Origin of the sequence: Phreatobacter sp. (assembly GCF_016793595.1) — a bacterium.
Lineage (GTDB): Bacteria > Pseudomonadota > Alphaproteobacteria > Rhizobiales > Phreatobacteraceae > Phreatobacter.
Genome location: NZ_JAEULY010000003.1, coordinates 1 through 112,938 on the forward strand (window position 1 = coordinate 1; position 112,938 = coordinate 112,938).

General features: G+C 68.1%; 101 protein-coding genes and 2 pseudogenes (1 of these 103 only partly in view). 46 read left to right on the forward strand and 57 right to left on the reverse strand.

Annotated features, from left to right (window positions below):
• Positions 1-167 precede the first annotated feature (167 nt).
• Both uvrB and JNK84_RS02865 read right to left on the reverse strand, forming a co-directional pair.
• Positions 168-2,687 carry an excinuclease ABC subunit UvrB gene (gene uvrB / locus JNK84_RS02860; RefSeq protein ID WP_293420367.1) on the reverse strand — a complete coding sequence of 840 codons (2,520 nt, stop codon included), beginning with the start codon at positions 2,685-2,687 and terminating at the stop codon, positions 168-170.
• A gap of 76 nt (positions 2,688-2,763) precedes the next feature.
• On the reverse strand, positions 2,764-3,795 hold the full coding sequence (locus JNK84_RS02865) for an LLM class flavin-dependent oxidoreductase (protein WP_293420369.1): 1,032 nt from the start codon (positions 3,793-3,795) through the stop codon (positions 2,764-2,766).
• A gap of 194 nt (positions 3,796-3,989) precedes the next feature.
• Here JNK84_RS02865 and JNK84_RS02870 point away from each other — a divergent pair, with 194 nt between their 5' ends.
• A complete protein-coding gene (locus JNK84_RS02870) occupies positions 3,990-4,964 on the forward strand; it encodes a Bug family tripartite tricarboxylate transporter substrate binding protein (protein ID WP_293420371.1) in 975 nt (324 codons plus the stop codon).
• Positions 4,965-4,980: 16 nt separating this feature from the next.
• On the opposite strand, the gene JNK84_RS02875 is transcribed toward JNK84_RS02870, so the two are convergent.
• Positions 4,981-5,433, reverse strand: a complete 453-nt coding sequence (locus JNK84_RS02875; protein ID WP_293420373.1) for a DUF3237 domain-containing protein — start codon at positions 5,431-5,433, stop codon at positions 4,981-4,983.
• A gap of 212 nt (positions 5,434-5,645) precedes the next feature.
• On the opposite strand from JNK84_RS02875, the gene JNK84_RS02880 reads away from it, so the two are divergent.
• Together JNK84_RS02880 and JNK84_RS02885 are read left to right on the forward strand one after the other, a co-directional pair.
• The gene (locus JNK84_RS02880; RefSeq protein ID WP_293420375.1) at positions 5,646-7,340 is read left to right on the forward strand and encodes an efflux RND transporter periplasmic adaptor subunit; all 1,695 of its coding nucleotides are present in this window, start codon (positions 5,646-5,648) and stop codon (positions 7,338-7,340) included.
• A gap of 5 nt (positions 7,341-7,345) precedes the next feature.
• Positions 7,346-8,098, forward strand: coding sequence for an ABC transporter ATP-binding protein (locus JNK84_RS02885; RefSeq protein WP_293420377.1), 753 nt, complete (start codon positions 7,346-7,348; stop codon positions 8,096-8,098).
• 22 nt (positions 8,099-8,120) lie between these two features.
• On the opposite strand, the gene JNK84_RS02890 is transcribed toward JNK84_RS02885, so the two are convergent.
• From JNK84_RS02890 to JNK84_RS02920, 7 genes are all read right to left on the reverse strand, one after another.
• Positions 8,121-9,983 (reverse strand): AMP-dependent synthetase/ligase, encoded by a 1,863-nt coding sequence (locus JNK84_RS02890; protein ID WP_293420379.1) that lies wholly within the window; start codon positions 9,981-9,983, stop codon positions 8,121-8,123.
• Complete coding sequence (locus tag JNK84_RS02895; protein WP_293420381.1) at positions 9,980-10,783, reverse strand: ABC transporter ATP-binding protein; 804 nt, start codon at positions 10,781-10,783, stop codon at positions 9,980-9,982. The genes JNK84_RS02890 and JNK84_RS02895 overlap by 4 nt, the downstream gene beginning before the upstream one ends.
• A gap of 119 nt (positions 10,784-10,902) precedes the next feature.
• Complete coding sequence (locus tag JNK84_RS02900) at positions 10,903-12,084, reverse strand: ABC transporter substrate-binding protein (protein WP_293420383.1); 1,182 nt, start codon at positions 12,082-12,084, stop codon at positions 10,903-10,905.
• Positions 12,085-12,131: 47 nt separating this feature from the next.
• Positions 12,132-13,175 carry a branched-chain amino acid ABC transporter permease gene (locus tag JNK84_RS02905; protein ID WP_293420385.1) on the reverse strand — a complete coding sequence of 348 codons (1,044 nt, stop codon included), beginning with the start codon at positions 13,173-13,175 and terminating at the stop codon, positions 12,132-12,134.
• 58 nt (positions 13,176-13,233) lie between these two features.
• Entirely contained in the window at positions 13,234-14,118 is an 885-nt protein-coding gene (locus tag JNK84_RS02910) for a branched-chain amino acid ABC transporter permease (RefSeq protein WP_293420387.1), read from the reverse strand.
• Entirely contained in the window at positions 14,118-14,963 is an 846-nt protein-coding gene (locus JNK84_RS02915) for an ABC transporter ATP-binding protein (protein ID WP_293420389.1), read from the reverse strand. The genes JNK84_RS02910 and JNK84_RS02915 overlap by 1 nt, the downstream gene beginning before the upstream one ends.
• A gap of 196 nt (positions 14,964-15,159) precedes the next feature.
• A complete protein-coding gene (locus JNK84_RS02920; RefSeq protein WP_293420391.1) occupies positions 15,160-15,363 on the reverse strand; it encodes a hypothetical protein in 204 nt (67 codons plus the stop codon).
• Between the two features lie 237 nt (positions 15,364-15,600).
• Between JNK84_RS02920 and JNK84_RS02925 the strand changes: the two genes are divergently transcribed.
• The 7 genes from JNK84_RS02925 (at position 15,601) to JNK84_RS02955 (ending at position 24,757) form a co-directional block, all read left to right on the forward strand.
• Positions 15,601-16,656: a DctP family TRAP transporter solute-binding subunit gene (locus JNK84_RS02925; RefSeq protein WP_293420393.1), complete on the forward strand. Its 1,056-nt coding sequence runs from the start codon at positions 15,601-15,603 to the stop codon at positions 16,654-16,656.
• Positions 16,657-16,726: 70 nt separating this feature from the next.
• Positions 16,727-17,236, forward strand: coding sequence for a TRAP transporter small permease (locus JNK84_RS02930; protein ID WP_293420395.1), 510 nt, complete (start codon positions 16,727-16,729; stop codon positions 17,234-17,236).
• The gene (locus JNK84_RS02935) at positions 17,233-18,519 is read left to right on the forward strand and encodes a TRAP transporter large permease (protein ID WP_293420397.1); all 1,287 of its coding nucleotides are present in this window, start codon (positions 17,233-17,235) and stop codon (positions 18,517-18,519) included. The genes JNK84_RS02930 and JNK84_RS02935 overlap by 4 nt, the downstream gene beginning before the upstream one ends.
• A 158-nt stretch (positions 18,520-18,677) precedes the next feature.
• Positions 18,678-19,385 (forward strand): CoA transferase subunit A, encoded by a 708-nt coding sequence (locus JNK84_RS02940; RefSeq protein WP_293420399.1) that lies wholly within the window; start codon positions 18,678-18,680, stop codon positions 19,383-19,385.
• A 14-nt stretch (positions 19,386-19,399) separates the two neighbouring features.
• Entirely contained in the window at positions 19,400-20,065 is a 666-nt protein-coding gene (locus JNK84_RS02945; RefSeq protein WP_293420401.1) for a 3-oxoacid CoA-transferase subunit B, read from the forward strand.
• A 188-nt stretch (positions 20,066-20,253) separates the two neighbouring features.
• Positions 20,254-22,212, forward strand: coding sequence for an AsmA family protein (locus JNK84_RS02950; RefSeq protein WP_293420403.1), 1,959 nt, complete (start codon positions 20,254-20,256; stop codon positions 22,210-22,212).
• Positions 22,213-22,291: 79 nt separating this feature from the next.
• Positions 22,292-24,757 (forward strand): DUF3772 domain-containing protein, encoded by a 2,466-nt coding sequence (locus JNK84_RS02955; protein ID WP_293420405.1) that lies wholly within the window; start codon positions 22,292-22,294, stop codon positions 24,755-24,757.
• Positions 24,758-24,773: 16 nt separating this feature from the next.
• On the opposite strand, the gene JNK84_RS02960 is transcribed toward JNK84_RS02955, so the two are convergent.
• Together JNK84_RS02960 and JNK84_RS02965 are read right to left on the reverse strand one after the other, a co-directional pair.
• Positions 24,774-25,319, reverse strand: coding sequence for a hypothetical protein (locus JNK84_RS02960; protein WP_293420407.1), 546 nt, complete (start codon positions 25,317-25,319; stop codon positions 24,774-24,776).
• Between the two features lie 108 nt (positions 25,320-25,427).
• A complete protein-coding gene (locus JNK84_RS02965; RefSeq protein ID WP_293420409.1) occupies positions 25,428-26,132 on the reverse strand; it encodes an ArsR/SmtB family transcription factor in 705 nt (234 codons plus the stop codon).
• Positions 26,133-26,271: 139 nt separating this feature from the next.
• Between JNK84_RS02965 and JNK84_RS02970 the strand changes: the two genes are divergently transcribed.
• Complete coding sequence (locus tag JNK84_RS02970; RefSeq protein WP_293420411.1) at positions 26,272-27,006, forward strand: sulfite exporter TauE/SafE family protein; 735 nt, start codon at positions 26,272-26,274, stop codon at positions 27,004-27,006.
• A gap of 150 nt (positions 27,007-27,156) precedes the next feature.
• On the opposite strand, the gene recD2 is transcribed toward JNK84_RS02970, so the two are convergent.
• The gene (gene recD2, locus JNK84_RS02975; protein ID WP_293420413.1) at positions 27,157-29,343 is read right to left on the reverse strand and encodes an SF1B family DNA helicase RecD2; all 2,187 of its coding nucleotides are present in this window, start codon (positions 29,341-29,343) and stop codon (positions 27,157-27,159) included.
• Between the two features lie 105 nt (positions 29,344-29,448).
• Between recD2 and JNK84_RS02980 the strand changes: the two genes are divergently transcribed.
• From JNK84_RS02980 to yddG, 4 genes are all read left to right on the forward strand, one after another.
• Entirely contained in the window at positions 29,449-30,210 is a 762-nt protein-coding gene (locus JNK84_RS02980) for a sulfite exporter TauE/SafE family protein (protein ID WP_293420415.1), read from the forward strand.
• A 70-nt stretch (positions 30,211-30,280) separates the two neighbouring features.
• A complete protein-coding gene (locus tag JNK84_RS02985) occupies positions 30,281-31,924 on the forward strand; it encodes a Na/Pi cotransporter family protein (RefSeq protein ID WP_293420417.1) in 1,644 nt (547 codons plus the stop codon).
• 368 nt (positions 31,925-32,292) lie between these two features.
• On the forward strand, positions 32,293-32,577 hold the full coding sequence (infA, locus tag JNK84_RS02990; protein ID WP_293420419.1) for a translation initiation factor IF-1: 285 nt from the start codon (positions 32,293-32,295) through the stop codon (positions 32,575-32,577).
• A gap of 106 nt (positions 32,578-32,683) precedes the next feature.
• Positions 32,684-33,556 carry an aromatic amino acid exporter YddG gene (yddG, locus tag JNK84_RS02995; RefSeq protein WP_293420787.1) on the forward strand — a complete coding sequence of 291 codons (873 nt, stop codon included), beginning with the start codon at positions 32,684-32,686 and terminating at the stop codon, positions 33,554-33,556.
• Between the two features lie 233 nt (positions 33,557-33,789).
• On the opposite strand, the gene JNK84_RS03000 is transcribed toward yddG, so the two are convergent.
• The 7 genes from JNK84_RS03000 to leuD are packed head-to-tail and all read right to left on the reverse strand — an operon-like array spanning position 33,790 to position 38,946.
• Positions 33,790-34,563 (reverse strand): GNAT family N-acetyltransferase, encoded by a 774-nt coding sequence (locus JNK84_RS03000; RefSeq protein ID WP_293420421.1) that lies wholly within the window; start codon positions 34,561-34,563, stop codon positions 33,790-33,792.
• Positions 34,564-34,580: 17 nt separating this feature from the next.
• Positions 34,581-35,036 carry a cupin domain-containing protein gene (locus JNK84_RS03005; RefSeq protein ID WP_293420423.1) on the reverse strand — a complete coding sequence of 152 codons (456 nt, stop codon included), beginning with the start codon at positions 35,034-35,036 and terminating at the stop codon, positions 34,581-34,583.
• Between the two features lie 7 nt (positions 35,037-35,043).
• Positions 35,044-35,964 (reverse strand): prephenate/arogenate dehydrogenase family protein, encoded by a 921-nt coding sequence (locus JNK84_RS03010; protein WP_293420425.1) that lies wholly within the window; start codon positions 35,962-35,964, stop codon positions 35,044-35,046.
• Complete coding sequence (gene hisC / locus JNK84_RS03015) at positions 35,961-37,064, reverse strand: histidinol-phosphate transaminase (RefSeq protein WP_293420427.1); 1,104 nt, start codon at positions 37,062-37,064, stop codon at positions 35,961-35,963. Before hisC ends, JNK84_RS03010 begins: the two co-directional genes overlap by 4 nt.
• Before the next feature lie 40 nt (positions 37,065-37,104).
• On the reverse strand, positions 37,105-37,902 hold the full coding sequence (locus JNK84_RS03020; RefSeq protein ID WP_293420429.1) for a chorismate mutase: 798 nt from the start codon (positions 37,900-37,902) through the stop codon (positions 37,105-37,107).
• Positions 37,903-37,906: 4 nt separating this feature from the next.
• Positions 37,907-38,320: a RidA family protein gene (locus JNK84_RS03025; RefSeq protein WP_293420431.1), complete on the reverse strand. Its 414-nt coding sequence runs from the start codon at positions 38,318-38,320 to the stop codon at positions 37,907-37,909.
• Between the two features lie 20 nt (positions 38,321-38,340).
• Positions 38,341-38,946, reverse strand: a complete 606-nt coding sequence (leuD, locus tag JNK84_RS03030; RefSeq protein ID WP_293420433.1) for a 3-isopropylmalate dehydratase small subunit — start codon at positions 38,944-38,946, stop codon at positions 38,341-38,343.
• 130 nt (positions 38,947-39,076) lie between these two features.
• Between leuD and JNK84_RS03035 the strand changes: the two genes are divergently transcribed.
• The gene (locus JNK84_RS03035) at positions 39,077-39,343 is read left to right on the forward strand and encodes a BolA family protein (protein ID WP_293420435.1); all 267 of its coding nucleotides are present in this window, start codon (positions 39,077-39,079) and stop codon (positions 39,341-39,343) included.
• Positions 39,344-39,345: 2 nt separating this feature from the next.
• Here the strand turns inward: JNK84_RS03035 and JNK84_RS03040 are convergent, their stop codons facing one another.
• The 4 genes from JNK84_RS03040 to JNK84_RS03055 are packed head-to-tail and all read right to left on the reverse strand — an operon-like array spanning position 39,346 to position 42,832.
• On the reverse strand, positions 39,346-39,726 hold the full coding sequence (locus JNK84_RS03040; protein ID WP_293420437.1) for a methylglyoxal synthase: 381 nt from the start codon (positions 39,724-39,726) through the stop codon (positions 39,346-39,348).
• Positions 39,727-39,762: 36 nt separating this feature from the next.
• Positions 39,763-41,049 carry an HlyC/CorC family transporter gene (locus JNK84_RS03045; protein ID WP_293420439.1) on the reverse strand — a complete coding sequence of 429 codons (1,287 nt, stop codon included), beginning with the start codon at positions 41,047-41,049 and terminating at the stop codon, positions 39,763-39,765.
• A gap of 53 nt (positions 41,050-41,102) precedes the next feature.
• Positions 41,103-42,248, reverse strand: a complete 1,146-nt coding sequence (gene aroB / locus JNK84_RS03050; RefSeq protein ID WP_293420441.1) for a 3-dehydroquinate synthase — start codon at positions 42,246-42,248, stop codon at positions 41,103-41,105.
• Positions 42,245-42,832, reverse strand: coding sequence for a shikimate kinase (locus JNK84_RS03055; RefSeq protein ID WP_293420443.1), 588 nt, complete (start codon positions 42,830-42,832; stop codon positions 42,245-42,247). The genes aroB and JNK84_RS03055 overlap by 4 nt, the downstream gene beginning before the upstream one ends.
• A gap of 235 nt (positions 42,833-43,067) precedes the next feature.
• Here JNK84_RS03055 and JNK84_RS03060 point away from each other — a divergent pair, with 235 nt between their 5' ends.
• On the forward strand, positions 43,068-43,586 hold the full coding sequence (locus JNK84_RS03060; protein ID WP_293420445.1) for a hypothetical protein: 519 nt from the start codon (positions 43,068-43,070) through the stop codon (positions 43,584-43,586).
• Between the two features lie 63 nt (positions 43,587-43,649).
• Here the strand turns inward: JNK84_RS03060 and JNK84_RS03065 are convergent, their stop codons facing one another.
• The gene (locus JNK84_RS03065; protein WP_293420447.1) at positions 43,650-44,543 is read right to left on the reverse strand and encodes an HpcH/HpaI aldolase/citrate lyase family protein; all 894 of its coding nucleotides are present in this window, start codon (positions 44,541-44,543) and stop codon (positions 43,650-43,652) included.
• 56 nt (positions 44,544-44,599) lie between these two features.
• On the opposite strand from JNK84_RS03065, the gene JNK84_RS03070 reads away from it, so the two are divergent.
• Positions 44,600-45,817, forward strand: a complete 1,218-nt coding sequence (locus tag JNK84_RS03070) for an NAD(P)/FAD-dependent oxidoreductase (protein WP_293420449.1) — start codon at positions 44,600-44,602, stop codon at positions 45,815-45,817.
• 14 nt (positions 45,818-45,831) lie between these two features.
• A complete protein-coding gene (locus JNK84_RS03075; RefSeq protein WP_293420451.1) occupies positions 45,832-46,815 on the forward strand; it encodes a ketopantoate reductase family protein in 984 nt (327 codons plus the stop codon).
• Positions 46,816-46,960: 145 nt separating this feature from the next.
• On the opposite strand, the gene JNK84_RS03080 is transcribed toward JNK84_RS03075, so the two are convergent.
• Entirely contained in the window at positions 46,961-48,448 is a 1,488-nt protein-coding gene (locus tag JNK84_RS03080) for a M81 family metallopeptidase (protein WP_293420453.1), read from the reverse strand.
• A 199-nt stretch (positions 48,449-48,647) separates the two neighbouring features.
• On the opposite strand from JNK84_RS03080, the gene JNK84_RS03085 reads away from it, so the two are divergent.
• A complete protein-coding gene (locus JNK84_RS03085; protein ID WP_293420455.1) occupies positions 48,648-49,610 on the forward strand; it encodes a Bug family tripartite tricarboxylate transporter substrate binding protein in 963 nt (320 codons plus the stop codon).
• A gap of 49 nt (positions 49,611-49,659) precedes the next feature.
• On the opposite strand, the gene JNK84_RS03090 is transcribed toward JNK84_RS03085, so the two are convergent.
• Positions 49,660-51,156: a CoA-acylating methylmalonate-semialdehyde dehydrogenase gene (locus tag JNK84_RS03090; RefSeq protein ID WP_293420457.1), complete on the reverse strand. Its 1,497-nt coding sequence runs from the start codon at positions 51,154-51,156 to the stop codon at positions 49,660-49,662.
• A 159-nt stretch (positions 51,157-51,315) separates the two neighbouring features.
• Between JNK84_RS03090 and JNK84_RS03095 the strand changes: the two genes are divergently transcribed.
• Positions 51,316-52,203 carry a LysR family transcriptional regulator gene (locus JNK84_RS03095; protein WP_293420459.1) on the forward strand — a complete coding sequence of 296 codons (888 nt, stop codon included), beginning with the start codon at positions 51,316-51,318 and terminating at the stop codon, positions 52,201-52,203.
• 99 nt (positions 52,204-52,302) lie between these two features.
• Here the strand turns inward: JNK84_RS03095 and JNK84_RS03100 are convergent, their stop codons facing one another.
• The 3 genes from JNK84_RS03100 to JNK84_RS03110 are packed head-to-tail and all read right to left on the reverse strand — an operon-like array spanning position 52,303 to position 57,282.
• Entirely contained in the window at positions 52,303-55,479 is a 3,177-nt protein-coding gene (locus tag JNK84_RS03100) for an efflux RND transporter permease subunit (RefSeq protein ID WP_293420461.1), read from the reverse strand.
• Between the two features lie 15 nt (positions 55,480-55,494).
• Complete coding sequence (locus tag JNK84_RS03105; protein WP_293420463.1) at positions 55,495-56,655, reverse strand: efflux RND transporter periplasmic adaptor subunit; 1,161 nt, start codon at positions 56,653-56,655, stop codon at positions 55,495-55,497.
• Positions 56,656-56,661: 6 nt separating this feature from the next.
• Entirely contained in the window at positions 56,662-57,282 is a 621-nt protein-coding gene (locus tag JNK84_RS03110; protein ID WP_293420465.1) for a TetR/AcrR family transcriptional regulator, read from the reverse strand.
• A 229-nt stretch (positions 57,283-57,511) separates the two neighbouring features.
• On the opposite strand from JNK84_RS03110, the gene JNK84_RS03115 reads away from it, so the two are divergent.
• Positions 57,512-57,847 carry a ComEA family DNA-binding protein gene (locus JNK84_RS03115; RefSeq protein WP_293420467.1) on the forward strand — a complete coding sequence of 112 codons (336 nt, stop codon included), beginning with the start codon at positions 57,512-57,514 and terminating at the stop codon, positions 57,845-57,847.
• A 39-nt stretch (positions 57,848-57,886) separates the two neighbouring features.
• On the opposite strand, the gene argE is transcribed toward JNK84_RS03115, so the two are convergent.
• Positions 57,887-59,050, reverse strand: a complete 1,164-nt coding sequence (argE, locus tag JNK84_RS03120; RefSeq protein ID WP_293420469.1) for an acetylornithine deacetylase — start codon at positions 59,048-59,050, stop codon at positions 57,887-57,889.
• A gap of 132 nt (positions 59,051-59,182) precedes the next feature.
• On the opposite strand from argE, the gene JNK84_RS03125 reads away from it, so the two are divergent.
• The 6 genes from JNK84_RS03125 (at position 59,183) to JNK84_RS03150 (ending at position 66,184) form a co-directional block, all read left to right on the forward strand.
• Positions 59,183-60,349, forward strand: coding sequence for a M20 aminoacylase family protein (locus JNK84_RS03125; protein WP_293420471.1), 1,167 nt, complete (start codon positions 59,183-59,185; stop codon positions 60,347-60,349).
• A gap of 66 nt (positions 60,350-60,415) precedes the next feature.
• Positions 60,416-61,579 carry a M20 aminoacylase family protein gene (locus tag JNK84_RS03130; protein WP_293420473.1) on the forward strand — a complete coding sequence of 388 codons (1,164 nt, stop codon included), beginning with the start codon at positions 60,416-60,418 and terminating at the stop codon, positions 61,577-61,579.
• A gap of 18 nt (positions 61,580-61,597) precedes the next feature.
• The gene (locus JNK84_RS03135) at positions 61,598-62,764 is read left to right on the forward strand and encodes a M20 aminoacylase family protein (RefSeq protein ID WP_293420475.1); all 1,167 of its coding nucleotides are present in this window, start codon (positions 61,598-61,600) and stop codon (positions 62,762-62,764) included.
• A 292-nt stretch (positions 62,765-63,056) separates the two neighbouring features.
• Positions 63,057-63,914, forward strand: a complete 858-nt coding sequence (locus tag JNK84_RS03140; RefSeq protein ID WP_293420477.1) for a crotonase/enoyl-CoA hydratase family protein — start codon at positions 63,057-63,059, stop codon at positions 63,912-63,914.
• 109 nt (positions 63,915-64,023) lie between these two features.
• A complete protein-coding gene (locus JNK84_RS03145) occupies positions 64,024-65,190 on the forward strand; it encodes a M20 aminoacylase family protein (protein WP_293420479.1) in 1,167 nt (388 codons plus the stop codon).
• A gap of 10 nt (positions 65,191-65,200) precedes the next feature.
• Complete coding sequence (locus JNK84_RS03150; RefSeq protein ID WP_293420481.1) at positions 65,201-66,184, forward strand: Gfo/Idh/MocA family protein; 984 nt, start codon at positions 65,201-65,203, stop codon at positions 66,182-66,184.
• A gap of 10 nt (positions 66,185-66,194) precedes the next feature.
• On the opposite strand, the gene JNK84_RS03155 is transcribed toward JNK84_RS03150, so the two are convergent.
• Entirely contained in the window at positions 66,195-67,820 is a 1,626-nt protein-coding gene (locus tag JNK84_RS03155) for a GMC family oxidoreductase (RefSeq protein WP_293420483.1), read from the reverse strand.
• 210 nt (positions 67,821-68,030) lie between these two features.
• Between JNK84_RS03155 and denD the strand changes: the two genes are divergently transcribed.
• From denD to JNK84_RS03170, 3 genes are all read left to right on the forward strand, one after another.
• Complete coding sequence (denD, locus tag JNK84_RS03160) at positions 68,031-69,017, forward strand: D-erythronate dehydrogenase (RefSeq protein ID WP_293420485.1); 987 nt, start codon at positions 68,031-68,033, stop codon at positions 69,015-69,017.
• A 136-nt stretch (positions 69,018-69,153) separates the two neighbouring features.
• A complete protein-coding gene (gene sfsA, locus JNK84_RS03165) occupies positions 69,154-69,873 on the forward strand; it encodes a DNA/RNA nuclease SfsA (RefSeq protein WP_293420789.1) in 720 nt (239 codons plus the stop codon).
• A 4-nt stretch (positions 69,874-69,877) separates the two neighbouring features.
• Entirely contained in the window at positions 69,878-70,381 is a 504-nt protein-coding gene (locus JNK84_RS03170) for a MaoC family dehydratase (RefSeq protein WP_293420487.1), read from the forward strand.
• Positions 70,382-70,383: 2 nt separating this feature from the next.
• Here JNK84_RS03170 and JNK84_RS03175 read toward each other — a convergent pair whose 3' ends face one another.
• Positions 70,384-70,596: an alkylphosphonate utilization protein gene (locus JNK84_RS03175; protein ID WP_293420489.1), complete on the reverse strand. Its 213-nt coding sequence runs from the start codon at positions 70,594-70,596 to the stop codon at positions 70,384-70,386.
• 3 nt (positions 70,597-70,599) lie between these two features.
• Positions 70,600-71,658: a lysine-2,3-aminomutase-like protein gene (locus JNK84_RS03180; RefSeq protein WP_293420491.1), complete on the reverse strand. Its 1,059-nt coding sequence runs from the start codon at positions 71,656-71,658 to the stop codon at positions 70,600-70,602.
• Between the two features lie 237 nt (positions 71,659-71,895).
• Between JNK84_RS03180 and JNK84_RS03185 the strand changes: the two genes are divergently transcribed.
• Positions 71,896-73,509, forward strand: coding sequence for a phosphoenolpyruvate carboxykinase (locus tag JNK84_RS03185; RefSeq protein ID WP_293420493.1), 1,614 nt, complete (start codon positions 71,896-71,898; stop codon positions 73,507-73,509).
• A 134-nt stretch (positions 73,510-73,643) separates the two neighbouring features.
• Here JNK84_RS03185 and JNK84_RS03190 read toward each other — a convergent pair whose 3' ends face one another.
• Both JNK84_RS03190 and JNK84_RS03195 read right to left on the reverse strand, forming a co-directional pair.
• Positions 73,644-74,489 carry a tetratricopeptide repeat protein gene (locus JNK84_RS03190; RefSeq protein ID WP_293420495.1) on the reverse strand — a complete coding sequence of 282 codons (846 nt, stop codon included), beginning with the start codon at positions 74,487-74,489 and terminating at the stop codon, positions 73,644-73,646.
• 92 nt (positions 74,490-74,581) lie between these two features.
• Positions 74,582-75,928 (reverse strand): flavin monoamine oxidase family protein, encoded by a 1,347-nt coding sequence (locus tag JNK84_RS03195; RefSeq protein ID WP_293420497.1) that lies wholly within the window; start codon positions 75,926-75,928, stop codon positions 74,582-74,584.
• A gap of 165 nt (positions 75,929-76,093) precedes the next feature.
• Between JNK84_RS03195 and JNK84_RS03200 the strand changes: the two are divergent.
• Positions 76,094-76,858: pseudogene (locus JNK84_RS03200) on the forward strand (lipo-like protein); the annotation flags it as partial.
• Between the two features lie 70 nt (positions 76,859-76,928).
• On the opposite strand, the gene JNK84_RS03205 reads toward JNK84_RS03200, so the two are convergent.
• The 3 genes from JNK84_RS03205 to JNK84_RS03215 all read right to left on the reverse strand — a co-directional run bounded on the left by JNK84_RS03205 (position 76,929) and on the right by JNK84_RS03215 (position 79,636).
• On the reverse strand, positions 76,929-77,591 hold the full coding sequence (locus JNK84_RS03205; protein WP_293420499.1) for an RraA family protein: 663 nt from the start codon (positions 77,589-77,591) through the stop codon (positions 76,929-76,931).
• Between the two features lie 134 nt (positions 77,592-77,725).
• On the reverse strand, positions 77,726-78,487 hold the full coding sequence (locus JNK84_RS03210; RefSeq protein WP_293420501.1) for an enoyl-CoA hydratase-related protein: 762 nt from the start codon (positions 78,485-78,487) through the stop codon (positions 77,726-77,728).
• A 3-nt stretch (positions 78,488-78,490) separates the two neighbouring features.
• On the reverse strand, positions 78,491-79,636 hold the full coding sequence (locus tag JNK84_RS03215; protein WP_293420503.1) for a CaiB/BaiF CoA transferase family protein: 1,146 nt from the start codon (positions 79,634-79,636) through the stop codon (positions 78,491-78,493).
• Positions 79,637-79,865: 229 nt separating this feature from the next.
• Between JNK84_RS03215 and trxA the strand changes: the two genes are divergently transcribed.
• Entirely contained in the window at positions 79,866-80,861 is a 996-nt protein-coding gene (gene trxA / locus JNK84_RS03220; protein WP_293420505.1) for a thioredoxin, read from the forward strand.
• A 132-nt stretch (positions 80,862-80,993) separates the two neighbouring features.
• On the opposite strand, the gene JNK84_RS03225 is transcribed toward trxA, so the two are convergent.
• Together JNK84_RS03225 and ispG are read right to left on the reverse strand one after the other, a co-directional pair.
• Positions 80,994-81,851, reverse strand: coding sequence for an SDR family NAD(P)-dependent oxidoreductase (locus tag JNK84_RS03225; RefSeq protein WP_293420507.1), 858 nt, complete (start codon positions 81,849-81,851; stop codon positions 80,994-80,996).
• A 3-nt stretch (positions 81,852-81,854) separates the two neighbouring features.
• Complete coding sequence (gene ispG / locus JNK84_RS03230) at positions 81,855-83,132, reverse strand: flavodoxin-dependent (E)-4-hydroxy-3-methylbut-2-enyl-diphosphate synthase (protein ID WP_293420509.1); 1,278 nt, start codon at positions 83,130-83,132, stop codon at positions 81,855-81,857.
• A 177-nt stretch (positions 83,133-83,309) separates the two neighbouring features.
• Between ispG and JNK84_RS03235 the strand changes: the two genes are divergently transcribed.
• Positions 83,310-85,400: a methyl-accepting chemotaxis protein gene (locus JNK84_RS03235; protein WP_293420511.1), complete on the forward strand. Its 2,091-nt coding sequence runs from the start codon at positions 83,310-83,312 to the stop codon at positions 85,398-85,400.
• 7 nt (positions 85,401-85,407) lie between these two features.
• Here the strand turns inward: JNK84_RS03235 and JNK84_RS03240 are convergent, their stop codons facing one another.
• Positions 85,408-85,905: a transcriptional repressor gene (locus tag JNK84_RS03240; protein WP_293420791.1), complete on the reverse strand. Its 498-nt coding sequence runs from the start codon at positions 85,903-85,905 to the stop codon at positions 85,408-85,410.
• A gap of 157 nt (positions 85,906-86,062) precedes the next feature.
• Between JNK84_RS03240 and JNK84_RS03245 the strand changes: the two genes are divergently transcribed.
• Both JNK84_RS03245 and JNK84_RS03250 read left to right on the forward strand, forming a co-directional pair.
• Positions 86,063-86,848: a 3-hydroxybutyrate dehydrogenase gene (locus tag JNK84_RS03245; RefSeq protein WP_441343196.1), complete on the forward strand. Its 786-nt coding sequence runs from the start codon at positions 86,063-86,065 to the stop codon at positions 86,846-86,848.
• 1 nt (position 86,849) lies between these two features.
• Positions 86,850-87,908, forward strand: coding sequence for a patatin-like phospholipase family protein (locus JNK84_RS03250; protein WP_293420515.1), 1,059 nt, complete (start codon positions 86,850-86,852; stop codon positions 87,906-87,908).
• Positions 87,909-88,043: 135 nt separating this feature from the next.
• Here JNK84_RS03250 and JNK84_RS03255 read toward each other — a convergent pair whose 3' ends face one another.
• Positions 88,044-88,460, reverse strand: coding sequence for a TerB family tellurite resistance protein (locus tag JNK84_RS03255; protein ID WP_293420517.1), 417 nt, complete (start codon positions 88,458-88,460; stop codon positions 88,044-88,046).
• A gap of 163 nt (positions 88,461-88,623) precedes the next feature.
• Between JNK84_RS03255 and JNK84_RS03260 the strand changes: the two genes are divergently transcribed.
• Complete coding sequence (locus JNK84_RS03260) at positions 88,624-88,974, forward strand: RidA family protein (protein ID WP_293420519.1); 351 nt, start codon at positions 88,624-88,626, stop codon at positions 88,972-88,974.
• A gap of 75 nt (positions 88,975-89,049) precedes the next feature.
• Here JNK84_RS03260 and JNK84_RS23550 read toward each other — a convergent pair.
• Positions 89,050-90,096, reverse strand: a pseudogene (locus JNK84_RS23550) (methyl-accepting chemotaxis protein); the annotation flags it as partial.
• Between the two features lie 1,149 nt (positions 90,097-91,245).
• Between JNK84_RS23550 and JNK84_RS03270 the strand changes: the two are divergent.
• Together JNK84_RS03270 and JNK84_RS03275 are read left to right on the forward strand one after the other, a co-directional pair.
• A complete protein-coding gene (locus JNK84_RS03270; RefSeq protein WP_293420523.1) occupies positions 91,246-92,124 on the forward strand; it encodes a DMT family transporter in 879 nt (292 codons plus the stop codon).
• A 109-nt stretch (positions 92,125-92,233) separates the two neighbouring features.
• Positions 92,234-93,913, forward strand: a complete 1,680-nt coding sequence (locus JNK84_RS03275; RefSeq protein WP_293420525.1) for an acyl-CoA dehydrogenase family protein — start codon at positions 92,234-92,236, stop codon at positions 93,911-93,913.
• 70 nt (positions 93,914-93,983) lie between these two features.
• Here JNK84_RS03275 and JNK84_RS03280 read toward each other — a convergent pair whose 3' ends face one another.
• On the reverse strand, positions 93,984-94,973 hold the full coding sequence (locus JNK84_RS03280; protein ID WP_293420527.1) for a TRAP transporter substrate-binding protein: 990 nt from the start codon (positions 94,971-94,973) through the stop codon (positions 93,984-93,986).
• A gap of 160 nt (positions 94,974-95,133) precedes the next feature.
• On the opposite strand from JNK84_RS03280, the gene JNK84_RS03285 reads away from it, so the two are divergent.
• A complete protein-coding gene (locus JNK84_RS03285; RefSeq protein WP_293420529.1) occupies positions 95,134-95,628 on the forward strand; it encodes a hypothetical protein in 495 nt (164 codons plus the stop codon).
• Between the two features lie 6 nt (positions 95,629-95,634).
• Here JNK84_RS03285 and JNK84_RS03290 read toward each other — a convergent pair whose 3' ends face one another.
• On the reverse strand, positions 95,635-96,795 hold the full coding sequence (locus JNK84_RS03290) for a trans-sulfuration enzyme family protein (RefSeq protein ID WP_293420531.1): 1,161 nt from the start codon (positions 96,793-96,795) through the stop codon (positions 95,635-95,637).
• Between the two features lie 174 nt (positions 96,796-96,969).
• On the opposite strand from JNK84_RS03290, the gene JNK84_RS03295 reads away from it, so the two are divergent.
• On the forward strand, positions 96,970-97,707 hold the full coding sequence (locus JNK84_RS03295) for a rhomboid family intramembrane serine protease (RefSeq protein WP_293420533.1): 738 nt from the start codon (positions 96,970-96,972) through the stop codon (positions 97,705-97,707).
• Positions 97,708-97,970: 263 nt separating this feature from the next.
• A complete protein-coding gene (locus tag JNK84_RS03300) occupies positions 97,971-98,936 on the forward strand; it encodes a hypothetical protein (protein ID WP_293420535.1) in 966 nt (321 codons plus the stop codon).
• A gap of 24 nt (positions 98,937-98,960) precedes the next feature.
• Here the strand turns inward: JNK84_RS03300 and JNK84_RS03305 are convergent, their stop codons facing one another.
• The 3 genes from JNK84_RS03305 to tlpA form a co-directional block, all read right to left on the reverse strand.
• Positions 98,961-99,254 (reverse strand): 4a-hydroxytetrahydrobiopterin dehydratase, encoded by a 294-nt coding sequence (locus JNK84_RS03305; RefSeq protein WP_293420537.1) that lies wholly within the window; start codon positions 99,252-99,254, stop codon positions 98,961-98,963.
• A 280-nt stretch (positions 99,255-99,534) separates the two neighbouring features.
• Positions 99,535-100,068 carry a prolyl-tRNA synthetase associated domain-containing protein gene (locus tag JNK84_RS03310; protein ID WP_441343200.1) on the reverse strand — a complete coding sequence of 178 codons (534 nt, stop codon included), beginning with the start codon at positions 100,066-100,068 and terminating at the stop codon, positions 99,535-99,537.
• A gap of 28 nt (positions 100,069-100,096) precedes the next feature.
• Entirely contained in the window at positions 100,097-100,726 is a 630-nt protein-coding gene (gene tlpA / locus JNK84_RS03315; RefSeq protein ID WP_441343197.1) for a thiol:disulfide interchange protein TlpA, read from the reverse strand.
• Positions 100,727-100,758: 32 nt separating this feature from the next.
• On the opposite strand from tlpA, the gene argH reads away from it, so the two are divergent.
• Together argH and JNK84_RS03325 are read left to right on the forward strand one after the other, a co-directional pair.
• Positions 100,759-102,156 (forward strand): argininosuccinate lyase, encoded by a 1,398-nt coding sequence (gene argH, locus JNK84_RS03320; RefSeq protein ID WP_293420543.1) that lies wholly within the window; start codon positions 100,759-100,761, stop codon positions 102,154-102,156.
• A gap of 117 nt (positions 102,157-102,273) precedes the next feature.
• Positions 102,274-102,543, forward strand: coding sequence for a hypothetical protein (locus JNK84_RS03325; RefSeq protein WP_293420545.1), 270 nt, complete (start codon positions 102,274-102,276; stop codon positions 102,541-102,543).
• A 164-nt stretch (positions 102,544-102,707) separates the two neighbouring features.
• On the opposite strand, the gene JNK84_RS03330 is transcribed toward JNK84_RS03325, so the two are convergent.
• From JNK84_RS03330 to JNK84_RS03340, 3 genes are all read right to left on the reverse strand, one after another.
• Positions 102,708-103,943 (reverse strand): argininosuccinate synthase, encoded by a 1,236-nt coding sequence (locus JNK84_RS03330; RefSeq protein WP_293420547.1) that lies wholly within the window; start codon positions 103,941-103,943, stop codon positions 102,708-102,710.
• Positions 103,944-104,037: 94 nt separating this feature from the next.
• Entirely contained in the window at positions 104,038-104,784 is a 747-nt protein-coding gene (locus JNK84_RS03335) for a phosphatase PAP2 family protein (protein ID WP_293420549.1), read from the reverse strand.
• Positions 104,785-104,797: 13 nt separating this feature from the next.
• A complete protein-coding gene (locus JNK84_RS03340) occupies positions 104,798-105,424 on the reverse strand; it encodes a septation protein A (protein ID WP_293420551.1) in 627 nt (208 codons plus the stop codon).
• Between the two features lie 98 nt (positions 105,425-105,522).
• On the opposite strand from JNK84_RS03340, the gene JNK84_RS03345 reads away from it, so the two are divergent.
• Positions 105,523-106,221 (forward strand): fumarylacetoacetate hydrolase family protein, encoded by a 699-nt coding sequence (locus JNK84_RS03345; RefSeq protein WP_293420553.1) that lies wholly within the window; start codon positions 105,523-105,525, stop codon positions 106,219-106,221.
• Positions 106,222-106,319: 98 nt separating this feature from the next.
• Here the strand turns inward: JNK84_RS03345 and infB are convergent, their stop codons facing one another.
• The 5 genes from infB to JNK84_RS03370 form a co-directional block, all read right to left on the reverse strand.
• Positions 106,320-109,442, reverse strand: coding sequence for a translation initiation factor IF-2 (infB, locus tag JNK84_RS03350; protein ID WP_293420555.1), 3,123 nt, complete (start codon positions 109,440-109,442; stop codon positions 106,320-106,322).
• Between the two features lie 39 nt (positions 109,443-109,481).
• Positions 109,482-110,180, reverse strand: coding sequence for an RNA-binding protein (locus tag JNK84_RS03355; RefSeq protein WP_293420557.1), 699 nt, complete (start codon positions 110,178-110,180; stop codon positions 109,482-109,484).
• Positions 110,181-110,199: 19 nt separating this feature from the next.
• Positions 110,200-111,789 carry a transcription termination factor NusA gene (gene nusA / locus JNK84_RS03360; protein WP_293420559.1) on the reverse strand — a complete coding sequence of 530 codons (1,590 nt, stop codon included), beginning with the start codon at positions 111,787-111,789 and terminating at the stop codon, positions 110,200-110,202.
• A 13-nt stretch (positions 111,790-111,802) separates the two neighbouring features.
• Entirely contained in the window at positions 111,803-112,549 is a 747-nt protein-coding gene (rimP, locus tag JNK84_RS03365; protein WP_293420793.1) for a ribosome maturation factor RimP, read from the reverse strand.
• Between the two features lie 252 nt (positions 112,550-112,801).
• Positions 112,802-112,938, reverse strand: the final stretch of a protein-coding gene (locus JNK84_RS03370; protein WP_293420561.1) for a TIGR02300 family protein. Its footprint extends 286 nt past the window's final position; only the last 137 of its 423 coding nucleotides appear in the window; its start codon lies beyond the right edge, outside the window; the stop codon is at positions 112,802-112,804.

Below are 112,938 nucleotides of genomic sequence, written 5' to 3' on the forward strand. Positions count from 1 at the left end.
GGACCGCGTCTGCGGCCGACGGTGAAGCGGGAGCACAAGGGCGACACTCCCACCTGCCCGCTGCGCGGCTTACACTCTCCCGGAGGGCACCCGTAGGGCGGGAGAGGGCCCGGCGGATCTGAAACCCCAGCCCCTCGCCACCACCGGCCAACCCGACCGCGGGTCCTTTACCGGACCCGGCGGCGGGCAGAGGCGGCCTTCTTGATCTTCGCCTTGTCCTTGGCGCCCCAGCCGCCGCGGCTGGCGGCCTGCAGCGCCACCCCAGGCTTCTCCAGGCCGAGCTCGGAGGCCTCCAGCCTGCGGACCTCGTCGCGGAGCCTCGCCGCCTCCTCGAACTCCAGCTCGGCGGCGGCGGCGCGCATCCGCTTCTCCAGATCGGCGATGTGGCTCTTCAGGTTCTTGCCGACCAGGTGCACGTCCCCGGACGCGCCCGTGTCGACGGTGACGTAGTCCTTCTCGTAGACGCTCTGCAGCACGTCGGCGATGCCCTTGCGCACGCTCTCCGGGGTGATGCCGTGCTCGGTGTTGTAGGCCATCTGCCGTTCACGCCGGCGGTTGGTCTCGTCCAGCGCGTACTCGAGCGAGTCGGTCATGCCGTCGGCGTAGAGCACCACCCGGCCGTCGATGTTGCGCGCCGCCCGGCCGATGGTCTGGATCAGGCTGGTCTTGGAGCGGAGGAAGCCCTCCTTGTCGGCGTCGAGGATGGCGACCAGGGCGCACTCCGGGATGTCGAGGCCCTCGCGCAGCAGGTTGATGCCGACCAGCACGTCGAAGGCGCCGAGGCGGAGATCGCGCAGGATCTCGATACGCTCGATCGTGTCGATGTCGGAGTGCATGTAGCGCACGCGCACGCCCTGCTCGTGCAGGTATTCGGTGAGGTCCTCGGCCATGCGCTTGGTCAGCACGGTGACCAGCGAGCGATAGCCCTGCGCGGCGGTGGCCTTCACCTCGCCGATGAGGTCGTCGACCTGCGTGCGCGCGGGGCGGATGATGCAGGGCGGGTCGATCAGGCCGGTCGGCCGGATGACCTGTTCGGAGAAGGTGCCGCCGGTCTGCTCCATCTCCCAGCCGCCGGGGGTGGCCGAGACGTGGACGGTCTGCGGGCGCATCGCCTCCCATTCCTCGAAGCGCAGCGGGCGGTTGTCCATGCAGGAGGGCAGGCGGAAGCCGTATTCGGCCAGCGTCGCCTTGCGCCGGAAGTCGCCGCGATACATGGCGCCGATCTGCGGGATGGTGACGTGGCTCTCGTCGACGAAGACCAGCGCGTTGTCGGGAACGTATTCGAACAGGGTCGGCGGCGGCTCGCCGGGGCGGCGTCCCGTCAGCCAGCGCGAATAGTTCTCGATGCCGGCGCAGGAGCCGGTGGCCTCCATCATTTCGAGGTCGAAGCGGGTGCGCTGCTCGAGCCGCTGCGCCTCCAGCAGGCGGCCGGCCTTGTTCAGCTCGTCGAGGCGCCAGTTCAGCTCCTCCTTGATGCCGGAAATGGCCTGAACCAGCGTCGGGCGCGGCGTGACGTAGTGCGAATTGGCATAGACCTTCACGAAGGACAGGTCGGCGGTCTTGGCGCCGGTCAGCGGGTCGAATTCGGCGATGCTCTCGACCTCGTCGCCGAACAGGCCGATGCGCCAGGCGCGGTCCTCGAAGTGGGCGGGGAACAGTTCGATCGTGTCGCCGCGCACGCGGAAGGTGCCGCGCGAAAAGTCCAGCTGCGTGCGCTTGTACTGGAGCGCGATGAGATCGGCGATCAGCTGGCGCTGGTCGAGCCGCTCGCCCACCTTCACGCCGAAGGTCATGGCCGTGTAGGTCTCGACCGAGCCGATGCCGTAGATGCAGGAGACCGAGGCGACGATGATGACGTCGTCGCGTTCGAGCAAAGCGCGCGTCGCCGAGTGGCGCATCCGGTCGATCTGCTCGTTGATCGAGGATTCCTTCTCGATATAGGTGTCCGACCGGGGCACGTAGGCCTCCGGCTGGTAATAGTCGTAGTAGGAGACGAAATACTCGACGGCGTTGTTCGGGAAGAAGCTCTTGAACTCGCCGTAGAGCTGGGCCGCCAGCGTCTTGTTCGGCGCCAGCACGATGGCCGGCCGCTGCGTCTCCTGAATGATCTGCGCGGCGGTGAAGGTCTTGCCGGAGCCGGTGACGCCGAGCAGCACCTGATCGCGCTCGCCCTGGCCGATGCCGGCGACGAGTTCGGAGATCGCCTGCGGCTGGTCGCCGGCCGGCTTGAAGTCCGAGACGATCTGGAAGGCCTTGCCGCCCTCCCATTTCTCCGGCCGCGCCGGCTTGTGCGGCACCCAGACCTGGCCGTTGACCTCGGGGCGGCCCTCCTGGATCAGCCGTTCCAGCGCCTTGACCGTGGCGGTGACGCCGGACTTGCCGATCTCGTCCTCGATGTCGAGCGCCTGCGCGTCCTCCACCGCGATGCCGAGCCGGTGGGCCAGCGCCTTGTCGGTGACGCTGGCCTCGGGCTTGAAAGCCGCCTGCGGCGATTCTGCAAAGCCGGGTTGAGCCAGACCGGTGCTTGACCCGAGCCCAGCCGTGCCGCGATTGATGGCGGGATTGAGCAGGTCGGCGAGCGCCGGGCCGAGCGGCTTCAGCTCTGGCTTGGAGGCTTTCGATTTCGGCGCCCGGGTCGCCTTCGACGCGGCGGGCTTGTCGGCGGACGGTTTGGGCGATTTTGGCATGGTCGCAATATGGGCCTGCCGCCATGCGAACGGAAGGCGTCTGTTGCCGCCCTGCTGACAGGGGCTGGCGGCAATCTCACCCCACCATCTCCCTGACCATCGGCGCGACCTTCTCGCCGTAGAGGCGAATGCCGTTCATCAGCCTGTCGTGCGGCAGCGGGCCCGCGCTGTATTTCAGCTGAAACCGGCTGGCGCCCAGCGTCTTCACCGTCGCGGCGATCTTGCGCGCCACCGTTTCCGGGCCGCCGACATAGAGCGAGCCCTGATCGATCTCGCGGTCGAACTCGGCGCGCTGCATCGGCGGCCAGCCGCGCTCGGAGCCGATCTGGTCGCGCATCCGCTTGTAATCGGCATAGAACTCCTCGCGGGCGGCCGCGTCGGTCTCGCCGACATAGCCCGGCGAATGCACGCCGATGGGCTGTTCCGCCAGCTCGAACTGGCCGAGCGCGCGGTGATAGAGATCGACATAGGGGCGGAAGCGCGCGGGTTCGCCGCCGATGATCGCCAGCATCAGGGGCAGGTGATAGCGCGCCGCACGCACCACCGATTCCGGGCTGCCGCCGACCCCGATCCAGGTCTTGAGGCGCCCCGTCTCGATCGTCGGAAAGACCTGCTGGTTCTTGAGCGGCGGCCGGGTCGTACCTTCCCAGGTCACGGGATCGCCGGTCAGCAGATGCGCGAACAGGTCGAGCTTCTCGGAGAACAGCGTCTCGTATTGCGACAGGTCGAAGCCGAACAGCGGGAAGGACTCGGTGAAGGAGCCACGGCCGAGAATCACCTCGGCCCGGCCGTTGGACACGGCATCGAGGGTCGAGAAGCGCTGGAACACCCGGATGGGATCGTCCGAGGACAGCACGGTCACCGCCGATCCCAGGCGAATGCGCTTGGTTTGCGCGGCGATGGCGGCCAGCGCCACTTCCGGGGCGGAAATGGCGAAGTCGCCGCGATGATGCTCGCCGAGGCCGATGAAATCGATGCCCAATTCGTCGGCGAGCACGCCCTGCGCCACCACCTGCCGGATCACCTCGGCATGAGCCACGGGCTTGCCGTCCGCGCCGGCGGTGACGTCGCCGAACGTGTCGAGGCCGAGTTCAAGGGTGCGGGTCATGCGGGCTCCGTTGACGGGATCATGCGGCCAAAGGCCGCGCGAGACGGCGAATTCCGCAAAGAAAGCCATGTGGGGCGGCGATCGCCATTCTGGAAGCTGCATCCATGCAAGCGCGGCTTGCGCGGGCCGGCTTCCGCGCAATGAGACGCCGTGGCATGTCACTCTCCAAGCAATCGGCCGACAGGAAACGCCCCATGACCATCACCCGCCGCGCGGCCCTGCCGCTGATCGGTTCCGCCCTTGCCGCCCCCGGCCTCGCCCGCGCGCAGGCCGATTACCCGTCCCGCCCCGTGACCGTCGTCGTGCCGCAGGCCGCTGGCGGCGCCAACGACATTATCGGCCGCCTCGTCGCCGAGAAGCTCTCCGAGGTGCTCGGCCAGCGCTTCGTCATCGAGAACAAGGCCGGCGCCGGCGGCAATCTCGGCTCGCAGGCGGCCGCGCGCGCGACGCCGGACGGCTACACCCTGCTGGTGACGATCTCCGCCAGTCAGGCGATCAACCCCGCGCTCTATGCGCGCACCGGCTTCGATCCTGTGAAGGATTTCGCCCCGATCTCGATGCTCGGCACCGTGCCGAACGTGCTGGTCGTCAATCCGAATTTCGAGGCGAAGACCATCGCCGACCTGATCCGCATGGCGAAGGAGAAGCCGGGCTTCTACCAGTATGCCTCGGCCGGCAACGGCACGCTGAACCATCTCGTCGGCGAGATGCTGAAGTCGCGGGCCGGCATTGACCTCAAGCATATCCCCTATCGCGGCATCGCCCCGGCGCTCGCCGATGTCATTGCCGGCCACGTGCCGATGACCTTCGCCAACCTGCCGGCCGCGATCAGCCAGATCCAGGGCCGCACGGTGCGCGCCCTCGGCGTATCGACGCTGAAGCGCAACGGTTTCGTTCCCGACGTGCCGACCATCGCCGAGACCGTGCCCGGCTTCGACGCCGAACTGTGGATCGCGATCTACGGCGTCGCGGGCACGCCCCAGCCGATCATCGACAAGCTGGTCGCGGCAACCCACCGGGCCATGGCCGCGCCGGAGATGAAGGACAAGTTCGCGCAGCAGGGCGCGGAGATCGTCACCTCGACGCCGGCGGAACTGGCCGCCAAGCTGGACGCGGACCTGAAGGTCTGGGCCGAGATCGTCAAGGCGTCGGGCGCGCGGATCGAGTGAGGCAGGCCGCCCCCGCCTACCCGACTTCGTAGATGTCCAGCAGGACCTGGTCGGGCAGGCGCGCGCCCGCGCACACGAAGATCGACCGCATCAGCCACGCGAGGTCGGGGTCGCCGGTCTCGAAGCGCGGAACCGTGCGGAAGTAGATCAGCGCGGGGTCCACGGGCTCGCCGCGCTTCAGCCGGGCGATCAGCTCCGACGGGCCGCGGCGTATGCCGCTGTTCTCGACATAGACGCGGCTGCCGGTCTCGGTCTCGATGACATAGCGGGCGTGGATGTCGGCAAGCCCCTCGTCGCGGATCGACTGATAGTCCGTGCCACCGGGAAGGATCTTGCCTGTCAGCCGTGGGCCGCTGACCCGGCCGCCCAGGATCGGGATCAGGCGACGCTCGCCGAGCGGTGTCGCGCCGACCTCGATGGCAGGCGCGACGTCGGCAGCGATCGAGAAGACCGGGCGTAGCGTCAGCATGGTCCTGGGGCTCGCGGCTCGTCGGTTTCACCTGAAGGCGATCAGTAGCGTGATCGGGCGGCCAGACCCAGCGCCGCCCGGAATTTCCGCCATGCACGGCCTGAAGCGCGGCTTCGCACCTTCAAGGCCGGGCTCCGATCCTTTCCAAACTGTCACGTGATCCCTTGGCCGCGGCGTGGTAATTTCGACGGCAACCGAGGGACAATTCGCGCATGCGTCGCTGGCCGCTCTATCTCCTGATCCTCGCCGCGCTCGGCGGCGGCGCCTGGTGGTTCGCCGGGCCGGGTACCTTCGCGGTTGCCGACCAGCCGGCCTGGCGTACGGTCAAGGTCGATCGCGGCGACGTGGTGGCCTCCGTCAACGCCACCGGCACGATCAACCCGATCTCGACCGTCGTGGTCGGCTCGCAGGTCTCGGGTCAGGTGCTGGAGATCCTCGCCGACTTCAACACGCAGGTTGAAGCCGGGCAGATTCTCGCCCGCCTCGACCCGACGCAGGTGAAGGCACGCCTCGACGGCGCCCGCGCCGACCTCGCCAATGCGCGTGCCGGCCGGCAGGTGCAGGAGGCGCAGATCGAGCAGAGCCGCGCCGACATCGCCCGCGCCGAGGCCGCACGGCTCGATGCCGTGGCCAAGCTCGCGCAGGTTCAGGCCCAGCTCGCCGATGCCGAACGCATCCTCGCGCGCCAGAACGATCTCGGCACGCGCGGCTTCGCGGCGCAGGCCGCCATCGACACGGCCCGCGCCACGGCCGAGGCCCAGCGCGCGGCGCGCGATTCCGCGCGGGCGCAGATCGCCTCGGCGGAAGCGTCCAAGCAGTCCATCGAGGCGGGGTTGAGGGTGGCGCAGGCGACGCTCGGCACATCGGACGCCCAGATCATGCAGCGCGAGGCCGTCGTTCGTCAGATCGAGGTCGACCTCGCCAATACCGAGATCAAGTCGCCCGTGGTCGGCACCGTCGTCCAGCGCCAGGTCGAACTCGGCCAGACAGTGGCGGCCTCGCTGCAGGCCCCGACCCTGTTCCTCGTGGCGCAGGATCTCTCGTCCATGGAGATCTACGCCAATGTCGACGAGGCCGATGTCGGCCGCGTGCGCACCGGGCAGCCGGTGACCTTCTCGGTCAACGCCTATCCGAACCGCGAATTCCGCGGCGAGGTGAAGCTCGTGCGCCTCGGCTCGCAGACCATCCAGAACGTCGTCATCTACACGGCGGTCATCTCGTTTCAGAACCAGCGCCGGGAACTGCTGCCGGGCATGACCGCGACGCTCCGGATCATCTCCGATCGGCGCGACAATGTCGTGCGGGTGCCGAATTCGGCCCTCCGCTGGCGGCCGGCGGGGACGGCGGCCGAGACGCCGCAGCCGCAGCAATCCGCCAATCCCTTCGGCCCGCCGCAGATCGGCCGCGGCTGGGGCGGCGGCGGTCAGCAGCAGGGCGGCGGCCGGCAGATGAACGAGTTCGTCGAGAGCCTGAAGACCGAGCTCGGTCTCGACGCCAACCAGCGCGAGCAGATCGACGCCATCGTGACCGCGGCGCGCCCGCAATTCGCCGGCCTGATGGACCCCTCGCTCGACCGCAACCAGCGGCTGGAGCGTGTGCGCCAGATCCGCGCCGACATGGCGCGGCGCATCGAGACGGTCCTGACCGAGACGCAGCGCCCGACCTTCGCCGATATCCGCGCCCGCTATGAGGGCGGCAGGGGCGGCGCCGGCGGCCAGCCGGGCCGCGTCTTCGTGGTCGGCGAGGACGGCAAGCCGCAGGCCGTGGCTATCAGGCTCGGTGCGACCGACGGATCGACGACCGAAGTCGTCTCCGGCGCCATCGAGCCCGGCCGCGAGGTGATCATCGGCGGCGGCCCGCCCGCGACGGCCCAGTCGGCCCCGCAGCGCGGCTTCCGGATGTTCTGATCGCCATGGCCGATCCGGTGACCGAACGCCCGCTGATCGAGACCGTTGATCTCGCCCGCCACTACACGCTCGGCGACCAGGTGGTGACCGCGCTGGCCGGCGTCTCCGTGAACGTGGCGCGCGGCGAGTTCGTCGCCGTCATGGGCCCCTCCGGCTCGGGCAAGTCGACCTTCATGAACCTCGTCGGCTGCCTCGACAAGCCGACCGCCGGCCGCTACGTGCTCGACGGCGAGGAGGTCTCGGCCATGTCGGCGGACGGCCTCGCCGAGGTGCGTAACCGCAAGATCGGCTTCGTGTTCCAGCAGTTCAACCTGCTCGACCGGCAGGACGCGCTGGCCAATGTCGAGCTGCCGATGGTCTATGCCGGGCTCGGCCGCAGGGAGCGCCGCGCGCGGGCGGAGGCCTCTCTCGCCAAGGTCGGCCTCGCCGAACGCGTTCACCATCTGCCGACCCAGCTTTCGGGCGGTCAGCAGCAGCGCGTCGCCATCGCGCGCGCGCTCGTCAACGACCCCAAGGTGCTGCTGGCGGACGAGCCGACCGGCGCGCTCGACAGCCGCACCTCTCTGGAGATCATGGCGCTGTTCCAGGATTTGAACCGGCAGGGCATGACCGTGCTCGTCGTCACCCACGAGCCGGACGTCGCGACCTTCGCCAGCCGCGTGGTGCGCTTCAGGGACGGGCGCGTGCTGTCCGACACGAAGCAGGCGCCAATGGACGCGGCGCGGGCGCTGGAAGAGGCTGTCGAGGAAGCGGCGTGATCAGCGTCACGACGCCCGGGCCTCACGCATAGAGCCGCTTGATCGCGTCCGCGTATTTCGCCTCGATCGCCTTGCGCCGCACCTTCATCGTCGCGGTCACTTCGCCGTCATCGTGGTCGAGTTCCTTGTCGAGGATCTCGAAGCGGCGGATGTTGGCGACCTGCGCCAGCGTCTCGTTGGCCTTGTCGACCTCGGCCCGAACCAGTTCCACCACCTGCGGCGCCTGCGACAGGTTCTTGTAGTTGGTGAAGGCGATGCCCTTCATCTCGGCCCACTTGCCGACCGTCTCCATGTCGATCTGGATCAGGGCCGCGACATATTTCTGGCGGTCGCCGAAGACGATGACTTCCTTGACGAACGGGCTGGACTTCACCGCGTGCTCGATCTCGGTCGGCGACAGGTTCTTGCCGCCGGCGGTGATCATGATGTCCTTCTTGCGATCGACCACCTTGAGATGGCCACCCTGCATCTCGGCGACGTCGCCGGTGCGCAGCCAGCCGTCGACGATGGTCGCCTTCGTGGCCTCCTCGTTCTTGTAATAGCCCTCGAAGATGGTCGCGCCGCGGGCCATGATCTCGCCGTCCTCGGCGAGCTGGACCTGCGTTCCCTTCATCGCAATGCCGACGGTGCCGACCACCACATCCTCCGGCGTCTGGCCCAGAATGCCGCCGGACGTCTCGGTCATGCCGTAGATCTCGACCAGCGGCACGCCGATGGTGCGGAAGAAGCGGATCACCTCGGGCGCGATCGGAGCTGCGCCCGTGAAGGCGACGCGGCAGCGGGTCAGGCCGATGGCATTGTTCAAGGCGCGGAACACAGCGACATAGGCGAGCCCATGCTTGGCCTTCTCGACCAGCGACCACTGGCTGCGCGGCTTGTCCGCGAAAGGCGCGCACAGTGCGAACGCCCTGGCGTAGAGCCACTTCTGCAGCGGCTTGGCCTCGTACATCTTCACGCGGATGCCGGAATGCATCTTCTCCCAGATGCGCGGCACGCCGAGGAAGCTGAGCGGCGCGACCTCGCGAAGGTCCTCCTGCACGGTCCTGAGGCTCTCGCCGAAATTGACCTGGCTGCCGGAATAGAGCGGTCCGAACACCGTCGTCGCCTGCTCGGCCACATGGCAGAGCGGCAGGTAGGACAGCGTCGTCCAGCCCTCGCCGATGCCGTAGCGGTCCAGAAGCCCGTTCGCCCCCGCGCGGATGTTGCGGTAGGACAGCATCGCGCCCTTGGGCTTGCCGGTGGAGCCGGACGTGTAGATCAGGAGCGCGATGTCGGACAGCGAATGGTCCTTCATCAGCTCGTCGATCAGGCCGGGGTTCTTTTCGTACTCGGCGCGGCCGAGCGCCTCCACCTCGTCGAAGGTCATGACGAGCCCCGGCTCGTAGCCGGCAAGGCCGCGGTTCTCCAGCGCGATGATCCTGGTCACCTTCGGCAGGTCGGCGCGCGCCTCCACCACCTTGTCGATCTGCTCCTGGTCCTCGCAGACAACGATGGAGCAGTCGGAATGGTCGAGGACATAGGCGACCTCGTTCGACGGGCTGGTCGGGTAGACGCCGACCGTCACCGCGCCGACCGCGCCGGCGCCCAGCTGCGACAGCACCCATTCGATGCGGTTTTCGGAGATGACGCCGATATGGCCTTTCGGCCCGAGGCCGAGCGCGCGGAAGCCGAGACCGACATGGCAGGCGCGCAGCCAGTATTCCGCGAAGGTCGTCGGCCGCCAGATGCCGAAGCGCTTCTGGCGCAGCGCGATGCGGTCGCCCCGCTCGGCGGCGTGCTTCTTCAGCATCTCGACGATGGTCAGCGTCGGCAGGGCGGCGGCCGGATCGGCGGCGGAGGATGCCACCTCGCGCGGCATGTCCAGGGTCATTGCGCTCGCGGTCATGACAGCCACCTCTTGCGCCGCTTGTAGTGCTTGATGTCGCGATAGCTCTTGTGGGAGAGCCCGAGATAGAATTCCTGCACGTCGCGGTCGGCGATCAGCTTTTCGGTCGGGCCGTCGATGACGATGCGGCCGGTTTCCATGATGTAGCCGTAATGGGCGATGGAGAGCGCCACGGAAGCATTCTGCTCGACCAGCAGCATGGAGACACCCTCCTCGGCATTGATCCGTGCGATGATCGCAAAGATCTCCTCGACCAGCAGCGGCGCAAGGCCAAGCGAGGGCTCGTCCAGCAGGATGACGCGGGGCTTCGCCACCAGAGCGCGCCCGATAGCCAGCATCTGCTGCTCGCCGCCGGACAGATAGCCGGCAATGGATTTGCGCCGTTCGGCGAGGCGAGGGAAGTAGCGGTAGACCAGATCGAAGTCGGGTTTGGCGTCGTCGCGGCCGGTCAGCGCATAGGTCGCGGAGGTCAGGTTCTCCTCGACCGTCAGGTCGCCGAAGATGCGCCGCCCTTCCATGACGTGGAACAGGCCCGAACGCACGAGCTTGTGCGGCGTCACCTGCTCCACCGGCTTGCCGTCGAAGATGATGCGCCCCTCGGTGACCTGGCCGTTCTCCATCGGCAGCAGCGCCGACACCGCCTTGAGCACGGTCGACTTGCCCGCGCCGTTGGAGCCGAGCAGCGCCACGATGCGGCCCTTCGGCACGGCGAGCGACAGGCCACGCAGCGCCTGAATTGCCTTGTTGTAGACCACCTCGATATTGTTGACCTCGAGGATCGCGTCGGCCGTCTCTGCCATGGTCTCACCGCCAGAGCATGCTGCGGAAAACTGGAATCCGGCTTTCCGGCGCCAGCATGCGGAAACTGGGAACCCCTGAGGGAAAGCGGCGGCCCCGCCAAAGCGAGGCCGCCGGTCAGTCAGCTTGCCGCCGAGATGGTGATCCAGTCAGAGGCAGGCTTCAGCGCCTTGTCGGCAGCGCTGTATTGATAGACCCGGCCGTGCGGGAACGAGTTGCCGGTCATGGTGATCGGCACGCCGAACACGCCGCCGGAATCGAAGTTCCTGATGGCGCGGGCATGCTTCATCATGTTGACCGCGTTCAGCTCCTGGTTGGCCCCGAGCGTGCGCTTCAGCACCTCGATCGCCAGCATCGCGTTGGTCCAGCCCTGGTAATAGGCGTGGGTGCGCACCTTGCCGACATTCGCCGCCTTGATCGCCTCGATCTGCGCGCCGGTCGCCGCCGGATCGAAATTGTAGGCCGAGACGCCCATGTAACCGTCGGCGGCAGCGCCGGCGCGGTTCATCAGCACGGTGTCGGTCGAGTAGAACGTGCCCATGAACTTGGAGGTCATGCCGGCCTGACGGGCCTGCGCCATGAACTCCGGGATCGGCTGCAGCACGTAGCCGTGGAAGATCACGAAGTCCGGATTGCGCCGGCGGATCTTGAGCACGTCACCCGACACGTCGACCGAACCCGGCTGCGTGACGATCTTCTCCACCAGGTTCAGTTCGAGGCGCTTGGCCTCGGCCTCGCCGGCGGCGATCGGGTCACGGCCGAACTCGGTGTCCGAATGGACGAACACGACCGAAGCGCCCTTCTTCTGGCTGGCGATGTAGCGCAGCAGAACGCGCATCTGGTCGGAATAGTTCGGGCCGGGAATCCACTGGTTGGTGAAGGCCTGCGGATTGTCGATCTCGGAGGCGAAGGACGCGCCGGCCATGACGGTCGTGCCGCGACGGTTCAGCTCGGGATTGATCGCCTTCTGGAAGCCGGTGGAGTCGCCGAAGAACACCGGCACCTGATGCTGCGAGGTGATGCGCGTGAAGATCGCCACCGCATTGTCGACCCGGTAACCGGAATCCTCGTTCACGTAGCGGATGCGGCGGCCGGCGACGCCGCCGCTCTTGTTGACGTGCTCGAAATAGTCGCGGCCGCCCTCGAAGCCTTCGACGCCCGCGAAGGCGAAAACGCCGGACATCGGATTGGCGGCGCCGATGACAAGTTCGGGGGCCTGGGCGAAGGCGCGGCCTCCTCCCGTCGAGACGAGGGCTGCGCCGAGGCCGAGTGCGTTGAATGCACGACGGGAAAGTTGGGTCATGATGGTCTCCTCGAGTGTGTGTCCCGCCTTGCCGGCGGTGTCGTGTGTCAGGTGCGGAACGGCCAGAGCGCGAAGAACCGGCGCATGCGGCGCCAGACCTCGGCGAGGCCCATGGGTTCGAAGATCAGGAAGCCGACGATCAAGAGGCCGAAGACGATGTTGCGGACCGGCGCGAGATAGATCGACGCATCCGGGAACCACGGCACCAGCGCCGTCGCCGACAGTTTCAGCACTTCCGGCACGAGGGTCATGAAGATCGCGCCGAAAATGCCGCCGATGATCGTGCCGGCCCCGCCGACGATGACGGCGGCGAGGAAGAAGATCGAAGCCAGCGCGGGGAAGCTCTCCGGCGTCACCACGCGGAACAGATAGGCCCAGAGCCCGCCCGCCACGCCCGCATAGAAGGACGAGATGGCGAAGCTCATCAGCTTGTAGCGCAGAAGCGAGATGCCGATGATCTCGGCGGAGATGTCGCGGTCGCGGATGGCGATGAAGGCGCGTCCGACCCGCGTGCGGAACAGGTTCTTGGCCGCCAGCACCATGACCACGCAGATCGGCATGACCAGCCAGTAGAGCCGGTCCGGCGTCGCCATCTCGATGCCGAGGATGCGCGCGGTCGGCACGTTGAGGCCGCGCAGGCCCCCGGTCACCGGCGTCCAGTTCAGGAAGATGAAGCCGAGGATCACCGCGGCCGCCAGCGTCGCAATGGCGAGATAGAGGCCCTTGATGCGCAGAGACGGCAGGCCGACGAGATAGCCGATGGCGGCGGCGACCGTGCCGGCGAGCGCGAGATTCAGGAGAACCGGCGTGCCGAAACGCCCGTCGAAGAAGGCGACCGTGTAGGCGCCGACCGCCATGAAGGCGGCGTGGCCGAGGCTGACCTGGCCGGTATAGCCGGTCAGCACGTTGAGGCCGGTGGTCGAGATGATGTTGATCATCACCAGCACGGCAAGGAACATCCAGTAGTTCGACGCGCCGAGCGGATAGACGAGCAGGCCGGCGACAAGCAGGCCGAACCAGACGCGCTGCGTGTCGGTCTTGAACAGGCCCTCGTCGGCCGCGTAACTCTCTTTCGCGGTGGCGATACGCATCAGAATGCCCTCCGCATGCCTTTGCCGGAAAACCGGTTCCCACTTTTCCGCGGCATGCTCAGAGCCTCTCGATCTCGTGCGTGCCGAACAGGCCGTAGGGCCTGACCACCAGCACCACCAGCAGGATCGAGAAGGTGGCGAGCAGCTTGAACTCGCCGCCGAGGAAGCGCCCGACCATCGCCTCCAGCCAGCCGATGAACAGGCCGGCGATCAGCGCGCCGGCGATGGAGTCGAGGCCGCCGACGATCACCACGACGAAAACCGACAGGCCGAACAGGCCCATGGCCGACGAGATGCCGCCGACCGAGCCGACGAGGATGCCGGCGAGCGCCGCGACCACGGCCGCCAGCATCCACGAGAAGGAGAAGACACCGGGCACGTCGATGCCCACCGAGGATGCCGCCGCGCGATCCGTCGCGGTCGCGCGCAGCGCGATGCCGCCGCGCCAGAAGGCGAAGACCGTGATCAGCACCGCCATCACGACGGCGGCGATCAGGAAGGAATAGGCGGTCTTCGAGGGAATGAAGGCGTCCGCGATGATGATCGGTTGCGAGGGCAGGAATTCCGGCAGGCGACGCGGCTCCGCCGACCAGATCAGTTCGACCACACCGATCAGGATCGAGGTCAGGCCGATCGTTACCATGAAGACCGAAACGGGATTGTCCTTCATCAGCGGCCGGATCATCGTCCGTTCGATGACGCCGCCGATGACCGCCGCGACAACCAGCGTCAGCGGCACGGAGGCCCAGATCGGCAGGGACAGGCCCGCCGAGAAGCCGTAGAACACGAAGGCGCCGATCATCAGCATCTCGCCGATGGCGAGATTGATGACCTTGGTGGCCTTGTAGATGATCACGAAGGCGACGCCGGTCAGCGCCATCAGCGCGCCGGTCCCGAGCCCGGCAAGGCTCGTTTCCACCACATCGATGAATTCGACGGCCATCAGGCGACCTCCTCGACAGCCGCCTTGTGCGGATCGCCCGACGATCCGAGATAGGCCTTGATGACATCCGGATTGGCGCGCACCTCGGCCGGCGTTCCGGCGGCGATGCGGCGGCCGAAATTCAGCACGCAGACGTGGTCGGAAATGTCCATGACCATGCCCATGTCGTGCTCGACCAGCAGCACGCTGATGCCCCATTCCTCGCGCACGTCGAGGATGGCGCGGGCCATGTCCTCGGTCTCCTCGCGGTTCATGCCGGCGACGGGCTCGTCGAGCATCAGGATGCGCGGACGCATGGCGAGCGCGCGGGCGAGCTCGACCTTCTTCTGCAGGCCGTAGGGCAGGATCGCCACCGGCACGTTGCGGATGTGGTCGAGTTCGAGAAAATCGATGACGTCACGCTCGATCTCGGCGCGCAGCTCCATCTCCTCGCGCTTGGCGCGGCCCCAGTAGAGGAAGGCGTCGAAGACGTTGGTGTTCAGGTGTGCGTGGCGGCCGAGCTTGATGTTGTCGAGCACGGTCATGCCGCGGAATAGCGCGATGTTCTGGAAGGTGCGGGCGAGGCCGAGCTTGGCGCGCTCGCGCGCCGGGACATGGGTGATGTCCTCGCCGTCGAGTTTCACCGTGCCGGTCTTCGGCTTGTAGAAGCCGGAAATGGCATTGAAGGCCGAGGTCTTGCCGGCGCCGTTGGGTCCGATCAGCGCGGTGATCGAGCCGGCGGCGACATTCAGCGACACACCGTCGAGCGCCTTCACGCCGCCGAACTGCAGCGAGAGGCCATCCACGTCGAGAGCGGCGGCTGGCGGCCGCACGGGCGCGGCCGAATGCAATGGCGACACCGCCATATCCTCCCTGGAAGGCGCCGCGCGGCTTGCCGCCGTCTTCGTCGCCGATGCGTTCCATGCCGGCCCCAAGCAGGTCCGACCCTCGGCCGCAACCTACTCACGGGTATGGTCAGGTCAATGCGATTTCGCGCCTCGGGAGCCCGATTCAGCCATTTGGACGATGGCGGATGGTCGCATGGGCGTCCCGGCTCGCGATTCAGCCGTCGAGCTTCGTCAGGCCGGCTTCCGCGAAACCGCCATCTGCGGCGATGGCGAGGCCGGTGATGCAGGCGGACTGGCCTCCGTCGAGCAGGAAGGCGGCGAGCGCCGCAGCATCCGTCACGTCGACTGCCGCATAGCTGCCCTTCGCGCCGAACGCGATCTCCGCGGAGGCGGTCCCCGTCGGCGCGGACCGTGGCAAGGCCGATGCCCGAGGCGCCGCCGGCAATGGCGACGATCCCGCGCTGCATCCGCCCCTCTCGCAGCGTTCCGCAGTCATCGAACCACCACGCGACCGCTACGTCACTTCCGGGGCTTTCCGGTCAGAGAACCCTTGCCAGCGCCGCCGTCATCGTCCCATCATCCCGCAACCAACCGGGCCGCCAGATGCCCGGGCTTCACAAGGGTCCGGAAACGTAATCGAGAAGGGAGGCGCCCGATGTCGGAGCGCAGCAACGGGTTTCGCGTGACGCGCCGCACGGCGGTCGCAGGCGTAGGCGCGATGGTCTTCGCGCCGTGGGTGTCCAGGGCGCAGACGCTCAAGACCGAGTACAAGCTGTCGGTGGTCGGCAACCGGCCGATCGCGCTGTCGGAAGGCGCCTTCCAGTGGGCCGAGATGGTGACCCAGCGCACCAATGGCCGCATCAACGTCAAGGTCTATCCGGGGTCTCAGCTCGTCGGCGGCGACCAGACGCGCGAACTGGTCGCCATGCGCCAGGGCGTGATCGACTTCACCGTGTCCTCGACCATCAACATCTCGCCGCAGGTGCGCGAGATGAACCTCTTCTCGCTGCCCTTCCTGATGCCCGATCACAAGGCCTTCGACGCCATCGTCAACGGCGAGGTCGGCCAGGCGCTGTTCAAGGTCATGGAGAGCCGCGACGTGGTGCCGCTCGCCTGGGGCGAGAACGGCTTCCGCGAACTGTCCAACTCCAAGCGACCGATCCGCGCGCCGGCGGACCTGCGCGGCCTGAAGATCCGCTTCGCGGCCGGCGCCATCTTCTCCGACATCTATAACGGCCTCGGCGCCAATCCCGTGCAGATGTCCTTCGCCGATTTGCAGCCGGCGCTTTCGACCGGCGCGGTGGACGGGCAGGAGAACCCGGTCAACCTGTTCCTCGGCCTGAAGATGGACGCGCTCGCCCAGAAGCACATGACGATCTGGAACTATTGCGTCGACGCCGGCCTGTTCCACGTCGCCAAGCCCGTCTGGGAGACCTTCTCCGCCGCCGACAAGGAGATCGTCCGCCAGAGCGCGCTGGACGCGGCGAAGGTCCAGATCGGGGCGACCCGCAAGGGCCTCGGCGTCCTCGACCCCAACGACAAGTCGTCGCTGGAGGAACTGGCCAAGCGCGGCGTCGCGACGGTGTCGCTGACGGCGGAGGAGAAGCGCGCCTTCGCCCGCGCCACGCGGCCGGTCTTCGACAAATGGGCGGCGCAGGTCGGTGCTGACCTCGTCAAGAAGGCCGAGGCCGTGGTCGCCGCCAATAGCTGAGGCCTTGAAGCCAAAGCCCACAGCCGGGCCCGGCCCGGCTGTGCTCTCTCCCGCCTGAAAGCACATCGCCTTGTCAGCCGAACCCGATCCGACGGCCCAGCAGCCGAATCCGCCGACGCGCGTGCCCCTGAAGATCGAGGAGGTGCTGATCGCAGCCGCCATGGCCGGCATGGCGCTGATCACCTTCGGCAACGTGGTCGTGCGCTACCTGACCAGCGTCTCCTTCGCCTTCACCGAGGAATATTCCGTGGTGCTGATGGTGGTGGTGACCATGCTCGGCACGTCGCTGGCGGTTGCCGCCGGGCGCCACATCCGCATCGGCTATTTCGTCGATCTGCAAAGGCCGGCGGTGCGCGCCCGCTTCGAGATCGGCGCGATGGCGCTGGTGATCGTCTGTTTCGGCATCCTGTTCGTCTATGGCGCGCGCCTGACCTGGGACGAATACCGCTTCGAGGTACTGTCACCGGGTCTTGGCCACCCGCAATGGCTGTATACCGGCATGCTGCCGCTGCTCGCTCTTGCCGTCATCGGCCGGGCTGTCGGCCGGATCATCCGCTTCGCCAGGGGTGAACAGGCATGACCGGCTTCATCCTCTTCGGTGCCTTCGTCGTCATGCTGCTCGGCGCCGTGCCGATCGGCGTCGCCCTCGGCCTCGCCGGCACGCTTGCCATCTGGCTCGCCGGGCAGAGCATCATGGCCGTGCCGACCAACGTCTATGCCGGCATCGCCAAATATCCGCTGATCGCCATCCCGATGTTCGTTCTTGTCGGCTCGGTCTTCGACCGCACCGGCGTGGCGCTGCGGCTGGTGCGTTTCGCCACCGCTCTCGTCGGCGCGGGGCGCGGCGCGCTCGCGACGGTGTCGGTGCTGGTCGCCATGGTCATCGGCGGCATTTCGGGCTCGGGTCCCGCGACGTCGGCGGCGGTCGGACAGGTCGTCACGCGCTCGATGATCCGCGACGGCTATCCGCGCGCCTTCATCGCCTCGACGGTCGGCGCGGCGGCGGCCACCGACATTCTCATCCCGCCCTCCATCGCCTTCATCATCTACGCCGTGATGGTACCGGGCGTCTCGGTGCCCGCGATCTTCGCGGCCGGCATGTTCCCGGGCATCCTCGCCGGCATCGCCATCATCGTGCCGATCCTGATCATCTCCTGGATCAAGAATTTCGGCGGCCAGATGCGCGAGACGGAGGACCGCCTCACCGTCTGGGGCACGTTCAAGGAGGCGATCTGGGGCCTGATGGCGCCCATCGTCATCCTCGGCGGCATGCGCATCGGCGCCTTCACGCCGACGGAGGCTGCCGTCATGGCCGTCTTCTACGGCCTGTTCATCGGCTTCTTCGTCTATCGGACGCTGACGTTCCGCGACGTCTACGAGATGCTGGTCGAGGCGGGCGAGCTCTCCGCCGTCATCCTCATCGTCGTGGCGCTCGCCTCGGTCTTCGCCTGGTCGACCTCGACGCTCGGCGTCATCGAGCCCGTGGCGAAATGGATCGTCGGTCTCGGCCTCGGCGAATACGGCACCATCGCGCTGCTGATGATCGCGCTGATCATCATCGGCATGTTCCTCGACGGCGTCTCGACCTTCCTGATCCTGCTGCCCGTCCTCATCCCCATCGCCAATTCCTTCGGCTGGGATCTCGTCTGGTTCGGCGTGATCCTGACCATGAAGATCGCCATCGGCCAGTTCACCCCGCCGCTGGCGGTCAATCTCATGGTGTCCTGCCGGATCGCGCAGGTGCCGATGGAGGCGACCATACCGTGGGTGGTGTGGATGATCCTCGCCATGTTCGTGGCGCTGGCCATGGTTGTCGCCGTTCCGGACATCGCGCTCTGGCTGCCGCGCGTGCTGGGCTACTGACCGGCTCTGCATTTCGGCCGAGGCGGTCCTGCCGAACCTGACGGCCGGTTCATCTTGATGCACCGCGCAAAATCCACCATTGTCCGCCGGTCAGTTCACCGGATGCACGAGGCATTCCAACCGAGGCCGCCGATGTGGCCCGTGGGAGGCGATTTCAGATGAGTTCAAAGGTTTATTCCTCCGCAAGGGAGGCCCTGGCCGGCCAGATCAAGGACGGCATGACGCTGATGGCCGGCGGGTTCGGCCTCTGTGGCATTCCCGACGTGCTGATCGAGGCGGTGCGCGATTCCGGCGCGAAGAACCTCACCTTCATTTCCAACAATGCAGGCGTCGACGGCGCCGGCCTCGGCATCCTGCTGGAGACCAAGCAGATCAGGAAGATGATCTCGTCCTATGTCGGCGAGAACAAGCTGTTCGCCCAGCAGTTCCTGTCCGGTGAGCTGGAGCTCGAATTCAACCCGCAGGGCACGCTGGCCGAGCGCATCCGCGCTGGCGGCGCCGGCATTCCCGCCTTCTTCACCAAGACCGGCGTCGGCACGATCATCGCCGACGGCAAGGAGGTCCGCGAGTTCGACGGCGAGAAATACGTGATGGAGCGCGGCCTGTTCGCCGACATCTCGCTCGTCCACGCCTGGAAGGCCGACAAGGAAGGCAATCTCGTCTTCCGCAAGACCGCCCGCAACTTCAACCCGATGATGGCCACCGCCTCGCGCATGACCATCGTGCAGGTCGAGCACCTCGTCGACGTCGGCGAGATCGATGGCGACGCCATCCACACGCCCGGCGTCTACGTGAAGCGCATCGTCCACGTGCCGAATGCGGTCAAGCGCATCGAGCAGCGCACCACCCGCCCGAAAGCGGCCTGAGAGGAGACGAGACCATGGCATGGACCCGTGACCAGATGGCCGCCCGCGCCGCCAAGGAATTGCGCGACGGCTTTTACGTGAACCTTGGCATCGGCATCCCGACGCTGGTTTCCAACCACATCCCCGCCGGCATGAGCGTCCAGCTCCAGTCGGAGAACGGCATGCTCGGCATGGGCCCCTTCCCCTTCGAGGGCGAGGAGGACCCGGACCTGATCAATGCCGGCAAGCAGACCATCACCGAGCTGCCGACGACGAGCTATTTCTCCTCGTCGGATTCGTTCGCGATGATCCGCGGCGGCCATATCGACCTGTCGATCCTCGGCGCCATGCAGGTGGCCGAGAACGGCGACCTCGCCAACTGGATGATCCCCGGCAAGATGGTGAAGGGCATGGGCGGCGCCATGGACCTCGTCGCCGGCGTCAAGAAGGTCGTCGTGGTGATGGAGCACGTCGCCAAGGACGGCCCGAAGCTGCTCAAGGCCTGCAACCTGCCGCTGACCGGCGCCAATGTCGTCGATCTCGTGATCACCGACCTCGGCGTCTTCTCGATCGACAAGAAGGGCGGCTCCGGCATGACCCTGGTCGAGACCGCCGACGGCGTCACCGTCGACGAGATCCGCGCCAATACGGAGGCGAACTTCACCGTCGCCCGCAACCTGCTAGCCGCCGCCGGGGCCTGATCCCGGCGCGCCGTTCCAGCGGCCCGATCAGGGGAGGCTGTCACAGCCTCCCCTTTTTCGTGCCGTGGGCGCCCCCTCCCGCGGCCATGGATTTGCCACGTCGGGCAGACATCTTCCGCTCAACGTCAGCATCGCTATAGTCGCCGCCCGTTACCTATCCCGGTACGGACCCTGCAGGATCGCGCCGCGTGAGCCTTGCCTCTTCCCTCAAGCGGGTTCTGATCGCCGCGGGCGTCACGATCGTCGCGCTCGGCGCGGCCACCGCGCTCGTTCCGGCCCTGCTGCCGGGCGAGTCCGTGCGCCACGACGTCGCCGCCGAGCTCACCCGCCGCATGGGCCTGCCGGTGACCATCTCGGGGCCCGTCTCGGTGAGTGTCGTGCCGCAGCTCTCGATCCGGCTCGACGGCGTGCGGATGGCCGAGGCCGACGCGGCCGAGCCGCAGGCCACCGCCGAGGCCGTCGTCGCCTCGTTCCGCCTTCTGCCGCTGATCACCGGCAAGGTCTCGATCTCCGAATATGTGCTGGTCCGGCCGCGCATCGCGGTCAGGGTGGCGCGCGATGGCGCGTCGAACTGGGACGGCGCATTCCGCCGGCTGCGCGAGGCTGCGCGCGAGACCGGCCGCACGGTCGCCGATCTCAGGATCGTCGAGGGCGAGGCGCTCGTGACCGACGAGAAGACCGAGAGCCGCGCCGCGCTCAGCGCCATCGAATTCGCCATCTCGTGGCCGGGTCCGAACCGGCAGGCCAACATTTCCGGCACCCTCACCGCGAATGGCGAGCCGGTCGAGATCAATGCCGTGGTCGCCCGGCCGCTGGCGCTGTTCACCGCCGAACCGACGGGCGTGAAGATGCGCGTCACCTCGGCGCCGATGAAGAGCGCCTTCGAGGGCACCGTGACCAACGGCGACACGCTGACCGCTGCCGGCGCGATGACACTGGAGACCGGATCGCTGCGCCAGCTCCTGCGCTGGCTCGGCCAGAATCCCGGCGTCGGGCCGTCTTTCGGCACCTTCGCGCTCAAGGGCGACGTCCAGCTGCAGCCGAATTCGCTGGCCTTCACCAAGGTCAACACCGAGCTGGACGGCAATGTCGCCGACGGCGCCCTGTCGATCAGCTTCGAGGGCGCCCGCCCGCAGGTGCAAGGCACGCTGGATGCCGGGCGCGTCGTCGCGACCACCTATTTCCGCGACCTCCGGTTCACCGCCGATGGCAATCAGGGCTGGAACCGCCGACCCATCGATCTCTCCGCCATTGCCGCCATCGACCTCGACCTCCGGCTCTCGGCGAGCGAGGTCGTTGTCGGCCACGCGAGCCTCGGCCGCTCCGCCGCCTCCGTCGTCGCCCGTGGCGGGCGGCTGACTGTCACGCTCGGCGAGGCCCAGGCCTATGGCGGCACGCTGTCCGGCGCGCTCGTCGTCGCCCCGCGCGGCGAGGAGATGGATGTACGCGCCTCGCTCAATGTCCAGCGCGCGCAACTCGGCCTCGGCCTCGGCGAGTGGTTCGGCTTCCGCCGGCTCGACGGGACGGCCAACACCCAGCTGTCGATCGAGGCGCGCGGCGCCAGCATGGCCGACCTTGCCCGAACGGCCAGCGGCCAGATGATGCTGACCGCCGTCGAGGGCGCCGTCCACGGCTTCAATGCCGAAGCGATCCTGCGCCGGCTCGAGCGCCGGCCGCTCGCCACGACCGGCGCCGACACGCGCTCCGGCCGCACCGCCTATGACCGGATCGCGGCGACGATACGCGTGGCCGGCGGCGTGGCCACGACCACCGACCTCGTGCTCGACGGGCCGATGGTGCGCGTCAATGTCGAGGGCGTCGCAAGCCTGCCCGCCCGTGAATTCGACATGCGCGGCATCGCGACACTGAAGCGCCGCACCACGTCGGGCAGCACGGCGGAGCAGAATTTCGAGCTGCCCTTCGTCGTTCAGGGCCCGTGGGACGATCCCTTCATCCTGCCCGATCCGCAGGCGCTGATCCGCCGCTCGGGTGCGGCGGCCCCGCTGCGCGACGTGACGCGCGACCGCGACGCGCTGCGCGCCGTGCTGGACGCGATCAATCGCCACGCCTCGCAGGAAGCCGACCTCTCCTCGCCGCCCCCTGCCAGTTCCTTCAATCCCTTCGCGCCGATCCTGCCCCGCGACTGATGCGCGCGGCGCGGCCCTCGGATGGCCGGATTTCCCGTGCCATGGTGCGGCCAGCGAATCGCCCCCAACCGGAAACGCCATGCGACACCGCCTTCGACAGGTCACGCTCAACGTCCTCCTCGCCGCCTTCCTCGCACTGGTCCATGTCGCGCCGGCTGTCGCGCAGACGCCGGCCGCGCCGCCCCCAGCTGCGGCTCCCGCGCGCGATGCGGCCGACACCGCCAAGGCCAGCCTCGATCAGGCCGAACTGACGCTGGAGCGCCGTCTGTCCGATCCGGAACTGACCGAGCTGCGCACCCGCCTCGACCCGATTCGCGAAGCCCTGACGGCGGCGCAGGCGCAGGTCGAGCCCCGCCTCGCGGAAGCGCGCGACCGGCTGACCCAGCTCGGCCCGAAGCCGGCCGACAACGCCCCTCCCGAGGCGCCGGAGGCGCGCCAGCAGCGTGACGAACAGACCAAGGCGGTCGCCGACCTCGACGCCCGGGTCCGCGCCATCCGCGTGCAGCAGTTGCGCGTCGACCAGCTGGCCGAGCGCATTATCGACCGCCGCCGGCAGCTCTTCACGGCACAGCTCTTCGAACGTTCCGTTCCGGTGGTCGACCCGACCTTCTGGACCCTGCTTGCCGAAGGCCTGCCGCGCTTCATGCGCTCGACCCGCTTCCTTGCACTGGACTGGTGGGGCTATCTGACCAATGTCGTCGGCTACAGCCGTTTGGCGGCAGCCGCCCTTGCCGGCCTCCTGACTGCTCTCGCGCTGACCGCGCTCTATCGCTGGCTGCGTCGCCGTGGCCTCTATGCAAACCCGGCCGACGAACCCGCCTCGAGACTCGCCGGAGTGCTCGCCACCTTCCGCGTCGCCGCCGAGCGTACCCTAGTCCTGCCGGTGCTCGTCGGCGCGGTGCTGCTGATCGCCGAGAATTTCGATCTCGTCCTGCCGCGGGCGCAGCCACTGGTGCCAGCCGCTGTCATCACGGCCGTCTTCATCATCTCGCTGACGCGCGGCATCATGCAGGGCGTGCTCGCGCCCGGCGCGCCGGCCTATCGGCTGATCAAGCTGACCGATGCCTATGCCGAGGCGGTGTTTGCAGCCATGCGCGTGGCCGCGTGGATCCTCGCCGCCGGCCTTGTCCTTCTCGCCTTCGCGCGCGTTATCGTGGCGCCCGTCTCGGTGACCGCCTTCATCACCACCCTGACCGCCGTCGGCATTGCCGGCGTCATCTTCTGGTTTCTCCGGCGGACGACCGACCCGGACGATGCCGGCGACGAGGATGCCACCGAGCCACAGGCATGGGGCTGGACGCGCCCTGCCCTGTGGCTCGGGTTCGCGGTCATATCCGTGGCGCTGATGGCCGGGTACATCCCGCTCGCCGGTTTCGTCGCCAGCCGCATCGCGGCGGCGGTGCTGATCGCGGCCGCCACCGTCATGCTGCTTGCGTTGATCGACGCGGTAATCGCCGAGTGGTTCGGGCCGACCACGGTTCGCGGGCGCTCGGTCTCTGTCGCCATCGGCATCCGGCCGGAGCGGCTCGACCTGATCGGCACGCTGATCGACGGCCTGCTGCGCGTCATCGTGCTGATCGCCTCGGCCATGGCGGTGTTCGGCCCATGGGGCTTCGGCGGCGCCGGCGCCTCGCTGGAGGACGCCTTCTTCGGCCTGCGCTTCGGCGACCTGCGCAACCTCATCCTGTCCATCGCGGGGGCCGGCGCCGTGGCGGCGGCTGGCTTCCTGGTGGCGCGTTCCGTGCTGAAATGGATCCGCGAGCAGGTCCTGCCGCGCAGCGGCATCGATGCCGGACTGCAGAACTCCATCGCGACCATTCTCGGCTATGCCAGCTTCGCCATGGTCGCGGGTCTCGCGCTGCGACAGCTCGGCCTCGACCTCTCCAACATCACGATCATCGCCGGCGCGCTGTCGGTGGGCGTCGGCTTCGGCCTGCAATCGATCGTGTCGAACTTCGTGTCCGGCCTGATCCTGCTGGCGGAGCGGCCGATCCGCGTCGGCGATTCCATCGTGGTGAAGGGCGAGGAAGGCTATGTCCGCAAGATCTCGGTCCGCTCGACCGAGATCGAGACCTTCGATCGCGCCACCGTGATCCTGCCAAATGCCGAGCTGATCTCCGGCGTCGTCAAGAACTGGACGCACTCCAACACGCTCGGGCGCGTGGCGATCCCGGTGCGCGTCGGCTTCGAATCCGATGCCGATATCGTCCGCGACGAACTGATCGCGGCGGCCTGCGACAACCGCTACATCGTGCAGCAGCCGCCGCCGCGCGTGTTCCTGATGCGCTTCGCCGATCTTGGCATCGAGTTCGAGCTGCGTGGCGTCGTCAGCAATGTCGAATATGCCTCGACCGTGAAGAGCGACCTTCAGCTGGCGATCCTGAAGCGATTCCGTGACCGCGGTATCGTCATGATGCCGACCGCATCGTTCCGCGATTCCGAGATCAAGCGCGAGACGACGCCGGCCGCATCGAGCGAGACCGGCACCGAGGTCGGCACGGCCGAACCCGTGGACAAGACGTCGCCGGAAGCCCGCAAAAGCTGATCGGCCGGCGGTCCGCTCAGTTGAACAGCCGCGCCACCGATCCGCGCGCCGAGGCGATCGCGCCGGTGATCCTGTCCTCCATCGGCAGACGGGGCAGCGACAGGCCGAACAGCTTTGGTCGCTCGGCCGCCGTCGGCGACGGACCGACCGAAACCGGTACGGTCATGGCGGCAAGCTCCAGCGGGGCCTGAGGCCGGGGCTCCGGCACCGGCGCCGCTGCCCGCCGGCGCTCGGCCGCGCGCGCCGCAGCCGGTCGCGGCATCGCCGCCACCGCCGCCGCCACGGGAGCGACAGCCACTGCCTTTTCCACCAGAGCGCTTTCGAGGCGGTCCGGCGGGCGTGCCGGCTGCCGCATGAAAACCTCGTCGAGATCGATGGCGGGTGCCGCGAGACGCGGCCCCGATGCCAGCTGGACCGGCGGATTCTGCGCGACGGTTCCGAACATCGACGCGACACGCGGCACGATCACCGCGGCACAGCTGGCCGCGACGACCGACACCGTGACCTGCACGGCAAGGCGCCGGCCGCCTGCCGCGATCTTGATGAACAATGCCTGCGCCATGATCTCTGGCCCCCGGATGCCGATACGCGGAAAAAAGCCCGGCATTGAGGCTGGATTCCGGATCGGACTGTGGCGGAGACCGCACTCTTCGGTGTCTGAATGTAACGATCAGGCCCGGCGGTGGAGCGCCTCCTCGGCCGAGAGCCATGCCTGAAAGGCCAGATGCCCCGGCGGCGTCACCGTCAGCGTCCGGCTGGTCGCCGATCGCCGCGCCCAGCCTTTCGCCATGGCCCGATCCAGGACTGCCTTGCCGAGCGCGCCGCCGAGATGCGGCCGCCGCTCGCTCCAGTCGAGGCAGGTGCGGCAGAGCGGCCGGCGGCTCCGCTCCAGCGCGGCGACGTCGATGCCCTCCGCGATGAAGAAGGCCCTGCCCGCCGGTGTCAGCGACACCGCTCCGTCGGCCAGCGCCAGCTGGCCCGTCGCGACGAAACCCTCGAACAGGCGCACGGCCCATTCGCCGGCCATGTGGTCGTAGCAGACGCGGGAGCGGCGCATGTCGGGGTCGCGCGGGCCCGTGCGCGTGCGCAGGTTGCCCGTCCGCGCGGCAATGCCCATCAGCCCCTCGATAACTTGCGCGATGTCGCTGCCCGACAGGCGGAAATAGCGGTGGCGGCCCTGCGCCTCGACCATCAGAAGGCCGGCGTCGCGCAGCTTCGCCAGATGTCCGCTCGCGGTCTGCGCGGTGATCCCGGCCTCGTTCGCGAGTTCACCAGCCGTCAGCGCGCGACCCGACATCAGCGCGCCCAGCATGTTGGCGCGCGCGGGATCGCCGATCAGCGAGGCGACCTCGGCGATGGATGGACCTTCCTTCATGGCGCGCCTCCATTGTCATGGGAGCACTCTAGGCCCGTCGCCGCAACAACGGTTCGGCCGCGGCCGAAGCGTCGGCGCGCCCGCACCGGGAGATTGACGGCCGGCGGGATCGCCCGCCAAGAGAAGTCCGGGAGCCGCCATGTTCATCCTTGCCGTTGCATCCGCCGTCTTCGTCCTTGCCGGTCTCGTCAAGGGCGTGATCGGCCTCGGCCTGCCGACCATCGCGGTCGGCATGCTCAGCCTGTTCGTGACGCCGGCTCAAGCCGCCTCGTGGATGCTGGTGCCCTCGCTGCTGACCAATATCTGGCAGGTCGCGGCCGGCCCGAACCTCTGGCCGCTGACCAAGCGCCTCGGCACCATGCTCGCCGGCATCGTCATCGGCACATTCGCCGGCTCCGGCATCATCACCGGCTCGTTTGCCGGCCACGCGGCAGTGGCGCTGGGCGTGGTGCTGATCGTCTATGCGGGACTGGCTCTCTCGTCATTCCGTCCGAAGGTGCCGGCTGCCGCCGAGCCCTGGCTATCGCCCGTTATCGGACTTGCGACCGGCATCGTTTCCGCCGGCACCGGCATCTTCGTCATGCCCTCGGTGCCCTACCTTCAGGCGCTCGGCTTCGAGAAGGACGACCTCGTCCAGGCGCTGGGCATCACCTTCCTGGTCGCGACGGTGGCGCTCGGTCTCGGCCTTGCCCGCGAGGGCACGCTGCAGATGGACACCGCGATCTTCTCGACCTGGATGCTGCTGCCGGCGCTGGCCGGCATGTGGATCGGGCAGGTGGTGCGCTCGCGCATCAGCGCCGCGACGTTCCGGACGTGCTTCCTCGTCGGGCTGATCATCCTCGGCGCGCATCTGGCGCTGAAGCCGCTGTTCTGAGGAGTGCCGATCGCGACCTTTCCGTCATGGCCGGGCTTGTCCCGGCCATCCACGCCTTGAACACGGCGATCGGAAGAAATTCGTGGATGCCCGGGACAAGCCCGGGCATGACGTCGCGGGTCCGGGAGCAGCAATGCGGCTCCACCAGCATTACCCCTCCAGCCATTCCCTGAGCTTCGTCGTGCGCGGCCGCGACCGTCCGCCATCCACGGCTATCCTCAGCGCGCGGCTCTCGCCGACCAGCACGACGAAGGCGCGGCCGCGCGTGACAGCCGTATAGATCAGGTTGCGCGCCAGCATGGGGTAGTGCTGCGTCGTCACCGGGATGACCACCGCCGGATATTCCGAGCCCTGGCTCTTGTGGATGGTGGTGGCATAGGCCGGCACGAGGTTTTCAAGCTCGGCAAAGGGATAGACCACCTGCCGGCCGTCGAAGAGAGCGATCAGTTCGCTCTCCTCCTGGTCGATCCTGAGCACCGAGCCGAGATCGCCGTTGAACACGTCGCGGTCGTAGTCGTTGGCGGTCTGCATGACGCGGTCGCCAGCCGCATAGGTCCAGCCATAGCGCTCGATGGAGCGGCCCTGCGAGGGATTGAGCACCTTCTGCAGTTCGATGTTCAGGTTGCGCGCGCCGAGCAGCCCCTTGTTCATCGGCGACAGCACCTGCACGTCGCGGACGGGGTCGAAGCCGAAGCGGCGGGGGATGCGCTCCTTGACGATCTCGATGATCTTGGCGAGCCCGTCATCCGGCGAGTTCATCTCGACGAAATAGAAGTCGCTGGGCTCGCCCGGCTGGGGAGGCTCCGGCATCTCGCCGTGGTTGATGCGGTGGGCGCTTGAGATGATCCGGCTCGCCTCCGCCTGCCGGAACACCTCCGTCAGGCGCGCCACCGACACGAGGCCGGAATTGATGATGTCGGCCAGCACCTGCCCCGGCCCGACCGAAGGGAGCTGATCGACGTCGCCGACCAGCAGCAGCGCCGCATCGGCCGGCAGCGCCTCGACGAGGGCCAGCATCAGCGGCACGTCGACCATCGAGGTCTCGTCAACGACGAGCAGGTCGCAGTCGAGGAGGTTCTCCCGCCCGCGCGAGAAAGCGCCGAACTCGGGATCGATCTCGAGCAGGCGGTGGATGGTCTTGGCTTCGAGACCCGTCTGCTCGGCCATGCGCTTGGCGGCTCGGCCGGTGGGCGCCGCCAGCACGACGCTGACGTCCTGCCGCGTGAGAATTTTCAGGATCGTGTCGAGCAGCGTCGTCTTGCCGACGCCGGGACCGCCGGTGATGACCGAGACCTTGGCGGCAAGGATGGTCGCCAAGGCCTCCCGCTGCGAGGGCGCGAGGGACTTGCCCGTGCGCTCCTCGACGCGGGGCACCTCGCGGGCAAGGTCGATCTCGCCCCAGGGCGCCTTGCCCTTCGCAAGGTCGCGCAGCCGCTCGCCGATGATCTTCTCGGCCCGGTGCAATTCCTTCAGAAACAGATGCGGTTCGCCGCCGATCGTGTCCGCGACGAGATTGCGCGACGCCACTTCCGCATCGGCGGCTTCGGCGATCAACGTCTCGTCGGCATCGAGCAGACGCGCCGCAAGCTCCACGGCCTGCTGGCGCGGCAGACCGGTATGGCCGTCGTCGCGCGCCTGCTGGAGCGCGTAGGTGATGCCGGCGCGCATGCGCTCGGGCGCGTCGCGCGCAAGCCCGAGCGACGTCGCGACACCGTCGGCGGTGAGGAAACCGATGCCGCGCACGTCTCGGGCGAGGCGATAGGGGTCCTGCCGGATCAGGCCGATGGCGTCCGTCCCCAGCGCCCGGAACACCCGTGCCGCCTGCCCGAGGCCGAGCCCGTGCTCCTGCAGGAACACGCCGAGATCACGGACGATACGGTCCTCCGCCCAGCTCTCGGTGATCCGCCTGATCCGGGCGTCGGTGAGGCCGGGCAGTTCCTTCAGCCGGTGCGGCTCGTTGTCGAGAACCTCGAAGGTGCGCTTGCCGAAGGCCTGAACGATCTTGTGGGCCGTGGCGATGCCGACACCCTTGATCGCGCCGGAGGCGAGATAGCGCTCGATGCCGTCCTTCGAGGCGGGCGGCGCGGTGACGAGGCTGGTCGCCTTGAACTGGAGGCCATGGGTGCGGTCGTTGATCCACGACCCCTGCGCGGTCATCATTTCGCCGGCCGCGACGGTGGCCGCCGTGCCGACGATGGCGACCGGCTGCGGCCGGCCGCGCACGCGCACCTTCAGCACCGCGAACCCGGTCGCGGGCGAATGGAACGTGACCCTCTCGATGGTGCCAGTCAGGGTCTCGACCGGGCCGGATGACGGCGAAGCGGCGCTCTCGCGCATGGCGGCGAATCGCGGATGACGATGGACGGGAACAGGCCGCGAACCTAGAACGGCGGAGCCTCCTCGTCCACGCCGAACCGGCGCACCTGCTCCCGGCCCACCCGCATGGCCTTCGCGCTTTCCGATGTCAGCCTCATCCAGGCCGCGATCGTGGCCGGCACGGCCTTCGGCGCCGCCATTGTCGGCGGCATGGCCGGCTATGGCACCGGGCTCCTGCTGCCGCTCGTTCTCGTGCCCGTCATCGGCGCGGAGAACGTCGTGCCGGTGATCGCGGTGTCCTCGATGTTCACCAATGTCGGCCGGCTGGTCGCCATGCGCGATTTTGTCGACTGGCGGAAGGTCGCGCTGCTGCTGCCGCTCTCGGTGCCGCTGGTCATCCTCTCCGCCTACGGCTTCACGCGCCTCGACGAGCGCGGCGCCTCGCTGGTCATCGGCACCATGCTGATCGTGCTGGTGCCGCTGCGCCGCTGGCTTGCCCATGTCGGCTTTCGCATTTCCGGCTGGCAGCTCATTCCGGCCGGCGGCGTCTACGGCTTCGTCACCGGCACGTCGACGGGGGCCGGCGTCATCCTCGTCTCGTTCCTGATGGCGGCGGGGCTGACTGGCCCGGCTGTGGTCGCGACCGACGCCGCTGCCTCCATCGCCATCGGAATCGCGAAGGCGGCGACCTTCGGCTGGAACGCGGCGCTGCCGCCGCCGGTGCTGATCTTCGCCCTGCTGGTCGGGCTTGCGACGCTTCCCGGCGCCTTCGTCGCGCGCTTCATCCTCGAACGCCTGCCGGTGCGGCTTCACACGCTGATGCTCGAAATGGTCATCGTCATCGGCGGAATCGGAGTGATGGCGCGAGGCCTCATGGCGTCACCTTGATGCCATGCTGCATCGCAATATGGACGCCTTGAACTATTTTGCTGGCTAATGATAAGCTTCGCGCGAAGCGATGTCGGCAACCCAGGTCATCATCCGCCTTCTCGGCGACGTGGCACTGCTCCTCTGGGGCATCCACATGGTTCACACCGGCGTCATGCGGGCGCTGGGTGGAGAGGTGCGGCGCGTTCTCGAACGCGGCCTGAAGAACCGCGGCTACGCGTTCCTGTCGGGTGTCGCGGTCACCACGGCCCTGCAGAGCAGCACCGCGACGGGGCTGCTGGCGACATCCTTCGCCGCCGACGGCGCGGTAAAGCTGGTTCCGGCCCTCGCCCTGATGCTGGGCGCCAATGTCGGCACGGCGCTGATCGTCCAGATCTTCTCCTTCGATGTCTCGCTGATCTTCCCGCTGTTCATCCTGGCCGGGCTCATCGCGTTCAAGCAGAGCCAGCGGACCAAGGTGCGCGATCTCGGCCGCGCCGCCATCGGGCTTGGCCTGATGCTGCTCGCATTGCATCTGCTGGCCGAGACCATGCGTCCGGTGGAGGGCGCCGTGGCGGTGCGCGACCTCTTCGCGGCGCTGACCCGCGATCCTCTCCTGAACCTTGCCATCGCGGCCCTGCTGACCTGGGCGGTTCACTCCAGCGTCGTCGTCGTGCTGTTCGTCATGTCGATGCTGGTGGCCGATGTCGTCGCCGCCCCCGCGGCGCTCGCCATGGTCCTCGGCGCCAATCTCGGCTCGGCGCTCAACCCGGTTCTGGAGAGCGCCGGCAGCGATCCCGCGCGGATGCGCCTCGCCATGGGCAATCTCGTCAACCGCGCCATCGGCTGCGCCGCCGCTCTGCCCTTCCTGCCCGAGATCGCCGATCTCATGGCCCGCGCGGGCCTTGCGGGCGGCGCGGCGGCGAGCAGCTTCCACCTCGCCTTCAACCTCGTCCTCGCCGCGGTCTTCATCGGCGTCCTGCCGCCGCTGGCGCGCCTCCTGACCCGCCTGTTCCCGGACGCGATCCGGCCAGATGATCCCGCGACGCCGAAATATCTCTCGCCATCGGCTATCGACACCCCGTCGGTCGCGCTGGCCAATGCGGTCCGCGAGACGCTGCGGATGACCGATGTCGTCGAAGCCATGATCCGCGGCTCGCAGGACGTGTTCCAGAACGCTGACCGCAAGGGCGTCGCGGAGGTCGCGCGGATGGACAACATCCTCGATCGCCTGCACGCCAGCATCGAGCGCTATCTCGCCTCCGTCGACGGCGAGGCACTGAGCGAGGCCGAGGCCCGCCGCCATGCCGACATCCTCGCCTTCGCCATCAATCTCGAACATGCCGGCGACGTGGTGGAAAAGAGCCTGATGAAGCTCGCCTCCAAGCAGATCAAGAACCGCATCGCCCTGCCGCCGGAAGCGCTGGACGAGATCGGCCAGATGCATGCGCGCCTGCTGGAGGATCTGCAGCTCGCGGTCGCAGTGTTCACCTCCGGCGATGTCGCGGCGGCGAGGCGGCTGGTCGAGGACAAGGAATTCTACCGCTTGCAGGAGCGCGCGGCGACCGACCGCCACTTCGCCCGCGTGCGTCGCGGCGATGCCTGGACCTACGAACTGTCCGGCATTCATCTGGACATCCTGCGCGATCTGAAGCGTGTCTCCGCCCACATTATCGCCACCGCCTATCCGCTGCTCGAACAGAGCGAGATGCTGCGTCGCAGCCGCCTGACCTGACACCCCTTGCATTCCCCGGAACCATCCCCATCTAGGCTTCAAGGCTGAACAGGCCCGTGCCCATGCGGTTCGGGCCGGCAATGGTCCTCCCCCTCCGGAGCCCTTGCCGACCGATCGCGTTGAGAAGCGCGAGGCCGGTTCTTCGCGCGACCGATGGCCACCCCTTCCGGCAGGCATTCAGCGCGCCAAGCGTTCAGCCCGAGACGCGAGATCACCTCATTCAGCCGACCGCGGATGTAACGGCGGCAAGAGGGTGGTCCCGCGTCGACAAATTCTGTATGACGCGAACCCTGGCATTTGGCGGCATTGCCGCCGGAGCCGGGGTTTTCTGCGCCGGACCGCCGGCGCACCGACGGAGAAGCCAGCCTATGGCGAAGGAAGACGTCCTCAATTTCGAAGGCCGGGTAACCGAGGTCATGCCCGACGCGCGCTTCCGCGTCGAGCTCGACAACGGCCACATGGTCATCGTCTACACGGCCGGAAAAATGAAGAAGAACCGGATCAAGACGCTGGTCGGCGACCGCGTGACGGTGGAGATGACGCCCTACGACCTCGACAAGGGCCGTCTGGTGTTCCGTCACAAGGGCGATGCCCCGCCCCCCGGCCCGCGCCCCGGCGGTGCCCGTCCCGGCGGCCCGCAGCGCCGGCGCTGATCCGCTTCGCGCGCGCCGCCCCCTGAGCGGCGCCGACAGCCCGACACGGCGACCCCAAACGGTCGCCGCATGCCGTTACGGGCCTTTCATGTCCTCAAACGCCGGAATCTCGTCCCGCTCCGCCACCCTGCTTGGCTTCGGCGCCATTGGCCTGTGGGGCCTTCTCGCGCTGTTCACGGCCGCGTCGGGACAGATTCCGCCGTTCCAGCTGACCGCGATGACCTTTGCGCTCGGTGGCAGCGTCGGCCTGGCCGTGGTCGCGGCGAGGCCCGGCGGTTTGCGGCTGCTCGCCCAGCCGCCCATCGTCTGGCTCCATGGGCTGGCGGGACTTTTCGGCTATCACGCGCTCTATTTCACCGCCTTGCGCTATGCGCCGGCGGCCGAGGCGAATCTCCTCAACTATCTCTGGCCGCTGCTGATCGTGGTGTTCTCGGCGCTTTTGCCGGGCCAGCGCCTCAAAGCCCACCATATCCTCGGGGCCCTGCTCGGCCTCACGGGCACCGTGCTGCTGATCGCAGGCCGCGGCGGCCTGGGCAGCGGCTTCGATCCCGCCCACCTCCCCGGCTACGCGGCGGCGGTCGGCTGCGCGCTGTTCTGGTCGGTCTATTCGGTGACGGCCCGACTCCTCCCCGGCGTGCCGACCGAGGCGGTGGCCGGCTTCTGCCTCGGAACCGCGCTGCTCGCCTTCCTCTGTCATCTCGCCCTGGAGACGACCGTGTGGCCGGTGGGCGCCGTGGAATGGGCCGCCGTCGCGGCCCTCGGCCTCGGGCCGGTGGGCGCGGCCTTCTATCTCTGGGACAACGGCATGAAGCGCGGCGATATCCAGATTCTGGGCGCGGCGAGCTATGCCGCCCCGGTGCTCTCGACACTGGCGCTGGTCGCCTTCGGCTTCGCGCAGCCGAGCGTCGTTCTTGCGATTTCGGTGGCGCTGATCGTCGCCGGCTCTGTGATCGCCGCGCGGGACCTGCTCCGGCGATAGCGGAGGTATCCTGCACCAGGGAATTGCGTCCTTCGAGGCTCGGGCTAACGCCCTCGCACCTCAGGATGAGGAAGGTGGGGTATTGCGCCTCCGTCAAATGAAGCGCGGCGATCGAGCTTCAACTCAGCCCAGTGCCACTCCCGACCGCCCTCATCCTAAGGTGCGAGAGAGCAAAGCGAGCGAGCCCCGAAGGACGCACTCGGCTGATGCGGGTCTCGTCGCTCGTGAGACGCTCAAGCCGCCGGCGGACGGCGGCACCAGTAGCGGTAGATTTCCGAGAAGCCGAGCCGCGCATACAGCGCCTGCGCCTTCACATTGGCCTCGCGCACCTGCAGATAGGCCGTGCCGGCGCCTTTCGAGCGCCCCCAGTGCAGGAGCGAGGTGACCATGCGCGCGCCGACGCCGCTGCCGCGTGCAGCCGGCGACACGGCGAGATCGTAGAGCCCGACATAGCCGCGCTCGGCGACCGCAATGCCGTAGCCGAGCGGCTCGCGCTCGACATAGACGGTGGCGAAGGCCGCCTCGACGCGGATGTTCGAGACAATGGCCGCCAGCATGTCGCGCTGCCAGTCGGCGAGTTCGTAGGCGGCGGCCGCGCCCTCGATCCAGGCGTCCGACGGCTCCTCGGCCATGACCACGCCGGCCGTGCCCGCGCCCTGGAGTTTCACGCGATCCTTCAGCGAGGCGGTCATCACCACGGTCGGGTCGTAGAAGGTCCAGCCTGCGGCTTCGAGCCCCGCATCGGTGCCGTCGGACGACAGCGGCGTGACCCGCACCATCGGTTCGATGCCCGCGCGGCGATAGACGCTCTTCACGATGCGGGCGAGCTCGTCTGTCGGCAGGGCCGAGGGATGCAGCTGGCTCGCCGCATTGGAGCGCTTGGTGTGGCCGCCGGCCATGCGCAGGAGCCAGCCATCGACGTGGACGGTCTGGAGCGCCGGCCAGGCATTGAACAGCCGCTCCTCCAGATCGCGGACGAGGGCGATATCGGTGGTGGTCTCGGTCATCGGGAGGCCCGCGAAACTCAGGAGCCCGGCCGCCAGCCGGGCGGGGCAAGCGTGAAGCCGGCGAAATCGAAGCCGGGCGCAACGGTGCAGCCGACCAGCGTCCAGTCGCCGAGGCTCTCCGCCGCCTGCCAGTGATGCGGCGGCACGACCCCTTGCGGCCGCTGACCGCCCGCGAAGTCGGTGCCCAGAAGATGATCGGCGACAGGTCCGGCATCGCCCGGCGCGATGGACAGCCTCAGGGCCGCGCCAGCATGCCAGTGCCAGACCTCCGTCGCATCCACCCGGTGCCAGTGCGAACGCTCGCCACGCTTCAGGAGGAAATAGATCGCGGTGGATGCTGCCCGGTTGCCCGTACCCGCCGCATCGCGGAAGGTCTCGCGGAAATGACCGCCCTCCGGATGGGGCTTGAGGTCGAGCAGGGCGATGATCTCGTCGGCGGTCAAGGACTGGGCGGTCAAGGGCTGGGCGGTCATCGGTGATCTATTTCCGGCCGCGGCCGAAATCCGGATCGGCCGTATCCTGCCGCTGATCGATGATCGAGCGGCGGATCGCGCGCGTGCGCGTGAACAGGTCGAAGAGCTGGTCGCCCTGCCCCCAGCGAATGTTGCGCTGGAGGGCTATCAGGTCCTCGGTGAACCGCCCGAGCACTTCCAGCACCGCCTCCTTGTTGTGGAGGAAGACGTCGCGCCACATGGTCGGGTCCGAAGCGGCGATGCGTGTGAAGTCGCGGAAGCCGCCGGCCGAAAACTTGATCACCTCGCTCTCGGTGACCTGTTCGAGGTCGGAGGCCGTGCCGACGATATTGTAGGCGATGAGATGCGGCACGTGGCTGGTGATGGCGAGGACGAGATCGTGGTGATCGGGCGCCATCACCTCGGTCTTCGAGCCCAGCGCCTGCCAGAAAGCCTCGACCTTCGCGACCGCCGCCGCGTCGGCGCCCTCGGTCGGGGTAATGATGCACCAGCGGCCGTGGAACAGTTCGGGGAAGCCCGAGTCTGGCCCCGAGTGCTCGGTGCCCGCCACCGGATGGGCCGGGATGAGCTGGACACCGGCCGGCATGTGCGGCGCCATCTGCGCGACGATGGAGCCCTTGGTGGAGCCGACGTCGGAGACGATGGCGCCGGGCTTCAGGCGTGGGCCGATGACCTCGGCGACCGCGCCCATGGCGCCGACCGGCACGCAGGCAATGATGAGGTCGGCGCCCTCGACGGCGGCGCCGAGATCGGTCGTCACCTCGTCGGCAATGCCGAGCTCCCTGACGCGCGCCACCACAGCCTCGGAGCGGTCGGCGGCAACCACATGGCCCGCGACGGGAACCTGCCTCAGGGCGCGCGCGATCGACGAGCCGATCAGTCCGAGGCCGATCAGCGCCACCTTGTCGAAATGGGTCTCCGCGCTCACCGCTTCATGAACTCGGCGAGCGAGGCGACGAGATGGCGGTTCGCCTCCTCGGAACCCACGGTGAGGCGCAACGCGTCGGGCAGGCCATAGGCCGCGACCCGGCGCAGCACGAGGCCCTTGGAGACGAGGAAGGCGTCGGCCTCGCCGGCCGTCTTGCCGGCATCCTTCGGGAAGTGGATCAGCAGGAAATTGCCGACCGACGGCGTCACCCTGAGCCCGAGCTTGCCGATCTCAGCCGTCAGCCAGGGCAGCCAGGTCTCGTTGAACGCGACCGCTTTCTGCACGAAGGCCTGATCTTCGACGGCGGCAGCGCCCGCCGCGATCGCCGCGGCATTGACGTTGAACGGCCCGCGGATGCGGTTCACCGCGTCGATCAGATGCGCGGGGCCGACCATCCAGCCGATGCGCAGCGAGGCGAGGCCGTAGATCTTCGAGAAGGTGCGCGTCATCACCACGTTCTCGTTCGACGCCACCAGTTCCAGCCCGCTCTCGTAGTCGTTGCGGCGGACATATTCGGCATAGGCCGCGTCGAGAACCAGCAGCACGTTCTTCGGCAGGCCGGCGTGGAGGCGCTTCACCTCGTCGAAGGGGATATAGGTGCCGGTCGGATTGTTCGGGTTGGCGAGATAGACGATCTTCGTCTTCGGCGTCACCGCCTTGAGAATCGCGTCGACATCGGCCGTGAGGTTCTTCTCGGGCACGACGACGGGCGTGCCGCCGGCCGCGAGGATGGAGATCTTGTAAACGAGGAACCCGTGCTCGGTGAACACGCCCTCGTCGCCGGGCCCGATATAGGCGTTGGTCAGGAGCGACAAGAGTTCGTCCGAGCCGGAGCCGCACAGGATGCGCTCGGGATCGAGGCCGTAGAGCTTGCCGATGGCCTCGCGCAGCGCGGCGGAGGAACCCTCCGGGTAGAATTCGAGCTTCGCGGCCAGTTCCTCATAGGCTGCCTTCGCCTTCGGGCTCGCCCCGAGCGGCGTTTCGTTGGACGAGAGCTTGTGGACCTTGGCGACACCCGGGGCGCTCGACCTGCCCGGCACATAGGCGTCGATGGCCATCACGCCGGGACGGGGAACGGGACGCAGGACTTCGGAGCTCATGACGACACCGGATTCAGGACGGACAGAAGATGCGAAAATGTCAGGCCGCGATTGGCCTTGCGGTGTAACCGACCGTGCGGGCGGCTTCAACTGCGAGGCCGGAGGCCGCATCGCGTGCGATCTCCTCCTCGGAGGCCTCGCGCGGCCCCCAGGCGAGGATGTGATGCCGGCCACCGGTATCGGCGCTGGCGAGCACCGCGTCGACATGGACGGCCGGCGCATGCGGCAGGGTCAGCGCGACGAGACGGGTGTCGAGCCCGGCCGTGTCGATGGACGGGTGGCCGATGACGAGGGCCTGCGGCGGCCGTGGACTTGCAGCGCGCGCGATGGCGGGTGCGGTCGCCATGCCGATCGGCTGATCCGGCAGGCCGAGCTTCTCCCACCAGGCTTCCTTGGTGGGCCCAAGCCCGATCAGGCCGAGATCGCCGCGATCACGGCCGATGGCCGATATCACCGATCCCGGGCTCGAATGCTTCACCAGCGGCACGCCGAAGCCGAAATGGAAGCGGGCGAGTTCGCGGGCATTCTCCTGTTCCGGCCCCATCACGACATGCACCGAATGCGGCGCCTGCACATAGGTGAAGGTGGAAATGATCTGCCGCCAGATCTGGACGATCAGCTCGACGGGCAGAATGCCCTTGTGCCGCTCGACGAGCGAGCGGACGACATCCGCCTCCCGCGCCGGGCGGAAGGCGGAGCCGGTCTCGGCGGTCTTCTTCACCTCGATCAGCGTCTCGATGATCTGGCCGCGCTCCATCAGCAGCGCGTGCATGGCCTGGTCGATCCGGTCGATCTCGGCGCGCAGGTCCGCAAGGTTCGGCTTGGTCGGCTCGTTCATGGCGTCACGAGAACAGCGCGTCGGGCGCGGCCGTCGCCGGCATGGCGGCGGTGACCTCGATCTCGATCTTCATTTCCGGCTTCAAAAGGCCCGCCACCACCAGCAGCGTCGCCGCCGGGCGGATGTCACCGAACATCTCGCCGAAGATCGGGAACACCTTCTCGGCGTCCTCGGCCTCGGTGATGTAGTAGGTGGCGCGCACCACCTCGGCCATCGAGGTGCCTGCCTCGCGCAGCGTCGCGGCAATGGTCTTCAGGCAGTTGCGCGCCTGTTCCTCCACCGTCGGCGGCAGGGTCATGGTCGTGTAGTCGTAGCCGGTGGTGCCGGCGACGAAGACGAAGCCGCCCTGCACGACGGCGCGCGAATAACCCGCCGCCTTTTCGAACGGGGATCCCGTGGAGATCAGGCGGCGTTCCATGGCGGCATGTCCTTGGTGCGTTACATCCAGGGCCGGGCAGCGCCGGCGGTGGTCTCGAAATCGTCGATCGCCTTGGCCTTGACCATGGTGAGGCCGATATCGTCGAGGCCGTTGAGCAGGCAATGCTTGCGGAACGGATCGAGGTCGAACTTGATCGTGCCGCCGTCGGGGCCGCGGATTTCCTGCGCTTCCAGATCGACGGTCAGCGTCGCATTGGAGCCGCGGTCGGCGTCCTCGAACAGCTTTTCCAGCTCTTCCGGCGTCACCTTGATCGGCAGGACGCCGTTCTTGAAGCAGTTATTGTAGAAGATGTCGGCGAACGAGGTGGAGATCACGCAGCGGATGCCGAAATCGAGCAGTGCCCACGGGGCATGTTCGCGTGACGAGCCGCAGCCGAAATTGTCGCCCGCGACCAGGATCTGCGCTTGGCGATAAGCCGGTTTGTTCAGCACGAAGTCCGGGTTTTCCGAACCGTCGTCGTTGAAGCGCATCTCGGAGAACAGGCCGGCGCCGAGGCCCGTCCGCTTGATCGTCTTCAGATACTGCTTCGGGATGATCATGTCGGTATCGACATTGATCGTGCGCATCGGCGCGGCGACCCCGGTCAGCACGGTGAATTTCTGCATGGGTTTCCCCCGTCAAAGCTCGTTGCCCGCGGATGTATCAGAGCCAAGACGTTGCCTGCAAGGCGACAGACGGGCGGCCGGCTTGCGATCCGCGCCCGGCTCGCCGATATGGGCGGGACGGGAGAAGATCATGTCCGTCCACGCATCCATCACCGCCAAGCTCACGCAAGCCTTCGCCCCGACCGCGCTCGACGTCATCGACGAGAGCGAAAACCATCGGGGTCATGGCGGCTGGCGCGAGGGTGGCGAAACCCATTTCCGCGTGAAAGTCGTTTCCGAGGCGTTCCGCGGCCGCTCGCGCGTCGACCGTCACCGCATGGTCAACCAGACGCTGGATGCGGAACTGAAGGGCCGGGTCCATGCGCTGGCCATCGAGGCCCGCGCGCCGGGCGAGTGACGCTAGAAGCCGGCGATCAACCGGTCAGCCGTCGCGAGATTGCAGGCCATCGGCACGTCATAGACCACGGCAAGCCGCGTCAGCGCCTTGACGTCGACGTCGTGAGGATGCGGCGAGAGCGGATCGACGAGGAAGACCATCAGCCCTATCCGGCCCTCGACGATAAGGGCGCCGATCTGCTGGTCGCCGCCGAGAGGCCCGCTCTTCATCAGGCTGATGTCCAGTTCCGCCATATCCGCCTTCAGCAGCGAGCCCGTCGTGCCCGTGGCGACCAGGGCGTGGCGCGACAGCACGGCCCGGTGCCGGCGGGCCCAGGCGATCATGTCGGGCTTCTTCTGGTCGTGGGCGATCAGTGCGATCATGCGGTCGTCGGTGTCGGCCATGACCGCACTCTACAGCCTCTGGCCGCCCTGGGTCGATCAGGCCGTCGCGACCTGATCCAGCGGCGTGATCTTGAGGGCCGTGATCCGGTTGCGCTGGCGGCGCAGCACCTGGAAGCGGAAGCCGTGGAAGGTGAAGGCCTGGCCGGCCTCGGGGATCGAGCGCGCCTCGTGGATGACGAGACCGGCAATGGTCGTCGCCTCCTCGTCCGGCAGGCGCCAGTCCATGACCCGGTTGAGGTCGCGCACCGGCACCGCGCCATCGACATTGACCGAGCCGTCGCGCTGCGGCCTGACGCCCGTGACCTGCACGTCATGCTCGTCGCGAATGTCGCCGACGATCTCCTCGATGATGTCCTCAAGCGTCACGAGACCCATCATGTCGCCGTACTCGTCGACGACCATGGCGAAATGGGTCTTGCGGCGCAGGAAGGCCTTCAGCTGGTCCTGCAGGCTGGTTGATTCCGGCACGAACCAGGCGGGCAGCGCGAGGCTCGCCACGTCGATCGTCGCGGCATCGCCGCCCGCCGCCGCCAGCGCGCGCAGCAGATCCTTGCCGTGCAGCACGCCGATAATATTCTCGGAGCTATCGCGCCAAAGCGGGATGCGGGTGTAGGGCGCGGCCAGCACGTCCCGCACCACCTTGGCGGGGGCGTCGCCAACATCGATGGTGACCATCTTGGTGCGGTGAACCATCACGTCCAGCACCGTCAGGTCCTTCAGGTCGAGGATGCCGCCGACCATGTCGCGGTCGAGCTTCTCGAACGAACCCTCCTTGTGCATCAGGTCCACCGCGCCGCGCAGCTCCTCGGCGCCGGACGAGGCGCTCGCCGCGCCGAGCTGGATGCCACAGAGCCGCAGCACGCCGCGCACGGCGGCGTCGAGCGCTGCCGCCACCGGCTCCAGCACGGCCATGGCTACGGCGGTCGGGCGCGCCAGCAGGAGGGCGGTCCGCTCCGGACGCAGGGTCGCGATCGTGCGTGGCAGAACCTCCGCGAAAACGACGATGATGCAGAGCATGCCGAGCGCGGCATAGGCGAGGCCCGCGACGCCGAAAGCCGCGACCGACAGGCTCGCGGCCAGAACGGTGACAGCGACCAGCAGGGCCGCGCGGCCGATCACCAGCGCGGCGACAAGCCGCTCGCGCTTGTCCATGAAGCCGATAACCAGCCCCGCGCGCCGGTTGCCGCCCGCCTCCAGCGCCGTCATCCGGCTCCGCGAAACGGCGGCGATGGCGGTTCGCGCCGCCGAGCTCATCGCCGCGAGCAGGAGCCCGATCGCGATCAGGAAAAGCGCCGGAAACAGGGGCAGTGCGAAGACGTCCATCGGGTCCTCGGCCGTGGAATCGGCTCACACTGCCACGGCTGGCCGCCCGAAACCTAGCGCCGGGCCAGTTCCTCGCCGAGGAATTCGCGCACGGCCGCCGCGTCGACATCCTTCGCGATGAAGCTCCTGCCGATGCCGCGCGCGAGAATGAAGGTGAGCTTGCCGCGCGCGACCTTCTTGTCCTGCGCGATGGCGGCCATCAGCGCATCGACGTCTCCGACCCCGCCGGGGATGGCCGCGGCCTCCGTCGGCAGGCCGACCGCCTTCAGATGCGCCGCCATGCGGTCCGCATCGTCGGGCGGGCAGAGACCGAGCTTCGCGGAGAAACGGAACGCCTGGCACATGCCGATGGCGACGCCCTCGCCATGGACCAGCCGCGCGCCGTCGTAGCGGGTGATCGCTTCCAGCGCATGGCCGAATGTATGGCCAAGATTGAGCAGGGCGCGGTCGCCGGTCTCCGTCTCGTCACGCGCGACGACCGCCGCCTTGGCGCGGCACGAGGTCGCGATGGCATGGACGCGGTCGCGGCCGCCCTGGAACACGCCGCGCCAGTTGGCCTCCAGCCACGAGAAGAAGCCGGGATCGTCGATCAGGCCGTATTTGGCGACCTCGGCATAGCCGGCGCGGAACTCGCGGGTCGACAGCGTGTCCAGGGCGTCCGTATCGGCGAGAACGAGGCCCGGCTGGTAGAAGGCGCCGATCAGGTTCTTGCCGTGGCGCGAATTGATGCCGGTCTTGCCGCCGACGGAGGAATCGACCTGCGCCAGCAGGCTGGTCGGCATCTGCACGAAGCCCATGCCCCGGCGGACGATGGCCGCCGCGAAGCCCGCGAGATCGCCGACCACGCCGCCGCCGAGCGCCAGCACGATGTCGCCGCGCTCCAGCCGGTGGCCGAGGATCTGGTCGACCACCTCCTCCAGCATGGCGAAGCGCTTGGTCGCCTCGCCGGCGGGCACCACGATGCGATGGTGGCGGATGCCGGCGGCGGCGAGCCCTGCCTCAAGCGTAGGCGCGTGCAGCGCGCCGACCGTCTCGTCGGTGACGATGGCCACTGCCCGGCCCGGAAAGCGAGTTGCGATGGTTTCGCCGGCCCGGGCGATCAGGCCCGACCCGATCAGGATGTCGTAGGAACGCTCGGCCAGCGCGACGGGCACGTGGGTTACGGCGTCCGGCTCGCGGGCCGCGGCGGTCGGGGTCATGATGCGGGCAGATCCTTGGCCGGGACGACATGGCCGGCAATGGCCGTGATCACGTCGTCGACAATGTCTTCGTGGGAGGCTTCGCGCGAAACGACGGTCAGATCCGCCTCGGCATAAACCGGATAGCGCTGGTCCATCAGACGGCGCAGCACTTCGGCCGGGTCGTCGGCTTTCAGCAGCGGCCGGTCGGCGCGGCGGCGCACCCGCTTCAGCAGCACGTCGAGATCGGCTTTCAGCCAGACCGAAACGCCCTGCGCCCTGATCCGGGCGCGCGTCTCCTCGTTCATATAGGCCCCGCCGCCGGTCGCCAGCACCTGCGCTCCGGCATCGAGCAGGCGCGCCACGACCCTGACCTCACCCGAGCGGAAATAGGGCTCGCCATGCTTCTCGAAGATTTCCGGGATGGTCATGCCGGCCGCCTTCTCGATCTCGGTATCGGCATCGACAAAGGGCAGGCCGAGCCGCTGCCCGAGGCGGCGGCCGATCGAGGACTTGCCGGCGCCCATCAGCCCGACCAGCACGACCGAACGGGCGCCCAGCGCCTCGCGAATCTGCTTGCAATCGATGTCGGCGGCGAGAGTCACGGCGTTTCCTTGTTGGAAACACCCTGTCTCACAAAACCGCTCGGCAGGGCAACCAATCGGATGGCCGAGCTCCCCCCGGCCTCAGGCCGAGGTTTCCCGCGCCCGCGGGTCTGTGCCCATGTTGTCGCAAACGAGAAAAATAGCCCTGCCGCTGCTATTCGACACCCGCACTTGCTTTACTCACCATGTATTCTAGCTGACTGTTTGCGGGGCTACGCAACGGGAGGCGAAGCAGATGTTAGAGGTCACTTGGCCCGATGGCAGGAAAGCGCAGATCGATCCGTCCCGAGTGCTTCGGATCAGGCGAGCTGTTTATGGTGAGGATGGTAAAACGCGCATCGACCTGACCGCTGCCAGATACCAGTTGGTCATGGAGCAGCCGGAGGAGATCGCCCGGCTGGTCGGCCTGGAGTTGCGCTCGCTCGCTTCCATTCGCGGAGTTGAAGGAAACCCTGTCTGGTTCAATGCCAAGACCGTCACAGGTCCGGTCTATGTCACGCCCTTCGAGCGCGAGGGGACGGCGATCAAGTCGGCCTTGCTGATTTTTCCGCCCAAGAAGCAGTACACGCTCGAAACAGCAGCCGAGGTCGCCCGGATCATCACCAACGCGGGAGGAACCCCCGAGCCTTTGCCTCCGGAAGACAACCTGCTCACGACGCTCGGCAATTGGGTTCGATCGATGTGGCGTCAGCCTGTACCGCCAGCCCAGCCGCCGGCCGATGACGGGCCGGAGGGTGCGGTGCTGGAGCGGTAGTCCTCACAGCGAGAGCCATCGGCGCCTCGCTCTTCGAAACCGGCGGACCTCGCAGACGCGGAACTACGCGCCTGCCTGAATCTCGCGCGCCGCGATGGCATCCGCGATGGCGACGAGCTTGCGCGCCATCTCCGCGTGCAGGCGTTCGACCATGCGGCCTTCGATCTGGATCGCACCCTTGGCCGAATTCTCCGGCAGGTCGAAAGCGGCGATGATCGTGCGCGCCCAGACGACCTCCTTCTCGCCGGGCGAGAAGGCGGCGTTGCAGGGGCCGATCTGCGAAGGATGGATCAGCGTCTTGCCGTCGAAGCCCATGTCGCGCGCCTCCGCGCATTCGCGCGCAAAACCGGCCTCGTCGCCGATCTCGTTCCAGACGCCGTCGAGGATGGCGAGCCCATGCGCGCGCGCGGCCGCGAGCGAGGTCATAAGCCAGGAATTCATCGGGGCGCGGCCGGGCACGATGCGCGCACCGGTCTCCTTGGCAAGGTCGTTGGTGCCCATGACGAAACCGGTGAGCCGCGTCGAACGATCTTTCGCCGCCGCGGCTATCGCACCCGCGTTCAGCATGGCGAGCGGCGTTTCCATCATCGCCCAGACGGCCGTGCGCTCCGGCGCGCCGGCGGCCGCGATAGCCTTGCCCGAGGCGATCAGGTCCGGCCCGTCATTGACCTTCGGGAGCAGGATCACCTCCGCGCCGGTCGGCGCGATCGCCGCCAGATCGTCGCGGCCCCATTGGGTGTCGAGACCGTTGATGCGGACGACCACCTCGCGATGGCCGAAACCGCCCTGCCTCACGGCGGCGGCCACCTGCTCGCGCGCCACCTGCTTGGCGTCCGGCGCGACGGCATCCTCGAGGTCGAGGATCACGATATCGGCGGCGAGCGTACGGGCCTTGTCGAGCGCGCGGGCATTGGAGCCGGGCATGTAGAGGGCGGAGCGGCGGGGACGGCTGGACATCAGGTTGATCCGGGGATGGGCTATGTGCGGGCGAGGCTAGCTGCAATGCAGCACGCATGCCATCGTCCTTCCGAACGAGTTTTGAACCAACGAGAACAAGCGTGACACACGCGGACGTGCTGATCGTCGGCGGCGGGATCATGGGGTCCTGCACCGCCTATTTCCTCAAGAAGGAGCTGGGTTTTCAGGGAACGGTGCGCGTCATCGAGCGCGACCCGACCTATGCCGAGGCTTCCACGACCCTGTCGGCGGCGTCCATCCGCCAGCAGTTCTCGACCCCTGAGAACATCCGCATGAGCCGCTTCGGCATCGAGGTCATCCGATCCTTGAAGGACCGTTTCGGTACCAATGCCGATATCGGCTTCCGCGAGGGCGGCTATCTGATCCTCGCCTCGGAGGGCGGCCGCGCCGTGCTGGAGGCCAACTGGCGTACGCAGGCCGCCGAGGGCGCCGACATCCTGCTGCTCGGCCCGGACGAGCTGAAGGCGCGCTTCCCCTGGATTTCGACCGAAGACATCGCGCTCGGCGCCTGGGGCCGCACCGGCGAGGGCTGGTTCGACGCGGCCATGCTGCTCGACCTCTTCCGCAAGGCGGCGCGCGAGGCCGGCGCGATCTACGAGAAAGGCGAGGTTGCCTCCCTGACGGCAGAGGGCGGCCGGATGACCGGCGTCGCGCTGAAGGACGGCACGACGCGCTCCTGCGGCACGCTGGTTCTCGCCGCCGGCGCCTGGGCCGGCAGGCTTGCTCAGGGGATCGGCGTGCCCCTGCCCGTCGAGCCGCGCAAGCGCACCGTCTTCGTGGTGAAATGCCCGGAGACTTTCGCGAACATGCCGCTGATCGTCGATCCCTCCGGCGTCTGGATGCGCCCTGAGCGCGATCTCGTCATTGGTGGCTGGGGACCGGGCGAGAATGACCCCGACCCCGCGGCCTATGGCGATTTCGAGCCGGCTCACGACGAGTTCGAGAACCATGTCTGGCAGGCCTGGGCGACGCGCATTCCCGCCATGGAGCAGCTCCGCCAGATGCGCGCCTGGGCCGGGCACTACGACTTCAACACGCTCGACCACAATGCCATCCTCGGGCCCCATCCCGAAATCGCCAACCTGTTCTTCATCAACGGCTTTTCCGGCCACGGCCTGCAACAGGCGCCGGCCGCCGGCCGCGCCACCGCCGAGCTGATCGTCCATGGCGGCTATCGCAGCCTCGACCTCTCCGTCTTCGGCTTCGACCGCATCCTGCGGAACGAACCCGTGCTCGAACTCAACGTCATCTGATCGGAAGCAAGTCCATGAAGGTCTGCGTCTATGGAGCCGGTGCTGTGGGCGGTCATGCCGCCGCGCGCCTCATCGCGGCCGGCCATGCCGAGGTCTTCGTCGTCGCGCGGGGCGCTCATCTGGAAGCCATCAAGTCCAACGGACTGTTCCTCGAAACCGAGGGCCAGACCATCGGCGGCAAGCCGATGGGGGCGACCGACGACCCCGCGACCCTGCCGAAGCAGGATCTGGTGGTCGTCACCCTCAAGGCCCATTCGCTGCCCGCCATCGCGGCGCGGCTCAAGGCGCTGCTGGCGCCCGATGCGCGCGCGCTGTTCTTCACCAACGGCATTCCCTGGTGGTGGAATGCCGGCATCAATGACGAGGGCTCGCTACCGCTGCTCGACCCCGACGGCGCGCTCTGGCGCGATCTCGGCCCGGAAAGCGTGCTCGGCGGCGTCGTCCATTCCGCCAACCAGATCAACAGGCCCGGCGTCGTCACCCACGCGGCCGCCAACAAATGGATCATCGGCGAGCCCGGCGGCGGTCTCTCGCCGCGCGCCGAGGAGGCCGCCGACCTGTTCCAGAAGTCCGGGCTCATCGCGCCGGTCTCTCAGGATATCCGCCGCGACATGTGGGAGAAGCTCACCCTCAACATCGCCGCCAACCCGCTCGCGGCGCTGTCGCGGCTGAGGCTCGGCCGCTGGCACGAGGCGCCGGGTATCACCGAGCTCGGCCAGACCATGGTGCTGGAAGTGATGGCCGTGGCGAAGCAAATGGGCTGGGACATCAGCGACAGGATCGATCCGGCGACGGCGGTCCCTGCCCGCCCCGGCCGTCCCGGCGGCTATCCCTCGATGCTGCAGGACGCGGTCGCCGGCCGCCCGATGGAGGTCGAGGCCATTGTCGGGCAGGTGCAGGCTTTCGCGCGCGAACATGGCGTGGCGACGCCGGCCATCGACGTGGTGCTGCCGATCCTCCGGTCGCTGAATGTGGTGATCTCGAAGCCGGACGCGTGAGGCGACTGATTGCTTGAAGCTCGCTCGCGTCATGGCCGGGCTTGTCCCGGCCATCCACGACTTGAACACAGGCGTGAAGAAAATTCGTGGATGCCCGGCACACGGCCGGGCATGACGGAGAGTGATCGCCCAGCCCGCGATATCGCTACTGGTTCGACATCGGCCTTCTGCGCACGTTCGGCCTCAGGTGCTCGAACGGGATGACGCCCGTGTCGTCCAGCGCCGCGCCAGGCGACGCCCCGACCACCACGGAATCGGCATAGGGCTGCCAGTCGCCGCGGAAGTGAACCGAACTCTTCAGCACGATCACGTCATAGCCATTGATATCGATGCCGAGATGCGTGCAGACCGCGATGCAATGCGGCTGCTGGCGCACCGAGCCGACGACGAGGTCGATGCCGCCGATCCTGAGCCAGGCGGACGGGCCCATATTGATCGGCTGGCCGCCGACCATCGGCCCCGTTCCAATGAAGCGGCCATCGGAAACCGCAACGACTTCGGCCTTCGTGGTCAGCGGCACCTCGCCCGGCCCCTTGCCGCTCGCGGCGAAGGTCACCTCGATGGTCGCGCCTTTGCCCGCAGCCTGCGCGGCGAGCGCGATATCCGGTTCGTGATAGAGCGCCATCAGCGTGTTCTGCGCGCCCCGGCCGATCATGGCCTTCAGGAAACCGGTGGTGATCGACGAGCCGCCCGCGCCGGGATTGTCCTGTGTGTCCGCGATGATCACCGGCTTCGACGCCAGCCCGGCCCGCTGGAAGGCGAGCGTCACCGCTTCGTCCTGCGGCTTGGCGAGGTGTTCGAGGAAGGCCGCTTCCGAGCGGACGACCGCCTGCGCGAGACGGCCGACGGCCGCGTCCACCTGATCCTGCGACGCGCCATAGCCGATGACGGTCGCGCCCATGTCGAAGATGTCGGCCGAGGGGAAGCCCGGGCAGAGCGACAGGTGCACGCCGGTCTCGGCCTCGATCTCCCCGAGCAGGGCGTAGAGCCCCTTCATCGGCTCGATCATCGAGCAGCCCGAGGCGATCGGGATCAGGAACGGCATCTGGCGGAAGGCGCGCGCCGGCTGCGGCCCCCACGCCACCACGCGGTCGAACCATTCGGCGACGCGCTGGCCGGTCTGCAGCCAGTCGATATGCGGATAGGTCCGGTAGGCCGACATGAAGCTGGCGCTGTCGACCATCTTCTGGGTGACGTTCGCATGCAGGTCGAGCGAGGCGACCACCGGCACGTCCGGCCCGACGAGACGGCGGACGCGGGCGAGCAGCTCGCCCTCAGCGTCCTCGATCGTCTCGGTGGTCATGGCGCCGTGCAGTTCGAGGAACACGGCATCGGGCGCGGCGTCCGCGATATCGGCGAGCAGATACGAGACGGCGCGCTCGAACACCGCATCCTCGACCGGGCCCGAGGGCTGCGCGAAGGACCAGGACAGCGGCAGCATCTGATGTCCGGCCTTCTCGGCGACGGCCATGAAGCCGGCAATGGCAATGTTAAACGGGCGGAACCTGGTCAGCACTTCCGGCCCGCGGGTGAAACCCGGCCAGGCGCCCTCCTGATTGAACATCGCCCAGGGCGTCGGCTCCGGAACGAAGGTATTGGTCTCGTGCATGAAGCCGCCGACGGCGATGCGCATGATCGGAATGTCCCCTGAATCTGTAGCGGCGCCATTGGTGGCCGATCACGGAGCATCCGTCATCCCCGCCGACGCGGGACACCCATGCGGATTGGCGGCGTGGCGAGATGCCGGATGCGGCAGCTAAGTTGCGGCAACGGGCGGGAAAATCGCCCGGCGGAAGCGGGCGCGGCGACAATAGGCCGCGCATGGAGGAAACATGGTTCGTATCGCGACGCTGTCGCTGGCGGCGGCTTTGGCATGCGCGACCGGCAATGCCGGGGCCCAGACCTATCCCGAGCCCGGCCGCGCCATCCGCGTGGTCGTGCCTTTCGCGGCCGGCGGCGGCACGGACGCCGTGACGCGCATTGTCGCCGAGCATGTCGCGCGGAAGTGGAGCGCCTCCTTCGTGATCGAGAACAAGGCGGGCGGCGGCACGATGATCGCGACGCAGTCGGTCGGGGCAGCGCCTGCGGACGGCTACACGGTGCTCGCCATCTCCAACAGTTTCCTCGTCTCGCCGCTGCTCGCCGAGCGCCCGCCCTACGATCCGCTCAGGGATTTCGTGACGGTCGCGCCGATGGCGTCGAGCCCGCACGTCCTCGTCGTCCATCCGTCCGTTCCGGCGACGACCGTCGCGGAATTCGCCGCCTGGGCGAAAGCCAATCCGGCGCGCGCCACCTTCGCCTCGTTCGGGCGAGGCGCCTCCAACCATTTCGGCTTCGAGGTGCTGAAACGGCGGCTTGGCATCGAGATCGTCCACGCGCCGTACGGCGGCAGCGCCCCGGCACTAAAGGATCTGATCGGCGGCCATGTGCCGGTCATGCTCGGCGACCTTCAGAACGTGCGCGAGCAGATCGGCGGCAACCTCAGAGCGCTCGCCGTCGCCAACGAGACGCGGCTCGCCGCCCTGCCCGGCGTGCCGACCATGGCCGAAGCCGGCGTTCCCGGCTTCACGTCGAAATCCTGGTTTGGGCTGGTGCTGAAGGCGGGAACCGACCCGGCCATCGTCGAGAAATGGAACGCCGCCGTGCGGGAAGCGCTGCGCGATCCATCCGTCAGGGCGCGGCTGGAGCCGCACGGGGTGACGATCCCCGATATGCCGGTGGCGGCCTTCGCCGCCTTCCTCGTCAGCGAAAACGAGGCCGCGCACCGGATCGCGCGGGAGGCGGGGCTCCGGTAGGGCTGAAAGCCCCGCCGAAGCCCCATATTCGATCAGATCATCCGTCCAATCATGCCATCGTCGGGATGACGAAGCTCGCGCCGTCCTTGATGCCCGAGGGCCAGCGGGACGTGACGGTCTTCGTCTTCGTGTAGAAGCGGAAGGCGTCAGGGCCGTGCTGGTTGAGGTCGCCGAAGGACGAGCGCTTCCATCCGCCGAACGTGTAATAGGCCAGCGGCACCGGGATCGGCACGTTGATGCCGACCATGCCGACCTCGACCTTGGCGGCGAAGTCGCGGGCCGCATCGCCGTCACGGGTGTAGATGGCGACGCCGTTGCCGTATTCATGATCGTTCGCAAGGCCGAGGGCCTCGGCATAGGTCTTGGCGCGGACGACCGACAGCACGGGTCCGAAGATCTCTTCCTTGTAGATCCGCATGTCCTTGGTGACGTTGTCGAACAGGCAGCCGCCCATGTAGAAGCCGTTCTCGTAGCCCTGCATCCGGAACGCCCGGCCGTCGACGACGAGCTTGGCGCCCTCGTTCACGCCGATATCGACATAACCGCGAACGCGCTCCAGCGCCTGGGCGGTGACGAGCGGACCGAAATCGGCATCGGCCGAGGTCGACGGGCCGATCTTCAGGCTCTCGACGCGCGGCACCAGCCGCTCCATCAACCGGTTGGCGGTGTCCTCGCCGACCGGGACGGCCACCGAGATCGCCATGCAGCGCTCGCCGGCCGAGCCGTAGCCGGCGCCGATCAGCGCATCCGCCGCCTGATCGAGGTCGGCGTCGGGCAGGATGATCATGTGGTTCTTTGCGCCGCCGAAGCACTGGACGCGCTTGCCGGCCGCGCAGCCGCGCGAATAGACGTACTCGGCGATCGAGGTCGAACCGACGAAGCCGACGGCCTTGATGTCCGGATCGTCGAGGACCGCGTCCACCGATTCCTTGTCGCCGTTGACGACGTTGAAGATGCCCGGCGGCAGGCCGGCCTCGAGGAACAGCTCGGCGAGCATGAGCGGCACGCCCGGGTCGCGCTCGGACGGCTTCAGCACGAAGGCGTTGCCGGCGGCGATGGCGGGACCGGCCTTCCACAGCGGGATCATGGCCGGGAAGTTGAACGGCGTGATGCCGGCGCAGACGCCGAGCGGCTGGCGCATCGAATAGATGTCGATGCCGGGGCCGGCGCCCTCGGTATATTCGCCCTTCATCATCTGCGGCGCGCCGATGGCGAACTCGACCACTTCGAGGCCGCGCTGGATGTCACCCTTGGCGTCGGGAATGGTCTTGCCGTGCTCGCGGGCCAGCAGCTCGGCCATCTTCTCGTTGTCGCGGGCGCAGAGCTCCAGGAACTTCATCAGCACGCGGGCGCGGCGCTGCGGGTTGGTCGCGGCCCAGGCGGGCTGGGCGGCCTTGGCGTTTTCCACCGCCTCGCGCACCTCGGCCTTGGAGGCCAGCGCCACCTTGGCGAAGACCGAGCCGTCGAGCGGCTGGAACACATCGGCGATGCGGCCGGACTTGCCGGCGACATGCTTGCCACCGATGAAATGACCGTAGGTGCGCATGGAATTCCTCCCTGGGAGCATTGTCGAGCGAAACGGCGGCGGCCCGCAGGATGCGGCAGGCCGGCATCAACTCCGGCGCCATCCCTAGAGCGAAGCCATGCGGCAACCAAGCACCAAGATGGCGCATGCGTTGTGCGCATTTTGGCGTAAGATGCGCATATGACGCCAAACTGGGATCATGTCCGGGTCTTCCTCGCCGTGGCGCGCACCGGCCAGTTTCTCGCCGCCGCGCGGGCACTGACGCTCGACCATGCGACGGTGGCCCGGCGCATCTCGCTGCTGGAAACATCGCTCGGCACCCAACTCTTCGCCCGCTCCACGGCCGGCGTCAGCCTCACCGTCGCCGGCGAGAAGTTCGTCGCGGCCGCCGAGGCGATGGAGACCGCCTGGCTCGACGCGCAGGCCGATGTCTCGCAGGTCGACCGCGTCATTTCGGGCACGATCCGCGTCGGCGCGCCGGAAGGCTTCGGCGCGCTGTTTCTTGGCCCCCGCCTCGGACGGCTGGCTGAACGCCACCCGGACCTCACCATCCAGCTCGTGCCGTTGCAGCGGACCATGTCGCTGTCGAAGCGCGACGCGGACCTCGCCATCGTCATCGACCCGCCGCCCGACGGCCGGCTGACCGTTCGCAAACTGACCGATTACGGTCTCGGCCTCTATGCCGCGCGCAGCTATTTCCAGCGCCGCCCGATGCCGGCGAAACCCGACGACCTGCACCGCCACCTGATGGTCACATCGGTCCAGGAACTGCATTACTCCGAAGCGCTGACCTACTATCCGCCGGCCTTCGACGCCGGACAGCGCCGGCTCGAATGCGCCAGCGTGCTGGCCCAGATGGAGGCAGTGAAGGCCGGCGCCGGCATCGGCGTCCTGCACGACTACGCCACGCGCGACATGCCCGAACTTGTCCGCGTGCTGCCGCAGCTGTCGATCCGGCGCACCTACCACCTCGTCGCCCATGTCGATACGCGCCGCATTGCCCGCATCGACGAGGCCTATCGCTTCGTCGTGGAGAGCGTCGAGGCCGCCGGGGACCTGTTCCTGTGAACCACCCCGGAAACGAGAGAAGCCCGGCGCAGGCGGGGGCGGACCCACCGGCACCGGGCTTCACCATCTCTCCGGCTTTGGGACCGGAGATCTGGATTCCTATTCGGCGGCGACCCTGATCGGGCGCTGCGACTCGCTGCCCTGAGGGGCGTCGGCGGGCAGCAGCAGCGGCGGGCGGCCGCCATGACCATGCCCCGCCTGCTCATCGTCCGGTTCGTCGGCGGGACCGACGAAGCGCCCGAAGATCCAGCCGAAGAAGCGGCCGACATCGTCCATCACCGTGTAGAACGACGGCACGAAGACGAGGCTCAGCACGGTCGAGACGATCAGACCGCCGATCACCGCGATGGCCATCGGCGCGCGGAACTCGCCGCCGTCGCCGGAACCGAGCGCCGGCGGGATCATCCCGACGCCCATGGCGAGCGTGGTCATGATGATCGGGCGGGCGCGCTTGCGGCCGGCATCGAGGATCGCCTCGGTGCGGCTCATGCCTTCGCGCTCCTTCTCGACCGCGAAGTCGACCAGCATGATCGCGTTTTTCGTCACGATGCCCATCAGCATGAGGATGCCGATCACCACCGGCATGGAGATGGCGTTGTTGGTGAGCAGCAGGGCGATGATGACGCCGCCGAGGGAAAGCGGCAGCGACATCAGGATGGTCAGCGGCTGGAACACCGAGTGGAACAGCAGCACCAGCACGCCGAGCACCATCAGGAGGCCGGTGCCCATCGCGAGCGCGAAGCCCTGGAAGACCTCAGCCATGATCTCGGCGTCGCCGCCGCGCTGGAACGACACGCCGGCCGGCAGGTTGCGCGCCGCCGGCAGGGCGAAGATCTGCTCCAGCGCCGGCCCGATCTCGAGCCCGCCCGAAAGGTCGGTGCCGATATTGACGCGCCGGACGCGGTTGTAGCGCTCGATCGAGGACGGACCCTGGCCGAACGAGATGTCGGCCACGGCCGTCAGCGGCACCTGCTGGCCCGACGCCGTCGTCACGGTGAGGGCCGAGATGATGTCGAGATCGGCGCGCGTCGCGATGTCGAGCTGCACGCGGATCGGCACAAGCCGGTCGCCGGCATTGAACTTGGCGAGGTTGGCCGCGACATCACCGATGGTCGCGACCCTGACCGCTTCCGAGATCTGGTCGGTGGTGACGCCGTAGCGCGCGGCTTCGTCGGCCTTCGGCACGACGCGGATTTCCGGGCGCTCGAGGCCAGCGGTCGCCGCGACGTTCACGAAGCCCGGAATCTGACGCATCTCGGCTTCCAGATTCGCCACCGCCTTCGACAGGTTCTCGGCATCGTTGCCGCGCACGATGATCGACACCTCGCGCTCGCCGCGATCGTTGACGTACCAGGCGCGAATATCCGGGATCTGGTTGAACAGCGGCGAGGTGGCTTCCTGAATCTGCCGCTGCGTGCGCTCGCGCTTGGTCTTGTGGGTGAGGCGCACGATGACGGTCGCGCGGCGCACTTCCAGCGTGCCGACGGGATTGGCGCCGCCGACGACGAGCACGGATTCGACCTCCGGGATTTCCTTCTTGATCAGCCGCGCCAGCCGGTCCGAGCGCTCGCGGGTGTCGTCCAGCGTCGAGCCCGGCGGCAGCTCCATCGAGACGACGAAGCGCGCCTCGTCCGGGAACGGAATGAAGCCCGTGGGCAGGAACTTGATCGCCCAGATCGACACCGCGAACACGCCGATGCCGGCGAGCAGCGTCAGGTAGCGGAACCGGACGGTGGTCCTGAGGAAGCCGAGATAGGCCCGCATCAGGACGCCGTCCTTCGGCTCCCTGTGCGCGTGCGGCCGCAGGAAATAGGCCGCGAGCATCGGCGTGACCAGGCGCGCGACCAGCAGCGAGAACAGCACCGCCACCGCGACCACGAGGCCGAACTGCTTGAAATACTGGCCGGCAATGCCGCCCATGAACGAAACCGGCGCGAAGACCGCGACAATGGTCAGCGAGATCGCGATGACCGCGAGGCCGATCTCGTCCGCCGCCTCCATCGAGGCGCGGTAGGGCGATTTGCCCATCTTCATGTGTCTGACGATGTTCTCGATCTCGACGATGGCGTCATCGACGAGGATGCCGGTGACGAGAATCACCGCCAGCAGCGAGACGAGGTTCATCGAGAAGCCCATCATCTCCATGACCCAGAAGGTCGGGATGATGGACAGAGGCAGCGCCACCGCCGAAATGATCGTGGCTCTCAGGTCGCGCAGGAACAGGAAGACGACGATGACGGTGAGGGCCGCGCCCTCCATCAGCATCTCCATCGCCGACTTGTGGTTGCCGGCGGTGTAGTTCACGGAATTGTCGATCTCGGTGAAGGTGATGTTCGGGAACTGCTTCTTGAGTTCCTCGATCCTGGCGCGCGCGAGCGCGGCCACGCGCACGTCGGACGCGCCCTTCGAGCGGAACACCTGGAAGGCGACCGTCGGCGTCTCGCCGTTGAGGCGCGTGAAGCTCTTCGGCTCCTCGTAGAGATCGGTGACGGTGCCGACATCCGACAGGCGCACCTCGCGCCCGCCGGGCAGCACGATCTTGGTGTTGGCGAGTTCCTCCACCGTCTGCGCGCCCGCGAGCGTGCGGATCGACTGCTGCTGGCCGCCGACATCGCCGCGCCCGCCCGCGAGATCCACATTGGTCGCGCGCAGCTGGCGGTTCACGTCGCCCGCCGTGACGCCGAGCGCCATCAGGCGGTTGGCGTCGAGTGAGACGCGGATTTCGCGCAGCACGCCGCCGTTGCGGCTGATGCGGCCGATGCCGCGCAGGCCCTGCAGCTCGCGTTTCACCGTGTCGTCGACGAACCATGACAGCTGCTCCAGCGTCATGCTCGGGGTCGCTACCGCCACCGTCATGATCGGCTGGTTCTCGACGTCGAGCCGCTCAATGATCGGCTCGTCGATGTTGCGCGGCAGGTCGGCGCGGATCTTGGCGATCGCGTCCTTGACGTCGTTGAGCGCGCGGTCGGTGTTCACCTCGAGCCGGAACTCGATGATGGTCGTGGAAACGCCGTCCGTCAGGTTGGAAATGACGTTCTTGACGCCGGTGATATTGGCGACCGCGTCCTCGACCTTCTTGGTGATCTGGGTCTCGAGTTCCGCCGGGGCCGCGCCCGCCTGCGTCATCGTCACCTGGATCAGCGGCACGTCGATATTCGGGAAGCGCGTGACCGGCAGGTTCGTGTAGCTCATCCAGCCGAGGAAGCAGAGCACCACGAACAGCACGATGGACGGCACCGGCTGGCGGATCGAATAGGCCGAAACGTTGAACGACATGGCTCCGTCTCCGCCTTACCTGGACGCGACATCGGTCGGCGTCACGCGGTCGCCGTTGCGCACGAAGCTCCCCGAAACCGCGACGACCTTCTCGCCCTCGGCGAGGCCTTCACGAATCTCGATCCGGCCCTCGGCGCGCAGGCCCGTGACCACCGGCCGGGTTTCCACCACGCCGTCCTTGACGACCTGCACCGTCGTGGCGCGGCCGAACATCACCGCCGACAGCGGCACGAGAATGCCCTGGGACCGCGCCACCTCGACGGTGCCGCGACCGAAGGCGCCGAGCGGCGGGCGCTCGTCGCCCTTGACGCTGATCCGCACGCGGCCGAGCCGGTTGGCGGTGCGCACCTCGGGAGCAACCAGGCGCACCGCACCGGCGAGCGGCTTGTCGAAACCCGCGGCGTCGATGGTGGCGGGCTGGTCCGGGCGCATCCGGGCGAGCGTCGTCTCCGGGACATCGGCCTCAAGCTCGACCTCGCCGCGCGCGATCAGGCGGAACAGCGGATCGCCGGACTGCGCGCCCATGGCGCCAATGGCCATCTGGCCGAGCCGGGCGGTGCGGCGCGAGATGACGCCGTCGACCGATGCCTTGATCTCGGTCCGCGCGATGCGCAGCTCGATGTCGCGGCGCTGGCTCCGGGCGAGGGCGAGATCGGCTTCCGACAGAGCCAGCGCGTTGGTCGTCGCTTCCAGCCGCGCGGCCGAGGTCCGGGCCGCCGAGACGCGCTGGTCGAGCGCATCGGCCGAGGCTGCGCCGGTCTGCTGGAGCTGCCGCGTGCGCTGAAGCTGCTGGTCGGCCAGCGACTTGGCCGCCGTCGCCTCGGCGATCGAGGCCCGAGCCTGCGCGATGGCGGCCTCGGCGCGGGCGATCTGCGCGCCGTTCTGCGCAAGCTGCACGTCGAGCATCTCACGGTTGAGGCGCGCCAGAACCTGCCCGGCCCGGACCCGGTCGCCTTCCTCGGCGAGGATCTCGATGACCGTCAGGCCCTCGATCTCGGGCGAGACGAGCACTTCCTCGCGGGCGACGAAGGAACCGGTGGCGATCACGGTCTCGCGCAGGTCGCCGCGCATGGCGGTGGCGACGGTGACGGAAGGCGCGCGTGTCTGGGCGAGCGCCATCGGCGCGGCGGCAACGAGCGCGACAAGGGCGAGAACGGGGGAAAGGGAGCGTGTCATGATGGCTCAGGTCGCATTATCAGTGGACGGCGCGGACGGTGTCAGCAGCATGCCCGCGAGCACGTCGAACATGATCGACATGGCGTTTACGGGGTCGAAATCGGGATCGCGGGCGCGCCGCAGCATCAGCCCGTCAGCGAAAGTAATGAGAAACTGGACGGCGCGGTCCAGATCGGCATGCGGCGAGGTCTGGCCGCGCGCCCTGGCCAATTGCAGGGCGCCAAGGAGCTTGTCGTGGATAAAAGCGTCGATGCGCGTGCGCAGCGCCGCGATCTGCGGATTGCGCGCCACCTCCGACATGCTCTCGATCCACATGGCGCAGTGCTCGCGCGGCTCCTCGACCATGTGCACCTTCGCCAGCTCCCGGAACGCCTGCCATATGTCGGGCGCGTCGGCGAGTTCGGCGAATTGCTGGCCGACCTCCTCGAAATCACGCTCGCACAGGCCCTCGATCATGGCTTCCTTGGACGGGAAGTAGCGGTAGAGGTTGCCCGGACTCATCCCTGCCTCGGCGCAGATTTCGCTCATCGACGCGCCATGGAAGCCCGAGCGCACGAAGCAGCGTTCGGCCGCATCGAGGATCGCCGCCTTCCGGTCGGTGCGCTGGATGTTGTCGATACGCGGCATCAGTGGGGGAAACTCCGGCGCAGTCACTTAGACCGGCGCCATGGATGGTGCAATGCAAAAATGAATGAACGTTCGCTTTTATGATACAATTGACATGACATGCGTCAATCAGCCGCATCGGGCGGGCGGGCCTGGCTGACCAAACGGAAAGCTGGTCGGGCGCCTGCGAATCCGGCATGAATTTGCCTGATTCCGCGCAACCAATGGCGCGACATCAGGGAGCCGCCGCATGCTGAAGACCCTTCTTGCCGCCGCCGCGATCAGCCTCGCCGCCTCGGTCGCCATCGCACAGACAACGCCGGCGCCCTCGACGCCGACGACGCGTCCGGCAACGCCCATGCCGACGACGCCGGTCAATCCGACCGCGCCTGCCGCCAACCTCATCGACATCAATTCGGCGAGCCGCGCCGAGCTCATGACCCTGCCCGGCATCGGCGAAGCCCGCGCGGATGCGATCATCCGCGGCCGGCCCTACCGCGGCAAGGACGAATTGCCGCGCAAGAATGTCATTCCGCAGGGCGTCTACGACAACATCCAGGCCCGGATCATCGCGCGCCAGCGCTGACGGCCGCGCCGCCCGGCCGGGACGGCGTGCCGTCCCGGTTCAGGCCGAACACTCGCGGACCAGTCCGGCGAGGAAGGCGTCGCACTTCGCGAGCTCCGAGACCTCGATCCACTCGTCGGGCTGGTGAGCCTGGGCGATGTCGCCGGGCCCGCAGATGACGGTCGACAGCCCCGCGCGCTGGAAGATGCCGGCTTCCGCGCCATAGGCGACGACCTGGACGCCGTTGTCACCGGTGAGCCGGCGCGCGAGCCGTTCGGCCTCGCCGTCCGCCTCGCGCCCGAGCGCGGGACTGCCGACGCGGTGGGTGATGAAGACGCCGGCATCGGGATGCACGGCCTTCATCGCCGGCTCGATCTCTGTGCGGACGAAGGCCTCGTATTCCTTGAGATAGGCGAAGCCGTCGTCGCCGGGGACCAGCCGTATGCCGGTCACGAAGCGGCAGTCCAGCGCCGTGATGTTGTGGGCGGTGCCGCCGTTGAGCTGGCCGACATGGAGCATGGTCCAGCCCGGCTCGAAATAGGGCACGCCGCCATTGCGCTCGGCCTCGGCCTTGTTGCGGAGGTCGCGGTCCTCCATCCAGCTGACCAGCCGGGCCGCGACGAAGATCGCGGAGACGCCGGCATAGCGGTTCGAGGAATGGACCTCGTGCCCGCGCACATGGGTATAGATGACGAAATAGCCCTTGTGGCCGGTGACGACCTTCATCCGGCTCGGCTCGCCGACGAAGCAGACGGCCGGCTTCGGCCAGTCGGCGCCGAGCTTCGCGGCGATGGCGCGCGCGCCGTCCATCCGCACTTCCTCGTCCGCCGAGAGGCAGATGTGGATCGGGCGCCTGAGGTCGGCCTTCATCATCGCCGGCACGGCCGCAAGGACGCAGGCGTCGAACCCCTTCATGTCGCAGGCGCCGCGCCCGTAGAGCCGGTCGCCCTTCGGCGTCAGCCTGAACGGATCGCTCGTCCAGGGCTGGCCTTCCACGGGCACGACGTCGAGATGGCCCGACAGCATCACGCCGCCATCGCCCTTCGGTCCGATGGTCGCGAAGATGTTGGCGTTCTGCCCGTCGGCCTGCGGCAGCACCTCGAAAGGCACGCCGTGCGAGGCAAGGTATTCGCCGATGAAGGCGATGCAGTCGAGATTGTGCGTCTCCGACACGGTCGGGAAGGAGACGAGGCGCTCGAGCAGTTCGATGCTGGTCAGGTTCATGGGAGAGGCTGTCATTGCCCGAGGGAGCCCGAGCCGAGCCATGCGCGTCAAGAGCACGTGACCGCATGGCAGGTCGATTGACCGCGGCATCCGGCTCCGGTTTGGTTGCCGCTTCGATTTCCGGAGGTTTCCATGCCCATCGTCAACCGCATCTCGGCCCTTCACGACGAGGTGACCGCCTGGCGGCGCGACATCCACGAATATCCCGAGTTGCAGTTCGACGTGCACCGCACGGCCGGCATCGTCGCGGATAAGCTGAAGGAGTTCGGCTGCGACGAGATCGTCACGGGAATCGGCAAGACCGGCGTCGTCGGCATCATCAAGGGCCGGAACACCGGCTCCGGCAAGGTCATCGGCCTGCGCGCCGACATGGACGCGCTGCCGTTGACCGAGATCACCGGCTTGGCCCATGCCTCCAAGGTTCCCGGCAAGATGCACGCCTGCGGCCATGACGGCCACACCGCCATGCTGCTGGGCGCGGCCAAGTACCTCGCCGAAACCCGCAATTTCGACGGTTCCGTCGCGGTCATCTTCCAGCCGGCGGAAGAGGGCGGCGGCGGCGGCCGCGAAATGGTCAATGACGGCATGATGGATCGCTTCGGCATCCAGGAGGTCTACGGCATGCACAATGCGCCGGGCCTGCCCGTCGGCCAGTTCGCGCTGCGCCCCGGTCCGCTCATGGCCGCCGCCGACCGCATCGAGATCCTCGTCGAGGGCAAGGGCGGCCATGCCGCCAAGCCGCATCTCGCCGTCGACACGATCCTGATCGCCTCGCAGATCATCGTGAACGCCCAGTCCATCGTCTCGCGCAACGTCGACCCGCTGCAGAACGCGGTCGTGTCGATCTGCGCCTTCAATGCCGGCTTCACCGACAACGTCATCCCGCAGACGGCGCGCCTGCAGGGCACGGTGCGCACGCTGACCCCGGAGATGCGCGACTTCGTCGAGGCCCGCCTTCACGCCATCGTCGAGGGCACGGCGGCGGTGTTCGGCGGCACCGCCAAGCTCGTCTATCATCGCGACTATCCCGTCACGAAGAACCATGCCGATAATGCCGTCTTCGCCGGCGACGCCGCCGCCGCCGTGGTCGGCGAGAACGCGATCAACCGCGACACCGTGCCGGTGATGGGCGGCGAGGACTTCTCGTTCATGCTGGAGGCCCGCCCCGGCGCCTTCATCTTCATCGGCCAGGGCGACGGCCCGAACGTCCACCACCCCGCCTATGACTTCAACGACGAGATCATCCCCATCGGCATGAGCTACTGGGCCAAGCTCGTCGAGAGCCGCCTGCCCGCCTGATCCCGACGCCCGCGCCCTTCCGCAAGCCGGAAGGGCGCCCCTTCCTCGCAGCCGCTCCGGGCCCCCATGCCGATCAGCAACCGCATTGCCGACCTCGCCCATGAGGCGGCCGAATGGCGCCGCGACTTCCACCAGCACCCCGAACTCCTGTTCGATCTGCCGCGCACCTCGGCCATCGTCGCGGAGAAGCTGCGCGCGTTCGGCTGCGACGAGGTGGTGACCGGCATCGGCCGCTCCGGCGTCGTGGCGCTGATCCGCGGCAGCCATGCGGGCACCGGCAGGGTCATCGGCCTGCGCTCGGACATGGACGCGCTGCCGCTGACCGAGATCACCGGCTTGCCGCATGCCTCCAGGGTTCCCGGCATGATGCATGCGTGCGGCCATGACGGGCACATGGCCATGCTGCTCGGCGCCGCCAAATATCTCGCCGAGACCCGCAACTTCGCCGGCACGGTGGCGCTCGTCTTCCAGCCGGCGGAAGAAGGCGGCGGCGGCGCGCGCGAGATGATCGCCGATGGCATGATGGAGCGCTTCGGCATCCAGGAAATCTACGGCATGCACAACGGCATCGACCCTGCCGGCACGTTCTCCGTAAAGGCTGGGCCGACCAGCGCGGCCGCCGATCGCATCCACATCCTCGTCGAGGGCAAGGGCGGTCATGGGGCGATGCCGCATCTGGCGGCGGATACGGTGCTGGCAACGGCGCAGATCGTCATCGCCATCCAGTCGGTCGTCTCGCGCAATGTCGATCCGCTGGAGGCCGCCGTCGTGTCGATCGGCTCGCTCAATGCCGGCCATGCCAACAATGTCATTCCGCACACGGCCGAACTGCGCGGCACCGTCCGCATTCTGACGAAGGACGTGCAGGCGCTGGTCGAGGCCCGCCTGCGCGAGGTCGTCGAGAAGACCGCCCGGACCTTCGGCGCGACGGCGACCTTCACCTACATCCATGGCTGTCCCATGGTGGTGAACCACGTCGCCGAGGCCGAGCATGCGGCGCTTGTCGCCGCCGCTATCGTGGGCCCGGACAATGTCCGCCGCGACAAGCCGCCCTCCATGGGCGCGGAGGACTTCTCCTTCATGCTGGAGGCCCGTCCCGGCTGCATGGTCGGCATCGGCCAGGGCGGCGATTTCGGCGTCCACCACCCCGCCTACGACTTCAACGACGAGATCATCCCCATCGGCATCAGCTACTGGGCAAGACTCGTCGAAACCCGCCTCGCTGCCTGATCACGCCCCGGAGCCCCCATGCCCATCGTCAATCGCATCTCGGCCCTCCACGAGGAAGTCACCGCCTGGCGGCGCGACATCCACGAATATCCCGAACTCCAGTTCGACGTGCACCGCACGGCCGGCATCGTCGCGGAGAAGCTGAAGGAGTTCGGCTGCGACGAGATCGTCACCGGCATCGGCCGGACGGGCGTGGTCGGCATCATCAAGGGCCGGGCCAACGGCTCCGGCAAGGTGATCGGCCTGCGTGCAGATATGGACGCCCTGCCGCTTCAGGAGATCACCGGCCTGCCGCATGCCTCCAAGGTTCCCGGCAAGATGCACGCCTGCGGCCACGACGGCCACACCGCCATGCTGCTGGGCGCGGCCAAGTACCTCGCCGAAACCCGCAATTTCGACGGCACGGTCGCGGTCATCTTCCAGCCGGCCGAGGAGGGCGAAAACGGCGCCGACGCCATGGTGAAGGACGGCATGATGGACCGCTTCGGCATCCAGGAGGTCTACGGCATGCACAATGCGCCGGGCCTGCCCGTCGGCCAGTTCGCGCTCCGCCCCGGCCCGCTTCTGGCGGCGGTCGACAATTTCCGCATCGAGGTCGAAGGCAAGGGCGGCCATGCCGCCAAGCCCCACCTCTCCATCGACACGATCCTCGTCGCTTCCCACATCGTCGCGGCGGCGCAGTCCATCGTCGCGCGCAACATCGATCCCCTGAAGAGCGCGGTGGTCTCGATCTGCGCCTTCAATGCCGGCTTCACCAACAACGTCATCCCGCAGACGGCGGAGCTGCGCGGCACGGTGCGCACCCACGACGCGGGCGTGCGCGACTTCATCGAGCAGCGCCTGACGGAACTCGCCGAGCGCACGGCCGCCGTGTTCGGCGCAACCGCCCGGGTGATCTACGAGCGGGTCGTGCCGGTCACGGTGAACCACGAGACGCAGACGCCTTACGCCGCCGATGCCGCCTCGGCTGTCGTGGGCGATGCCGCGGTCAATCGCGACACCACGCCGATCATGGGCGGCGAGGATTTCGCCTACATGCTCGAGGCCCGTCCCGGCGCCTTCATCTTCATCGGCCAGGGCGACACGGCCAACGTCCACCACCCGGCCTATGACTTCAACGACGAGATCATCCCGCTCGGCATGAGCTACTGGGCCAAGCTGGTGGAAAACCGCATGCCGGCGTGACGCACGACTGCCCCCCGGACCGCCTGGAACGCAGACCCCCCGAGGCGTCATGGCCGGGCATAGGCGGCTTTCAGCCGCCGTCCTTTTGCAAAAAGCGCCGAGGCAACGCCTCGGCTATGCAGGCCATCCGCGACTTGAGCATAGCGGCAAAGGCAGACGCGAATGCCCGGCACCAAGCCGGGCATGGCGGGAAAGCACGTCCGTCCTTGGGCCCACTCTCTCATTCGCATGAGCGGCGATAGCATCCTCCCGAACGGTGCCCGACCAGAATGGGCCCGGCAGGGAGGCTGCGATGGCCAAGGTAGTCTACGAGAAGGATGGCCGGATCGGCCGCATCACGCTGAACCGGCCCGAGGTGCTGAACGCCATTGACGACGAGGTGCCGGCCGAACTCGCGGACTGCGTCGCGCGGGCCAATGCCGATCCCTCCGTCCATGTCATCGTGCTGTCCGGCAAGGGCGATGCCTTCTGCGCCGGCTACGACCTCGCCTACTACGCCGAAGGCAACGGCAACGGCCAGGCGACTCAGGACATGCCCTGGGATCCCATGAAGGACTATGCCTTCATGATGCGGAACACCGAGGCGTTCATGTCGCTCTGGCGTTCCTACCGGCCGGTCATCTGCAAGGTGCACGGCTTCGCTGTGGCGGGCGGTTCGGACATCGCCATGTGCTCGGATATCACCGTCATGGCCGAGGATGCCCGCATCGGCTACATGCCCGTCCGCGTCTGGGGCTGCCCGACCACGGCCATGTGGGTCTATCGGCTTGGGCCGGAAAAGGCCAAGCGCATGCTGTTCACGGGCGACAAGATCGACGGCCGCGAGGCCGAGAAGCTCGGGCTGGTGCTGAAGGCCGTTCCGGCCGCCGATCTCGACCGCGAGGTCGAGGCGCTCGCCGAGCGGATGGCGACGGTGCCGGTCAACCAGCTGATGATGCAGAAGCTGGTCGTCAATCAGGCCATCGAGGCCATGGGCCTCAAGCAGACGCAGATGTTCGCCACCATCTTCGACGGCATCACCCGCCACTCGCCCGAAGGCATCAACTTCAAGACGCGGGCCGAACAGGTCGGCTGGAAACAGGCGGTGCGCGAACGCGATGCCGGCACCTTCGACTGGACGCAGAACCGGCCGATCAATCCGGGTGGGTGAACCGAGGGATCATGAGGCTGCCGCATCCCAGTGATCCGCACCACCCCCTCGCCTCCGCGCGCGCGAAGGGCTAGCTTGCCGCCTTTCGCATCGCCCTCCGGAGAGTTCCATGGCCATCATCAACCGCATCGCCGACCTTCACGACGAAATCACCGGCTGGCGGCGCGATTTCCACGAGAACCCGGAACTGCTCTACGACGTGCACCGCACGGCCGGCATCGTGGAGAAGAAACTGAAGGAATTCGGCTGCGACGAAGTGGTGCCCGGCATCGGCCAGACCGGCGTCGTCGCCGTCATCAAGGGCCGCAAGAACGGTTCGGGCAAGGTCATCGGCCTCAGAGCCGACATGGACGCGCTGCCGATCGAGGAGGCGACCAACGCCCCCTACAAGTCGAAGATCCCCGGCAAGATGCACGCCTGCGGCCATGACGGCCACACCGCCATGCTGCTGGGCGCAGCGAAGTACCTCGCCGAGACCCGCAATTTCGACGGCACCGCCATCATCATCTTCCAGCCGGCCGAAGAGGGCGGCGGGGGCGGCGACGCCATGGTCAAGGACGGCCTGATGGAGCGTTGGGGCATCCAGGAGGTCTATGGCATGCACAACATGCCGGGCATTCCCGTCGGCCATTTCGCGGTGCGCAAGGGCCCGTCCATGGCCGCCGCCGATCGCTTCATCATCGACATCGAGGGCAAGGGCGGCCACGGCGCCATGCCGCATCTGTGCGTCGATCCGGTGCAGGCCGGCTTTGCCATCGGCCTCGCCATGCAGACCGTCGTCTCGCGCAACGTCGATCCCATCGAAAGCGCGGTGATCTCCATCACCTCGGTCAAGGCGGGCGAAGCCTTCAACGTCATCCCGCAAACGCTGCGCATGCTCGGCACGGTGCGCACCTTCAAGCCGGAGGTGCAGGATCTGGTCGAGGCGCGGATGAAGGAACTCGCCGAGAACGTCGCCAAGGGCATGGGCTGCACGGCCAAGGTCGACTACCAGCGCGGCTATCCCGTGACGTTCAACCATGCCGACCAGACCGATTTCGCGGTCAAGGTCGCCAAGGCCGTGGTGGGCGACGACAAGGTCGATGCCGAGACCCCGCCGCTGATGGGCGCGGAGGACTTCTCCTACATGCTCAACCAGCGTCCGGGCTGCTACATTTTCGTCGGCAACGGCGACACGGCGGCCTGCCATCACCCCGCCTACGATTTCGACGACAGCGCCATTCCGGCCGGCACCAGCTACTGGGCCAAGCTCGTCGAAACCGCCATGCCGACCTGACGTGGCTGACATGGCCGACAACCGCATCGTCCTCGGCATTGTCGGGGCGGGCATCATGGGCGAGCGCCTCCTCGGCGCCGCCCTGTCGCAAGCGGGCGAAAGCATCCGCGTCGCCGGCATCTGGGACCCGTCCCCGGATGCCATGGCGCGGATCGCCGCCGCCTTCCCGGACGTGCCGTGGCTCGGCGATGCGGCAGCGGCGATCGCCGCCTGCGACTGCCTCTATGTCGCCTCGCCCCCGGCGTCGCATCTCGGCTATGCGCGGATGGCTCTGTCGGCCGGCAAGACCGTCTTCTGCGAGAAGCCGCTGGCAGTGGACCTCGCCGATGCGCGCGCCTTCGTGGCCGAGGCAGGAAGCAGGGGGGCGGTCAACTTCCCGTTCGCCTCGTCGCCGGCGGTCGCCACCTTGCAGCGCTGGATCGCCGAGGGCGTGATCGGCACGCCCCGACGCATCGCCATCGAGGTCGCTTTCGCGACATGGCCGCGCTCCTGGCAGGCGGACGCGGCGGGCTGGCTGGATGCGCGGGCGCAGGGCGGCTTCAGCCGCGAGGTCGTGTCGCATTTCCTGTTCCTGTCGCGCCGGCTGGGCGGGCCACTAGCCGGCTTGAAGGCAAGCGCCGATTTCCCCGAGGCGGGCCGCTCCGAACGACGCATCGCCGCGACGCTGACCGCCGGCAACCTGCCGGTGACGCTGTCGGGGACTGTCGGCATCACGACCAAGGACGACCACAATATCTGGATGATCGAGGGCGGCGCCGGCGCCGTCAGGCTCTGCGACTGGTCGGTCGCCGAGCGGCGGATGCCGGATGGCTCGTGGCAGCGCGATCCCGATGCGCTGCCGAACGAGAAGGCGCGCCCGCTCGTGCTGAAGCGCCAGCTCGAAGGCGTCGCGCGAATGACACGCGGCGAACCCTTCAACCTCGCGACACTGGCCGAGGCGCTGGATGTCCAGGAAGTGGTCGAGGCGGTGCTGGCATCGCCAGCATCGGCCTGAGACGCGCGCCTCAGCCCTTCGCATCCTCCAGGATCATCCGCGCGCCCTGCTCGGCGATCATCAGCGTCGGCGTATTGGTGTTGCCGGAGGTGATGGTCGGCATGACCGAGGCGTCGGCGATGCGCAGCCCATCGAGACCGATGAAGCGCAGCCGCTCGTCCACCACCGCCATGGGGTCGGAGGCGAGGCCCATCTTCGCCGTGCCGACGGGGTGGAAGATCGTCGTGCCGATATCGCCGGCCGCGCGCGCAAGGCTCGCCTCGTCGTCGCCGATGACCGGACCCGGCAGATATTCCTCGGGACGGTAGGGCGCGAGCGCCGGCTGGCTCATCAGGCGGCGGGTAACGCGCAGCGAGTCGGCGGCAACCTGCCGGTCCTCCTCGGTCGAGAGGTAATTCGGCGCGATGACCGGCGCGTCGGTCGTCTCGGCCGAGCGGATGTGGATGGACCCACGCGAGGTCGGCCTGAGATTGCAGGGCGCGACGGTGACCGCCGGGAAGCGATGCAGCGGGTCGCCGAACTTGTCGAGCGACAGCGGCTGAACGTGGAACTGGATATTGGCGCGCTCCTGACGCGGGTCGGACCGCGTGAAAATGCCGAGCTGGCTCGGCGCCATGGTCAGCGGCCCCGTGCGGCGGAAGGCATATTCGAGCCCCATCAGGCCACGCCGGATGAGGTTGTGGTAGGTCTCGTTCAGCGTGCGGATGCCGGACACCTTGTAGATCGCGCGGATCTGCAGGTGGTCCTGCAGGTTGGCGCCGACGCCGGGCTTCTCCTTCACGACGTCGATGCCGTGGCGCGACAGCACCGCGCCGTCGCCAATGCCGGAACGCTCGAGGATCGCGACCGATCCGATGGAGCCGGAGGTCAGCACCACCTCGCGGCGGGCGCGGACGATGACGCTCTCGGCCCCCTGCCGGTACTGGACGCCGGTGACGCGGCCGTTCTCGACGATCAGCTTTTCGATCAGGACGCCGGAATTGAGCTCCAGATTGTTGCGGGCGTCGATGACGGGCTTCAGGAAGCCGCGCGCCGAGGACCAGCGCAGACCCTTCTTCTGATTGACGTGGAAGGCCGCGACGCCCTCGTTGTCGCCGGTATTGAAATCGTCGAGCGCCGGCACGCCCATCTGGACGGCCGCCTCGCGCACCTTGTCGAGCAGGTCCCAGCGCACGCGCGGGGCTTCGACCCGCCATTCGCCGCCGGCGCCGTGATGCTCGCTGTCCCCGAGGAAATGGTCTTCCAGCTTGCGGAACACCGGCTTGACGTCGTCCCAGCCCCAGCCAGAGAGACCGAGCTGCCGCCAGTGGTCATAGTCCGCCGCCTGTCCGCGCATGGCGATCATGGCATTGATGGCGGAGGAGCCTCCGATCACCTTGCCGCGCGGATAGATCAGCGCCCGGCCGTTGAGCCCCGGCTCCGGCTCGGTCCTGAACATCCAGTCGGAGCGCGGATTGTTGATGGCGAAGAGATAGCCGACGGGGATGTGGAACCAGATCCAGTCGTCCTTGGTGCCGGCCTCCAGCAGCAGCACCCGGTTGCGCCGGTCGGCGGAGAGACGGTTCGCCATCAGGCAACCGGCCGTGCCGGCACCGCAGACGATATAGTCCCACTCCGCCTCGATGACGCGCGCCATGGTTCCTCCGAAAATGTGCGGGCTCTGGTCGCGGCCCTTCATCCGATCCATCGCGCGGGGCGGGGCCGAGGTCAATTGGACGGAGGGCGATGACAGGGCGGGATCAGCGGAATCTGCAAACCGCCCTTTCGCCGATGCCCCATTCCCCCCTGCCGCGCAGCGCGCTAGCCTCGCCTCAAATCGTTTGAAAAACTCCGCGAGGTCACGTCCATGCATATCCTGATCATCGGCGCCGCCGGCATGGTCGGCCGCAAGCTCACCGAGAAGCTGGTCAAGGACGGCAGCCTCGGCGGCAAGCCGGTCACGGAGCTGTCGCTGGTCGATGTCGTCGCGCCCGACAAGCCCGCCGGCTTCACCGGCAAGGTGACAAGCTGGGCCGTGGATATCTCGCACCCCAACACGGCGGGCCCGATGGTCGCGGGACGTCCGGAGGTGATCTTCCACCTCGCCGCCATCGTCTCCGGCGAGGCCGAGGTCGACTTCGACAAGGGCTATCGCATCAATCTCGACGGCACGCGCCAGATCTACGAGGCGATCCGGCAGGAGGGCGTCAAGACGCCCTACCACCCGCGCGTGGTCTTCACCTCGTCCATCGCCGTCTACGGCGCGCCGTTCCACGAATTCATCGAGGACGAGTTCTTCCACACGCCGCTGACCAGCTACGGCACCCAGAAATCCATCGGCGAACTGCTGCTGACCGACTATTCCCGCAAGGGCTTCTTCGACGGCGTCGGCATCCGCCTGCCGACCATCTGCGTGCGGCCGGGCAAGCCGAACAAGGCGGCCTCCGGCTTCTTCTCCAATATCATTCGCGAGCCGCTGGCGGGCATGGAGGCGATCCTGCCCGTCGGGGACAATGTCGTGCACACCCATGCGAGCCCCCGCTCCGCGGTCGGCTTCCTGATCCATGCCGCGACCATGGACACCGCCCAGCTCGGCTGGCGGCGCAACCTCTCCATGCCGGGCGTCGCGGCGACCGTCGGCGAGCAGCTGGAGGCCCTGCGCAAGATCGGCGGCGAGAAGGCCCTGAAACTGGTGCGCCGCGAGCCGGACGAACTGATCATCCGCATCGTCTCGGGCTGGTCCGAGCGGTTCAACGCCAAGCGCGCCACGGAACTCGGGTTCAAGGCAGAGACGAATTTCGAGGACATCGTCCGCGCCCACATCGAAGACGAGCTGGGCGGCAAGGTCGCCTGAAGGCGCGAGCGCCGAACGGCGCCAGCGCGAAAGGCGAGCGCCGCCACCCATGCGCCATGCCCGGCCTTGTGCCGGGCAGCCTGTTTCGGGCAGGGCATTGCGGCGGCGACTCTTGAGGGCACAGACCGGTACCGCGATGCAGTTCCCGACCGAATTGATCCCCGGCCGGCTGGTGAAGCGCTTCAAGCGCTTCCTCGCCGACGTGCTGCTCGACACCGGCGAGACGGTGACGGTCCACTGCGCCAATCCCGGATCGATGCTCGGGCTGAATGCTCCCGGCAACCGGGTCTGGCTGTCGCGCTCGGCCAATGCCGCTCGCAAGCTGCCGCTCTCGTGGGAACTGGCCGAAATCGATTTCGGTCGCGGGCCGGAAATGGTCGGCATCAATACCGGCCACCCCAACGGTCTCGTCGACGAAGCGATCCGCGACGGCACGATCCCCGAACTCGCGGGCTATGACGGCCTGCGCCGCGAGGTCGCCTACGGCAAGGCGAGCCGCGTCGACATGGTATTGTCGAGCGGGGAGCGCCCGCCCTGCTATGTCGAGGTCAAGAACGTCCACCTGATGCGCCAGCCCGGCCTTGCCGAGTTCCCGGATTCGGTAACGGCACGCGGGGCGAAGCACCTCGACGAGCTCGGCGACATGGTGGAGGCCGGCAACCGGGCCGTGATGGTGTTCCTGATCCAGTATGGCGGGGCCGAGCGTTTCGCGCTCGCCCGCGACATCGATCCGGCCTATGGACGGGCGTTCGATCGCGCTCGCGCGCGAGGCGTCGAGATGCTGGCCTATCGCTGCCGGCTCGACGTCCGGGAGATCGTGGTCGAGAGCGCCGTGGCAATTGCAGAGCGAGGATGAACCGATGACCGTGAAAGCCGGCTGGCAGGGCCGCTTCTTCGAGGATTTCGAGATCGGCGACGTCTACAAGCACCCGCTCGGCCGCACGGTCACGCAGGCCGACAATATCTGGTTCACCCTGCTGACCCAGAACACCGCCCATCCGCATTTCGACGCGAACTACGCGGCGCAGACCGGCTTCGGCAAGCCGCTGGTCAATTCCTGCTTCACCATCGCGCTGGTCACAGGACAGTCGGTCACCGACATCAGCCAGAACGTCTTCGCCAATCTCGGCTGGGACGAGGTGCGCCTGCCGAGCCCGGTCTATGAGGGCGACACGATCTACTCCGAAACGGAAGTGCTGGAGAAGCGCGATTCCGGCTCGCGCCCGGAGGTCGGCATCCTCACCGTGAAGACCAAGGGCTACACCCAGACCGGCGACGTCGTGATCACCTTCAAGCGCACCGTCATGGTCTATCGCCGTGGCCAGGGGCCGGGCGGCAAGCACCGGCCCGAACCGAAGGGCTGAGCTCAGCCCTTCTTCAGGAACTCGGTCCGCAGCACCAGTCCCTTGACCTTGTCGACATTGCATTCGACCTCGGCCGGATCGTCGGTGAGGCGGATGCCCTTGACCCGCGTGCCGCGTTTCAGCGTCACGGAGGTGCCCTTGACCTTCAGGTCCTTGATCAGGGTGACGCTGTCGCCGTCCTTGAGGATGGCGCCGTTGGAATCCTTCACGTCCATGGATCAGTCCTTCGGTGGTGGCGGCGGATAGGCATGGCGGCCGCCGCGGAAATCGGTGACCTCGCCCTCGCCGACATAGTCGGGCCCGACCGGCACCTTGCCCTCGCCGCCGGGTATGTCGAGCACGTAGGTCGGCTGCGCGAGGCCGGAGAGCCGGCCGCGCAACTGTTCCATGATCGCGCGCCCCTCGGCGATGGTCAGGCGGAAATGACCGGTGCCCGGCGCCATGTCGGGATGGTGCAGGTAATAGGGCTTCACCCGGTTCGCGAGGAAGGCGCGCATGAGATCCGCAAGGGTTTCCGCATCGGCATTGACGCCCTTCAGCAGCACCGACTGGCTGACGAGGGCGATGCCGGCATCGGCGAGCCGGGCGAGCGCCGCCTCCGCCTCCGGCGTGAACTCGCGGGCATGGTTGGCGTGCACTGCGACATAGACAGCCTTGCCCGGCGCGCGGATGGCGCGAGCGAAATCCGGCGTGACCCGGCCCGGATCGACCACCGGAACGCGGGTGTGCCAACGGATGACTTTCACATGCGGGATCGCGGCCAGCGCTTTCGTCACGGCCCGCGCGCGCCGCGCCGACAGGACGAAGGGGTCGCCGCCGGTCAGGATCACTTCGAAGATCTGGGGACGCGCGGCGATATAGGCGATGGCGGCGGCCAGTTCCGCATCATCCAGCCCGCCCCTGCCCTGCGGCCCCACCATCTCGCGGCGGAAGCAGAACCGGCAATAGACCGGGCAGACATGGACGATCTTGAGCAGAACCCGGTCGGGATAGCGATGGACGATGCCCGTTAGCGGCGAATGGGCGTCGTCGCCGATCGGATCGGCGCGCTCCTCGGGGCGGATGTCGAGTTCGCGGATATCGGGCAGGAACTGTGCAGCGAGGGGGTCGTGGGGGCCACCCTCGACCATCAATCCCGCCAGAGGCGCCGTCACCGCAATCGCGTAGCGATCGCCGACGGCCGCGGCCTCAGCAGCCTTTCCGGGCGCGACGAGGCCCGCCGCGACGAGGTCGGCGGCGCTGCGCAAGGTCGCGGATCGGGACGCTCCGGGCTTCATCGCAGCGCGTCTTGGCCGCCGCCGCCGAATAAGGCAAGCTGAAACGCTCCTCGCCGTTCACCCTCGCCCGAAAGAATGGGGGCTGAAACCCTTGCAGGCCGGCCGCCGGACTTGCCGGCAAAGCGCCTTTGGATTAGGGGGATCGCCTCTGCCGTGGCCCCGTCCCGGCGCCAGCGCATCTCACCATACGGTGCTGCCGAACCAGCGCCGCGACGAGACCCGAAGGGGAGGAATTCCTTGGCCGAGACCGGTATCTGGAACAAGGCGCATGGGGCAGAAGCCTTTGGCTTCTCCGGCCTGAAGGCCGTCCACTGGAACTATCTGGAGCCGCAGCTCGTCGAGGAGGCGATTGCCCGCGGCGAGGCGAAGCTCTCCGCCGGCGGCCCGCTGGTCGCCGAGACCGGCCAGCACACCGGGCGCTCGCCGAAGGACAAGTTCGTCGTCCGCGACGACACCACCCGCGACACCGTCTGGTGGGACAATAACGGCGCGATCGAGCCGGCCGCCTTCGACCAGCTGATGGCCGACATGCTGGCGCACGCCAAGGGCCGCGAACTCTTCGTGCAGGACCTGCATGGCGGCGCGGACCCGGCGACGCGCATCAAGACGCGCGTGTTCACCGAATATGCCTGGCACAACCTGTTCATCCGCAACCTCTTGATCCGCCCGGCCCGCGAGGAGCTCGCCTCCTTCGTTCCGGACATGACCATCGTCGACCTGCCCTCCTTCAAGGCCGACCCGAAGAAATACGGCGTCCGCACCGAGACGGTCATCGCCTGCGACTTCACCCGCAAGATCGTGCTGATCGGCGGCACCTCCTATGCGGGCGAGATGAAGAAGAGCGTGTTCACCATGCTCAACTTCCTGCTGCCGCCGCAGAAGGTCATGCCGATGCACTGCTCGGCCAATGTCGGCCCGGCCGGCGACGTCGCGGTGTTCTTCGGTCTCTCCGGCACCGGCAAGACGACGCTTTCCGCCGATGCCACCCGCACGCTCATCGGCGACGACGAGCACGGCTGGGGCAAGGACGGCATCTTCAACTTCGAGGGCGGCTGCTACGCCAAGGCGATCAAGCTCTCGCGCGAGGCGGAGCCCGAGATCTACGCGACCTCCGAGCGCTTCGGCTCCGTCATGGAAAACGTGGTGATCGATCCGATCAGCCGCGTGCCGGACTTCGACGACGGCTCGAAGACCGAGAACACCCGCATCGCCTATCCCCTGCATTTCATCGCCAACGCCTCGGAGACCGGCCGGGCCGGCCACCCGAAGAACATCGTCATGCTGACGGCCGATGCCTATGGCGTCATGCCGCCGATCGCCAAGCTGACCCCGGCCGAGGCGATGTATCACTTCCTCTCCGGCTTCACGGCGAAGGTCGCCGGCACCGAGAAGGGCGTCACCGAGCCGCAGCCGACCTTCTCGACCTGCTTCGGTGCGCCGTTCATGCCGCGCCACCCCTCCGAATACGGCAACCTGCTGCGCGAGCTGATCGCCCGCCACCATGTCGATTGCTGGCTGGTCAATACCGGCTGGACCGGCGGCAAGTACGGCGTCGGCCGTCGCATGCCGATCTCGATCACCCGCCTCCTGCTGCGTGCCGCGCTCGACGGTTCGCTCAACCGCGCCGACTTCCGCCGCGATCCCTATTTCGGCTTCGCGGTGCCGACCTCGGTGCCGGGCGTGCCGCCGCACATGCTCTATCCGATCAAGACCTGGCGCGACAAAGCCGAGTTCGACACGACCGCGCGCAAGCTGGTCGCCATGTTCCAGGACAATTTCGCCAAGTTCGAGCCCTATGTGGACGCCGACGTGAAGGCGGCCGCGCCGACGGTTCAGCTCGCGGCGGAATAGGCCGCTCCATCACTGGAGTGACGAAACGCCCGGCCATGTGCCGGGCGTTTTCGTTTGGGGTGCGCACCCGCCTCTCCCCGGTGAGGAGAGGTATTCCGCGCTTGCGAGAGATGAAGGCGCTGTTGGACCAGACGTCAACCGCGCGGCGCGGCCGCTGCCGCTGCCGGCGGCGTTGCCGCGCCTGTCCGCTGCTGCGCGGACGGCCGCCGCTCGTTCTGGCGGATCTGCGACCAGGAATTCTGCTGGCTGATCATCGAGCGCAGATAGGCGACGTTCTGCTCGGCCTCGGCCGGCGGCAGGTCGCGGCGGGCGATTTCCTCGGCCTCCTGGAAGCGGCCCTGAAGGCCGATCACCAGGGCAAGGTTCTGGCGCACGCGCTGGTCGGCCTGCGGATGGGTCGCCGCCTGCCGCAGCACCTGCTCGGCCTGCGGCAGCTGCCGCGACAGCGCATAGGACAGTCCGAGATTGGCAAGGATCGACGGCTGTCCCGGCGAGATCTTCAGGGCCTCGTTGTAGAGGCGCTGCGCCTCCTGCGGCTGGCCCATCTGGTCGTAGATGGAAGCCTGCACGTTGATGATACGCCAGTCCGGCTGGTCCGGCCGATGGGCGCGGCCGAGAACCTCCAGCGCCTGATCGTGGCGGCCGACATCGGCGAGCGCCCGGCCATATTCGCCGAGCAGCGCCATTTCGCGCGGGTTCTGGATGGCGACGCGCTCCAGCACGGCCACCGCCTGCGTCGACTGGCCGGTCGCCCTGAGGGCGCGGCCGTAGCGCATGGCATTGCCGAGATCGCCGGGGCTCGACCGATAGCGGGCTCCGAGGCCGTCGAGCTCCGCACGCGCCTGCTGCTCCGTATAGCGCGGCTGGGACACCGAACCGGTGACATCGCCGCCCCCGCTGCGGGCGTTCATCGTGCAGCCGCCAGCCGCCAGCGCCAGAACGGCGGCAACAGCAAGCGGCAGGAAAGCGGGACGCGTCATGGCGAACTCCGGTGCGGGCGGTTCGAACCCTTCCGGTCATAATCCGTTAACGTTAACGAGCCGCTAAGATCGGGCCGGGCGCCCGTTGCATCTCACCGCCGCCGGCGTGGCGATGCCGGTGGCGCAACCCAGCGCAGCGCCTGATCGGCGGCGCGTTCGCCCGAGGCCCATGCGCCGCCGACCGTGCCCCACAGCCCCTCGTCGGTCGCCTCGCCAGCGAACAGGATGCGCTGGCCCACCGGCTCTGCGAGGCGCAGCCGCTGCGGTGTCGCGCCGGGTCCGGCAACCGACCAGGCGCCGCGAATGAACGGATCGGTCGTCCACGACGTGATATGGACATCGCCCATCGCCCGGCGCGCATGTGGGCCGAATTCGTTGCCGATGAACTCGGCGGCAAAGGCCTTCATCGCGGCCGGACCGGCGGCCGCAAGATCACGCGCGAAGCGCCCGCCGATATCGAGATACCACCAGTCCGAGCCGCCGATGCGCGCCAGCGCCTTGGCCGTCGCGGCGGTGTCGGCCTTCACGACGAAAGCCTGATCGGGTTTGGCATCCATCGGATTGTCCGGCAGGTGGACGATCAGATGCTCGTAGGCGCCGCAGCTCAGTGCCTGGATCGCATCGAGCTGGCGTCTCGGAATGGCGGGGGCGAAGCGGATCGCGCCCGACGCGAGGACGGCCGTGGAGGCGGTCACGACGGCCGCTCTGCCCCGGATCGTGCCTGCCGGCGTCTCGACATTCACGCCCCGGCCCGACCAGTCGACCCGCGTCACGGCGGTCGCCAGACGGATCGGCAGGCCCTCCGCCAGTTTCGCGAGGATCGCGCCATAGCCCTGCCGGCAGAACAGGTCCTGCGTCTCCAGCGCGTTGTAGTAGTCGACGCAGGAGATCTCGCCGATCTCCTTGCCGGAATCCCAGGGCCCTTTCAGGAAATCGATGGTGGGCCGCCAGTCGCGCAGGTCGCCGGGCACGACCTCCGACAGCGCGACCTCGCGTCCCGCCTCCCCCGCTTCGAGGATCGCCCGCTGCGTGCGGGTCAGCGCCGAGGCGAAGGCCTCCCACTCGCCTTCGCGCGGATTGCGGCCCTTGATCACGAGGCGCTGGCGCGCGGCGTCGTCGTAGAGGCCGAACCCGGCCGCGCGGGCCAGCGGCACGAGCGGATTGTCGGCGGGCGCGTGAACCCAGTGCGCGCCGAGATCCATCGGCATGCCGAACGTCATCGTATCCGTGACGCAGCGGCCGCCGGGACGGTCTTTCGCCTCCAGAACCACGACCGACCGGCCGGCGGCGGCGACCTTGCGCGCGGCGGCAATGCCTGCCGCCCCGGCGCCGATCACCACGACGTCGACCTCCGACGGCCCGGAGCCGGCCCGCTGCGCCCGCACGTCGGCGGCGCCGGCGGCGAGCATGGATGCGGCAAGGAGGTTCCGCCGGTTCATCAAGGTTCCGTTCATCGTCCTTGGCGATTCCCGACCATGAACGAGGCCTATCACACCCTTATGGCGTCGTCTCGCGGCGCCGGGCACGCAAACGTGAACCCCTTGTCAACCGGATGCGACAGACACTCGGGGCTCGGAAAAGGGGGTCCCTTGGGGAGGGACATCATGGGAGATCGCGTGCTCGAGGCGCTCGGACGACGCCTCGCAGGATTCCTGGACAAGCGCTCGCCCGGCTACGAGCCGACCACGCCGAGCGACCCGAACGCGCTGCGCTCGGCCCTTCGGCTCGGCGACATCCTGCTGGTCGAGGGCGATACCCGCATCTCCGCGGTCATCAAGTATCTCACCCAGTCGACCTGGTCGCACGCGGCCATGTATGTCGGCCCCATCGAGGGCGTCTGCGAACCCGATGGCGAGCCGCACGTCCTGGTCGAAGCCTATCTCGGCGAGGGCGTGATCACCGCGCCGCTGTCGAAATATCGCGACTTCCACACGCGCATCTGCCGGCCGGTGGGGCTGACGCCCGACGATCAGGCGACGGTCTGCCGCTTCATGATCGAGCGTGTCGGGCTAGACTACGACCTGAAGAACATCCTCGACATGATGCGCTTCCTGATCCCGATGCCGATCCCGGTACGGTGGCGGCGGCGGATGATCGCCTTCGGCTCGGGCGACCCGACCCGCGCCATCTGCTCGACGCTGATCGCGCAGGCTTTCGAATCGGTGCGCTATCCGATCCTGCCGAAGATCGAGAAAGTGGCGCAGGAGGGCGAGGCGCGGGTCCGCGGCCGGGCAGCCCGCGCGGAAGTCCTGCACATCCGCCACCATTCGCTCTACGCGCCGCGCGACTTCGACATATCCCCCTATTTCGCCATCGTGAAACCCACGATCCTGCGCGGCTTCAACTACAAGAAGCTGCGCTGGAGCGACGCGCTGCCCGACGGCGACCTGTCGGCCGGCCATACCGAAGCACCGGAACTCTCGTCTGTGGCCTAAAGGGTCAGAGCAGCCCGTGCTTCCTGAAGGCGTCGGCGAGGCTCATGCCGGCTTCAAGGTCCTGGCGCATGTGACGCTCGCCGGTGATCTTGCCGAGAGCCGTCGCCAGAACCGGCAGGGCATGGTCGCGCGGGATCACCACCACCCCATCCACGTCGCCGACGATGATGTCGCCCGGCGCGATCCGCGTCTCCCCGATGCGGATGACCGTGTCCTTCTCCGTCATCATGCCGCGATATTGCGTGTCGGCCGGCGACAGCGCCCCGGTAAAGACCGGAAAGCCCATGGCGCGGATGGCGACGACATCGCGGGCCGCGCCGTCGGTGAGGAAGCCGGCGGCGTTGAGGTGGCGCGCGCGGGTCGAGAGCAGTTCGCCCCACGGGCCGATGGCCGGATTGCCGCCGGTGCCCATCACGCAGACCTCGCCGGCCTTCAGGTCGTCGACCAGTGCGATTTCGAGATCGTAGATATTGTCGACCTTGCCCGAGATCGGTGTGTAGGCGCCGGTCCGCGCCGGGCCGAACAGCACGCTGCGGTCATCGACCGGCCGGATCGACGGCGGCAGGATCTGCTTGTGGAAGCCGTGGGCGTCGAGCGCGTCGGATACCGGCGCGGCGGCGATCAGCGGGCGGGCGCGTTCGATGATCTCGGCAAACGTCTCGGTCATGGCGGCCCCTGTCGCGCGGTCTCCTCGCCGCCGGCGCTCTTGTCGGCGCCGGTCGGATACGGGAGCGATACTAGGGCGCGGCGCGGCTCCGGCCAGCCCCGTTGCCGGGGGCCAGCCCTGACGCCGCCGGGGCGTCAGCCCGCCTTCTTGGCAAGAAAGTTCTGCACGCCTTCCGCGAAGGCGGGGCGAACGATGAGCCCGATCTGGGTCTCGCGCTCGGCATCGAGCTGGGCGGCCAGATCATTGGTCTCGGCCTTGTCGAGCAGCCGCCTGATTTCGAAAAAGGCTTCGGGGGAGCCGCGGCCGAGGCGCACCGCCAGCGCGCGGGCGGTCGGCAGGCACGCCTCGTCATCGACGCAGGACCAGACGAGGCCCCATTCGGCGGCGCGCTCGGCGGGAAGCTTGTCGCCGAGGAGAGCGAGGGCGCGGGAACGTGCCCGGCCGATGGCGCGCGGCAGGAACCAGGTGACGCCGAGATCGGGCACCAGGCCGAGCTGCGGCCCGAAGGTCAGCACGAAGGAGGCCGAACGGGCGGCCACCGCGATGTCGCAGGCGAGCGCGAGGCCGACACCCGCGCCGGCCGCGACGCCGTTGATCGCGGCGATGGTCGGTTTCGGGAAATTGTCGATGGCGAGGATCAGCGGATTGTAGAGGTCGCGCATGGCGGCATTGACGCCCTCGGCCGTGGGGCTAAGGCCGCCCGCAAGATCGGCGCCGGCGCAGAAGCCACGGCCGTTGCCGGTCAGGATCAGCGCCTTGACATCAGGGTCGACGCGCGCGGCGTCGACCGCTTTCAGCGCGCCGCGCACGAGATCCTCGTTGAAGGCGTTGAGCCGCTCGGGGCGATCCAGCGTCAGCGTCGCGATGCCCTCGTTGATGTCATAGGTCGTTGCCATGGGTCAGGTCCTCCCGGCGACGAGACCGGAGGCCAGCGCCGCATCGATATCGTTCTGGGTGAAGCCGGCACTGCGCATGATGTCGCCGGTCTCCGCGCCCGCCCCTGCGGAACCCGGGGCGAGTTCGGTCGGCGTGTCGGAGAAGCGCGGCGCGGGCTTCGGCATCGGGCCGCGCTCGGTCGCCGCGAAGGTGCCGCGCGCGACATTGTGCGGATGGATCGTGGCCTCGACGGGATCGAGGACCGGCGCGAAGCAGACATCGGAATCGTCGAGCAGCGCGCACCATTCATCGCGCGTCTTCGTGCGGAAGGTCGTGTCGATAGCCGCGCGCAGGTCCGGCCACATCGTTTTGTCCCACTGTTTCACGAAGCGCGGATCGGTGAGGTTCAGGCCCTTCAGCAACGCTGCGTAGAACTGCGGTTCCAGCGAACCGATGGCGACATATTTGCCGTCGGCGGTGTCGTAGACGCCGTAGAAGGGCGCCCCGCCGTCGAGCATGTTGGCGGCGCGCTTCACCTTCCAGACGCCGTCATTGACCATGCCGTAGATCATCGTGCCGAGCACCGCCGCGCCGTCGACCATGGCGGCGTCGACCACCTGCCCCTTGCCCGACGACTTCGCGCTGTAGAGCGCGGCAACCATGCCAAGCGCCAGCATCATGCCGCCGCCACCGAAATCGGCGGCAAGGTTGAGCGGCGGCACCGGCGGCCGGTCGGCGGGGCCGAGCGGCCAAAGCATGCCGGAGAGCGCGAGATAGTTGATGTCGTGACCGGGCGCGGGGGCCCAAGGCCCCTCCTGCCCCCAGCCGGTCATCCGCCCGTAGATGAGCTTCGGGTTGGCCTTGAGGCACACGTCGGGGCCGAGCCCGAGGCGTTCCATGACGCCGGGACGGAAACCCTCGATCAGGCCGTCTGCCTTCGCGAGGATCTTGAGGATCAGGTCGGTGGAGCCGGGCTTCTTGAGGTCGACGGCGATCGACTTGCGGCCGCGGCCGAGCACGTCGCCGGCGATGGAACTGGCCGGCCCCGCACGGTCGATGCGGATGATCTCGGCGCCGAGATCGGCCAGCATCATGGCGCAGAAGGGCCCCGGGCCGAGACCCTGGAACTCGACGATGGTCACGCCCGCGAGCGGTCCGCTTCTGGTCACTCTGCATTCTCCCGGCCGCAGAAAATCGGCCCGTTTCCGTTGGGCCGGAACGCTAAAGGCGGGTCCTTCCAAGTCAAGGCGAGGCCGGCCCTGCCTTCCGGGGGATGGCGGCATGCCGCGCGGCGGACGGCATTTCTCCGTTGCATTTTGAGCCCGAGCGGCCATCTATGCCACGACCAAACGGATCGGCGCGATGACGCATGCGGCATCGAGGCCCAAGGAGACTGTCATGAGCGGCAACGGCAGCGCGAAATTCGGCGCAACCTTCGGCGGCAGTTATGGCGCGAGCTATGGCAGCCCCGCGCCGCAGGCGGCTGCCGCGCCCCAGCCGGCCGCCGAGGCCGCCGTCGATTCCGGCGACCTGATCAAGGACACCACGACCCGCGACTTCGTGAAGGACGTGCTGGAGGAATCGAAGAAGCAGCCGGTGCTCGTCGATTTCTGGGCGACCTGGTGCGGCCCCTGCAAGCAGCTGACCCCGGTGCTCGAAAAGGTCGTCCGCGCCTTCAAGGGCAAGGTCAAGCTCGTGAAGATGGACATCGACAAGCATCCCGAGATCGCCGGCCAGCTCGGCATCCAGTCGATCCCCGCCATCGTCGCTTTCGACAAGGGTCAGGGCATCGACGGCTTCATGGGTGCGCTGCCTGAGGGACAGGTCACCGCCTTCATCGAGAAACTGGTGGGCGGCAAGGCCGGCCCGGACATGGCCGAGGCGGTGGCGGCCGCCGATGCCGCCTTCGCCGAGGGAGACGTGGCCGGCGCGGCTGATATCTATGCGCAGGTGCTGGGCGCCGAGCCCGACAACATTGCCGCGCTGGCGGGCCTTGCCCGCTGTGCGGTGGCCACGGGCGACCTCGAACAGGCCAGGGGCCTCATCCGCGAGGTGCCCGCCAACAAGCAGAACGACCCGGCGGTCGCCGCCGCCCGCGCGGCCCTGGAGCTTGCCGAGAAGACCGCCGACCTCGGTCCGATCACGGAGCTCGAGGAAAAGGTCGCCGCCAACCCGGCCGACCATCGCGCCCGCTTCGACCTCGCCGTCGCGCTCAACGCCAAGGACAAGCGCGAGGAGGCGACCGACCACCTCCTTGAGATCTTCAAGCGGGATCGCACCTGGGACGAGGACGGCGCGCGCCGGCAGCTCGTCCAGTTCTTCGAGGCCTGGGGCCCGATGGACGAGGCGACGCTGGCGGGACGGCGGAAGCTGTCGTCGCTGCTGTTCCGGTAAGGGTGCGTCATCCGGGCGCCGCCATGGCGGCGTCCGGGCTTTAGGCCCGCATTCCGATCTACTGAAAATATTCCTTGACCAGCGTTGCGCTGGATGATAGGGATTTGGGTAGTTTCGGAAGTGTGTCCGGAGCTACCCCCGCCGCGTCAGCCCCAGCCGCTTCGCGGCGATCCGGTCGAGCCAGCGGGCCGGCAGCATCAGCGGCAGCAGCCAGTTCATCAGCGGCGCAGGCGTGATCGCATAGCGCACCTTCGGCGTCTCGGCGGTCAGCGCCGTGTGGACGACATCCGCCACGGCTTCGGGCGGCAGCGCGTCCTTGGCGCGGGCCAGCACCTCTTTCTCGAAGCGCTCGATGAGCGGGCCATAGATGGTCGCCTGATAGAGCGAGCGGTCGACGCCGGCGGCCGACTTCTCCCAGATCGGCGTCGCGATCGGGCCGGGGCCGACAATGACGACGTCGACACCGAAGGGGATGAGTTCGCGCCGGAGCGAATGGCTGATCGCCTCCAGCGCGTGTTTCGACGCCGCATAGCCGCCGACCACCGGCCATGACAGCCGGCCTGACACGGAGGACATCATGACGATGCGGCCGGGCTTGCCGGCAAAGCCTTCGCGCGCGCCGAGGAGCGACCCGAAGGCCTGAACGGTCGCGACCTGCCCGAGCACATTGACCTTCCACTGCCGGTCCAGTTCCTCCAGCGGCTGGTGCAGGATGGGACCGGGAATGGAGATGCCGGCATTGCAGACGAGGCCGTCAAGCGAGGCGCCGTCCAGCGCCTCGGCCACCGTGGCGGCGGCGCGGGAGAGGCTGTCCACGTCGGTCACGTCGGCGATGACAGGCGTGAAATTCGATCCGAGTTCGCTGGCGAGCCGGTCGGCGTCGTCCATGCGCCTGACGGTGCCGAAGACGCGCCAGCCGCGGCGGCAGAGATCGGCGGCGATCGCCGCGCCGATGCCGGTCGAGACGCCGGTGACGACGACGCTGGGCATGGCCTATTCCGCCGCCTGCGACGCGGCCTTGGCGGGCGCGCCGACGCCGTAGCGCCGGTCGATATAGTCGATGACCATGGCCTTGAAGTCGGCGGCCACCGTCGGCCCGCGCAGCGTCGCGACCTTCTGGCCGTCGACGAAGACCGGCGCTGCCGGATTTTCGCCGGTGCCGGGCAGCGAGATGCCGATATCGGCATGCTTGCTCTCGCCGGGGCCGTTCACGATGCAGCCCATGACCGCGACGTTCAGCGCCTCGACGCCGGGATAGCGCGTCTTCCACTCCGGCATGGAGGCGTGGATGAAGCCCTGGATGTCCTGCGCCAGCTCCTGGAACAGGGTCGAGGTGGTGCGCCCGCAGCCGGGGCAGGCGGCGACCAGCGGCACGAAGGTACGGATGCCCATGGTCTGCAGGATTTCCTGCGCGACCTTGACCTCCAGCGTGCGGTCGCCGCCGGGCTCGGGCGTCAGCGAGACGCGGATCGTGTCGCCGATGCCGTCCTGCAACAGGATGCCGAGCGCGGCGGAGGAGGCGACGATGCCCTTCGAGCCCATGCCCGCCTCGGTCAGGCCGAGATGCAGAGCATAGTCGGAGCGGGACGCGAGCATGCGGTACACGGCGACGAGGTCCTGCACCGCCGAGACCTTGGCGGAGAGGATGATGCGCTCCTTCGGCAGACCGATCTCCACCGCCCTGTCGGCGGAGAGAAGGCAGGACCGCACCATCGCCTCGTGCATCACGGCGCGCGCATCGAGGGGCGCGGCGCTCCTCGCGTTCTCGTCCATCAGGTGAGTGAGCAGTTCCTGGTCGAGCGAACCCCAGTTGGCGCCGATGCGGACGGTCTTGCCGTGCTCGATCGCCTTCTCGACGATCATCGCGAACTGCCGGTCCTTCTTGTCCTTGAAGCCGACATTGCCGGGGTTGATCCGGTACTTGTCGAGCGCCTCGGCGCAGGCGGGATGGTCGGTCAGCAGCTTGTGGCCGATATAGTGGAAATCGCCGACCAGCGGCACGCCGACGCCCAGCCGCATCAGCTTCTCGCGGATATGGGGGACGGCAGCGGCGCTCTCGTCACGATCGACGGTGATGCGCACGAGTTCTGAACCGGCGCGGGCCAGCGCCGCGACTTGGGCGACGGTCGCCTCGATATCGGCCGTGTCGGTATTGGTCATCGACTGCACGACGACGGGCGCGCCGCCGCCGACCTGAACGGCCGCGGCTCCCCGGCCGACCATGACGCCGGCTGTCCGGTGGCGGGGCTTCACGCCAAAACCCTGGATCATCGCTTCTTGCTCCGCTGCGGCCCCGACATAAACCCTCGGCCGGCCCGATGCCAGAGCGCCACGGGCCTGACCCAGCGGATATGCGCCCGAGGACATGGGCTTATCCGAGGACATGGGCTTAACCGAATTTTGACCATGCTCTGATGTCCTCCCGGCGACAAGAATGGGGAGCTGGCCGTGCCTGCACTGTATCTCCGTGGAAAACTGATCGTCGGCTTTGCCGCCCTCATCGTCATCGCGGCCGCCACGGCGGCCGTTTCCTTTTGGCGGGCGGCCGAGATTTCCCAGCGCGTCGATCAGGTCGCGACGCTGCGCTCGCCAACCGCACTGCTCGGCATGCGGATCGCCGACGAGCTGGCGCAGACCGGCATAGCCCTGCGCGATCAGATGATCGCCCCGGACGACGTCAACCTGTCCCGCTGGGAATATGCCTGGGTGGGCCTGAAGCGCAGCCGCGACCAGATGGACGCCTTCGCGGCCTCCTTCCCCACCGATGAGCAGCGGGCCAAATGGACCGAGGCGCGCTCGGTCTTCACCGAACTCGAGGAAACCCACAAGGCGCTGCTGGCGCTGATCGGTACCCCGGCGCAGTTCCCGGCCCTCACCACCTACGAGAAGACGGTGACCCCGCAGATCCAGCCGCTGGAGGCGGCGCTCACCGAACTGATCACCCGCGAGATCGGCAATCCGCTCACCTCCGAACAGCTCCTGACCACCGCCGTCGCCCTCCAGTCGAGCATCCTGTCGGCCGTGCGCGACCTGCGCGGCTTCGTCCATCTCGGCGTCGACGCCGACAAGGTGCAGTTCGAGAAGTCCTGGGCCAGGGTCAACGAGCACCTGAAGGCGATCGGCGACATGTCCGGCACCATGTCGGCGGAACAGACCCGCGCGCTGAACCGGGTGCGCGTCGGCGTCATCTCGATCCGCCGGGCCTCGGTCATCGTCATCACCGAGCGCACTGGCCCGACCTGGAACGCCCCGATGAACCACCTGACCGAGCGCGTCGCACCGGTCGCCGAGCGCATTCTGTCGGCGCTTCAGGGACCGATCTCGGCGGGCGGCGAACGGGCCGGCGGCCTCATCGACGGCCAGACGGAACAGCTCACCGCCGACACGGCGGCGGCGGCCGGCCTGACCACTTCGCTCTCCACCATCCTGCTGATCGCGGCGGCCCTGTCGGCGCTGGCGGGCCTTGCCATCGCCATGGTGCTCGCCCGCATGATCGTCACCCCGATCTCGGGCATGACGGTCGCCATGCAGCGCCTCTCCGAAGGCCAGCTCGACACGGACATTCCCGGCCGCGACCGCTCGGACGAGGTCGGCGCCATGGCCGGCGCCATGGTCGTGTTCCGCGACCGGATGGTGGCCGCCGAGGAGGCCCGCGCCGCGCAGGATGCGGAGCGCGCCGCCGAGGCCGAACGGCTGGCCCGCCGCAACGACGTGGCGGAGGCCTTCGTCGCCAGGATGAGCGGGCTCGCCGCCGAGTTCAGCACGTCGTCGGCACGCGTGGAGGAAGCCGCCCGCGACCTCTCGGCGACGGCGGAAGAAACCTCGCGCCAGGCCGGCGAAGTGGCGGGCGCCGCCGAAAGCGCCTCGATGAGCGTGCAGACGGTGGCCGCCTCGACCGAGGAACTTGCCGCCTCCGTGCGCGAGATCAACACCCAGGTCGTGCGCTCCAGCGAGAGCGCCGAGACGGCGGTGGGCGATGCCAAGCGCACCGAGACGCAGATCCGCAACCTCGCCGGCGCGGCCGACCGGATCGGCGACGTGGTGAACCTGATCAAGGCCATCGCCGACCAGACCAACCTCCTCGCGCTCAACGCCACGATCGAGGCGGCGCGCGCGGGCGAGGCCGGCCGTGGCTTCGCCATCGTCGCCTCGGAGGTGAAGAACCTCGCCGCGCAGACCGGCCGGGCGACCGAGGACATCGCCGCCAAGATCAGCGAGATCCAGTCCGCGACCGCCGAAACCGTGGAATCGATCACCGCCATCGCCGCGACCATCGACACGATCAGGGCGATCACCTCGGCGGTCGCGAGCGCGGTGGAGGAACAGGGCTCGGCGACGGCCGAAATCGCCGACAACTGCCAGCGCGCGGCGAGCGCCGCGACGGGCGTCACCGGCACGATATCAGGCGTCGGCCATGCGGCGGAAACCACCGGGCGCTCGGCCAGCGACCTGATGGGGCTGGCCACCGACCTCTCGGCCCATGCCGGCACGCTGCAGGCCGAGGTTCACGACTTCGTGGAGGCGCTGAAGGCGGCGTGAGGCTGCCTCAGGCCTTCGCCGGCTCGGCGCAGTGCTCGCAGCGGCCGAACATCTCGACCACCTGCGTCGCCGGCTTGAAGCCCGCGCCCCTGGCGATCGAGGCAAGGTCGCGCTGGACCGGCGCGCCCGACGCCTCCGAGACGCAGCCGCAGGTGTCGCAGATCATGAAGACCACGAGGTCGGAGGCCTCGTGCCGGTGCGCGCAGGCGACATAGGCGTTGCGGCTCTCGATCCTGTGCGCGAGCCCCGCCTCCAGGAGGAAGTCCAGCACCCGATAGACGCTGATCGGCGCGGGGCGGCGGCCGCTGGCGCGGTGCATCTTCTCGATCAGGTCATAGGCGCCGATCGGAGCAGGCGAGGCGGCGAGATGTTCCAGCACCTCCCGGCGGATCGGGGTGAGCTTCAGCCGCCTCTCCGCGCAGCGCGCCTCCGCGACCTTGAGCGCATCGGCCGGCGGATGGCCGTGGGCGCAGGCATGGTCGTGGACATGGCGGGTCTTCAGCATCGTCACGGGGTCCCGATCCTTGGTCGGCCGCTTCTATCACGTCGCCGCGAGGTGCCCAAACCGGTGCACCTTTGCGCCGTTGTTGCGTTGCAATAGGATCGGCGGCAAGGAACAACACGCCACGCCGGCCGAATGCGGCAATGAGGAGATGGGTATCATGAGCCTTCAGGGAAAGAGCGCGATCGTCACGGGGTCGACCAGCGGCATCGGTCTCGCCATCGCGACGGCGCTCGCGAAATCCGGCGCGGATGTCATGCTGAACGGCCTCGGCGAGGCGGCGGAACTGGAAGCGATCCGCGCGAAACTCGCCGCCGATACCGGCCGGAAGATCCTGTTCTCGCCCGCCAACATGATGAAACCGGACGAGATCGCCGGGATGGTGAAAGCCGCCGAGCAGGATTTCGGCAAGGTCGACATCGTCGTCTCCAATGCCGGCATCCAGTTCGTCTCGCCGGTGGAGGATTTTCCCGAGGACAAGTGGAACGCGATCATCGCGATCAACCTGACCGCCTCGTTCCACCTCGCCAAGGCGGTCATTCCCGGCATGAAGGCGCGCAAGCACGGCCGCATCGTCAACATCGCCTCGGCGCATTCGCTGGTCGCCTCGCCGTTCAAGTCGGCCTATGTCTCGGCCAAGCACGGGCTTCTCGGCCTCACCAAGACGCTGGCGCTGGAGCTTGCCACTTTCGGCATCACCGCCAACTGCATCTCGCCTGGCTATGTCTGGACGCCGCTGGTGGAAAAGCAGATTCCCGACACGATGAAGGCGCGCAACATGACCAAGGAGCAGGTCATGAACGACGTGCTGCTGGCGGCCCAGCCGACCAAGCAGTTCGTGCAGGTGGACGAGGTGGCGGCGCTGGCGCTTTATCTCTGCTCGGACGCGGCGCGAAACATCACGGGCGCGAACAACGTCATCGACGGTGGCTGGACGGCCGCCTGACATGGCCGTGGCGCGGGCGAAACAGCAGCCGAAGCGCATCAATCTCGCTCTTCAGGGTGGCGGCGCTCACGGCGCCTTCACCTGGGGCGTTCTCGACGAGATCCTGCGCGACGGCCGCCTCGCCGTCGATGGCATCACCGGGGCCTCGGCGGGCGCGGTCAATGCCGTGCTGCTCGCCGACGGGCTTGCCGAAGGCGGGCCCAAGGCCGCGCGCGAGCGGCTGTCGCGGTTCTGGAAGGCCGCCTCGCGCGACGGCAACATGCCGGCCATCCAGCGCCAGGCGCTCGACCGGCTGTTCTCGGTCATGCCCTACGAAGGCTCGTTCATGGAAAGCTGGGTCAATTCGGTCCAGCGCTATTTCTCGCCCTACGACCTCAATCCCTTCGACATCAACCCGCTGGAGGACCTGATCCGCCAGTTCGTCGATTTCGAGCGGCTGGCGGCCTACGAGCCGCTGCAAGTCTTCATCACCGCGACCAATGTCCATACCGGCAAGCTGACCGTCTTCCGGCGCGACCGCATCACCTGCCGGGCGGTGATGGCCTCGGCCTGCCTGCCCATGCTGTTCAAGGCGGTAGAGATCGACGGCACGCCCTACTGGGACGGCGGCTATATGGGCAACCCCGCGCTGTTCCCGCTCTATCGCGCGACCGAGACGGAGGATGTGCTGCTGGTGCAGATCAATCCGATCCGGCGCGAGGGCACGCCGACCTCGTCGCGGGAGATCATGAACCGAGTCAACGAGATCACCTTCAATTCCTCGCTGCAGGGCGAGCTGCGCGCCGCCGCCTTCGTCGGCCGCCTCGTCAACGAGGGCAAGCTGCCGCGCGGCCGCGGGCCGGGCCAGTATCGCCACGTCAACGTCCACCGGATCGCGCTCAGCGACGCGCTTGCCGATGTCTCAGCCGGCTCCAAGGTCGTCACCGACTACGATTTCCTGCTGAAGCTGCACGAGGCCGGCAAGAAATCCGCGAAAGCCTTCCTGAAGAAGCATTTCGACGATATCGGCCAGCGCTCGACGCTCGATCTCGAAGCCGAGATCGCGGCGGAATGGGCTTGAGGGGGTAGGCTTTCAGTCGCCGCGTCGCCGTTTCTCTCGCCCCGTGAAGGACGGGCGCGCCACCCCCCTCCCGCACGGGGAGAAGGATCGCAGCGGCACGGCTGCGCCCCTGCTGAACGGATCGCCTTCAGCTACTCACCGCGCGGGCATGTCGACGCCGAGCAGCTCGGCCGCGCGCTCGACCACCGCCTCCTCCAGCTCGTGCGCCCGGCCGTCGGCCAGCACCACGGCCCACATCATGTCGACGACGCGGCGACGGCCGTCCTCGTCGAGATGGCTCGCCAGCGTCTGGGCGAAGGAGGTCCAGTTGTCCTCGGCCGCCTCGGCATCGGTGGCGAAGACCACGAGCCGCCGCGTGTCGGCGGCCGACAGGTCGAAGCCTGCGGACAGAACCGCCTCGAGCCGCTGCCGCTCGACCGGCGCGGCAACGCCGTCGGCGCTCATGACATGGACCAGCAGGGCGGCCGCGGCGACCCGATAGTCGCCCTCCTGGAACGGCTCACGCGGTTCCTCGGTCATATCGGCGATCAGCGAGAACAGTCGGTCGAGCATCAAGGATATCCGGATTCGGCTGCGATCATCGGCTCTGAACGCCGGGCGGCGCAATGGGGTTCCCGGGCGCATGTCGCCCGCGCGGGCGCTTCTCTTGGCCGCGCCGCGCAGAGAGGCTAGGTAACGGGCCCTGCGATCAGGCAGCCTTCAAGGAGAGACAACCATGGCCATCGAGCGCAAGCAGGTCGGACCGCGCATGAGCGGCGCCGTCATCCACGGCAACACCGTCTATCTCGCCGGTCAGGTCGCCCACAAGGCGGCCGGCAAGTCGGTCACCGAGCAGACCAGGGAAATCCTCGAGACCATCGACAGCCTGCTCGCCGAGTGCGGCACCTCCAAGCTGAACCTCGTTTCGGCCAATATCTGGCTCTCGGACATGGCAACCTTCGCCGAGATGAACGCGGTGTGGGACGGCTGGGTCGCTCCCGGCCATACGCCGGCGCGCGCGACCGTCGAGGCGAAGCTCGCGGCCCCGCAGTTCACCGTCGAGATCATGGTCGTCGCGGCCCGCTGACGGACCACACGCCGGAAACGGAGAAGGGCGGCCCCCGGGGGGCCGCCCTTTTTCGTTGCGCCGTCGCGCGCCCGATCAGGCGGCGCGGACGCCGTCGAGGAAGGAGCGGATCTCGTGGTCGAGGGCCTGCGCCTCCTCGCCGAGCCGGCCCGACAGCGAGCGGACATCGGCCGCCGTGTCGCGCGCCGACTGGGCCGTACCGCCGACCCGGCTCATCGCCTCGGCGCCGCCGCGCGTCTCGTCCGACGCCCGGTTGACCGCTTCCGCAATGGTCGAGACCGCCGCGTTCTGCTCTTCGACCGCCGCCGCGACCGAAGCCGCGATCTGGCGCATCTCGCCGATCACCGTATTGACCTTGTCGATGGCATCGACGGCATCGCCCGAGGCTTCCTGGATCGCGCCGATCTGGGAGGCGATCTCCTCCGTCGCCTTGGCGGTCTGGGCCGCGAGGTTCTTCACCTCGGAGGCCACCACCGCGAAGCCCTTGCCGGCCTCGCCAGCGCGCGCCGCCTCGATGGTGGCGTTGAGCGCGAGGAGGTTGGTCTGGCCGGCAATGGCCTGGATGAGGTTGACGACCTCGCCGATGCGCGTCGCGGCCTGCGCCAGCGAGCCCATCGTCTGCGCGGTGCGCTCGGCTTCGGCGACCGCCGTTCCGGCGACCTCGGTGGACTTCGACGCCTGACCGGCGATCTCGGCGATGGAGGCCGACAGTTCCTCGGCCGCCGCGGCAGCGGAGGAAACGGACGCTGCCGCCTGTTCCATCGCGCCGGTCGCGCCGGCCGCCTCGCCGGTCACCGCGCCGGAGGCGGTGTCGAGCTGGTCGGAGGCGCCGTCAAGTTCGCCGGAGGCGCCGCGCAGGGCTTGAAGCGACCGCCCGGCGGCATCCTCGAAGCCGCGAATGAGCTGATCGACGGCGGCCGAGCGGCGGCCCCGCGCCTCGACCTCGGCGATCTGCTCGGCGGCGAGCCGCTCGCGCTCGATGGCGTTGTCGCGGAAGACGAGGACGGCGCGAGCCATCTCGCCGAGTTCGTCCTTCGTATCGGTCGAGGGCACCTCGATCGATGTGTCGCCGGACGCGAGCTCGCGCATCGAGGCGGTGATGCCGCCGATCTGGCCCGTCATCGACCGGCCCAGCACCAGCGCGACGACGCCGCAGAGCGCGACCACGGCGGCGATGATGCCGATGACCAGCGTCTGGGTCGCCGACTGCGCCGAGAGGCGGGCGTCGCTGGCGCGGGTCTTGCCGGCTTCGGCCGCCTCGACCAGCTTGTTCGTCGTGCCGTCAAGGGCGGTGAGAAGCCCGTCCATGGTCTGAACGGTCTGTTCGACCGTGCGGCTGCCCTCGACATAGGAATCGAGCGCCGGCCAGTAGGCTTCGCCCGCCTTGAGCAGTTCCTGTTTCATGGCCGGCGCGATGACCGAGCGCGAGACCTCGTTGACGAACTTGGTGCGCGCCTGCCGGAACAGTTCCAGATCCTGGTCATGGCCGCGCAGCATGAAGTCCTTCTCGTGCCGGCGCATCTGCAGCACCTGTTCGAGGATGCCGGCGCCGTCGTCGAAGTTCTGCGCGACACGGCGCGACAGCACTTCCAGCTGCTGCACCGACTCGTTCATGCGTCCGGTGAGGCCGGACGTGTCATCCTTGCCCAGCGTCTCGATGGTGACGCGCACGAGATCGAAGGCGCCGGCGGCGTCGCCGAGCTGCTTCATCGCGCCGTCGATCTCGGCTCTGGCATTGGCCGCCTGCGGCTTCTGCCGGGCCTGCCCGAGGGCGATCATGGCCTCCATGCGGGCGCGGCCGAACGTGTCCAGCGCCTGGTCGGAATGGCGCTCGGCGAAATCGACCGCCGCGAAGCGCAGGTCGCGCACCGCCGCGCGGACCTTGGCCGCATCGCTGGCAAGGCCGGCATAGGCGTCATAGGCCTCGAAGGCCTCGCTGGCGGTGCGCTGGCCGTACCAGGCGGCTGCGCCCGCGGCGAGAACGCCGGCGATCGGCACGATGGCGAGGAGAGCGATCCGCAGGCGGATCGACAGGGCAGGCATTCGAGCAGGCATGTCTGGGCGTTCCTCGGATTCCGGTTCGCCCATCATCCGCGGGAATGGTTAAGGAACGGCTAGCGACCAAGAATTGCGCTGGGATTATCTGTTATTTTTCATGATGTTGGCGCGCTCTCATCTGCAATGCCGGAGGATTTGTTGAGTTTTCGCAGCGCGACATCTACGGTCCGCGCCCCGCCGATGCCGTAAGCGGCCCCCGCCTTCCGCAGGTCCATGCCCGTTCTCGCCAAGGTCGCTCCCTTCGTCTTCGTGCTGTCCTGGTCGACCGGCTGGGTCGTCGCCGGTTTTGCCGCGCGCTTCGCCGATCCGCTCTGGTTCCTGTTCCTGCGCTTTTCGCTGGCCGCGGCCGTCATCGCCCTGATCGCCCTGGCGATGGGCGCGCCCTGGCCGAAGAGCCGGCGCGAGATCGGCCATGCCATGATGTCGGGCGTGCTGCTGCACGCGATCTATCTGGCCGGCGTCTGGTGGGCGGTGAGGAACGGCGTCCCCGCCGGCGTCTCCGGCATCATGGCCGGGCTTCAGCCTGTCATGACCGCGCTGCTCGCGCCCGCCCTGCTCGGCGAACGGATCACCCCCCGGCAGGGCGCGGGCATCGCCCTCGGCTTTCTCGGCATCGTCCTCGTCCTGATGCCGAAGCTCATCGGCGTCGATCCCGCCGCCTTCCGCGCCATCGCCGTGCCCCTGGCGGTCAATTTCGGCGGCATGATCGCGGTGACGCTCGGCACCTTCTACCAGAAGCGCTTCGTCTCCGGCGGCGACATGCGCACGACCACCGCCTGGCAGTACATTGCCGCGGCGCTCGCCATGCTGCCGCTGCTCGCCCTGTTCGGCACACCCGAGGCGGCATGGAACCAGACGCTGGCCCTGACCATGGCCTGGTCGGTGCTCGCCCTGTCGGTCGGCGGCATCTTCCTGTTCCTCTACCTGATCCGGCGCGGCGAGGTGTCCCGCGCCGCCGCCTACATCTACCTCGTGCCGGCGGTCTCGGCGCTGATGGCCTATGTCGCCTTCGGCGAGACGTTGACGCCTGTGCAGCTCATCGGCATGGCGGTGACCGCCTTCGGCGTCTGGCTGGCGACGCGCCAGCGCTGAGCAGGGCCGCGCCGGCGGCATTGGCGTCCCTAGTCTTTCGCCGGATTGCGATGCCGGCGTTCTCCGGTATTTTGCGGTGCAGCATCAAGAAGTCTCGCCGGAGAACACCATGGCCACCGCCCTCGCCGCCAAGAACCCGCCGGAAGGCCTCACCGACCTCGCGCAGGGCGCCGTCGTGGCGGCCGACGCGGTCCTCGCCGAGGCTGTAACCTCGGTGCGGGCGCTGGTCACCGAGAATGGCCGCATCTCCAACGCGGCGCTGGAGCGCGAGCAGCGCGCGACCCACGGCCTCTCCTGGCTGGCGACCTATGTGGAGAGCATCCGCCAGCTCGCCTCCTATGCCGAGCGGCTGAGCGCTCAGGGCAAGTTCGGCGAGATCGAGGACCTGATCGTCCGCATCGGCCTCGGCGAATATCTCGCCCAGATCCTCGGCGGCATCCCGATGAGCCAGGGCGAGGTCGTGCGCCCCTCCGACCTCGGCCTGTCGGCGGCCGAGATCGCCCGGCGTTTCGCCGGCGCGGCCGACACGCTGATCGCCACCGGCAACACCGCAGCCAACCGGGCGCGCCTTGCAAGCCTCGTCCAGCAGCAGGAATCCTCGGGTCATTTCGGCGAGCCGGCGCTCGACGAGACGCTGGAGGCGATCCGCGACGAGATGCGCAAATTCTCGCTCGCCGAGGTGATCCCCTTCGCCCACGAGTGGCATCTGAAGAACGAGTACATTCCGCTGGACGTCATCGCCAAACTGTCCGAACTCGGCGTCTTCGGCCTGACCCTGCCCGAGCATTTCGGCGGCATGGGCCTCGGCAAGGAATCGATGTGCGTCGTCTCCGAGGAGCTGTCGCGCGGCTATATCGGCGTCGGCTCGCTCGGCACCCGCTCGGAGATCGCCTCCGAACTGATCCTTGCCGGCGGCACCGACGCGCAGAAGGAATACTGGCTGCCGAAGATCGCTTCCGGTGAAATCCTGCCGACCGCCGTCTTCACCGAGCCGAACACCGGCTCGGACCTCGCCTCGCTCAAGACCCGCGCGGTCCGCGAGGGTGATGTCTACAAGGTCTCCGGCAACAAGACCTGGATCACCCATCCCGTCCGCGCCGACGTGATGACGCTGCTGGTGCGCACCAACCCGGACGAGCCCGGCTACAAGGGCCTGTCCATGCTGCTCGCCGAAAAGCCGCGCGGCAGTGACGAGACCCCGTTCCCGGCCGAGGGCATGTCCGGCGGCGAGATCGAGGTGCTCGGCTATCGCGGCATGAAGGAATACGAGATTTCCTTCGACGGCTTCGAGGTGAAGGCGGACAACCTGCTCGGCGGCGTCGAGGGACAGGGCTTCAAGCAGCTGATGCAGACCTTCGAGGCGGCCCGCATCCAGACCGCCGCGCGCGCCGTGGGCGTGGCGCAGGCAGCCATGGATCTCGGCCTTCGCTATGCGCAGGAGCGCATCCAGTTCGGCAAGCCGCTGATGTCGTTCCCGCGCGTCGCCGACAAGATCGCCATGATGGCGGTGGAGGTGATGATCGCCCGGCAGATGACCTATTTCTCGGCGCGCCAGAAGGATCTCGACCGGCGCTGCGACCTCGAGGCCGGCATGGCCAAGCTGCTCGGCGCCCGCGTCGCCTGGGCGGCGGCCGACAACGCCCTGCAAATCCACGGCGGCAACGGCTTCGCGCTGGAATATCCGGTCAGCCGCGTTCTCTGCGACGCGCGCATCCTCAACATTTTCGAGGGCGCGGCCGAGATTCAGGCGCAGGTGATCGCGCGGCGGCTGCTCGACGGCGGCAACTGAGCGAAAGCAGGCTCATTGGTCGCGTTGGCTTCACGCGAACCGGCACCCGCTTCGCCCGGCAATGCTTCTCTCAGCGCGGCGGCTCGGCGCGGAACCGGCTGAGGACGGCACGGTCGTCCTCCCCGGCCTTGGCGGCCCAGGCGTCGATCGCGGGGATCGCAGCCTCCTGAAGCGCGGCGAGCACGTCGGGCGGAACGGTCGTCGCGATCGTCATGCCGTTGGCGCGCATCGTCGCGTAGTTCTGCTCGACGCGGCCCGTCATGGCCAGCCACTGGCGGGCGCTGGTCTCGCGCCCGATGGCCTCCAGCGACGCGCGCGTCTCCGCATCGAGCCGGTTCCATACGTCGAGATTGATGGTGCCGAAGCTCAGTGGGATGGCGTAGCTGATCGCGGCGAAATGCGGGAGGCGCGTCCAGAGCCTGCGCCCCGCCCCGCCATCGCCCGATGACAGAACGGCATCGATGGTGCCGGCCGCGAGGCGTGGCTCGAGATCGGCGAAGGACACGATCTCCGCCGAAGCGGCGAGCCGGCGGAACAGGGTCGTGCCGGTCGCGTCATAGGTGCGCAGACGCAGCGAGCGCAGCGCCGCGAGGCTGTCGACCGGGCGCGTGGTCCAGAGGCCGGACGGCGGCCATGGCGTCACGAACAGCAGCTTCTGGTTACGGCTCGCGAAAGCCTGGACGTAGCGCGCCTCGGCGAGTTCGTAGAGACGCTGCGCGCTGGCGACGGTCGGTGTCAGGAACGGCAGCGACGCGATCGCGAAGACCGGATCGAGTTCACCGATGGCGCCGCCGAACGTATTGGCCATCGCGACCCGGCCCGACGCCACCGCGTCGATCTGCTCGCGCGAGCGAAGGCCGGATTGCGCGGCCGCCACCGGACGCACGGCCACGCGGCCGCCGAGGCGCGCCGCCACCTGCTCGGCGAAGAACCGGTCGGCCTCGCCCGGTATCGACGTCGCCGGATATTCGTTGACGAGATCGAGGCTGACGGATTGCGCGAAGGCGGGCAGGCAGCCGCAGGCGAATGCGAGAATGAATGCGATGAACCGGCGCGTCATGACCCCTCCCGAGAGGCCGGCAGCTAAACACGGGCCCGCACGGTCGTCATCAGGCATCGGAACAGTCGCGAAGCGGCTTTTTGCCCCTACCAGAGCACTCTTGATCCGGTGGTAATCCTATGCCTGACTTGCCCGGTTCTCGGGACGGGGCGGGCCATCCATGTTCAATCCGACGACGCTTGTGGGCTTTCACACCATCATCAGCTTCATCGCGATCTTCGCGGGCATCCTTGTTGTCGCGCGGGTGCTGGCGGGATCGCTGCCGGCGCTCTGGACCGAGCTGTTTCTCGCCACCGCCGTCATCACCAGCGCCACGGGGTTCCTGTTCCCCTTCACGCAGCTCCTGCCCTCGCACATCGTCGGCGCGATCGCGCTCGCGGTGCTCGCGGCGACGCTGCTGGCGCAATACGTCTTCCATTTCGCCGGCCCCTGGCGGGCGGTCTATGCGGCGGGGCTGGTCGCCAGCCTCTACTTCCTGCTCTTCGTGCTGATCGCGCAAGCCTTCATGAAGATCGGCGCGCTGAACAGGCTCGCGCCGACGCAGAGCGAGCCGCCCTTCGCCATCGCGCAGGTCATCCTGCTCGCCGCCATGGTCTGGGCCGGCTGGCGCGCGCTGCGCGCCTTCCATCCCGGCGGCTGGGTGGCGCGGCCCTGACGACGGTCAGGCGTTCGCCGCCCTCAGCGCGCGGTCGATGTCGGCATGGAGGTCGTCGACCGCCTCCAGCCCCACCGACAGCCTGAGCAGATCGGTCGGGCAGGGCGAGCCGGCTCCCTCGATCGAGGCGCGGTGCTCGATCAGGCTTTCGACGCCGCCGAGCGAGGTCGCCCGCTTCCAGAGCTCCACGCGCGCGGCGGTGGAGACCGCCGCCTGCTCGCCGGCCCGGACGCGGATCGACAGCATGCCGCCGAAGCCGCCGGTCATCTGCCGCGCGGCGAGCGCGTGCTGCGGATGGCTCGAAAGGCCGGGATAGAGCACGTCGGCGACCATCGGATGGGCCTTCAGCTTCTCGGCCAGCGCGAGGGCGGCCTTGGCCTGCGCCTCCGCGCGCACATGCAGCGTCCGCATGCCCCGCATCAGCAGGAAGGCTTCGAAGGGCCCGAGAATCTGGCCGTGCATCGAGCGCACGCGGCGCACCTTCGCCCAGAACTCGTTCGCCTCGCGCGTCACCAGCGCGCCGGCCACCACGTCGGAATGGCCGTTGAGATACTTGGTCGCGGCATGCATGACGATGTCGGCGCCGAGCGTCAGCGGCCGGGTGAAGACCGGCGTCGCGACGGTCGAGTCGACAGCGCAGATGGCGCCGGCGGCATGGGCGATCTCGGAGATCGCGGCAATGTCGGAAACGGTCCAGAGCGGGTTGGACGGCGTCTCCAGCCAGACCAGCTTCGTGCGGCCCGGCTCGACCGCCGCCTTCACTGCCGCCAGATCCGCCGTATCGACGAAGGTGGTCGTGTAGCCGTAGGTGACGGCATCGTTCATCAGCCAGTTACGCAACGCCCAGTACATGACCGTCGGCGCGACGATGTGGGCGCCCGCGGGCAGAGCCATCACGATCGCGGTGGCGGCGGACATTCCCGAGCCGAGCAGCATGGCTTCGGCGCCTTCCTCCAGCGCGGTCAGAACCGCCTCGCACTGGCGCACCGTCTGATTGTCCGGCCGGCCATAGATGAAGCCGTTGCGATATTGATTGTCGGGATCGCGGATGAAGGTGGTCGCGACGTGGATCGGCGTCACCACGGCGTGGGTCTCCGCCTCCTCCCAGCCGAGCGCCCGGGCGGCGAGCGTGCGCGGGGCGAGATGTGGCGGCTTCGATGCGGTCATGTCGGTTTCCTGAGAGGCGGAAAGGCAGGTCGCCACGGGAGGGCGGCGCCGGTCAAGCTCCGTGCCGTTGCAGATCAAGGAATAGATTTCTTATATGATGGAATCAAGCGCCAATCCGAACATCACGCGACTTGCCCGGTGACATCGGCGCGACGGCCACGGTAGTTTCACGCCATGTTCCTCCCCCTCGCCGACCAGAACCCCCACCGGCGCATCGACACGCCCTATGTCACCTTCGCGCTGATCGGGCTGAACATCGCGGTCTTCCTGTTCACCACCGGCCTCGTTTCATCGCAGGCCGCCAACATGAACGCGCTGGGCCTCGGCCTCATCCCCGCCGTCATCACCGACAAGGCCTCGCTGGCGCCGAACCTCGTCCTCGTGCCCGCACAGGCCACCTGGCTGACCTACATGTTCATGCATGCCGGCTGGATGCACCTCATCGGCAACATGCTGTTCCTCTGGGTCTTCGCCGACAATGTCGAGGACGCCATGGGCCATGCCCGCTTCCTGATCTTCTACCTGCTCTGCGGTTTCCTCGGCGGCGGCCTGCACCTTGTCCTGAACACCGGCTCGCAGGCGCCGCTGGTCGGCGCGTCGGGGGCGATCTCCGGTGTGCTGGCGGCCTATCTGATGCTGTTCCCGCGCGTCCGCGTCTTCGGCCTCGCCTTCAACATCATCCCCATCACCATTCCGGTCTGGCTGGCGCTCGGCGCCTGGGTCCTGCTGCAGGTCTTCCACCTGTTCACGGCGCAGGGCGGCGACACCGCATGGTCGGCCCATGTCGGCGGGCTGATCGCGGGAGCGGCGCTGGTCTGGCTGTTCAAGATGCCGGATGTCGGCCTGTTCGGAAGCCGTCGTCACCTGCCGGTCAGCGTTCCGCGCATCCCGCTGCCCCGCCGCCGGATCTGAGTTTCGTCATCGCAGTTGCCGCGCATCGTTTCGACATGCTTTTGCCGGAAGACCGCCGTTACAGCATCGAGGATGCGCGCCACGTGATTTCGTTGTCTTTCGGGCGGCATGCGCGGCAAGGCCATCGACGCATGGACGTCTTTCGGGTGAAACGGCTAGCGGCGCGCAGGATAAAAATGCGACACAACAGGGAAACGGAAGCGATGAACGATCCGGCCGGATCGGCGTTTGCTCCAATGCCCTGAACCTCGGACTGGAATCTCGTGGACGTCGCCCCGCTCGTCTCGGCCTATCGGTACCGCTTTCATGTGCTCGACGCCTATGGCGGGCGGATGGGCGGCCTCGCGCGGCCGGCGGGCACGATCGAGGAAGCGCTGAAGCGGGCGGCCGGCGAACTCAAGAAGACCGCGAATCCGCCCCTCGAACTGAAGCGGCTGGCGGCCCAGACCAATACCGAGACGCGCACGGCGCTGCGCGACGTGATCGCGCGGATCGAGAACGATCTCGCCATCGCCATCACCAAATACGGCACCGATATCGGCGCCCCGCCGACCGGCCCGCATATCGAGATGCGGACCACGCTCGACGGCATCGACCGCTCCTATCGCGCCAGCGACCCGGCGCCCGACGATTTCGACGGCTGGTATGACCAGCTCGACGCGCAGATCGCCCATCTCGCCTCCCTGCTCGCGCTGGAGAAGGAACTGGAGACGGTGCGCGGCGGCGGCGCGGTGCGCCTGCCCGACAATTCCCCGAAGCGCCTGCGCTGGTTTCTCGTGGCGCTGGTGGTCGCGGCCGCCGCGGCGCTGGGCATTGCCGGCCTGACGACGTTCCGCTGGCCCGCAGGCGGCGGTGGCGGCACGATCGCTTCGGCTCCGCCACCGGCAGCCACGGGCACCGAATCGCCGCGCATGGTTCGCACCGTGCCGATCACCGTGACAACGCCGACGCAGGAGGGCGCGGCCGCGACGCCCGCAGCGGCAGCGGGCGCCCAGTGCCGCACCTTCGAACTGGAGGTGGCGGCCGGCGGCGCCAACCTGCTCGACGCGCCGCTCGGCGGCCAGCCGGTGGTGCGCCTGGAGGCCGGCGAGAAGCTGGTGCTGAAACAGGTGCTGGCGCTCGGCGACAACAGGCTGGTCGAGGTCGACGTGCCGGCCCGGCTGGCGCGCGGCTTCGTCGCGGAGAGCGAGGCGCGCCTGCCGGTGATGACCTGGACCTGCGACCGCTGAAACCCGCCCAAACCGGCGGGGCGGTCAAATGCCGGCGATCTGGTCCATCGCCCTGGCGAGCGCCACGTCCTTCTCGGTCAGCCCGCCGGCATCGTGGGTCGAGAGCGTCACCTCGACCTTGCTGTAGACATTGGTCCATTCGGGATGATGGTCGAGCTTCTCGGCCACCAGCGCGGCGCGGCTCATGAAGCCGAAAGCCTCGGAGAAGTCCTTGAAGGCGAAGCGGCGCGTGATCGCGTCACGGCCCTCGACCTCGATCCAGCCATGGAGAGCGGCCAGCGCCTCTCTCCGACGCACGGCACTCAGCTTCTGAACCATCGCCGGCTCCCTGTCGCCGCGGCGCCCGCCGCGGAAAAAAAGCGGGCCGGCGCAAAGCACCGGCCCGCACGTTCGTGTCGGAGGGGATGACCGAACGTATCGCCACCGGCAAAGCCAGTGGCGCTCGACCTGACCGATCCGACACCCCGGGGGGCTGGGGGGCTGAAGAATCCGGAGCGCCGTCGATCAGGCAACGAGTCAACGCCGTCAGGCTCGCCTCAGCTCTTGGCTTCAAGGGGGCTGAAATTAGGCCATTGCGTGGCACGTAAAGCGGGCAGGATCAGGGTAAACCCGCATGGCGCAGGGGGCCGCAATCGTCAGCGCTGACCGGCAGGATCAGCGGGTCGTGGCCGGTGGCCTTCAGGAAAACCACAAGATCGTCGCGTGAAATGCTGGTCGTCGCGGTGTTTTCGAGCGGGTGGTAGTTGAGAACCTCGTGGCCGAGCATGGCGGCGTCGAGGACCACGGTGACGCGGCCCTCGCCATCCGCCGTCGCGCCGAACGGCGTCACCGATCCCGGCTTGACGCCCCAGACCTCCTCCAGCAGTTCGCCCGAACCGAAGGACAGCCGACCCGAGGCGCCGATCACCTCGTGCAGTCTCTTGAGGTCGATGACGGCATCGCCGAGGGCGACGACCAGGAACAGGCGGCCCTTCTTGTCCTTCAGGAACAGGTTCTTGGTGTGGCCACCCGGAATGCTCTCCTTGACGTGCCGGCTCTCGGCCACCGTGAACACCGCCTCGTGTTCGTGGGTGGTGGTCCGGATGCCGAGGCTCTCGAACAGCTGGAAGAGCGCGGCGCGGCGGGCGGCAATGTCGGTCATCATGGTTTTCGCTGGGAGGTCAGGTGCCGAGCGCGGCGCGAATGAGCTTCACGGCGTCGTCGCTGGCCCATTCGGCGGGCCCCGCGATGAAGCCGAGCTCGCAGCCATTGGCATCGATGAGCAGCGTCGTCGGCATGCCGAAGGCGCGTCCGGCGGCCTTGAGGTCCTGGAAGATCCTGGCCGAATGATCGGAATAGTTCGCCATGTGGCGAATGCCGGTCTCACGCAGCCAGTTGCCGGCACGCTCGGGGTTGCGGGTGTCGATATTGACGGCGACGACCTCGAATTTCGGCCCACCAAGCTGCTCCTGCAACCTGTCGAGGGCCGGCATCTCGTGGCGGCAGGGCGCGCACCAGGTGGCCCAGAGGTTGAGCAGGACCGTCTTGCCACGGAAGTCGGCCAGCGTCAGGTCGCGGCCGTCCGGCCCCTTGAAGGCAAGATTGGCGGCCAGAGCCGGCGTCTGGTTGACCTTGAAGGCGGCAACCTCGCCGCGCGCCAGCGGCGCCATGGCGGCGGTTGAGGGCCGCGCCGCCGTGCAGGCGGCAATCCCCGCATTGCCTGCACCGCCCGAGGTCCAGTAGAAGGCCGCAACGCCTCCCAGAACTCCGGCCAGTCCGGCGGCCAGCACGATGGCTCTGGAACGCGACAAGACCTTCACTCCACTCCGCAAGGGACGAGATGATGACCAAGGCCAACACCGCCGGCAACACGATGTGGGGCGGCCGCTATGCCTCCGGCCCCGCGGCCGTGATGGAAGACATCAACGTCTCGATCGACTTCGACAAGCGTCTGTATAGGCAGGACATCGCCGGCTCGAAAGCCCATGTGGCCATGCTGGCCGCTCAAGGCATCGTGAGTTCCGATGACGAAGCCGCGATCACGAAGGGGCTCGACAAGGTTCTGGCCGAGATCGAGGGCGGCACTTTCGTCTTCAGGCGCAACCTCGAAGACATCCACATGAACGTCGAGGCGCGGCTCGCCGAGATCATCGGCGCGCCGGCCGGCCGCCTGCACACTGCGCGTTCGCGCAACGATCAGGTGGCGACAGACTTCAAGCTGTGGGTGCGCGACGCGGCGGACGGGCTCGACGCCCAGCTGAAGGACCTTCAGGTCGCGCTGGCCGAGAAGGCTCTGGCCGAGGCGGCGACCGTCATGCCCGGCTTCACCCACCTGCAGGTGGCCCAGCCGACCACTTTCGGCCATCACCTCATGGCCTATGTCGAGATGGTCGGCCGCGACCGCGGCCGCCTCGCCGACGCCCGCAGGCGGCTGAACGAGAGCCCGCTGGGCGCGGCGGCGCTCTGCGGCACCTCCTTCCCCATCGACCGGCAGATGACGGCAAAGGCCCTCGGCTTCGACCGTCCGACCGCCAATTCGCTCGATTCCGTCGCCGACCGCGACTTTGTCATGGAGGTTCTCGCAACCGCGACGATCGCGGCGGTGCACCTGTCGCGCCTCGCCGAGGAGATCGTCATCTGGTGCTCCTCGCCCTTCTCCTTCGTGAAACTGTCGGACGCCTTCTCGACCGGCTCGTCGATCATGCCGCAGAAGCGCAACCCCGACGCCGCCGAGCTGGTGCGCGCCAAGGTCGGCCGCATTCTCGGCGGCTTCAACGCCATCGCCGTCGTTCTGAAGGGCCTGCCGCTGACCTATCAGAAGGACATGCAGGAGGACAAAGAGCCGACCATGGACGCGCTCACCTCGCTGTCGCTGGCCATCGCCGCCACCGCCGGCATGGTGCGCGACATGCAGGCGCAGGCCGCGACCATGAAAAAGGCAGCGGGCCAGGGCTATTCGACCGCCACCGACCTTGCCGACTGGTGCGTTCGCGCGCTCGGCATCCCGTTCCGCGAAAGCCACCACATCGCGGCGAAAGCGGTGGGCCTCGCCTCCGAAAAGGGCCTGCCGCTGCACAAGCTGACGCTTGCCGACATGCAGTCGGTGGACAAGCGGATCACGACGGACGTGTTCTCGGTGCTGTCGGTGGCGAAGTCGGTCGCGAGCCGCGTCAGCTATGGCGGAACCGCGCCGAAAAACGTCCGCGCGCAGGCCAAACGCTGGCTGAAGAAGCTCGGCTGACAGCCGGGGCGCGTTCACCGAAGAAAAAGCGCCCCAGCCTCGAACCTTTCCCTGCGTCGCCGCCACCCATGGTCACTCTCCTGCACGTGTTGGAGGGGCGAAACCGGGGAGGCGGCCATGTTTGCAATCATCGACATTCGAAAGTCGGCTCTCACGTTCCTGGCTGCCGCAGCTTTGTCGACCCTTGCCGGCATCGCCTCCTCGGTCGTCGCCTCGCCGCTCGCCGCCTCCGCCCACCTCGCCGCCGCGACCATCGCCCAGCAGTCCGAGCACGGCGCCCATAACGAAGCCGGCCGCAGCGCCCATCGCCTGACCCGTCCCGCCAACCGCTTCAACGGTTTCGTCGGCGATATCGGCGGCCAGACCGGTCCGGCCACCGCCCGCTGATCCCGGACGCCGCGCATGAAAAAGGCCGGGTCGCCCCGGCCTTCGTCGCGTCCGCAACCCGTCATGCCCGGCCTTGTGCCGGGTATCCACGAATTCCTTCAAGCGCGTGATCAAGTCGTGGATGGCCGGGACAAGCCCGGCCATGACGAAGCTGGTCTGGCGACTTACAGCCCCAGCTTCTTCTTGCGCTGGCCGAGCGTGCGCAGCCTCAGCGCGTTCAGCTTGATGAAGCCGGCGGCGTCGCGATGGTCATAGGCCACCGCGCCTTCCTCGAAGGTCACGAGGTCCTGATCGTAGAGCGAATAGACGCTCTCGCGGCCGATGGTGATGACATTGCCCTTGTAGAGCTTCAGGCGGACCGTGCCGGTGACGAATTCCTGGCTCTTGTCGATCAGCGCCTGCAGCATCTCGCGCTCGGGAGAGAACCAGAAGCCGTTATAGATGAGCTCGGCATATTTCGGCATGATCTCGTCCTTGAGATGCGCCGCGCCGCGATCGAGCGTGATGCTCTCGATGGCCCGGTGAGCCATGGAGAGGATGGTGCCGCCGGGCGTCTCGTACATGCCGCGCGACTTCATGCCGACGAAGCGGTTTTCGACGAGGTCGAGACGGCCGATGCCGTTGATCTTGCCGAGTTCGTTCAGCCTGGTGAGGATCGCCGCCGGCGACATGGCCTTGCCGTCGATGCCGACGGGATCGCCTTCCTTGAAATCGATGGTGATGACGGTCGCCTTGTCGGGCGCGGTCTCCGGGCCGTCCGTGCGCGAATAGACGTAATCGGGCACTTCCTTGGCCGGGTCTTCCAGCACCTTGCCCTCGGAGGAGGCGTGCAGGAGGTTCGCGTCGACCGAGAACGGCGCCTCGCCGCGCTTGTCCTTGGCAATCGGAATCTGGTGCTGCTCGGCGAAGGCGATGAGCTGCTCGCGCGAGCGCAGGTCCCATTCGCGCCACGGGGCGATGATGGTGATGTCGGGCTTCAGCGCGTAATAGCTGAGCTCGAAGCGGACCTGGTCGTTGCCCTTGCCGGTGGCGCCGTGGGAGACGGCGTCCGCGCCCACCTGCTCGGCGATCTCGATCTGGCGCTTGGCGATCAGCGGCCGGGCGATGGAGGTGCCGAGGAGGTAGAGCCCCTCGTACATGGCGTTGGCGCGGAACATCGGGAAGACGTAGTCCTTCACGAAGGTCTCGCGCAGGTCGTCCATGAAGATGTTCTCGGGCTTGATGCCGAGCAGCAGCGCCTTGTCGCGCGCCGGTCCCAGCTCCTCGCCCTGGCCGAGATCGGCGGTGAAGGTCACCACCTCGCAGCCATAGGTGGTCTGCAGCCACTTGAGGATGATGGAGGTGTCGAGGCCGCCGGAATAGGCGAGGACGACTTTCTTGACGGACTTCTGGGCGGCCATGGGTCTGATCCAGCGGAAAGGATATTGCGCCGCCGACTTAAAGAAGCGGCGGGCAAGAGGCAAGCGAGGCAGGTCAAATGCCTCGCGCCGCCGGTCAGCCTTGCCGGCCGAAAAGCGCGCGCAACGGCTCGCCGATACGGGCGAGGCGCTCGGCGACCACGGTTTCGCTGGCCGCCCCCGGCCGGCGGACCAGCCAGTAATGCGCTGACGCGACGATGACGAGCGTGGCGAGGATCGCCAGCAGCGTGTCGGAAAGGAAATGTCCGCCGAAGGCGATCCTGAGCCCCGAGATGACCGCCGTATAGACGGCGACCGCCGCCAGCGCGGCGGGGCGGGCGGCTGGCGGCGCCAGCAAGGCGGGAGCCGCGAGCCAGGCCGCTCCGGAAGCCTCGCCCGAGATGAACGAGCAATTGGTGCGGCAGGTCATGCCGTCGCCCGGCCGCCACCACGGCGTGAAGGTGCCGGAGCCGCCGAACTGGGTGACGTGGACCGGCCGGCCGCGCTCCCACTGCTCCTTGAGGATGCCGTTCACCAGAATGACCGGCGCGGCCATGACGGTCAGGAACAGGAACAGCGCCGCGCGGGCGCGCATGAACTGCCGCGTCGCCGGAAAGGCGATGTGCTGGACCAGCGAGACCATGGCGGCGATGCCCAGCGCGATGGTCGGCCACATGCTCACCCGCCTGAGGAAGGCAGCCCAGCCGTGCGATGTCAGCCAGAAGCCCTCGCCCTCGCGCCAGAACCAGCGCGTGGCGGCAAGGTCGAGTTCGGGCCAGATCGCGAGAACGAGGCTCGCCGCGGCGAGCGCCCCGATGGCGAGATTGAACAGGCGGCGGGTCAAGAGGGTCGGTCGCTCAAGAGGTCTTGCCGTCCTCTGCGCTGGCGTCGTGCCGCAGGATCAGCGGCATCTGCGCGAGCGCGAAGGCCATGGTCAGCGGCATGATGCCCCAGACCTTGAAAGCCACCCAGAAATCCGTCGTCTGCGTGCGCCAGACGATCTCGTTCAACGCCGCCAGCACGAAGAAGAAGAAGGCCCAGCGCCAGGTCAGCTGCCGCCAGCCTTCGTCGGTCAGGTCGAAGACCGAGTCCAGCACCAGCTTCAAGACGTTGCGGCCGGTGGCGGCCGCCCAGACCAGCACCGCGCCGAACAGCGTGTTGACGATGGTCGGCTTCAGCTTGATGAACAATTCGTCGTGCAGCACCAGCGTCAAGCCGCCGAAAATGGTCACGACCACGGCCGAGACCAGCGGCATGACGGGAAGCTTGCGCACCAGCGTCCAGGTCACGGCGAGCGAGACGAGCACCGCGGCAATGAAGATGCCGGTCGCCAGAAACAGGCGCTGCGTCGCATCGACGCCGAACCAGCGGTCGCCGTAGGAATTGGTCAGGAAGAAGATGACCAGCGGCCCCATCTCCAGCGCCAGCTTGACGAGCGGCGGCAGGTGCCTCTTTTCGGTATGCGTCATGAGCCTCTGAGCCATGGACAATTCGTCGCAGCAGTTTAGCTTGCGCGCGTCTTCATGACCACCGCGCAGCGGTTCTGGCAACCGCGCGTCCTGTCGCACCGGAGCCTTGCCCCTTGTCCTTCGTCTTCGAGCCCGCCGCCCGCCCTGCCCTGCCCGTCGTCGGCACGGACCAGCTGTTCCCCGTGCGCCGCGTCTATTGCGTCGGCCGCAACTACGCCGCGCATGCGCGCGAAATGGGCGGCGACCCGACCCGCGAGCCGCCGTTCTTCTTCAACAAGACCGCCGACGCGCTGCAGCCGGTGCCGCATGGCAAGACGATCGACCACCCCTACCCGACCAAGACGTCGAACTACCATTTCGAGCTGGAAATGGTCGTCGCTCTCTCCGGCGGCGGCAAGGACATTCCGGTCGAGAAGGCGCTGGACTGCGTGTTCGGCTATGCCGTCGGCCTCGACATGACCCGCCGCGACCTGCAGGACGAGGCCAAGGCGCTGAAGCGCCCGTGGGAGCTCGGCAAGTCCGCCGACTTCTCCGGTCCCGTCGGCCCGATCTATCCGGCCAGCCAGGTCGGCCACAAGCTGAAGGGCCCGATCTCGCTGACCGTCGACGGCGTGGTGAAGCAGAAGGCCGACCTTGCCGACATGATCTGGTCGGTGGCCGAACAGATCTCCTTCCTGTCGACCTATTTCGAGGTCTGCCCGGGCGACGTGATCTTCTCCGGCACGCCGGACGGCGTCGGCGCGGTGACGCGCGGCCAGACCATGGTGGCGGCGGTGGACGGCCTCGGCGAGATCAGCCTGAAGGTCGTCTGACAGACTTCCATCGAGACGGCGCGCAGGCACTGGCCTGCCGCCCGAAAACGAAAAGGCGGCCCGAGGGCCGCCTTTTTTGTTTCGCCGTGCGGCGCAGCTCAGAGCGAGCGCTTGATCTCCTCGACCCGGTAGCACTCGATCACGTCGCCGGCGCGCATGTCCTGGTAGCTCTCGAAGGCCATGCCGCATTCCTGGCCGACCTGAACTTCCTTGACCTCGTCCTTGAAGCGCTTGAGCGTCGAGAGCTTGCCCTCGTGGACCACGACGCTGTCGCGGATGAGGCGCACATTGGCGCCGCGCTCCACGCGGCCGTCGGTGACGCGGCAACCGGCCACCTTGCCGACCTTGGTGATGTTGAACACCTCCAGGATCTCGGCATTGCCCAGCATGGTCTCGCGCAGTTCGGGCGCGAGCAGGCCGGACATGGCGGCTTTGATGTCGTCCACCAGGTCGTAGATGATATTATAGTAGCGGATCTCGATATCCGCCTGTTCGGCTGCCGCGCGCGCTTCCTTGTGGGCGCGCGTGTTGAAGCCGATGATCACCGCGCCCGACGTCTGGGCGAGGCCCACGTCGCTCTCGGTGATGCCGCCGACACCCGACAGGATGACGCGTGCCGCGACCTCGTCATTGCCGAGCTTGCCGAGCGCGCCGACAATGGCTTCCACGGAGCCCTGCACGTCGCCCTTGATGATCAGCGGGAATTCCTTCTTGCCCGCGCCAGCCTTGAGCTGGCTCATCATGTCGGCGAGCGACGAACGGCCGGCGCCGAGACGGGCGGCGGCCTTCTCGCGCTTGAGGTTCTGGCGGTAGTCGGTGATCTCGCGGGCGCGCGCCTCGGTCTCGACCACCGCGACGCGGTCGCCGGCCTCGGGCGTGCCGTTGAAACCGAGCACCTCGACCGGCGCGGAAGGCCCGGCGTGATCGAGCGTCTCGCCCTTGTCGGACACGAGCGCGCGCACGCGGCCCCACTCGGCGCCTGCCACGACGATGTCGCCGGGATGCATGGTGCCGCGCTGGATCAGCACGGTGGCGACCGGACCGCGGCCGCGATCCAGCTTGGCCTCGATGACCGTGCCTTCCGCGAAGCGGTTCGGGTTGGCCTTCAGCTCGAGAACCTCGGCCTGCAGCTGGATCAGCTCCAGCAGCTTGTCCAGGTTTTCGCCGGTCTTGGCCGACAGTTCGACCTCGATGACATCGCCGCCGAGGCTTTCCACCTGCACCTCGTACTGAAGCAGGTCGGTCTTGACCTTCTCGGGACGCGCGTCGGGCAGGTCGATCTTGTTGATCGCCACGATCATCGGGACCTTGGCGGCCTTGGCGTGATTGATGGCCTCGACCGTCTGCGGCATGACCGAGTCGTTCGCCGCCACCACCAGCACGACGATGTCCGTCACCCTGGCACCGCGGGCGCGCATGGCGGTGAACGCGGCGTGGCCGGGCGTGTCGATGAAGGTGATGAGGCCGCCGAGCGGCGACGTCACCTGATAGGCGCCGATATGCTGGGTGATGCCGCCGGCCTCGCCCGAGACCACGTTGGTCTTGCGCAGGGCGTCGAGCAGCGAGGTCTTGCCGTGGTCGACGTGGCCCATGATGGTCACGACCGGCGCGCGCGGCTCCAGCATTTCTTCCGGATCGGGCAGGTCGAACAGGCCTTCCTCGACGTCGGATTCGGCGACGCGGCGAACCGTGTGGCCGAGCTCCTCTGCGATCAGCTGGGCGGTGTCGGCATCGATCACGTCGGTGATCTTGTGCATCGCGCCCTGCTTCATCAGCATGCGGATGATGTCGACGGCGCGCTCCGACATGCGGTTGGCGAGATCCGCGATGGTGATCGTCTCGGGGATCGTCACCTCGCGCATGATCTTTTCTTTCTGCTCCGTCTGGCGACGGCCGGTCATGCGCTGCACGCGGCGGCGGAACGAGGCTTCCGAACGCATGCGGTCGGACGAATCCTCCAGCGCGTTGGTCAGCGTCAGGCGGGTGCGGCTCGGCGCATCGCCGGTCGGACGCTCCGGACGTGCCGCGGGCGTGGCAACCTTGCCGCCGGGGCCACGGCGAACGCCGCGCGGCCCGTCATCATCGTCGCCGCCCGGACGCGGGCGGCCAGCCGACGGCGGGCCCGAACGCATCGGGCCGGCGCCTTCCGGGCGGGTCGGGATAGCGCTGGCGGCGGCACCGGCACCCGCGCCGAAGGGGCGCGGCGGGCGCGGGCCGTCGAGGCGCGGCGGGCGGCCGTCGCGGGCGCCGAAGCCACCCTCGCGCGGCGGACGGTCACCGAACGGACGGTCGCCCGGCGGACGCGGCGGGCGGTCGCCGTAGGGGCGGTCGCCCGGCGGGCGCGGCGGACGGTCGCCATAGGGACGATCCCCCTGCGGGCGCGGCGGGCGGTCACCGAACGGACGGTCGCCCGGCGGACGGTCGCCACGCGGGCCGCCGAAGCCGCCTTCACGCGGCGGACGGTCACCGTAGGGACGGTCGGAACGCGGCGGACGGTCGCCGTAGGGGCGATCGCCCTGCGGACGGTCGCCACGCGGGCCACCGAAGCCGCCTTCGCGCGGCGGACGGTCACCAAAGGAGCGCGCCTCGCGCGGCTGGGCCTGAGCCTCGGCGGGCTGGCGGGCTTCTGCCTCGGCGGGGGCATCCTGGCGGGGCGCGCGGCCGATATCGTCGAGGCTGCGCGGCCGGTTGTCGTCGCCGAACCGGCGGCGGGCTTCGAACTCCGAACGGCGGCGGGCTTCCTCGTCGCGGCGATGGCGATCGTCTTCCTCGCGCTGGCGGCGCTCCTGCTCGGAGCGCTCGGCGGCGCGGCGGGCATCCTCCTCGGCGCGGCGGCGGGATTCCACCTCGGCGACCTTGCGCTCCTCGGCTTCGCGCGTGCGCGCTTCGGCCAGGACGCGATCGCGCGCCTCGCGCTCGTCTTCCGAGAGCGTCCTGAGGATCATGCCGGGAGCCGGCGCCTTCGGGGCGGCGGGAGCGGCGGCCGGTGCAGCGGGACGCGGCTTCTCGGCCGCAGGCGGCGGCGCGGCCGGCGCCGCGGGGCGCTGGGGCGCGAAGGAGCGCGGCTTCGCCGAGACCTTCTCCACCACCACCGTCTTGGTGCGGCCGTGGCTGAAGCTCTGGCGAACCATGCTGTGCTCGGGTCCGGCCGGCTTCTTCAGGCTGAGGGTCTTGCCCGTCAGGCTGATCGTCTTGTCGCCGGGGGTCTTCTCATCGGTCATACGGTCTGGTCCTGCGCCTATCGGCTGGTCCTTGGGAATTCAGTGTTTCGGCTCGTTGACGGGAGCCGGGGGTCGTCGCCCGGCCATGTCGCCGGTGCGAAAAACCTCGAGGGCCGTACAGCGCGCGAGAAAATTCTTGCCGGGCCCGCCGGCGAGCAGCGCAGCATGTATCACATTCATGCGCCCCAATGCCAAATCCAATTGCAGCGAGGTGAACAGCGTCACCCGTGGCACGCTGGCAGCCTCCTCGCCGAAGCGGCGGCGCAGGCTCTGGCCGAGCTTGCGGACGCCGTCATCGCCGCCGTCGGACGCGTGAATGAGCCCCACCACGTCCTCGCCGACGATCGCGGCCTCGACCTTGGCGAAACCGGCGATCACCACGCCAGCCTTGTTGGCGAGCGACAGGGAGGCCGTCATCTGGGCATCCAGGAGCCGCTCCACAAGATCGGCGAGGTCCGCGGGCGTCTGAACCTCGCGTTTGAACGCGCGGGCGAACAGCTTGCGCCTGACCACCTCCGCGACAGCGGCACGGGTCGCGGTGACCCATGCCCCCCGGCCCGGCAGGCGGGCCTTGAGGTCCGGGACGACCGTCCCGTCCGGCCCGACCACGAAGCGCAGCAGACCCTCGGGCGAGCCGGCGGCGCGGTTGAGGATGCACGTGCGCTCGGAGCCGGCGCGCCCCGCGAGGGGCCCACCGTCCAAAGTCAGCTCAAGCGCGTCCTCGCCTGCCGCCGTCATCCCGTTCCATGTCCGGAGCTCAGGCCCCGGCCTCCTCGTGCTGCTCTTCCGGCGCCTCGGCCGGCGCCTCGATCCAGCCCGCCTTGACGCGGGCCTGCATGATCATCGCCTCGGCCTCGTCCTTCGACAGCTCGAAACCGTCGAGGAAGCCGGCATGCTTGGTGGTCTGGCCGTCCTTGCGCTCCGACCAGCCGACGAGATCGTCCGGAATGCAGCCGGCGAAATCCTCCAGCGACTTCACGTCGTTCTCGCCGAGCTTGACCATCATGGCGGTGGTCATGCCCTCGACCTCGCGCAGGTCGTCGGCGACGCCGAGTTCCTTGCGCCTGGCGTCGTGCTCGGCCTCGATCCGGGCGATATAGTCCTGGGCGCGGCGCTGCAGCTCCTGCGCGGTGTCCTCGTCGAAGCCCTCGATGGAGGCGAGGTCCGACATCTCGACATAGGCGACTTCCTCGACCGTGCGGAAGCCTTCCGAGGTCAGAAGCTGGCCGACCACCTCGTCGACGTCGAGCGCGCCCATGAACAGCTTGGTGCGGGCCTCGAACTCGGCCTGACGGCGCTCGGACTCTTCCTGCTCGGTGAGGATGTCGATGTCCCAGCCGGTGAGCTGCGATGCGAGGCGCACGTTCTGGCCGCGGCGGCCGATGGCCAGGGAGAGCTGCGGATCGGGCACGACGACCTCGATGCGCTCGCGATCCTCGTCGAGCACAACCTTGGCGACCTCGGCGGGAGCCAGCGCATTGACGACGAAGGTCGCGATATCAGGGTTCCACGGAATGATATCGACCTTCTCGCCCTGCAGTTCCGCGACCACCGCCTGCACGCGCGAACCGCGCATGCCGACGCAGGCGCCGACCGGGTCGATCGACGAATCGCGCGACACGACGGCGATCTTGGCGCGCGAGCCGGGATCGCGGGCCACCGCCTTGATCTCGACGATGCCGTCATAGATTTCCGGCACTTCCTGGCCGAACAGCTTGGCCATGAACTGCGGATGGGTGCGGGACAGGAAGATCTGGGGCCCGCGCTGTTCGCGGCGCACGTCGAACAGATAGGCCCGCACGCGATCGCCGTTGCGGAACAGTTCGCGCGGGATCAGCTCGTCGCGGCGGACAATCGCCTCGCCGCGACCGAGATCGACGACCACGTTGCCGTATTCGACGCGCTTGACGAGGCCGGAGACGATCTCGCCGACGCGGTCCTTGTACTCGTCGAACTGGCGGTCGCGCTCGGCCTCACGGACCTTCTGCACGATCACCTGCTTGGCCGACTGTGCGGCGATGCGGCCGAAATCGAAGGGCGGCAGCGTCTCGGCGATCCAGTCGCCGGGCTGGGCCGCCGGGTTCTTGCGCCGGGCTTCCTCGGTGGCGATCTGCGTCGCGATATTCTCGATCTCGTCGACCACCTGAAGCAGGCGCGACAGCCGGATCTCGCCCGATTTCGGGTTGATCTCGGCGCGCACCTCGGTCTCCTGGCCGTAGCGCGAGCGCGCGGCCTTCTGGATGGCGTCTTCCATCGCCTCAAGCACGATCTGGCGGTCGATCTGCTTCTCGCGCGCGACCGCATCCGCGATCTGCAGCAGTTCCAGGCGGTTAGCCGAGACGGCCATGACTATCTCCCCTCTAGCGGGTCGGTTTTGGTTTGGCGAAACGGCCGGGGCCTTTCGGCTTCGGGCCTTGCCCCCCGCCGGCTTTCCGGCCCGGGTGCGGATGGGTCTTCATCTTCTTCGGCGCGGCATCGGCCCGGACGGGGCGCGGTGTCGCGGGACGAACGAGCACGACATCGTCGGTCTCGGGTGCGTCTTCGACGGCATCCTCGCCGTCCTCGTCGAATTCCTCGTCCTCGTCGTCCATGGCGCGGCCGGCGGCTTTGGCCCGACGCAACGCCTCGCGGATGAGGTCGTCGGTCAGGACGAGGTGCGCCTCGCCGATCTCCTCGATGGGTAGCAGCACCTCGGCCGGCTCGTCGGCCTTGGCGTCGGTGCGCTTGAGCCTGGCCTTGGTGCCTTCCGAACCGAGCACGAAGCCGCGAAAGCGCTTGCGGCCGCCCTGCGCCACGGCCATCTCGACCTTCGTCTCGTAGCCGGCCCAGCGGTCGAAATCGCTGGGGCGAACCAGCGGCCGGTCGATCCCCGGCGAGGAAATCTCAAGATTGTAGGCGGCGACGATCGGATCCTCGACGTCGAGCACCGGCGACAGCGCGCGGCTGGCCGCCTCGCAATCGTCGATGGTGAAGGTGCCGTCCGGCCGCTCGGCCATGATCTGCAAGGTCGAGCCGCCGGTCTGCGAGCCCGACAGGCGCACGCGCACCAGCCTGAAGCCGAGGCCCTCGAGCACGGGTTCGACGATGGCGGCGACGCGCGCGGCCATGCCGGTCTCGACGATGAGACGCGTATCCTGGGTCAGGCGCGGGTCTTCCGCGGTCAATCGGCGCTCCGAAGATTGAGCCCTCGCGGCGGCCGATGCAAAAAGAGCGGGCCCCCGGAGGAACCCACTCTCACGATAGCCATCGATGAGGGTGTATGTGACTGAAGTCGCGCCTCACATACGCCCTGGCGCGCCGTTCCGCAAGAGGTGGCCGGCAAGAGGCGCCGGAACGGAGGCCCGCTCCGGCAGCGCAGCTTACTGCTCGTCGTCGTCGTCGCCGGCATCGCCGATCAGGTCGGAGACGTCACCGCCGTCCTCGTCCTCGTCTTCCTCGAGGAAAGTGTCGTCATCGTCGTCGCCGGCGTCCTCGACCTCGACATCCACGTCGTCAT

Excerpts from the sequence above, each read along its gene's own strand:
- uvrB (WP_293420367.1), bottom strand. The coding sequence starts at position 2,687 with ATGCCAAAATCGCCCAAACCGTCCGCCGACAAGCCCGCCGCGTCGAAG.
- JNK84_RS02865 (WP_293420369.1), bottom strand. The coding sequence starts at position 3,795 with ATGACCCGCACCCTTGAACTCGGCCTCGACACGTTCGGCGACGTCACC.
- JNK84_RS02870 (WP_293420371.1), top strand. The coding sequence starts at position 3,990 with ATGACCATCACCCGCCGCGCGGCCCTGCCGCTGATCGGTTCCGCCCTT.
- JNK84_RS02875 (WP_293420373.1), bottom strand. The coding sequence starts at position 5,433 with ATGCTGACGCTACGCCCGGTCTTCTCGATCGCTGCCGACGTCGCGCCT.
- JNK84_RS02880 (WP_293420375.1), top strand. The coding sequence starts at position 5,646 with ATGCGTCGCTGGCCGCTCTATCTCCTGATCCTCGCCGCGCTCGGCGGC.
- JNK84_RS02885 (WP_293420377.1), top strand. The coding sequence starts at position 7,346 with ATGGCCGATCCGGTGACCGAACGCCCGCTGATCGAGACCGTTGATCTC.
- JNK84_RS02890 (WP_293420379.1), bottom strand. The coding sequence starts at position 9,983 with ATGACCGCGAGCGCAATGACCCTGGACATGCCGCGCGAGGTGGCATCC.
- JNK84_RS02895 (WP_293420381.1), bottom strand. The coding sequence starts at position 10,783 with ATGGCAGAGACGGCCGACGCGATCCTCGAGGTCAACAATATCGAGGTG.
- JNK84_RS02900 (WP_293420383.1), bottom strand. The coding sequence starts at position 12,084 with ATGACCCAACTTTCCCGTCGTGCATTCAACGCACTCGGCCTCGGCGCA.
- JNK84_RS02905 (WP_293420385.1), bottom strand. The coding sequence starts at position 13,175 with ATGCGTATCGCCACCGCGAAAGAGAGTTACGCGGCCGACGAGGGCCTG.
- JNK84_RS02910 (WP_293420387.1), bottom strand. The coding sequence starts at position 14,118 with ATGGCCGTCGAATTCATCGATGTGGTGGAAACGAGCCTTGCCGGGCTC.
- JNK84_RS02915 (WP_293420389.1), bottom strand. The coding sequence starts at position 14,963 with ATGGCGGTGTCGCCATTGCATTCGGCCGCGCCCGTGCGGCCGCCAGCC.
- JNK84_RS02925 (WP_293420393.1), top strand. The coding sequence starts at position 15,601 with ATGTCGGAGCGCAGCAACGGGTTTCGCGTGACGCGCCGCACGGCGGTC.
- JNK84_RS02935 (WP_293420397.1), top strand. The coding sequence starts at position 17,233 with ATGACCGGCTTCATCCTCTTCGGTGCCTTCGTCGTCATGCTGCTCGGC.
- JNK84_RS02940 (WP_293420399.1), top strand. The coding sequence starts at position 18,678 with ATGAGTTCAAAGGTTTATTCCTCCGCAAGGGAGGCCCTGGCCGGCCAG.
- JNK84_RS02945 (WP_293420401.1), top strand. The coding sequence starts at position 19,400 with ATGGCATGGACCCGTGACCAGATGGCCGCCCGCGCCGCCAAGGAATTG.
- JNK84_RS02955 (WP_293420405.1), top strand. The coding sequence starts at position 22,292 with ATGCGACACCGCCTTCGACAGGTCACGCTCAACGTCCTCCTCGCCGCC.
- JNK84_RS02960 (WP_293420407.1), bottom strand. The coding sequence starts at position 25,319 with ATGGCGCAGGCATTGTTCATCAAGATCGCGGCAGGCGGCCGGCGCCTT.
- JNK84_RS02965 (WP_293420409.1), bottom strand. The coding sequence starts at position 26,132 with ATGAAGGAAGGTCCATCCATCGCCGAGGTCGCCTCGCTGATCGGCGAT.
- JNK84_RS02970 (WP_293420411.1), top strand. The coding sequence starts at position 26,272 with ATGTTCATCCTTGCCGTTGCATCCGCCGTCTTCGTCCTTGCCGGTCTC.
- recD2 (WP_293420413.1), bottom strand. The coding sequence starts at position 29,343 with ATGCGCGAGAGCGCCGCTTCGCCGTCATCCGGCCCGGTCGAGACCCTG.
- JNK84_RS02980 (WP_293420415.1), top strand. The coding sequence starts at position 29,449 with ATGGCCTTCGCGCTTTCCGATGTCAGCCTCATCCAGGCCGCGATCGTG.
- JNK84_RS02985 (WP_293420417.1), top strand. The coding sequence starts at position 30,281 with ATGTCGGCAACCCAGGTCATCATCCGCCTTCTCGGCGACGTGGCACTG.
- infA (WP_293420419.1), top strand. The coding sequence starts at position 32,293 with ATGGCGAAGGAAGACGTCCTCAATTTCGAAGGCCGGGTAACCGAGGTC.
- JNK84_RS03000 (WP_293420421.1), bottom strand. The coding sequence starts at position 34,563 with ATGACCGAGACCACCACCGATATCGCCCTCGTCCGCGATCTGGAGGAG.
- JNK84_RS03005 (WP_293420423.1), bottom strand. The coding sequence starts at position 35,036 with ATGACCGCCCAGCCCTTGACCGCCCAGTCCTTGACCGCCGACGAGATC.
- hisC (WP_293420427.1), bottom strand. The coding sequence starts at position 37,064 with ATGAGCTCCGAAGTCCTGCGTCCCGTTCCCCGTCCCGGCGTGATGGCC.
- JNK84_RS03020 (WP_293420429.1), bottom strand. The coding sequence starts at position 37,902 with ATGAACGAGCCGACCAAGCCGAACCTTGCGGACCTGCGCGCCGAGATC.
- JNK84_RS03025 (WP_293420431.1), bottom strand. The coding sequence starts at position 38,320 with ATGGAACGCCGCCTGATCTCCACGGGATCCCCGTTCGAAAAGGCGGCG.
- leuD (WP_293420433.1), bottom strand. The coding sequence starts at position 38,946 with ATGCAGAAATTCACCGTGCTGACCGGGGTCGCCGCGCCGATGCGCACG.
- JNK84_RS03035 (WP_293420435.1), top strand. The coding sequence starts at position 39,077 with ATGTCCGTCCACGCATCCATCACCGCCAAGCTCACGCAAGCCTTCGCC.
- JNK84_RS03040 (WP_293420437.1), bottom strand. The coding sequence starts at position 39,726 with ATGGCCGACACCGACGACCGCATGATCGCACTGATCGCCCACGACCAG.
- JNK84_RS03045 (WP_293420439.1), bottom strand. The coding sequence starts at position 41,049 with ATGGACGTCTTCGCACTGCCCCTGTTTCCGGCGCTTTTCCTGATCGCG.
- aroB (WP_293420441.1), bottom strand. The coding sequence starts at position 42,248 with ATGACCCCGACCGCCGCGGCCCGCGAGCCGGACGCCGTAACCCACGTG.
- JNK84_RS03060 (WP_293420445.1), top strand. The coding sequence starts at position 43,068 with ATGTTAGAGGTCACTTGGCCCGATGGCAGGAAAGCGCAGATCGATCCG.
- JNK84_RS03065 (WP_293420447.1), bottom strand. The coding sequence starts at position 44,543 with ATGTCCAGCCGTCCCCGCCGCTCCGCCCTCTACATGCCCGGCTCCAAT.
- JNK84_RS03070 (WP_293420449.1), top strand. The coding sequence starts at position 44,600 with ATGCCATCGTCCTTCCGAACGAGTTTTGAACCAACGAGAACAAGCGTG.
- JNK84_RS03075 (WP_293420451.1), top strand. The coding sequence starts at position 45,832 with ATGAAGGTCTGCGTCTATGGAGCCGGTGCTGTGGGCGGTCATGCCGCC.
- JNK84_RS03080 (WP_293420453.1), bottom strand. The coding sequence starts at position 48,448 with ATGCGCATCGCCGTCGGCGGCTTCATGCACGAGACCAATACCTTCGTT.
- JNK84_RS03085 (WP_293420455.1), top strand. The coding sequence starts at position 48,648 with ATGGTTCGTATCGCGACGCTGTCGCTGGCGGCGGCTTTGGCATGCGCG.
- JNK84_RS03090 (WP_293420457.1), bottom strand. The coding sequence starts at position 51,156 with ATGCGCACCTACGGTCATTTCATCGGTGGCAAGCATGTCGCCGGCAAG.
- JNK84_RS03095 (WP_293420459.1), top strand. The coding sequence starts at position 51,316 with ATGACGCCAAACTGGGATCATGTCCGGGTCTTCCTCGCCGTGGCGCGC.
- JNK84_RS03100 (WP_293420461.1), bottom strand. The coding sequence starts at position 55,479 with ATGTCGTTCAACGTTTCGGCCTATTCGATCCGCCAGCCGGTGCCGTCC.
- JNK84_RS03105 (WP_293420463.1), bottom strand. The coding sequence starts at position 56,655 with ATGACACGCTCCCTTTCCCCCGTTCTCGCCCTTGTCGCGCTCGTTGCC.
- JNK84_RS03110 (WP_293420465.1), bottom strand. The coding sequence starts at position 57,282 with ATGCCGCGTATCGACAACATCCAGCGCACCGACCGGAAGGCGGCGATC.
- JNK84_RS03115 (WP_293420467.1), top strand. The coding sequence starts at position 57,512 with ATGCTGAAGACCCTTCTTGCCGCCGCCGCGATCAGCCTCGCCGCCTCG.
- argE (WP_293420469.1), bottom strand. The coding sequence starts at position 59,050 with ATGAACCTGACCAGCATCGAACTGCTCGAGCGCCTCGTCTCCTTCCCG.
- JNK84_RS03125 (WP_293420471.1), top strand. The coding sequence starts at position 59,183 with ATGCCCATCGTCAACCGCATCTCGGCCCTTCACGACGAGGTGACCGCC.
- JNK84_RS03130 (WP_293420473.1), top strand. The coding sequence starts at position 60,416 with ATGCCGATCAGCAACCGCATTGCCGACCTCGCCCATGAGGCGGCCGAA.
- JNK84_RS03135 (WP_293420475.1), top strand. The coding sequence starts at position 61,598 with ATGCCCATCGTCAATCGCATCTCGGCCCTCCACGAGGAAGTCACCGCC.
- JNK84_RS03140 (WP_293420477.1), top strand. The coding sequence starts at position 63,057 with ATGGCCAAGGTAGTCTACGAGAAGGATGGCCGGATCGGCCGCATCACG.
- JNK84_RS03145 (WP_293420479.1), top strand. The coding sequence starts at position 64,024 with ATGGCCATCATCAACCGCATCGCCGACCTTCACGACGAAATCACCGGC.
- JNK84_RS03150 (WP_293420481.1), top strand. The coding sequence starts at position 65,201 with ATGGCCGACAACCGCATCGTCCTCGGCATTGTCGGGGCGGGCATCATG.
- JNK84_RS03155 (WP_293420483.1), bottom strand. The coding sequence starts at position 67,820 with ATGGCGCGCGTCATCGAGGCGGAGTGGGACTATATCGTCTGCGGTGCC.
- denD (WP_293420485.1), top strand. The coding sequence starts at position 68,031 with ATGCATATCCTGATCATCGGCGCCGCCGGCATGGTCGGCCGCAAGCTC.
- sfsA (WP_293420789.1), top strand. The coding sequence starts at position 69,154 with ATGCAGTTCCCGACCGAATTGATCCCCGGCCGGCTGGTGAAGCGCTTC.
- JNK84_RS03170 (WP_293420487.1), top strand. The coding sequence starts at position 69,878 with ATGACCGTGAAAGCCGGCTGGCAGGGCCGCTTCTTCGAGGATTTCGAG.
- JNK84_RS03175 (WP_293420489.1), bottom strand. The coding sequence starts at position 70,596 with ATGGACGTGAAGGATTCCAACGGCGCCATCCTCAAGGACGGCGACAGC.
- JNK84_RS03180 (WP_293420491.1), bottom strand. The coding sequence starts at position 71,658 with ATGAAGCCCGGAGCGTCCCGATCCGCGACCTTGCGCAGCGCCGCCGAC.
- JNK84_RS03190 (WP_293420495.1), bottom strand. The coding sequence starts at position 74,489 with ATGACGCGTCCCGCTTTCCTGCCGCTTGCTGTTGCCGCCGTTCTGGCG.
- JNK84_RS03195 (WP_293420497.1), bottom strand. The coding sequence starts at position 75,928 with ATGAACCGGCGGAACCTCCTTGCCGCATCCATGCTCGCCGCCGGCGCC.
- JNK84_RS03205 (WP_293420499.1), bottom strand. The coding sequence starts at position 77,591 with ATGACCGAGACGTTTGCCGAGATCATCGAACGCGCCCGCCCGCTGATC.
- JNK84_RS03210 (WP_293420501.1), bottom strand. The coding sequence starts at position 78,487 with ATGGCAACGACCTATGACATCAACGAGGGCATCGCGACGCTGACGCTG.
- trxA (WP_293420505.1), top strand. The coding sequence starts at position 79,866 with ATGAGCGGCAACGGCAGCGCGAAATTCGGCGCAACCTTCGGCGGCAGT.
- JNK84_RS03225 (WP_293420507.1), bottom strand. The coding sequence starts at position 81,851 with ATGCCCAGCGTCGTCGTCACCGGCGTCTCGACCGGCATCGGCGCGGCG.
- ispG (WP_293420509.1), bottom strand. The coding sequence starts at position 83,132 with ATGATCCAGGGTTTTGGCGTGAAGCCCCGCCACCGGACAGCCGGCGTC.
- JNK84_RS03240 (WP_293420791.1), bottom strand. The coding sequence starts at position 85,905 with ATGCTGAAGACCCGCCATGTCCACGACCATGCCTGCGCCCACGGCCAT.
- JNK84_RS03245 (WP_441343196.1), top strand. The coding sequence starts at position 86,063 with ATGAGCCTTCAGGGAAAGAGCGCGATCGTCACGGGGTCGACCAGCGGC.
- JNK84_RS03250 (WP_293420515.1), top strand. The coding sequence starts at position 86,850 with ATGGCCGTGGCGCGGGCGAAACAGCAGCCGAAGCGCATCAATCTCGCT.
- JNK84_RS03255 (WP_293420517.1), bottom strand. The coding sequence starts at position 88,460 with ATGCTCGACCGACTGTTCTCGCTGATCGCCGATATGACCGAGGAACCG.
- JNK84_RS03260 (WP_293420519.1), top strand. The coding sequence starts at position 88,624 with ATGGCCATCGAGCGCAAGCAGGTCGGACCGCGCATGAGCGGCGCCGTC.
- JNK84_RS03270 (WP_293420523.1), top strand. The coding sequence starts at position 91,246 with ATGCCCGTTCTCGCCAAGGTCGCTCCCTTCGTCTTCGTGCTGTCCTGG.
- JNK84_RS03275 (WP_293420525.1), top strand. The coding sequence starts at position 92,234 with ATGGCCACCGCCCTCGCCGCCAAGAACCCGCCGGAAGGCCTCACCGAC.
- JNK84_RS03280 (WP_293420527.1), bottom strand. The coding sequence starts at position 94,973 with ATGACGCGCCGGTTCATCGCATTCATTCTCGCATTCGCCTGCGGCTGC.
- JNK84_RS03285 (WP_293420529.1), top strand. The coding sequence starts at position 95,134 with ATGTTCAATCCGACGACGCTTGTGGGCTTTCACACCATCATCAGCTTC.
- JNK84_RS03290 (WP_293420531.1), bottom strand. The coding sequence starts at position 96,795 with ATGACCGCATCGAAGCCGCCACATCTCGCCCCGCGCACGCTCGCCGCC.
- JNK84_RS03295 (WP_293420533.1), top strand. The coding sequence starts at position 96,970 with ATGTTCCTCCCCCTCGCCGACCAGAACCCCCACCGGCGCATCGACACG.
- JNK84_RS03305 (WP_293420537.1), bottom strand. The coding sequence starts at position 99,254 with ATGGTTCAGAAGCTGAGTGCCGTGCGTCGGAGAGAGGCGCTGGCCGCT.
- argH (WP_293420543.1), top strand. The coding sequence starts at position 100,759 with ATGACCAAGGCCAACACCGCCGGCAACACGATGTGGGGCGGCCGCTAT.
- JNK84_RS03325 (WP_293420545.1), top strand. The coding sequence starts at position 102,274 with ATGTTTGCAATCATCGACATTCGAAAGTCGGCTCTCACGTTCCTGGCT.
- JNK84_RS03330 (WP_293420547.1), bottom strand. The coding sequence starts at position 103,943 with ATGGCCGCCCAGAAGTCCGTCAAGAAAGTCGTCCTCGCCTATTCCGGC.
- JNK84_RS03340 (WP_293420551.1), bottom strand. The coding sequence starts at position 105,424 with ATGGCTCAGAGGCTCATGACGCATACCGAAAAGAGGCACCTGCCGCCG.
- infB (WP_293420555.1), bottom strand. The coding sequence starts at position 109,442 with ATGACCGATGAGAAGACCCCCGGCGACAAGACGATCAGCCTGACGGGC.
- JNK84_RS03355 (WP_293420557.1), bottom strand. The coding sequence starts at position 110,180 with ATGACGGCGGCAGGCGAGGACGCGCTTGAGCTGACTTTGGACGGTGGG.
- nusA (WP_293420559.1), bottom strand. The coding sequence starts at position 111,789 with ATGGCCGTCTCGGCTAACCGCCTGGAACTGCTGCAGATCGCGGATGCG.
- rimP (WP_293420793.1), bottom strand. The coding sequence starts at position 112,549 with ATGGCCGCGCGCGTCGCCGCCATCGTCGAACCCGTGCTCGAGGGCCTC.